Source organism: Streptomyces sp. NPDC036984 (genome assembly GCF_055607665.1).
The window spans coordinates 1-113,196 of the sequence record NZ_JBVJRL010000024.1 but is presented as its reverse complement, the minus strand read 5'-3'; the positions used below and the strand labels follow the sequence as shown (position 1 = coordinate 113,196).

At 72.4% G+C, this 113,196-nt stretch carries 97 protein-coding genes and 4 pseudogenes (1 of these 101 only partly in view); 63 read left to right on the top strand and 38 right to left on the bottom strand.

Annotated elements, in window-relative coordinates; all coding sequences use genetic code 11:
• The 3 genes from recN to ACZ7DL_RS32270 all read left to right on the top strand — a co-directional run.
• A protein-coding gene (recN, locus tag ACZ7DL_RS32280; RefSeq protein ID WP_470779619.1) for a DNA repair protein RecN crosses the window boundary here: on the top strand, positions 1-712 show its end. Its footprint begins 1,031 nt before the window's first position; only the last 712 of its 1,743 coding nucleotides appear in the window; the start codon falls outside the window, past its left edge; it ends in the stop codon at positions 710-712.
• Between the two features lie 162 nt (positions 713-874).
• Complete coding sequence (locus ACZ7DL_RS32275; RefSeq protein WP_470779617.1) at positions 875-1,624, top strand: hypothetical protein; 750 nt, start codon at positions 875-877, stop codon at positions 1,622-1,624.
• A 292-nt stretch (positions 1,625-1,916) separates the two neighbouring features.
• Positions 1,917-3,062, top strand: coding sequence for a glycosyltransferase family 4 protein (locus ACZ7DL_RS32270; RefSeq protein WP_470779616.1), 1,146 nt, complete (start codon positions 1,917-1,919; stop codon positions 3,060-3,062).
• Here the strand turns inward: ACZ7DL_RS32270 and ACZ7DL_RS32265 are convergent.
• On the bottom strand, positions 3,059-4,705 hold the full coding sequence (locus tag ACZ7DL_RS32265) for a PucR family transcriptional regulator (protein ID WP_470779615.1): 1,647 nt from the start codon (positions 4,703-4,705) through the stop codon (positions 3,059-3,061). The genes ACZ7DL_RS32270 and ACZ7DL_RS32265 overlap by 4 nt on opposite strands.
• A 70-nt stretch (positions 4,706-4,775) precedes the next feature.
• On the opposite strand from ACZ7DL_RS32265, the pseudogene ACZ7DL_RS32260 reads away from it, so the two are divergent.
• Positions 4,776-5,207: pseudogene (locus ACZ7DL_RS32260) on the top strand (APC family permease); the annotation flags it as partial.
• A 20-nt stretch (positions 5,208-5,227) separates the two neighbouring features.
• Here ACZ7DL_RS32260 and ACZ7DL_RS32255 read toward each other — a convergent pair.
• Positions 5,228-6,610: an FAD-binding protein gene (locus ACZ7DL_RS32255; RefSeq protein ID WP_470779613.1), complete on the bottom strand. Its 1,383-nt coding sequence runs from the start codon at positions 6,608-6,610 to the stop codon at positions 5,228-5,230.
• Positions 6,611-6,752: 142 nt separating this feature from the next.
• Between ACZ7DL_RS32255 and ACZ7DL_RS32250 the strand changes: the two genes are divergently transcribed.
• From ACZ7DL_RS32250 to ACZ7DL_RS32240, 3 genes are read left to right on the top strand one after another with little or no spacing between them, the layout of a single operon-like run.
• Entirely contained in the window at positions 6,753-7,121 is a 369-nt protein-coding gene (locus ACZ7DL_RS32250; protein WP_470779612.1) for a hypothetical protein, read from the top strand.
• Entirely contained in the window at positions 7,121-8,014 is an 894-nt protein-coding gene (locus tag ACZ7DL_RS32245) for a hypothetical protein (RefSeq protein WP_470779610.1), read from the top strand. The genes ACZ7DL_RS32250 and ACZ7DL_RS32245 overlap by 1 nt, the downstream gene beginning before the upstream one ends.
• Positions 8,011-12,627 carry a CHAT domain-containing protein gene (locus tag ACZ7DL_RS32240; protein ID WP_470779608.1) on the top strand — a complete coding sequence of 1,539 codons (4,617 nt, stop codon included), beginning with the start codon at positions 8,011-8,013 and terminating at the stop codon, positions 12,625-12,627. Before ACZ7DL_RS32245 ends, ACZ7DL_RS32240 begins: the two co-directional genes overlap by 4 nt.
• A 34-nt stretch (positions 12,628-12,661) precedes the next feature.
• Here the strand turns inward: ACZ7DL_RS32240 and ACZ7DL_RS32235 are convergent, their stop codons facing one another.
• Positions 12,662-14,464, bottom strand: a complete 1,803-nt coding sequence (locus tag ACZ7DL_RS32235) for a glycoside hydrolase family 15 protein (RefSeq protein WP_470779644.1) — start codon at positions 14,462-14,464, stop codon at positions 12,662-12,664.
• Between the two features lie 541 nt (positions 14,465-15,005).
• Between ACZ7DL_RS32235 and ACZ7DL_RS32230 the strand changes: the two genes are divergently transcribed.
• The 11 genes from ACZ7DL_RS32230 (at position 15,006) to ACZ7DL_RS32180 (ending at position 27,697) form a co-directional block, all read left to right on the top strand.
• Positions 15,006-16,673: a CTP synthase gene (locus tag ACZ7DL_RS32230; protein WP_470779642.1), complete on the top strand. Its 1,668-nt coding sequence runs from the start codon at positions 15,006-15,008 to the stop codon at positions 16,671-16,673.
• Between the two features lie 99 nt (positions 16,674-16,772).
• Complete coding sequence (locus tag ACZ7DL_RS32225) at positions 16,773-17,399, top strand: NUDIX domain-containing protein (protein WP_470779606.1); 627 nt, start codon at positions 16,773-16,775, stop codon at positions 17,397-17,399.
• 162 nt (positions 17,400-17,561) lie between these two features.
• Positions 17,562-19,637, top strand: a complete 2,076-nt coding sequence (locus ACZ7DL_RS32220; RefSeq protein ID WP_470779605.1) for a tetratricopeptide repeat protein — start codon at positions 17,562-17,564, stop codon at positions 19,635-19,637.
• A 136-nt stretch (positions 19,638-19,773) separates the two neighbouring features.
• Positions 19,774-20,898, top strand: coding sequence for an alanine dehydrogenase (gene ald, locus ACZ7DL_RS32215; protein WP_470779604.1), 1,125 nt, complete (start codon positions 19,774-19,776; stop codon positions 20,896-20,898).
• A gap of 424 nt (positions 20,899-21,322) precedes the next feature.
• Positions 21,323-22,456, top strand: a complete 1,134-nt coding sequence (locus ACZ7DL_RS32210) for a ParA family protein (RefSeq protein ID WP_470779602.1) — start codon at positions 21,323-21,325, stop codon at positions 22,454-22,456.
• Positions 22,441-22,989 (top strand): hypothetical protein, encoded by a 549-nt coding sequence (locus tag ACZ7DL_RS32205; protein ID WP_470779601.1) that lies wholly within the window; start codon positions 22,441-22,443, stop codon positions 22,987-22,989. The genes ACZ7DL_RS32210 and ACZ7DL_RS32205 overlap by 16 nt, the downstream gene beginning before the upstream one ends.
• Positions 22,990-23,007: 18 nt before the next feature.
• Entirely contained in the window at positions 23,008-24,150 is a 1,143-nt protein-coding gene (locus tag ACZ7DL_RS32200) for a segregation and condensation protein A (RefSeq protein WP_470779599.1), read from the top strand.
• Positions 24,147-24,797 carry an SMC-Scp complex subunit ScpB gene (gene scpB, locus ACZ7DL_RS32195; protein ID WP_470779597.1) on the top strand — a complete coding sequence of 217 codons (651 nt, stop codon included), beginning with the start codon at positions 24,147-24,149 and terminating at the stop codon, positions 24,795-24,797. Before ACZ7DL_RS32200 ends, scpB begins: the two co-directional genes overlap by 4 nt.
• Before the next feature lie 13 nt (positions 24,798-24,810).
• On the top strand, positions 24,811-25,872 hold the full coding sequence (locus tag ACZ7DL_RS32190) for a pseudouridine synthase (protein WP_470779595.1): 1,062 nt from the start codon (positions 24,811-24,813) through the stop codon (positions 25,870-25,872).
• A gap of 64 nt (positions 25,873-25,936) precedes the next feature.
• Positions 25,937-26,944, top strand: a complete 1,008-nt coding sequence (locus ACZ7DL_RS32185; RefSeq protein ID WP_470779593.1) for an ADP-ribosylglycohydrolase family protein — start codon at positions 25,937-25,939, stop codon at positions 26,942-26,944.
• 3 nt (positions 26,945-26,947) lie between these two features.
• On the top strand, positions 26,948-27,697 hold the full coding sequence (locus ACZ7DL_RS32180) for a nucleotidyltransferase domain-containing protein (RefSeq protein ID WP_470779592.1): 750 nt from the start codon (positions 26,948-26,950) through the stop codon (positions 27,695-27,697).
• Here the strand turns inward: ACZ7DL_RS32180 and ACZ7DL_RS32175 are convergent.
• Entirely contained in the window at positions 27,623-28,366 is a 744-nt protein-coding gene (locus tag ACZ7DL_RS32175; protein ID WP_470779590.1) for a nucleotidyltransferase domain-containing protein, read from the bottom strand. The two genes, ACZ7DL_RS32180 and ACZ7DL_RS32175, sit on opposite strands and share 75 nt — an antisense overlap.
• 21 nt (positions 28,367-28,387) lie before the next feature.
• A complete protein-coding gene (locus ACZ7DL_RS32170) occupies positions 28,388-28,840 on the bottom strand; it encodes a Rieske (2Fe-2S) protein (RefSeq protein ID WP_470779589.1) in 453 nt (150 codons plus the stop codon).
• 147 nt (positions 28,841-28,987) lie between these two features.
• Here ACZ7DL_RS32170 and aroH point away from each other — a divergent pair, with 147 nt between their 5' ends.
• The 5 genes from aroH to der all read left to right on the top strand — a co-directional run bounded on the left by aroH (position 28,988) and on the right by der (position 33,442).
• On the top strand, positions 28,988-29,350 hold the full coding sequence (gene aroH / locus ACZ7DL_RS32165) for a chorismate mutase (RefSeq protein WP_470779587.1): 363 nt from the start codon (positions 28,988-28,990) through the stop codon (positions 29,348-29,350).
• Positions 29,347-30,432, top strand: a complete 1,086-nt coding sequence (locus ACZ7DL_RS32160; RefSeq protein ID WP_470779585.1) for a prephenate dehydrogenase — start codon at positions 29,347-29,349, stop codon at positions 30,430-30,432. The genes aroH and ACZ7DL_RS32160 overlap by 4 nt, the downstream gene beginning before the upstream one ends.
• 114 nt (positions 30,433-30,546) lie before the next feature.
• Positions 30,547-31,242 (top strand): (d)CMP kinase, encoded by a 696-nt coding sequence (cmk, locus tag ACZ7DL_RS32155; RefSeq protein ID WP_470779584.1) that lies wholly within the window; start codon positions 30,547-30,549, stop codon positions 31,240-31,242.
• Positions 31,243-31,295: 53 nt separating this feature from the next.
• Positions 31,296-31,883: a lysophospholipid acyltransferase family protein gene (locus tag ACZ7DL_RS32150; protein WP_470779640.1), complete on the top strand. Its 588-nt coding sequence runs from the start codon at positions 31,296-31,298 to the stop codon at positions 31,881-31,883.
• A gap of 77 nt (positions 31,884-31,960) precedes the next feature.
• The gene (gene der, locus ACZ7DL_RS32145) at positions 31,961-33,442 is read left to right on the top strand and encodes a ribosome biogenesis GTPase Der (protein ID WP_470779583.1); all 1,482 of its coding nucleotides are present in this window, start codon (positions 31,961-31,963) and stop codon (positions 33,440-33,442) included.
• Between the two features lie 69 nt (positions 33,443-33,511).
• Here the strand turns inward: der and ACZ7DL_RS32140 are convergent, their stop codons facing one another.
• Positions 33,512-33,910: a hypothetical protein gene (locus tag ACZ7DL_RS32140; RefSeq protein WP_470779581.1), complete on the bottom strand. Its 399-nt coding sequence runs from the start codon at positions 33,908-33,910 to the stop codon at positions 33,512-33,514.
• 56 nt (positions 33,911-33,966) lie between these two features.
• Positions 33,967-34,761 (bottom strand): hypothetical protein, encoded by a 795-nt coding sequence (locus tag ACZ7DL_RS32135; protein WP_470779579.1) that lies wholly within the window; start codon positions 34,759-34,761, stop codon positions 33,967-33,969.
• A gap of 546 nt (positions 34,762-35,307) precedes the next feature.
• Here ACZ7DL_RS32135 and ACZ7DL_RS32130 point away from each other — a divergent pair.
• Both ACZ7DL_RS32130 and ACZ7DL_RS32125 read left to right on the top strand, forming a co-directional pair.
• Positions 35,308-36,003, top strand: coding sequence for a LysM peptidoglycan-binding domain-containing protein (locus ACZ7DL_RS32130; protein WP_470779578.1), 696 nt, complete (start codon positions 35,308-35,310; stop codon positions 36,001-36,003).
• A gap of 79 nt (positions 36,004-36,082) precedes the next feature.
• The gene (locus ACZ7DL_RS32125) at positions 36,083-37,123 is read left to right on the top strand and encodes a helix-turn-helix transcriptional regulator (RefSeq protein WP_470779576.1); all 1,041 of its coding nucleotides are present in this window, start codon (positions 36,083-36,085) and stop codon (positions 37,121-37,123) included.
• On the opposite strand, the gene ctaD is transcribed toward ACZ7DL_RS32125, so the two are convergent.
• Positions 37,005-38,699: an aa3-type cytochrome oxidase subunit I gene (gene ctaD / locus ACZ7DL_RS32120; RefSeq protein ID WP_470779574.1), complete on the bottom strand. Its 1,695-nt coding sequence runs from the start codon at positions 38,697-38,699 to the stop codon at positions 37,005-37,007. The genes ACZ7DL_RS32125 and ctaD overlap by 119 nt on opposite strands.
• 458 nt (positions 38,700-39,157) lie before the next feature.
• Here ctaD and ACZ7DL_RS32115 point away from each other — a divergent pair, with 458 nt between their 5' ends.
• Complete coding sequence (locus tag ACZ7DL_RS32115; protein WP_356939042.1) at positions 39,158-39,373, top strand: I78 family peptidase inhibitor; 216 nt, start codon at positions 39,158-39,160, stop codon at positions 39,371-39,373.
• A gap of 127 nt (positions 39,374-39,500) precedes the next feature.
• On the opposite strand, the gene ACZ7DL_RS32110 is transcribed toward ACZ7DL_RS32115, so the two are convergent.
• On the bottom strand, positions 39,501-40,529 hold the full coding sequence (locus ACZ7DL_RS32110; RefSeq protein ID WP_470779571.1) for a phosphatase PAP2 family protein: 1,029 nt from the start codon (positions 40,527-40,529) through the stop codon (positions 39,501-39,503).
• A 237-nt stretch (positions 40,530-40,766) separates the two neighbouring features.
• A complete protein-coding gene (locus ACZ7DL_RS32105) occupies positions 40,767-42,035 on the bottom strand; it encodes a glycosyltransferase family 39 protein (protein WP_470779570.1) in 1,269 nt (422 codons plus the stop codon).
• Positions 42,036-42,295: 260 nt separating this feature from the next.
• On the opposite strand from ACZ7DL_RS32105, the gene ACZ7DL_RS32100 reads away from it, so the two are divergent.
• Both ACZ7DL_RS32100 and ACZ7DL_RS32095 read left to right on the top strand, forming a co-directional pair.
• Positions 42,296-43,921, top strand: a complete 1,626-nt coding sequence (locus tag ACZ7DL_RS32100; protein ID WP_470779568.1) for an MFS transporter — start codon at positions 42,296-42,298, stop codon at positions 43,919-43,921.
• Positions 43,922-44,013: 92 nt separating this feature from the next.
• A complete protein-coding gene (locus tag ACZ7DL_RS32095; protein ID WP_470779566.1) occupies positions 44,014-45,204 on the top strand; it encodes an acyl-CoA dehydrogenase family protein in 1,191 nt (396 codons plus the stop codon).
• Positions 45,205-45,240: 36 nt separating this feature from the next.
• Here ACZ7DL_RS32095 and ACZ7DL_RS32090 read toward each other — a convergent pair whose 3' ends face one another.
• Complete coding sequence (locus ACZ7DL_RS32090) at positions 45,241-45,678, bottom strand: cell division protein SepF (protein ID WP_470779564.1); 438 nt, start codon at positions 45,676-45,678, stop codon at positions 45,241-45,243.
• Positions 45,679-45,944: 266 nt separating this feature from the next.
• Between ACZ7DL_RS32090 and ACZ7DL_RS32085 the strand changes: the two genes are divergently transcribed.
• Positions 45,945-47,279, top strand: coding sequence for a DUF5685 family protein (locus tag ACZ7DL_RS32085; protein ID WP_470779563.1), 1,335 nt, complete (start codon positions 45,945-45,947; stop codon positions 47,277-47,279).
• 6 nt (positions 47,280-47,285) lie between these two features.
• Here ACZ7DL_RS32085 and ACZ7DL_RS32080 read toward each other — a convergent pair whose 3' ends face one another.
• Entirely contained in the window at positions 47,286-48,233 is a 948-nt protein-coding gene (locus ACZ7DL_RS32080) for an ABC transporter substrate-binding protein (RefSeq protein ID WP_470779562.1), read from the bottom strand.
• A 446-nt stretch (positions 48,234-48,679) separates the two neighbouring features.
• Here ACZ7DL_RS32080 and ACZ7DL_RS32075 point away from each other — a divergent pair, with 446 nt between their 5' ends.
• The 7 genes from ACZ7DL_RS32075 (at position 48,680) to ACZ7DL_RS32045 (ending at position 59,599) form a co-directional block, all read left to right on the top strand.
• A complete protein-coding gene (locus tag ACZ7DL_RS32075; protein ID WP_470779560.1) occupies positions 48,680-49,537 on the top strand; it encodes an amino acid ABC transporter permease in 858 nt (285 codons plus the stop codon).
• Positions 49,534-51,297, top strand: a complete 1,764-nt coding sequence (locus ACZ7DL_RS32070) for an FAD/NAD(P)-binding protein (protein WP_470779559.1) — start codon at positions 49,534-49,536, stop codon at positions 51,295-51,297. The genes ACZ7DL_RS32075 and ACZ7DL_RS32070 overlap by 4 nt, the downstream gene beginning before the upstream one ends.
• Complete coding sequence (locus ACZ7DL_RS32065; RefSeq protein ID WP_470779556.1) at positions 51,294-52,055, top strand: amino acid ABC transporter ATP-binding protein; 762 nt, start codon at positions 51,294-51,296, stop codon at positions 52,053-52,055. Before ACZ7DL_RS32070 ends, ACZ7DL_RS32065 begins: the two co-directional genes overlap by 4 nt.
• Positions 52,052-53,179, top strand: a complete 1,128-nt coding sequence (locus ACZ7DL_RS32060; protein ID WP_470779554.1) for an LLM class flavin-dependent oxidoreductase — start codon at positions 52,052-52,054, stop codon at positions 53,177-53,179. The genes ACZ7DL_RS32065 and ACZ7DL_RS32060 overlap by 4 nt, the downstream gene beginning before the upstream one ends.
• A gap of 480 nt (positions 53,180-53,659) precedes the next feature.
• Complete coding sequence (locus ACZ7DL_RS32055; protein ID WP_470779552.1) at positions 53,660-54,562, top strand: S1 family peptidase; 903 nt, start codon at positions 53,660-53,662, stop codon at positions 54,560-54,562.
• Between the two features lie 565 nt (positions 54,563-55,127).
• Positions 55,128-58,634 carry a DNA polymerase III subunit alpha gene (locus ACZ7DL_RS32050; protein WP_470779550.1) on the top strand — a complete coding sequence of 1,169 codons (3,507 nt, stop codon included), beginning with the start codon at positions 55,128-55,130 and terminating at the stop codon, positions 58,632-58,634.
• The gene (locus tag ACZ7DL_RS32045) at positions 58,631-59,599 is read left to right on the top strand and encodes a DNA polymerase Y family protein (protein ID WP_470779548.1); all 969 of its coding nucleotides are present in this window, start codon (positions 58,631-58,633) and stop codon (positions 59,597-59,599) included. The genes ACZ7DL_RS32050 and ACZ7DL_RS32045 overlap by 4 nt, the downstream gene beginning before the upstream one ends.
• 16 nt (positions 59,600-59,615) lie before the next feature.
• Here ACZ7DL_RS32045 and ACZ7DL_RS32040 read toward each other — a convergent pair whose 3' ends face one another.
• A complete protein-coding gene (locus ACZ7DL_RS32040; RefSeq protein ID WP_470779546.1) occupies positions 59,616-59,990 on the bottom strand; it encodes a cupin domain-containing protein in 375 nt (124 codons plus the stop codon).
• An 84-nt stretch (positions 59,991-60,074) separates the two neighbouring features.
• On the opposite strand from ACZ7DL_RS32040, the gene ACZ7DL_RS32035 reads away from it, so the two are divergent.
• Both ACZ7DL_RS32035 and ACZ7DL_RS32030 read left to right on the top strand, forming a co-directional pair.
• Entirely contained in the window at positions 60,075-60,521 is a 447-nt protein-coding gene (locus ACZ7DL_RS32035) for a MarR family winged helix-turn-helix transcriptional regulator (RefSeq protein ID WP_470779544.1), read from the top strand.
• Positions 60,522-60,690: 169 nt separating this feature from the next.
• On the top strand, positions 60,691-61,551 hold the full coding sequence (locus ACZ7DL_RS32030) for an esterase/lipase family protein (RefSeq protein ID WP_470779542.1): 861 nt from the start codon (positions 60,691-60,693) through the stop codon (positions 61,549-61,551).
• Positions 61,552-61,602: 51 nt separating this feature from the next.
• Here ACZ7DL_RS32030 and ACZ7DL_RS32025 read toward each other — a convergent pair whose 3' ends face one another.
• Positions 61,603-62,625, bottom strand: a complete 1,023-nt coding sequence (locus ACZ7DL_RS32025; RefSeq protein ID WP_470779539.1) for a lytic polysaccharide monooxygenase auxiliary activity family 9 protein — start codon at positions 62,623-62,625, stop codon at positions 61,603-61,605.
• Positions 62,626-62,815: 190 nt separating this feature from the next.
• Between ACZ7DL_RS32025 and ACZ7DL_RS32020 the strand changes: the two genes are divergently transcribed.
• Positions 62,816-63,274 (top strand): GNAT family N-acetyltransferase, encoded by a 459-nt coding sequence (locus tag ACZ7DL_RS32020; RefSeq protein ID WP_470779538.1) that lies wholly within the window; start codon positions 62,816-62,818, stop codon positions 63,272-63,274.
• Positions 63,275-63,287: 13 nt separating this feature from the next.
• Here the strand turns inward: ACZ7DL_RS32020 and ACZ7DL_RS32015 are convergent, their stop codons facing one another.
• From ACZ7DL_RS32015 to ACZ7DL_RS32005, 3 genes are all read right to left on the bottom strand, one after another.
• Positions 63,288-63,422, bottom strand: coding sequence for a hypothetical protein (locus tag ACZ7DL_RS32015; protein ID WP_470779536.1), 135 nt, complete (start codon positions 63,420-63,422; stop codon positions 63,288-63,290).
• A gap of 322 nt (positions 63,423-63,744) precedes the next feature.
• Positions 63,745-64,248: a ribonuclease FAU-1 family protein gene (locus ACZ7DL_RS32010; protein WP_470779534.1), complete on the bottom strand. Its 504-nt coding sequence runs from the start codon at positions 64,246-64,248 to the stop codon at positions 63,745-63,747.
• Positions 64,229-65,158: a GNAT family N-acetyltransferase gene (locus ACZ7DL_RS32005; RefSeq protein WP_470779533.1), complete on the bottom strand. Its 930-nt coding sequence runs from the start codon at positions 65,156-65,158 to the stop codon at positions 64,229-64,231. The genes ACZ7DL_RS32010 and ACZ7DL_RS32005 overlap by 20 nt, the downstream gene beginning before the upstream one ends.
• A gap of 70 nt (positions 65,159-65,228) precedes the next feature.
• Here ACZ7DL_RS32005 and ACZ7DL_RS32000 point away from each other — a divergent pair, with 70 nt between their 5' ends.
• Positions 65,229-65,600 carry a GntR family transcriptional regulator gene (locus ACZ7DL_RS32000; protein ID WP_470779531.1) on the top strand — a complete coding sequence of 124 codons (372 nt, stop codon included), beginning with the start codon at positions 65,229-65,231 and terminating at the stop codon, positions 65,598-65,600.
• A gap of 244 nt (positions 65,601-65,844) precedes the next feature.
• On the opposite strand, the gene ACZ7DL_RS31995 is transcribed toward ACZ7DL_RS32000, so the two are convergent.
• Both ACZ7DL_RS31995 and ACZ7DL_RS31990 read right to left on the bottom strand, forming a co-directional pair.
• Positions 65,845-66,615 carry a DUF72 domain-containing protein gene (locus ACZ7DL_RS31995; protein ID WP_470779530.1) on the bottom strand — a complete coding sequence of 257 codons (771 nt, stop codon included), beginning with the start codon at positions 66,613-66,615 and terminating at the stop codon, positions 65,845-65,847.
• Between the two features lie 15 nt (positions 66,616-66,630).
• Positions 66,631-67,725 (bottom strand): DUF5925 domain-containing protein, encoded by a 1,095-nt coding sequence (locus tag ACZ7DL_RS31990; RefSeq protein WP_470779528.1) that lies wholly within the window; start codon positions 67,723-67,725, stop codon positions 66,631-66,633.
• A gap of 589 nt (positions 67,726-68,314) precedes the next feature.
• On the opposite strand from ACZ7DL_RS31990, the gene ACZ7DL_RS31985 reads away from it, so the two are divergent.
• Positions 68,315-69,121, top strand: coding sequence for an SGNH/GDSL hydrolase family protein (locus ACZ7DL_RS31985; RefSeq protein ID WP_470779526.1), 807 nt, complete (start codon positions 68,315-68,317; stop codon positions 69,119-69,121).
• A 41-nt stretch (positions 69,122-69,162) separates the two neighbouring features.
• Here the strand turns inward: ACZ7DL_RS31985 and ACZ7DL_RS31980 are convergent, their stop codons facing one another.
• The 4 genes from ACZ7DL_RS31980 to ACZ7DL_RS31965 form a co-directional block, all read right to left on the bottom strand.
• Positions 69,163-70,797 (bottom strand): serine/threonine-protein kinase, encoded by a 1,635-nt coding sequence (locus ACZ7DL_RS31980; RefSeq protein ID WP_470779524.1) that lies wholly within the window; start codon positions 70,795-70,797, stop codon positions 69,163-69,165.
• Between the two features lie 27 nt (positions 70,798-70,824).
• Positions 70,825-72,441: a HoxN/HupN/NixA family nickel/cobalt transporter gene (locus ACZ7DL_RS31975; protein ID WP_470779638.1), complete on the bottom strand. Its 1,617-nt coding sequence runs from the start codon at positions 72,439-72,441 to the stop codon at positions 70,825-70,827.
• Positions 72,442-72,458: 17 nt separating this feature from the next.
• Positions 72,459-74,030, bottom strand: coding sequence for a tetratricopeptide repeat protein (locus ACZ7DL_RS31970; protein WP_470779522.1), 1,572 nt, complete (start codon positions 74,028-74,030; stop codon positions 72,459-72,461).
• Between the two features lie 96 nt (positions 74,031-74,126).
• Positions 74,127-75,698 carry a DUF4331 domain-containing protein gene (locus ACZ7DL_RS31965; protein WP_470779520.1) on the bottom strand — a complete coding sequence of 524 codons (1,572 nt, stop codon included), beginning with the start codon at positions 75,696-75,698 and terminating at the stop codon, positions 74,127-74,129.
• A 210-nt stretch (positions 75,699-75,908) separates the two neighbouring features.
• Between ACZ7DL_RS31965 and ACZ7DL_RS31960 the strand changes: the two genes are divergently transcribed.
• The 3 genes from ACZ7DL_RS31960 to ACZ7DL_RS31950 all read left to right on the top strand — a co-directional run bounded on the left by ACZ7DL_RS31960 (position 75,909) and on the right by ACZ7DL_RS31950 (position 77,662).
• Positions 75,909-76,451 (top strand): sigma-70 family RNA polymerase sigma factor, encoded by a 543-nt coding sequence (locus ACZ7DL_RS31960; RefSeq protein ID WP_470779518.1) that lies wholly within the window; start codon positions 75,909-75,911, stop codon positions 76,449-76,451.
• Positions 76,448-77,266 carry an anti-sigma factor gene (locus tag ACZ7DL_RS31955; protein ID WP_470779516.1) on the top strand — a complete coding sequence of 273 codons (819 nt, stop codon included), beginning with the start codon at positions 76,448-76,450 and terminating at the stop codon, positions 77,264-77,266. The genes ACZ7DL_RS31960 and ACZ7DL_RS31955 overlap by 4 nt, the downstream gene beginning before the upstream one ends.
• 126 nt (positions 77,267-77,392) lie before the next feature.
• A complete protein-coding gene (locus ACZ7DL_RS31950; RefSeq protein WP_470779514.1) occupies positions 77,393-77,662 on the top strand; it encodes a hypothetical protein in 270 nt (89 codons plus the stop codon).
• Positions 77,663-77,724: 62 nt separating this feature from the next.
• Here ACZ7DL_RS31950 and ACZ7DL_RS31945 read toward each other — a convergent pair whose 3' ends face one another.
• The 4 genes from ACZ7DL_RS31945 to hmgA form a co-directional block, all read right to left on the bottom strand.
• Positions 77,725-78,945: a CaiB/BaiF CoA transferase family protein gene (locus ACZ7DL_RS31945; protein ID WP_470779513.1), complete on the bottom strand. Its 1,221-nt coding sequence runs from the start codon at positions 78,943-78,945 to the stop codon at positions 77,725-77,727.
• A 77-nt stretch (positions 78,946-79,022) separates the two neighbouring features.
• Entirely contained in the window at positions 79,023-80,177 is a 1,155-nt protein-coding gene (locus ACZ7DL_RS31940) for a type ISP restriction/modification enzyme (RefSeq protein ID WP_470779511.1), read from the bottom strand.
• A 25-nt stretch (positions 80,178-80,202) separates the two neighbouring features.
• The gene (locus tag ACZ7DL_RS31935; protein WP_470779510.1) at positions 80,203-80,952 is read right to left on the bottom strand and encodes a GntR family transcriptional regulator; all 750 of its coding nucleotides are present in this window, start codon (positions 80,950-80,952) and stop codon (positions 80,203-80,205) included.
• 45 nt (positions 80,953-80,997) lie between these two features.
• The gene (gene hmgA, locus ACZ7DL_RS31930) at positions 80,998-82,317 is read right to left on the bottom strand and encodes a homogentisate 1,2-dioxygenase (RefSeq protein WP_470779509.1); all 1,320 of its coding nucleotides are present in this window, start codon (positions 82,315-82,317) and stop codon (positions 80,998-81,000) included.
• Positions 82,318-82,471: 154 nt separating this feature from the next.
• Here hmgA and ACZ7DL_RS31925 point away from each other — a divergent pair, with 154 nt between their 5' ends.
• The 10 genes and pseudogenes from ACZ7DL_RS31925 (at position 82,472) to ACZ7DL_RS31880 (ending at position 93,308) form a co-directional block, all read left to right on the top strand.
• Positions 82,472-83,086: a hypothetical protein gene (locus ACZ7DL_RS31925; protein ID WP_470779507.1), complete on the top strand. Its 615-nt coding sequence runs from the start codon at positions 82,472-82,474 to the stop codon at positions 83,084-83,086.
• 64 nt (positions 83,087-83,150) lie between these two features.
• Positions 83,151-83,423, top strand: a pseudogene (locus tag ACZ7DL_RS31920) (TetR/AcrR family transcriptional regulator); the annotation flags it as partial.
• 309 nt (positions 83,424-83,732) lie between these two features.
• A pseudogene (locus ACZ7DL_RS31915) lies at positions 83,733-84,068 on the top strand (TetR/AcrR family transcriptional regulator); the annotation flags it as partial.
• Between the two features lie 103 nt (positions 84,069-84,171).
• The gene (locus tag ACZ7DL_RS31910; RefSeq protein ID WP_470779505.1) at positions 84,172-86,403 is read left to right on the top strand and encodes a molybdopterin oxidoreductase family protein; all 2,232 of its coding nucleotides are present in this window, start codon (positions 84,172-84,174) and stop codon (positions 86,401-86,403) included.
• Between the two features lie 124 nt (positions 86,404-86,527).
• Positions 86,528-87,928: a CitMHS family transporter gene (locus ACZ7DL_RS31905; protein WP_470779504.1), complete on the top strand. Its 1,401-nt coding sequence runs from the start codon at positions 86,528-86,530 to the stop codon at positions 87,926-87,928.
• A gap of 19 nt (positions 87,929-87,947) precedes the next feature.
• Positions 87,948-89,189, top strand: coding sequence for an MFS transporter (locus ACZ7DL_RS31900; RefSeq protein ID WP_470779503.1), 1,242 nt, complete (start codon positions 87,948-87,950; stop codon positions 89,187-89,189).
• 102 nt (positions 89,190-89,291) lie between these two features.
• Entirely contained in the window at positions 89,292-89,987 is a 696-nt protein-coding gene (locus ACZ7DL_RS31895) for a hypothetical protein (RefSeq protein WP_470779502.1), read from the top strand.
• On the top strand, positions 89,974-90,669 hold the full coding sequence (locus tag ACZ7DL_RS31890) for a class F sortase (protein ID WP_470779500.1): 696 nt from the start codon (positions 89,974-89,976) through the stop codon (positions 90,667-90,669). The genes ACZ7DL_RS31895 and ACZ7DL_RS31890 overlap by 14 nt, the downstream gene beginning before the upstream one ends.
• Before the next feature lie 154 nt (positions 90,670-90,823).
• A complete protein-coding gene (locus tag ACZ7DL_RS31885) occupies positions 90,824-92,212 on the top strand; it encodes an aldehyde dehydrogenase family protein (protein WP_470779499.1) in 1,389 nt (462 codons plus the stop codon).
• 13 nt (positions 92,213-92,225) lie between these two features.
• Positions 92,226-93,308 (top strand): Zn-dependent alcohol dehydrogenase, encoded by a 1,083-nt coding sequence (locus ACZ7DL_RS31880; protein ID WP_470779497.1) that lies wholly within the window; start codon positions 92,226-92,228, stop codon positions 93,306-93,308.
• A gap of 29 nt (positions 93,309-93,337) precedes the next feature.
• Here ACZ7DL_RS31880 and ACZ7DL_RS31875 read toward each other — a convergent pair whose 3' ends face one another.
• The 3 genes from ACZ7DL_RS31875 to ACZ7DL_RS31865 all read right to left on the bottom strand — a co-directional run bounded on the left by ACZ7DL_RS31875 (position 93,338) and on the right by ACZ7DL_RS31865 (position 95,948).
• A complete protein-coding gene (locus ACZ7DL_RS31875; RefSeq protein WP_470779496.1) occupies positions 93,338-94,276 on the bottom strand; it encodes a DMT family transporter in 939 nt (312 codons plus the stop codon).
• A 269-nt stretch (positions 94,277-94,545) separates the two neighbouring features.
• The gene (locus ACZ7DL_RS31870) at positions 94,546-95,259 is read right to left on the bottom strand and encodes an ArsR/SmtB family transcription factor (protein WP_470779494.1); all 714 of its coding nucleotides are present in this window, start codon (positions 95,257-95,259) and stop codon (positions 94,546-94,548) included.
• Positions 95,260-95,300: 41 nt separating this feature from the next.
• A complete protein-coding gene (locus ACZ7DL_RS31865) occupies positions 95,301-95,948 on the bottom strand; it encodes a TetR/AcrR family transcriptional regulator (protein WP_470779493.1) in 648 nt (215 codons plus the stop codon).
• Between the two features lie 103 nt (positions 95,949-96,051).
• Here ACZ7DL_RS31865 and ACZ7DL_RS31860 point away from each other — a divergent pair, with 103 nt between their 5' ends.
• From ACZ7DL_RS31860 to ACZ7DL_RS31850, 3 genes are all read left to right on the top strand, one after another.
• Positions 96,052-97,203 (top strand): acyl-CoA dehydrogenase family protein, encoded by a 1,152-nt coding sequence (locus ACZ7DL_RS31860; protein WP_470779636.1) that lies wholly within the window; start codon positions 96,052-96,054, stop codon positions 97,201-97,203.
• 60 nt (positions 97,204-97,263) lie between these two features.
• The gene (locus ACZ7DL_RS31855) at positions 97,264-97,551 is read left to right on the top strand and encodes a YiaA/YiaB family inner membrane protein (protein ID WP_470779492.1); all 288 of its coding nucleotides are present in this window, start codon (positions 97,264-97,266) and stop codon (positions 97,549-97,551) included.
• Positions 97,552-97,653: 102 nt separating this feature from the next.
• Positions 97,654-98,277, top strand: a complete 624-nt coding sequence (locus ACZ7DL_RS31850) for a TetR/AcrR family transcriptional regulator (RefSeq protein ID WP_470779490.1) — start codon at positions 97,654-97,656, stop codon at positions 98,275-98,277.
• Positions 98,278-98,280: 3 nt separating this feature from the next.
• Here ACZ7DL_RS31850 and ACZ7DL_RS31845 read toward each other — a convergent pair whose 3' ends face one another.
• Positions 98,281-98,742 carry a MaoC family dehydratase gene (locus ACZ7DL_RS31845; protein ID WP_470779489.1) on the bottom strand — a complete coding sequence of 154 codons (462 nt, stop codon included), beginning with the start codon at positions 98,740-98,742 and terminating at the stop codon, positions 98,281-98,283.
• 105 nt (positions 98,743-98,847) lie between these two features.
• On the opposite strand from ACZ7DL_RS31845, the gene soxR reads away from it, so the two are divergent.
• Complete coding sequence (gene soxR, locus ACZ7DL_RS31840; RefSeq protein WP_470779487.1) at positions 98,848-99,306, top strand: redox-sensitive transcriptional activator SoxR; 459 nt, start codon at positions 98,848-98,850, stop codon at positions 99,304-99,306.
• 63 nt (positions 99,307-99,369) lie between these two features.
• On the opposite strand, the gene ACZ7DL_RS31835 is transcribed toward soxR, so the two are convergent.
• The 3 genes from ACZ7DL_RS31835 to ACZ7DL_RS31825 all read right to left on the bottom strand — a co-directional run bounded on the left by ACZ7DL_RS31835 (position 99,370) and on the right by ACZ7DL_RS31825 (position 101,585).
• Positions 99,370-100,437, bottom strand: coding sequence for an RNA ligase (ATP) (locus ACZ7DL_RS31835; protein ID WP_470779484.1), 1,068 nt, complete (start codon positions 100,435-100,437; stop codon positions 99,370-99,372).
• Between the two features lie 82 nt (positions 100,438-100,519).
• On the bottom strand, positions 100,520-100,852 hold the full coding sequence (locus ACZ7DL_RS31830) for a 3-keto-5-aminohexanoate cleavage protein (protein ID WP_470779482.1): 333 nt from the start codon (positions 100,850-100,852) through the stop codon (positions 100,520-100,522).
• A 130-nt stretch (positions 100,853-100,982) separates the two neighbouring features.
• A complete protein-coding gene (locus ACZ7DL_RS31825; RefSeq protein ID WP_470779480.1) occupies positions 100,983-101,585 on the bottom strand; it encodes a hypothetical protein in 603 nt (200 codons plus the stop codon).
• 207 nt (positions 101,586-101,792) lie between these two features.
• Between ACZ7DL_RS31825 and ACZ7DL_RS31820 the strand changes: the two genes are divergently transcribed.
• Positions 101,793-104,582, top strand: a complete 2,790-nt coding sequence (locus ACZ7DL_RS31820; protein WP_470779479.1) for a penicillin acylase family protein — start codon at positions 101,793-101,795, stop codon at positions 104,580-104,582.
• A gap of 18 nt (positions 104,583-104,600) precedes the next feature.
• On the opposite strand, the gene ACZ7DL_RS31815 is transcribed toward ACZ7DL_RS31820, so the two are convergent.
• Together ACZ7DL_RS31815 and ACZ7DL_RS31810 are read right to left on the bottom strand one after the other, a co-directional pair.
• The gene (locus ACZ7DL_RS31815; RefSeq protein ID WP_470779477.1) at positions 104,601-105,920 is read right to left on the bottom strand and encodes a serine-threonine protein kinase; all 1,320 of its coding nucleotides are present in this window, start codon (positions 105,918-105,920) and stop codon (positions 104,601-104,603) included.
• 82 nt (positions 105,921-106,002) lie between these two features.
• Positions 106,003-107,223, bottom strand: a complete 1,221-nt coding sequence (locus ACZ7DL_RS31810; protein WP_470779476.1) for an exo-beta-N-acetylmuramidase NamZ family protein — start codon at positions 107,221-107,223, stop codon at positions 106,003-106,005.
• 184 nt (positions 107,224-107,407) lie between these two features.
• On the opposite strand from ACZ7DL_RS31810, the gene ACZ7DL_RS31805 reads away from it, so the two are divergent.
• Genes ACZ7DL_RS31805 through ACZ7DL_RS31795 form a run of 3 tightly spaced genes read left to right on the top strand, consistent with a single transcriptional unit; the run spans position 107,408 to position 110,464 of the window.
• On the top strand, positions 107,408-108,181 hold the full coding sequence (locus tag ACZ7DL_RS31805; protein ID WP_470779474.1) for an SDR family oxidoreductase: 774 nt from the start codon (positions 107,408-107,410) through the stop codon (positions 108,179-108,181).
• The gene (locus ACZ7DL_RS31800; protein ID WP_470779472.1) at positions 108,178-109,842 is read left to right on the top strand and encodes a class I adenylate-forming enzyme family protein; all 1,665 of its coding nucleotides are present in this window, start codon (positions 108,178-108,180) and stop codon (positions 109,840-109,842) included. Before ACZ7DL_RS31805 ends, ACZ7DL_RS31800 begins: the two co-directional genes overlap by 4 nt.
• Positions 109,843-109,870: 28 nt before the next feature.
• Positions 109,871-110,464 (top strand): TetR/AcrR family transcriptional regulator, encoded by a 594-nt coding sequence (locus ACZ7DL_RS31795; RefSeq protein ID WP_470779470.1) that lies wholly within the window; start codon positions 109,871-109,873, stop codon positions 110,462-110,464.
• Between the two features lie 540 nt (positions 110,465-111,004).
• Here the strand turns inward: ACZ7DL_RS31795 and ACZ7DL_RS31790 are convergent.
• Positions 111,005-111,814 (bottom strand): MBL fold metallo-hydrolase, encoded by an 810-nt coding sequence (locus tag ACZ7DL_RS31790; protein ID WP_470779468.1) that lies wholly within the window; start codon positions 111,812-111,814, stop codon positions 111,005-111,007.
• Positions 111,815-111,890: 76 nt separating this feature from the next.
• Here ACZ7DL_RS31790 and ACZ7DL_RS31785 point away from each other — a divergent pair, with 76 nt between their 5' ends.
• Positions 111,891-112,484 (top strand): CGNR zinc finger domain-containing protein, encoded by a 594-nt coding sequence (locus tag ACZ7DL_RS31785; protein ID WP_470779467.1) that lies wholly within the window; start codon positions 111,891-111,893, stop codon positions 112,482-112,484.
• A 254-nt stretch (positions 112,485-112,738) separates the two neighbouring features.
• Here the strand turns inward: ACZ7DL_RS31785 and ACZ7DL_RS31780 are convergent.
• Positions 112,739-113,038 (bottom strand): annotated as a pseudogene (locus ACZ7DL_RS31780) (IS5/IS1182 family transposase); the annotation flags it as partial.
• Positions 113,039-113,196: the final 158 nt, after the last annotated feature.

Genomic DNA, 113,196 nt, shown 5'->3' with positions numbered 1-113,196 from the left:
GACCGAACTGGACGGCGACGACGAGCGGATCGCGGAGCTGACCGCCGAGCGGGATGCGCTGCGCACCGAACTGGGCGGCCTCGCACAGGCGTTGACGGACGCGCGGGCCGAGGCGGCCGAGCGGTTCGCCGCCGCCGTGACCGCCGAGCTGGCCTCGCTGGCGATGCCTCACGCGCGCGTGTCCTTCGACATCCGGCAGACCGAGGACCCCGAGGGTGTCGAGGTCGGCGGGCGGACGGTGGCCTACGGCCCGGCGGGCGTGGACGAGGTCGAACTGCTGCTCGCCCCGCACCCGGGCGCCCCGGCGCGGCCGATCGCCAAGGGCGCCTCCGGCGGTGAGCTGTCCCGGGTGATGCTGGCCGTGGAGGTCGTGTTCGCGGGCACCGACCCCGTGCCGACGTACCTCTTCGACGAGGTCGACGCGGGGGTCGGCGGCAAGGCGGCGGTCGAGATCGGCCGGCGCCTGGCGAAGCTCGCCAGGACCGCGCAGGTCGTCGTGGTCACCCACCTGCCCCAGGTCGCCGCGTTCGCCGACCGGCAGCTGCTGGTGGAGAAGACCAACGACGGCTCGGTCACCCGCTCCGGGGTGAAGGTCCTGGAGGGCGAGGAACGCGTCCGCGAACTCTCCCGCATGCTGGCGGGGCAGGAGGACTCCGAAACGGCCCGCGCCCACGCGGAGGAACTCCTGGCGACGGCCAGGGCGGACCTCTAGGCCCCCGGCCGGGCGAGCCCAGCGCCCGCCCGGCCTACGGCGTCACTCCTGTCGCTTCATACGGTGCCGGGCCATGTGCCACGCCCACCGGGCTGCCTGCCCGCACGCGCACATGCCCCTCGCGGGACGCCCGGGGACGTGGTGCCTCTTTAGGGTGGCCTGATGATCGTATGTGCGGACAGGAAGAGTGCCTTCGTCTCGGCCGCTGTGGTGACGTGCTCGGTGCACGCCGTGCTGCGGAAGGCCGCGCCCGGTGGCCGGGGGCGCTGGGAGCGGGTGAACCACGCCGGGCGGACCGTCGGGCTGTACGCCGGGCCGGCCGCGGTGCTGGGGGCGGCGGTCGCCGCCGGGCGGGTGCATCCCGGGGCCGGGTTCGCGGTGCTGGCCGCAGGGGGCTGTGGGGCGTACGACGATGTCGCCGGGGATCACCGGCGGGGGTTCCGGGCGCACCTGGGGGCGTTGCGGAAGGGCGAAGTCACCAGCGGTGCCGTGAAGTTGTTCGGGATATCGGCCGCGGGGCTGGCGGCCGGGGCGCTGATGAAGGAACGGCCGCTCGACCGGCTGCTCGCCGGGGTCGTGATCGCCGGGACCGCTCACTTCGTCAACCTCGTCGACGTACGGCCCGGGCGGGCCGCCGGCGCGGTGCTCGCGCTCGGGGCGCCGGGGCTGGTGCGGAAGGGGCCTGGGGCGCGGCTGGCCGCCGCGGCGATGGGGGCGGCCGCGGCCGTACTGCCCGAGGACCTGGGTGAGCGCGCGATGCTCGGGGACACGGGGGCGCACGCCCTCGGTGCCGCGCTCGGGGCGGCCGCCGTGGCGGGGAACCGGCGCGCGGGGCTGCTCGCGCACGCCGTCGCATGCGTGGCCGCGGCCCGGTACGGGGACCGGGTGAGCGCGTGGGCGCGGGCGCTGTGAGCGGCTGACCTCGTCGTATGCCCGGGCACACCGTTCGGCCCCGACGGCGTTTCCCTCACCCGTGTGGGTGATGTGCTCCGGCGCATTGCCCCGGCCCGCCGCCCGGTGCGCCGTCCCGGATGTCCCTGAACGGCCGTACGCCCTGGCATGCTTGCAGGGAACGCGGGGCGGGCAGCGGGTCCGGACAGTCCGCGCGGGAGGCACGCGGGGTGCGTCCTTCCGCCCCCCTGGGCCCGCTACCTTCTGTACGTTTCCTCGTGACCGCCCCACGTGAACCAGGAGCCCCGGCCCCGTGAGCCCCGTGAGCAGCAACGCACCGCACGGCCAGTCGCCGCTGCGCACCGTGCAGGTGCTCGGCGGAGGCAACGCCGGCAGCAGCGCGCATGTGCGCTCCCTGGCCGAGGGGCTCGTGGCAAGGGGCGTGCGGGTCACGGTGTGCGCCCCCGTCGAGGCCGACCGCGCCTACGGCTTCACGGGCGCCGGCGCCGAGCACGTGCACGTGCCGCGCAGCAGCGACCCCGTCTCCGTCGCCGCGCTCCGGACGGCCTGTGCCAACGCCGATCTGGTGCACGCCCACGGACTGCACGCCTCCTTCCGGGCCGTGCTCGCCCTGAGTGGGCGCAGCACTCCGCTGGTGGTCACCTGGCACAACCGCACCCACGGGGAGGGGCCGCGGGCGCAGCTGCTGCGGCTGCTGGAGCGGCGGGTGGCGAAGACCGCGGCCGTGGTCCTCGGCACCAGCTCCGACCTGGTCGACCGGGCCCGGCACACCGGTGCCCGGGACGCCCGGCTCGCCGCCGTGGCCCTGCCGGCCCGGCGCCGGACCGGCGATCTCGCGGACCCGGACGACCTCGACCGGCTACGACCCAAGATCCGCGCCGAACTAGGCGCCACCGGCCGCCCGCTGCTCCTCGCGGTCGGCTACCTGGACCGGCAGCGAGGCTACGAGCTGCTGCTCGACGCGGCCCGCGCCTGGCGGGACCTGGACCCCGTGCCGCAGGTGGTCGTCGCGGGGGAGGGACCACTGCGGCCGGTGCTCCAGCGGCGGATCGAGGACGAGGAGCTGCCGGTACGGCTCATCGGGCGCCGCGAGGACGTGCCCGAGCTGCTCGCCGCCGCCGATGTCGCCCTCCTGACGAGCAGTTGGGAGTCGCGGTCCGTCCTCGCCCAGGAGGCACTGCACGCGCGCGTGCCGCTCGTCGCCACCCGGGTCGGCGGCATCCCGGACCTCGTCGGCGACGCGGCGGAACTCGTCCCGTACGGCGACCCGGAAGCCCTGGCCGACACCGTCGTACGGCTGCTCGCGGACCCCGAGCGGTGCGCGCTGCTGCGGGAACGCGGGGTGCGGCAGGCCGCGACCTGGCCGACGGAGGACGAGACCGTCGCCCAAGTACTCAGCGTGTACGACGAGTTGACCCAGCCCCGGCCCTTGCCCTAGGGCACGTGGCGGCGGGCGCGCAGGGCCAGGCTCAATGCCAGGACCGTCTGCGGGTCGTCGAGGTCGGTGCCCAGCAACTCCCCGATGCGGGCGAGCCGGTTGTACAGCGTCTGCCGGTTGAGGTGCAGCTCACGGGCTGTCTCCGCCTTGCGGCCGGCGTGTGCCAGATAAGTCTCCAGGGTCGGCAGCAGCGGCGGTCTTGAGCGGTTGTCGTGGTCGCGCAGCGGGCCGATCGCACGGTCCACGAAGGCCGCCAGGTCCGGATGGTCACGCAGCCGCCACAACAGCAGGTCGATGTCGAGGCGCCGGGCGTCGTACCAGGGCCGGTCGGTCAGGCCCTGGGCCGCCGTCGCCGTCTCCGCCGCGTGCCGCAGCCCGGCCGACGCGGCCGCCCAGCCGCCGGCCACCCCGACGACCACGACCGGAAGCGGGGAGCCCGGCCGCTGCATCCCGGCGCGCTCCACGCCCGCCCGCAGCGCCGCCGCCACCCGGTCCGCGACCGCCGCCCGCTCCGACTCCGAGCGCAGCCCCAGCAACACCAGCACCCGGCCCTCCACCGGCCGGACGCCCAGCAGCACCGGCACTCCGACCGCGGCCAGTTCCTCGGAGACCGCCCGCGCCAGCACCGCCCAGCCCCCGCCGGGGGAGAGGGTGTCCCCGATCCGCATCACCACGGGCAGCAGCGGGCTGTCGCCGGGCTTGAAGCCTAGGACCCGGGCCTGCGCCGGGGCGTCCTCCGCCGCGATCCGGCCCTCGGCGAGATCGGTGAGAAAGTCGCCGCGCCCGCGTGCCGCCAGCTCCTCCTCCTGCCGGGCCTGCATCAGCACCACGGCCAGGATGCCGGCGGCCCGTTCGGCGGCGATCCGGTGCACCGGCGCCAGTGCGGAGCGGACCGGCAGCAGCACAAGGCGGGCGCGCACCGAGCCCGCCGTACCGGGGCCGCCGCCGGGCACGTCCACCAGCACCGAACCGGCGGGCGGCGGTGCCTCCTTGTGCGGGCCGCGCAACCCCTCCCACACCTGCAGCGGGTCCGCGCCCTCGGGCCCGGCCCCCGCCGCGTACAGCAGCCGGCCGTCGGCCGTCTCCAGGAACACCGGGTTGCCGCTGAAGTCGGCCAGGATGCCCAGCACCTGCGGTACCCCGCCGCCGCCCAGCAGGGCCTCGGTGCAGCGCCGGTGCACCTCCTCCGCGCGCTGGAGCAGTGCGTAGTGGCCGTTGACGATCTCGGTGTGGATCTCCTCGGTCACCGTCACGAACGGCACCTCGCGGTGCAGCTGCACCAGCGGCAGACCGGCCGCCCGGGCCGTGTCCACCAGGGCGGCGGGCAGCCGGCTGAACCGCGGGCCCAGCTCCACCACCAGGGCGGCGATCCCCCGCTCGGCCAGGGTCCGCACGAACGCCCGCTGCTCGGCCGGGCGGGTGCCCAGGCCGTAGCCGGTGGTGAGCAGCAGCTCCCCGCCCTTGAGCAGCGAGGCGATGTTCGGCACCTCGCCCGCGTGCACCCAGCGCACGGTGCGGCCGAGCCGGTCCGCGCCCGCGAGGACCTCCGGCAGCCCGCTGCGCAGCCCGGGCAGCTCCAGCGCCCGCTGCACGGTGATGCCGGCGCCCTGGGTGTCGAATCGGTGGTCCGTACGGCTGTCCATGCTGCGGACGCTACCTGCGCGCACGTTCCGGCGACATCTCCGCGGGGTCACGGCGGTGATCACCGGGCCCTGGGTCGGCTTCGAGTCGACCGCCATGTACGGCGAGGAGTCCCGCGACCCCAAGCGGGTCATCCCGCGCGCGACCCTCGTCTCCGTCGTCGGCGTCGGCCTGTTCTACATCTACGTCTCCTGGATGACCATCGCCGGCAACGGCCTGAAGGGCTCGGTGAAGGTCTCCGCCGGCGCGAGCCCGCTCGACCTGTTCTTCGACCCCGCGCACACCTTCATCGGCGCCTGGGCCGTCGACGCCTTCCAGTGGCTGCTCATCACCGGCTCGTTCGCCTGCGGAATGGCCTTCCACCGGTGCGCGGCCCGCTGTCTGTACGCCATCGGCCGCGAGGGCTTCCTGTACCCCGCCCTGGACCGCACCCACCCGCGGCACGGCTCGCCGTACCTCGTGTCCTTCGTGCAGTCCGTCATCGCCGTCGTCCTCGTCGCCGCCCTGAGCTGACCGCCGGCGGCTCAGACGGGCCTGATGTTGTGGTTGAAGCGGAACACGTTGTCGGGGTCGTAGCGCCGCTTCACCTTCTCCAGGCGCAGGGTGTTCCCGGCGCCCAGGCCCGCCCGCACCCGCTCGGGGCCCTCGTCGCCGATGAAGTTGAGGCAGACGGCGCCCGAGCTCCACGGCCGCAGCGCGGCGCGCACGTCTTGCACCCAGGCGATCGCCCGCTCGTCGTCGGCCGGGTCCGCCCAGATCCCGAACGGGTGCGCGGCCCAGGGGGCGTCCCGGTACGGCACCGGGTAGGCGTGCGGGCCGGCGGCGATCGCCCCGCCCTGCGGGAACAGGATGTGCCGGGTGCGGGTCGGCACCGGCATGCTGTCCGCGCGGGCGCAGAAGACGTCCACCGACTCGTCCGGCAGCCCGGTCAGACACTCCGCCGACCAGTGGTTCCGCAGTCCGGGCGGGGCGTCGAGCATGCACTGCACATCGGCGTACGGGATGTCACCGGCCAGCTCCACCTCGTGCGGCAGCGCGAGCAGCGGCTCCGCGAGCTTGCGCAGCTCGTCCTCGCCACCCGCGTACGTCAGCAGCACCGCGCACATCAGCGTGCCCACCAAATGCTCCGGCATGAACTCCTCGGGCGGGCCGGTCAGGTACAGCACCGCACCGCCCAGCTCGTCGGGCCCGCCGTCGATGACATCGCGGAAGACACGCACCGCGCCGGGGCCGGCCTCCGGCAGGAAAAGCAGCAGGACGACGGAGAACTCCGGCAGTTCGTGCAGCTGCAGGGTGAGCGCGGTGGCGATGCCGAAGTTGCCGCCCCCGCCGTGCAGCGCCCAGAACAGCTCCGGGTTCTCGTCCGCGCTCGCGTGCACCCGCTCGGCGTCCGCTGTCACCAGTTCGACGCCGAGGAGGTTGTCGACGGCGAGGCCGAAGGCCCGGTCCAGCCAGCCGGTGCCGCCGCCGAGGACGCAGCCGCCGACGCCGGTGGTGGAGGCCCGCCCGCCGGTCGTCGCGAGCCCGAACGGCTGGGTCGCCCGGTCCAGATGGCTCATCATGGCTCCGCCCTCGACCCGTACGGCCTCCGCCAGCGGATCGACCGTCACCTCGTGCATCCGGCGCAGATCCACCACGATCGCGCCGTCGCCCAGCGCCGTACCGGCCACGCTGTGGCCGCCGCCGCGCACCGCGATGTGTAGGTCCAACTCCCTGCCGAAGCGCACGGCCCGCACCACGTCGGTGGCGTCCGCGCACTGGGCGATCACCGCCGGCCGCCGGTCGATCATCGCGTTGAAGACCGTACGGGCCTCGTCGTAACCCGTGTCCCCGGGGGCGAGCACCGCACCGACCAGATCCTCGCGCAGCGCGGCGAGAGCCGTGCCCGCCTTCGAGAGAGAAGCCATGGCCGCCCCCTTCCGGAACAGGGGCTGTCGTTCGCTTCCAGAATAGGCGGGGCACGGTCACCGGGTCGTGCGGAGGTTTCCGCGGCTCTCGGGCAGGAAGACTCATGCCTGTCATGCTCGTCGGGGGGGGCGGGGGAGAGACATGGACGAAGATGACGTGCTGGCGGCTGCCGTCGCCGTACAGCCGTATCTCGGCGAACTCGCAGGCGACGAAGCCGAACAGATCGAGCGGGAGCTGGCGGAGCTACTGGTGCGCGCGGCTGCGGGCGAGCCGGTCAAGGTGCCGCTGCTGACACTGCTGTCGCGGAATCCCGCGACGCGGGACTGGCTACGCCGGGCACTGACGGTTCCCCGCGAGTACCGGGCGTTCCAGCCGCTGGCCGGGACCGCGGACGTGCCTGGGCTGCGGTACGTGTGCCCCAGGTGCGGGCTCGAGTGGTACCGGTTCAGCGTGCTGGATCCGGTCCCGGTGTGCGATACGGACGAGATCCGCTACGAGCGTGCGTCCTGATGCTCGCCAAGTTCGGGGAGAAGACCGGCGAGGGTCTCGCCGCGCAGATGGTGCTCCGGCTGCTCACCCCGGCGGGCATCTTCTGGGCGGGCGGACTGGCGGCCTGGGCGAGCCGGCTCGGCTCCGACGGGGTCCGCCGGGCCGGACGGTGGTTCGCGGAGCTGGCCGCCGTCCTGCAGATCACCGCGGTCCTCGCCGCGGTCCTCGCGGTCCTCGTCTCGGCGGTCGTCGCGGAGAAGCTCTCGCTCCCGCTGCTGCGGCTCCTGGAGGGATACTGGCCCGGACGGACCGGCGAACGCGCGGCGCGACGGCTGCACGCCCGCCGGGAGCGAGACCAGCGCGAGGCTGCAACCCTCGACCGGGCCAGGCGCCGGGGCGGCCTGTCCGCCTGTGAGGCCCGCGACCTGGCCCGACTCCAGGCCCGGCTGCGCAACGCGCCCGGCCTCCTCGATCAGACCATGCCCACGCGACTCGGCAACCGGCTGCGCGCCGCCGAACTCCGGCCCAAAGCCAAGCACGGCCTGGACGTCGTGGCGTGCTGGCCGCACCTCTGGCTGGTGCTGGACGACTCGACACGCGCCGAACTGGTCCAGTGCCGGACCGAGCTCGACTCGGCCGTGCGAGCGTACTGGTGGAGCCTCGCACTGATCCTGTGGACCCCGCTGGCCTGGTGGGAGCTGCCGCTGGCGCTGCTGCTGGCCGTCCTGATCTACCACGGATGGCTGCTCGGCGCCGCCGGCGATCACGGCGACCTGACCGAGGCCGCCTTCGACCTGCACTCGGCCCGCCTCTACACCGCCCTCGGTTGGACACCGCCGTCCCGGCCGGACCCGGCGAAGGGCGAGGAACTGACCCGCTGGTTGTGGCAGGGCCTGGCTCCGGGAGACGCATGATGGACGAACCACTCGGCGGGCTGGAGGCCCTGATCGGCGATCTCTGTCTGGCGCCGAGCTGGCGGGAGACGGCGCGCCTGATCGACCGCTATCCGGTCCTGCTCACCGACCGGACCGACGCGCTCCTCGCCGCGCTGACCGACGCGGAACCCGACGAGGGGCGCCGTCGCATGCTCACCGACCACAGGGAGCTGCTGCACGGTGTCCGGGAAGCCGGCACGGACCGGACTCTGCTGCGGTTCTCCCTCGCCAAGACCGAGGCGGGCGGCGAGGAGGACTTCGACCACGTGACCGCGCAGGTGATCGCGTTCACCGACGCCCCCCGCTCACAGAGCCTGCGCCTGCTGGAGAAGTACCCGCTGCTGCTGCATCCGGCCGTCCCCGACATCATCCGCCGGCTCACCGAAGCGGCGGACGCGGACGGAGACCCGTTCGCCGAGGGTCTGCGACGTGTCGGGCGACTGCTCGACCGGGCCCGCGAGGCCGGCGGTCTGCGGGCGCTCGCGGAAGTGTCCGTGACGGATTACCTCGCCTGCGACGAGAACCGCCTGCGAGAACTGATCGCCTCGTGGCCCGAACTGCGCGACCCCGTCGCGGGGCAGATCCTGGCCGAGAAGGCACGACGGGCGCGACGCCGTGAACGGAAGAACATCGAGACCAGGTCGGCGGTGTGGCGTGAGTTCACCGCGACGTACGACGAGGGCCGGGTCCTGGACCTGCGGACGTGGGAGGCGCTGACCGACGACAGCCGCATCGCCCTGGTCGCCCGGTACCTGGCGGCCTCGCCGTCCGACCTGAGCGGGATCCTGCGCGCACATCCGGAACTGGGCGAAGGCGGCAGCACGACGTTCGCCTTCCTGGAGCGCATACGCCGGGCCATGGCGGAGGACGACCAGCCCGGCGCGGTCCGGTGCGCCTTCCGGATGGTCGTCGCCTCCCGTGCGCGGGGCGGAACCGACGCGCCGGAAGTGCCGGCCGGCGGTGAGCAGCAACTCACCGAGGCCCTGACGGCCTTTCTGAACGTCGACGAGGCGGGGGCCCTCCGCGGTTTGGTCGACGCGTACCCCACCGTGCTGGTCAGCGCGCTCGCGGCGGACATCCTCACGGTCACCGGCCTGGTGCCGGATCTGAGCCGCGCCGGGATCGTGGAGGGCTGCCTGCGGGACGGTGTCGCCGAGACGTTCGCGGACGTCGGGGCGGATGCCGACGGATCACGTTCGGTGGACACCCTCCACCGGCTCGCCACCGAATCCTTCGACACCTACCAGCGGACCCGGCGCCCCGCCGACCGGGTCACGGCGGCCGTCCTGGCCGAAGCGGCCGCCCTGCTCCTTCCGGACGGAAGCGAGGAACGGGCAACCGCCTTCGGATACGCCGGCGAGATCCGGCTGCTGGCCGCCTTCGTCACAGGCGTGCCCTACGAGCTGGACAAGGCGGTCGGACACCTCACCGCGGCCCTGGAATACGCCCCAGGGACAGGGCGCCGCTTCCAGGACCGGATCAACGCCGCCTCCGCGCTCCGCACCCGCGCCGCTCGTCACGGGACCGTCGAAGACCTCGACCGGGCCGTCGATCTGCTGGACCAGGCGCTCGCCGAGGAGCGCACCGGGCCGGGAGGACGGGAGCAGGCGGCGCTGCTGATGGTGGCGGCCCTCAAGGAGCGCGGCGAGGCCCTGCGTTCCGTCGGAGATCTCGATCATGCGCTGCATTTCATCGAGCAGGCGCCGTCCGCTCGGCGACGGTGGCTACGGCGTGAGGTGCTGGAAGCCCGCGGAGACGTGACCGGCGACTACAGCCGCCTGCTGGCCCTCCTCAGGGCCGAGGCGCAGAAGGCGCCCGACGACTTCGACGTCCGTTACCGGCTGGGTGCGGCACTCCTCCATGCCGGCAGGTTCCACTCGATCTTCGCCACTGGCACTGATGTCCACCCGTTCGATGAAGCGCTGGTGGAGCTGCGCGCCGCCGTCGGTCTCGCCTCGACCGAGGACGAGACCCTGAGGGCCGGACTCCGCCTCACCGAGCTCCGGGAACGGCTTGTCGTGAGCAGGGGTGTCGCACCCGCGACCATGCTGGGGTCGGCGCAGGCGATGCTGAGGCTGGCCCGCCACGCCGAGTCTGCGTGGCTGCCGGATGCGCTCCTCCTGCTGGCCCGGGCGTTCCTGCTGCGGGCACGCGTGAGCGGCGATCCTGCCGATCTACGACGCGCACGGGACCAACTGGACGCGCTCGCGGAGTCGAACCCGTCGACGGAGGTCGCGCGTCGGCATGTGCAGGAATCGGTCCAGGTGCTGCGGCTCACGTTCGAGCTGACCGGTGATCGTGATGCGCTGGACCAGGCCATCGAGCTGGCCGAGTCCCGGCTGTCGCCGAGCGAACCGATCGAGTTCAACGAGCTGGCCCTGCTGTACGCCGAGCGCGTCCACATCACCGGCAGCGCCGCCGACATCGACCGGGCCGTCGACGCCGCCCAGCGCGCACTGGACCTGCTGAAACCGGGCAGCTGGGACTGGCGGAGCGGGGCGATGAGCCTGGGCAACCGGCTCATGACGCGGGCCACGATGCTGTGGAACCGCGCAGACGCCGACTTGGCTGTCGACATCCTTCGCCGGGTCGTCGCGAGCCGACCGGACGCGCGCACCGCGGAGATCCATGCGAAGGCGCTCACCAATCTCGGCAGCGCGCTGTACATCCGTTACGAGCTGTCCGGCGACACCGACGATCTGGTGGAGAGCGTGCGGATCTCCGGCGAAGCCTGCGAGCTGACCGACCCCGCGGCGCCGAGGCGCGCCCGGCGTCTGTTCAACTACGCCGGCGCCCTGCGGGAGCTGGCTCTGCGCAGCCATGATCCGGAAAGCCTGGACACGGCCGTCTCCGTGTACGAACAGGCGATCGACCTGGTCGGCAATGACGCCTTCCGTGACACCTACAAGGCGGGGCTGCTCGGCGCCCTGCAGCACCGGGACGTGTACCGGGACCGACTCGTCACGCTGGCCACGGACGTACTGGACACCTCCGACGCGCCTCGCCAGGTCATCCTGGCCGCGCACGTGCTCGGCAACGCTCACGCGGAACTCGGCCAGTGGGAAGCAGCAGCCGCCGCCTACCGGTGCGGCCTGGAGAAGCTGGCCGTCGCCGTACGCGTCGAGCCCCTGCGCGGTCACCGCCAGGGCTGGCTCCGCTCCGGACACGGGCTGCCCGTGAGCGCCGCCCTCGCGCTGACCCACCTCGGACGGCACGGGGAAGCCGCCGAGACACTGGAACGCGGGCGGGTCATCCTGCTCGACCGGGCCCTCGAACGCGCCACGGCCGACCTCGCCCGCCTCCGCGCCGACGGCCACGACGACTTGGCCGACCAGTGGGAAGCCCTCGACCGCACGATGGCCGCGCTGGAGGCCGCCGAGCAGCACGCGGAGGAGGCCATCCATGCCTGGGCCGGCCTGTCGACCCGCATGACCGAGGCCCTGGCAGCCCAGTCCGGACTCCTGGCCACCATCCGCGCCCTGTCCGGCCACACCGGGTTCCTGCGCGTGGACACCGCCCTCCCGGCCGCCGCGGCCGACCGAGGGCGACCGCTCGTCTACCTCGCATCCGCGTACCAGACCGGTTTCGCGCTGATCGTGCGAGGCCCCGACGACGTCACCGCCGTGTGGCTGCCCGGCCTCACCGACGACCGCCTGACGGACGAGCTGACCCGGTTCGAGCGGGAACAGTCCTTCGACGCCCTGCTCACCTGGCTGTCGGACGCCGTGTTCACCCCCCTCGCCGAGGTGCTCGGCGAGCGCTGCACGCTCGTGCCCGTCGGTCTGCTGGGGCAGCTCCCGCTGCACGCCGCCGTCCCGGACCTGACGGTGGCCTACGCCCCCAGCGCGCGCATGCTCGCCCTCGCCCGAGCCGACGCCGCCCGCACGGAGTTCCATGACGTGCTGGCCGTCGCCGACCCGTCCGGCACCTCTCTCGCACCGCTGCCCGCAGCACGGCTCGAAGCCGAGGTGGTGGCAGCCGTCTTCGCGGACCACAGGCCCCCGCTGATCGGAGACGCCGCCACGCGCACGGCCGTAAGAGCCCAGGCGCCGGCCGCCGGCGTCCTGCACATCGCAGGCCACGGTCACGCTTCGCGGCAGAGTCCGCTCGACAGCGGCCTGGTCATGGCCGACGGGGAGATGCTGACCGCCCGTGACCTGGCCGAGGGCGGGCTCCGTGCCCGCCTGGTGGTCCTCTCGGCGTGCGAGAGCGGCGTCGCGGGAGCCGACCTCCCCGACGAGGTCATCGGTCTGCCCACCGGACTGCTCCACGCCGGTGCGTCAGCGGTCCTGGCCGCCATGTGGCGCGTCCCCGACGCCGACGCCCTGCTCTTCACCGTCGTGTTCTACGACGCCTGGCGCCGGCGGAACCTGGATCCCGCCGACGCCCTCACCGCCGCCCGGACGTGGCTGCGCACCACGACGGACGGTGAGAAGACGCAGTACTTCGCCGCTCTCATGGATGACCCCGCCTCCTGGCTCCCGCGTCCGGTCGCCGAGCGCTGCTGGGAACACCTGATCCTCAACGACCCCGGCGCCCGCACGCACGCCGACCCGGCTCTGTGGGCCGCCTTCGCGTACCACGGCGCCTGAGAACCGCCGAGGAGCAGGCCGCCCCCGCAGCCGCTCAGCCGCCGTACGCCCCCGAAGCGGTCAGCCGCAGGGCTGTGTCGATCAGCGGAACGTGGCTGAACGCCTGGGGGAAGTTGCCCACCTGGCGCTTCAGCCGCGGGTCCCATTCCTCGGCGAGCAGACCGAGGTCGTTGCGCAGCGCGAGGAGCTTCTCGAACAGCTTGCGGGCCTCGTCCACCCGGCCGATCATCGCCAGGTCGTCCGCCATCCAGAACGAGCAGGCCAGGAAGGCGCCCTCGTCACCCGGCAGGCCGTCGACGCCCGCGTTCTCGCCCTCCGTCGGGTAGCGCAGGATGAACCCGTCCGAGGTGGACAGCTCGCGCTGGATCGCCTCGATCGTGCCGATCACCCGCTTGTCGTCCGGCGGCAGGAAGCCCATCTGGGGGATGAGCAGCAGGGAGGCGTCCAGCTCCCGCGAGCCGTAGGACTGGGTGAAGGTGTTGCGCTCCTTGTCGTAGCCCTTCTCGCACACGTCCCGGTGGATGTCGTCGCGCAGCTCGCGCCAGCGCTCCAGCGGGCCGTCGGCGTCACCGGACTCGATCAGCTTGATCGTGCGGTCCACGGCGACCCAGGCCATGACCTTGGAGTGCACGAAGTGCCGGCGCGGGCCGCGCACCTCCCAGATTCCCTCGTCCGGCTCCTGCCAGTGGTCCTCCAGGTAGCGGATCAGCTTCAGCTGGAGCAGCGAGGCGTAGTCGTTGCGGGCCAGGCCGGTCATGTGGCCCAGGTGCAGGGCCTCGGTGACCTCGCCGTAGACGTCCAGCTGGAGCTGGTGCGCGGCGCCGTTGCCGACCCGGACCGGGGCGGAGTTCTCGTAGCCGGGCAGCCAGTCCAGCTCGGCCTCGCCCAGCTCGCGCTCGCCGGCGATGCCGTACATGATCTGGAGGTTCTCCGGGTCGCCGGCGACCGCGCGCAGCAGCCACTCGCGCCAGGCGCGGGCCTCCTCGCGGTAGCCCGTGCGCAGCAGCGAGGACAGGGTGATCGCCGCGTCCCGCAGCCAGGTGTAGCGGTAGTCCCAGTTGCGCACACCCCCGATGTCCTCCGGCAGGGAGGTGGTGGGCGCCGCGACGATGCCACCCGTAGGGGCGTACGTCAGCGCCTTCAGGGTGATCAGGGAGCGGACCACCGCCTCGCGGTACGGCCCGTGGTACGTGCAGTGCTCGACCCACTCGCGCCAGAAATCCTCCGTGGCCTCCAGCGAGGCCTCCGGCTCCGGCAGCGGCGGCGGCTCCTTGTGCGAGGGCTGCCACGAGATCGTGAACGCGATCCGGTCACCCGGGGCGACCGTGAAGTCGGCGTACGTCGTGAGCGCCTTGCCGTAGGTCTCGGCCTCCGTGTCGAACCACACCGAGTCCGGCCCGGCCACGGCCACCGTGCGGCCCTCGTGCTTGTGCACCCAGGGCACGACCCGGCCGTAGGAGAACCGCATCCGGAGGGCGGAGCGCATCGGCACCCGGCCGGTGACGCCCTCCACGATCCGGATCAGCTGCGGGGCGCCGTCACGCGGGGGCATGAAATCGGTCACGCGCACGGTGCCGCGCGGGGTGTCCCACTCCGATTCCAGGATCAGAGAGTCGCCGCGGTAGCTGCGCCGGGCGGCCACGGGCGGCTTGGCGTCGGCGGCGTGCGCCGGGCCGAGCCGCCAGAACCCGTGTTCCTCGGTGCCCAGCAGGCCGGCGAAGATGGCATGCGAGTCGAAGCGCGGCAGGCAGAGCCAGTCCACCGTGCCGTCACGGCAGACCAGCGCCGCTGTCTGCATGTCTCCGATGAGTGCGTAGTCTTCGATGCGCCCGGCCACGTGCAACTCCAGTCGAACGGCCACGTCACACCCCCGCGCAGGGGGCTGTCGCTAGTGCGGTCAAGGGATCGTTGTTGTGCGTCGTTGAGCGGTGAAGCAAAGCAGCCCGCCGAGCCCTGAGGCAACACGACAGTCCTTGCTCAACGAACTGCCGCGCTCTCGTTGTTCCGGGTGATGCAGCGGGGGTGTGCCGTCGTTCCGGCCGGGCTCGGCAGCGAGTGTCCGAGCAGGATACGACGCACGTAGATGATGTGCGTGCCGCTCCGGGCAACCGGTGTGGGCCGAACGAGTGAGCGCCGGGTGGGAACCGTGTGGCCGGACAGTGCTGAGAGTGACATGGGTGACTGCTGTGAAGCCCGCCTGTGCCCGGGCGAGCGCGGAGCGTGGCCGGAAGCCATCTCCTCCAGGCGCTGATACCCTGGTAGCCCGTGGACCGGTGGGAGACAAACCCCCGAACCGCAGCGACGGCACCCCCGGAAAGCCTCCGGGCCGACAGCCGCACCGCATCACAGACAGCGACCACGGGAGCCCCCTCTTGGCCATGCCGCCCACGGCTTTTCGAAGCAACACAGCCACGACGACCAAGCACATCTTCGTCACCGGGGGTGTCGCCTCCTCGCTCGGCAAGGGTCTGACCGCCTCCAGCCTGGGCATGCTGCTCAAGGCGCGGGGTCTGCGTGTCGTGATGCAGAAGCTGGACCCGTACCTGAACGTCGACCCGGGCACGATGAACCCCTTCCAGCACGGTGAGGTGTTCGTCACCAACGACGGCGCCGAGACCGACCTGGACATCGGCCACTACGAGCGCTTCCTCGACCGCGACCTGGACGGCACCGCCAACGTCACCACCGGCCAGGTGTACTCCACGGTGATCGCCAAGGAGCGCCGCGGCGAGTACCTGGGCGACACCGTGCAGGTCATCCCGCACATCACCAACGAGATCAAGCACCGCATCCGGCGCATGGCCACCGACGAGGTGGACGTGGTCATCACCGAGGTCGGCGGCACGGTCGGTGACATCGAGTCCCTGCCGTTCCTGGAGACCGTCCGCCAGGTGCGGCACGAGGTCGGCCGGGACAACGTCTTCGTCGTGCACATCTCCCTGCTGCCGTACATCGGCCCGTCGGGTGAGCTGAAGACCAAGCCGACCCAGCACTCGGTGGCCGCGCTCCGGAACATCGGTATCCAGCCCGACGCGATCGTGCTGCGCTGCGACCGCGAGGTCCCGACCGCGATCAAGCGGAAGATCTCGCTGATGTGCGACGTGGACGAGGCGGCCGTGGTGGCCTGCCCGGACGCCCGCTCGATCTACGACATCCCCAAGGTCGTGCACACCGAGGGCCTGGACGCCTACGTCGTGCGCAAGCTCGACCTGCCGTTCCGGGACGTGGACTGGACGACCTGGGACGACCTGCTGGACCGCGTCCACAACCCCGACCACGAGGTCACCCTCGCGCTGGTCGGCAAGTACATCGACCTGCCCGACGCCTACCTGTCGGTCACCGAGGCGCTGCGCGCCGGCGGCTTCGCCAACCGCGCCCGGGTGAAGATCAAGTGGGTGACCTCCGACGACTGCAAGACCCCGGCCGGGGCCAAGGCCCAGCTGTCGGACGTGGACGGCATCTGCATCCCCGGCGGTTTCGGTGACCGCGGGGTGCTGGGCAAGGTCGGCGCGATCCGCTACGCCCGGGAGAACAAGATCCCGCTGCTGGGTCTGTGCCTGGGCCTCCAGTGCATCGTGATCGAGGCCGCCCGCAACCTGGCCGACATCCCCGACGCCAACTCCACCGAGTTCGACCCGGCCACCGCCCACCCGGTGATCTCCACCATGGCCGAGCAGCTGGACATCGTGGCCGGCGAGGGCGACATGGGCGGAACGATGCGCCTGGGCATGTACCCGGCCAAGCTCGCCGAGGGTTCCATCGTCCGCGAGGTCTACGACGGCAAGGAATACGTCGAGGAGCGCCACCGCCACCGCTACGAGGTCAACAACGCCTACCGCGCGGAACTGGAGAAGAAGGCCGGCATCGTCTTCTCCGGCACCTCCCCCGACGGCAAGCTCGTCGAGTACGTGGAGTACCCGCGGGACGTCCACCCGTACCTGGTCGCGACCCAGGCGCACCCCGAGCTGCGCTCCCGGCCGACCCGCGCGAACCCGCTCTTCGCCGGCCTGGTGAAGGCCGCCGTCGAGCGGAAGAATTCCAAGTAACACACCAGTTGTACGGTGGCCGGGGTGCATACCTTCAAAGGTGAGCACCCCGGTTTTCTTTGTGACCGGACTTTGGCACAGCGTGTGGAGGGACAGGGCATGACGATCAAGGACACCCCCGAGGAGTGGGAGATCCGGGCGACGGACACCCCCTTCGTGGGCAACAAGACCTCCGTCCGCACGGACGACGTGGTCATGCCCGACGGCTCGGTGGTCCGCCGCGACTACCAGGTCCACCCCGGCTCGGTCGCCGTCCTCGCCCTGGACGAGGAGGACCGGGTCCTGCTGATCAACCAGTACCGGCACCCGGTACGGCACAAGCTGTGGGAGATCCCGGCCGGCCTGCTCGACGTGCCCGGCGAGAACCCGCTGCACGCCGCACAGCGGGAGCTGTACGAGGAGGCGCACGTCAAGGCCGAGGACTGGCGGGTGCTGACCGACGTGTACACCACCCCCGGCGGCTGCGACGAGGCCGTACGGATCTTCCTCGCCCGGGATCTGTCCGAGGCCGACGGGGAGCGCTTCGCGGCGGAGCACGAGGAGACCGACATGCAGCACACGCGCGTGCCGGTCGAGGAGCTGGTACGCCGGGTCCTGGCCGGAGACGTGCACAACAACTGCCTGGTCGTCGGGGTGCTCTCCCTGGTGGCGGCCCGCAGCGGGGACGGCGTCGACGCGCTGCGGCCCGCCGACGCGCCCTGGCCGGCACGCCCCTTCGCGTCCTGACCCCACCCGCCCGGCGTACTGGTGTGACCATCGCCTGATCCGATCGGGCGATGTGCGCGCCGCGCTCCTCCGGGAACGTCGCAGAGCGTCAACTAGGCTCTTCACGCCCGTACCGGAAGACACCGGCGGGCTTGCGCGTGCGGTGGGACGGGAGTGTGGCCCGTGACGGATCAGGCGGTGGACCCAGACGGTGCGGAGCTGTCCGCGCAGCCGGTCACGGAGGACCGTTTCCTGGGCCGTACCCGGGAGCTGAAGGAGCTGCGCGCCGACATCGAGCGCGCCGGCCTGGACACCCTCTCCGGCCGCAAGGCCCCCCGCGCGCGCGTGCTCCTGATCGCGGGCCGCCCCGGCTCCGGCCGGACCAGCCTCGCCGAGGAACTCGTCCGGCAGGTCGCCGGCCGCTACCCCGACGGAGTGCTGCGGGCCCGGCTCGCCGAGCCCGACGGCACCCCGGTGCCCGTCGCACAGGCCGCCCGCGACCTGCTCGCCGCCCTGGGGCTGCCCGCACCCGCCGGAGCCGCCGAGGACGACCTCACCGCGGCCCTGCGCACCGCCCTCGCCGGCCGGCGCACGCTGCTGCTGCTGGACGACGCGGCCGGCGCAGACCAGGTCGACGCGCTGCTCCCGGACGCCCCCGACTGCCTGGTGGTGGCCGTGTCCTCGGGCCCGCTCACCGGCATCGCGGACGTCCGGCCCTGCACGCTGGGCGGCCTGGACACCAAGTCCGCGGTGGAGCTGCTCACCGGCTACACCGGCTCGGTCCGGATCACCGTCGACCCGCGCTCCGCGGAGAGCCTGGTGGAGGCCTGCCAGGGGCACCCGGCCGCGCTGGCGCTGGCCGGCGGCTGGCTCGCCGCCCGCCCCCAGGCCGCCGTCTCCGACCTCGCCAAGCGGATGCACGCGTACACCGAGGAGGGCGCGGACGGCGCCGACGGCACCCCGCTGGTCCGCGTCTTCCGGCTCGTGTACGACCAGCTGCCCGCCCAGTCCGCCCGGATGCTGCGACTGCTCAGCCTCGCCCCGGCCGGCCTGGCCGACCCGCACACCGCCTCGGCGCTGGCCGGTTGCTCGGTCGACGGCGCCCGCACCACCCTGGACGACCTCGTCGCCCACGGCCTGCTGCGCGCGGTGGACTCCCCGCTGCCCCAGTACGAGGTGCCCGGCTGCCTGTACCCGCTGCTGCGCGCCTCGGCCGAGAGCCAGGAGCGGGCCTCGGAGCTCCAGCTCGCCCGGGCCCGGATGCTGGAACGGACGGTACGGCTGCTCCAGTCCTGCCGGGCGATCACCGAGACGGACAGCCCGCAGGCCCGGGAGAAGCTGAACGGCATGCCCCGCGCGCTGCGCTTTCCGACCCCGCGGGCCGCCGCCGACTGGCTGCGCATCCGGCGGCCCGCCCTGCTGGCCTGCGCGCGGCTCGCGGTGGCCGACGGGGAGCTGGACACCCTCGCCCGCCGTCTGATGTCCCAACTGGTCAGGGCCGTGGCGGCGCATGTCGGCACGCAGGCCGCGGCACCCGACCTGTACGGCGTACACCGCCTCGTCCTGGACGTCGCCGAGCGGCGCGGCCTGCCCCGGGAGAAGGCCGCGGCCCTGCTGAACCTGGGTGATCTGGACGCGCAGACCGGGCGCACCCGGGACGCGCTGGCCCGCTACCGGGCCGCGCTGGACGCCGGACGCGAGGCGAACGACCCGTATGCGACCGGCCGCGCGATGGAATCCGTAGGTGGCGCCTACCAGGAGCTGGGGGACCACGACCGGGCCGCCGACTGGTTCGGCCGGGCGCTGGCCGAGCGACTGGCCCGGGGCGAGCATCCCGAGGCCGCCCGGCTGTACGGCCGGATCGCCACCGCCCACACCTACGCCGGCCGCTACGGCGAGGCGCTCAGGAACTGGCGGGCCGCTCTCGCCGGCTACCGCCGGGGCGGCGATGTCACCGCCAGTGCACGGGCGTTGAGCGAGATCGCCCGGGTGCAGGAGTACGCGGGGCGGCCCGAGGAGTCGCTGCGCACCTGCCAGGAGGCCGTGGAGTGGGCGCGGCGCGCCGAGGACGTCCGGCTCCAGGCCGCGCTCCAGCTGCGGCTCGCCGACACTCTGGACCGCCTCGGCGACCCGGCGGCGGCCCGCCTGCACCGCGCTGCGGCGGAGCGCATGCTGGGTGAGGAACCGCCGGAGGACGAGGAAACACCGGAACACGACGCTGAAGCCTGCGAAATCCGCACTCCATCCAGCGAAGATTGATGCAATGAAAGGCTAGACAGCCGGAACACCTTCATTAGACTGGCTCTGCCGCACGTTCTCTGCGGTGTCTCCCGGTATGCCCCCGCATGTCTGGGTACGTCTGTAATGCACCCCCATACCCTCTGAGCCAAGGACCGTGATCGACGTGAAGGTCGGCATCCCCCGCGAGGTCAAGAACAACGAGTTCCGGGTGGCCATCACCCCCGCCGGTGTGCACGAGCTGGTGCGCAACGGGCACCAGGTCGTCGTCGAGCGGGGCGCCGGCGTCGGCTCCTCGATCACGGACGAGGAGTACGTCTCCGCCGGTGCCGCGATCCTCGACACCGCCGACGAGGTGTGGGCCACCGCCGACCTGCTGCTCAAGGTCAAGGAGCCCATCGCGGAGGAGTACCACCGCCTCCGCAAGGACCAGATCCTCTTCACCTACCTGCACCTGGCCGCCTCCAAGGAGTGCACGGACGCGCTCATCGAGTCCGGCACCACGGCCATCGCCTACGAGACCGTCGAGCTGCCGAACCGCGCCCTGCCGCTGCTCGCCCCGATGTCCGAGGTCGCGGGCCGGCTGGCCCCGCAGGTCGGCGCCTACCACCTGATGCGCGCGGCCGGCGGCCGTGGCGTGCTGCCCGGCGGTGTCCCGGGCGTGACCCCGGCCAAGGCCGTGGTCATCGGCGGCGGGGTCTCCGGCTGGAACGCCACCCAGGTCGCCGTCGGCATGGGCTTCGACGTGACCCTGCTGGACCGCGACATCAACAAGCTGCGCGAGGCCGACAAGATCTTCGGTACGAAGGTCAAGGCGATCATGTCCAACTCCTTCGAGCTGGAGAAGGCCGTCCTCGACGCCGACCTCGTCATCGGTGCGGTCCTCATCCCGGGCGCCAAGGCCCCGAAGCTGGTCACCAACGAGCTGGTGTCCCGCATGAAGCCGGGAAGTGTCCTTGTCGACATCGCGATCGACCAGGGCGGCTGCTTCGAGGACTCCCGTCCCACCACGCACGCCGAGCCGACCTTCCGGGTCCACAACTCGGTCTTCTACTGCGTCGCCAACATGCCGGGCGCGGTGCCGAACACCTCCACCAACGCGCTCACCAACGCGACGCTGCCGTACATCGTCTCCCTCGCCAACAACGGCTGGGTGGAGGCGTTGCGCCGCGACCCGGCGCTCGCCAAGGGTCTCAACACCCATGACGGCAAGGTCGTTTACAAGGAGGTCGCCGAGGCCCACGGCTTGGAGCACGTCGAGCTCGAGTCCCTGCTCGGCTGACCCCTCGTCCAGCTGACGACCAGGTGAGTCACTAAGTCACCACCAGCCAAAAGGCGATTCGTCAACACGGCTCGTCAACCCCGCGCGCCCGGCCGGACCTTGCCCGACAAGGTCCGGCCGGATGTGTGTATGGTCACTTTGCGGCTCTCGGTCAACTCGCCTCGAACGTAACCCTTCGACCGATTCGCACACCGGTGAAACCTGCTGTGCGACGGCCGTACGCCCTTGACAGAGGGATGTTTCATTGCCGACACATCCGGCCGGGTCCGGCGGATTGTGTTGCTGCGGACCGCCGACACGCCATAGAGTCGCCAACCGTCGGCATGGTGCCACGCTGACCTTGTCTAGAAGTTTCCTGGTCACCAAGGAGGTAAGACGACTTGTGAATGAGTCGACATTTTCTCCCGGGGGTGGTCATCCAGGAATGCCGGTCCGGGGCCAGGGCCCCGCGGGATTCGAGGCTGTCGGCTCCGTCGCTGTGCGCACCTTCGCAGCCCACCAGAGTCCGAGTCCGCAGGCGGCCCGGACAGCACACCAGAGCATGGATGGCCATCACGTGAACGCCATGGCCGGCGACGGAAGTGGCGCGCCCCACAACCACTTCGCCGACTACGACGAACTGCCCGAGGGGCACTTCTACGACCCCGACGCCGAGTACGAGCCCGATCCCGAGTACGCGGCCACGCTCGCGCCCGACGCGGCCCGCCAGCGCCGTGAGCGCATCGGTCCGACCGGACGCCCGCTGCCGTACTTCCCGATCCCGGGCCCGCTGACCGACCACGGCCCCGCGACGATCATCGCGATGTGCAACCAGAAGGGCGGCGTCGGCAAGACGACGTCGACCATCAACCTGGGTGCCGCGCTCGCGGAGTACGGCCGGCGCGTGCTGCTCGTGGACTTCGACCCGCAGGGCGCGCTGTCGGTGGGTCTCGGCGTCAACCCCATGGAACTCGACCTGACGGTCTACAACCTGCTCATGGAGCGGGGCATGTCCGCGGACGAGGTCCTGCTGAAGACGGCGGTCCCGAACATGGACCTGCTGCCCTCCAACATCGACCTGTCGGCCGCCGAGGTCCAGCTGGTCTCCGAGGTCGCGCGCGAGTCGACGCTCCAGCGTGCGCTCAAGCCGCTGATGGACGACTACGACTACATCGTGATCGACTGTCAGCCCTCGCTCGGCCTGCTCACCGTCAACGCGCTGACGGCCGCTCACAAGGTGATCGTGCCGCTGGAGTGCGAGTTCTTCGCGCTGCGCGGTGTGGCCCTGCTGACCGAGACCATCGAGAAGGTCCAGGAGCGGCTCAACCCCGAGCTCGAACTGGACGGCATCCTCGCCACCATGTACGACTCGCGCACGGTCCACAGCCGCGAGGTGCTGGCCCGTGTGGTCGAGGCGTTCGACGACCACGTGTACCACACGGTCATCGGCCGCACGGTCCGCTTCCCGGAGACCACGGTCGCCGGTGAGCCGATCACGACGTACGCCTCCAACTCCGTCGGTGCCGCCGCCTACCGCCAGCTCGCCAGGGAGGTGCTCGCCCGGTGTCACGCCGAGTGAGTCTGCCGGGGGCCGACGAACTCTTCCGTACGACAGGGGGTATGGCGCTGCAGCCGTCGACTCCCCGGCGCGCGGCGGGCGGTGAGGCCCGGGTGCCGGCTCCCGCGGTGGAGAGCGACGAGGCGGCCGCCGCCGAGGACGCACCGCAGTCGGTGCCCGTGCAGGGCGGCGACGGAGATGGCGCCGAGCATGTGGCCGCGGAGGCCGAGCCGGCCGAGGCCGGCGAGTCCCGCAGCCGCCCGGCGCGCCGGCAGCCGGCGCAGGAAGGTTCTGCCGCCGCGCCGCCGCGCAAGCGCGGGCGGGCGGCGGCCCGGCGGCCTAGCGGGCGTGAACGGCACGACGAGAAGATCACCGTGTACGTCTCGGCCGAGGAGCTGATGGACCTGGAGCACGCACGTCTCGTGCTCCGCGGCGAGCACGGTCTCGCCGTCGACCGCGGCCGGATCGTCCGCGAGGCGGTGGCCGTGGTCCTGGCCGACCTGGAGTCCCGCGGGGACGCGAGCATCCTCGTACGACGGCTGCGGGGGCGCTAGGGGTAGCCTGCGGGGGCTATGACCTCGTCTGACGTTCCCGTCCCCGGCGCCGGTGCCGGTCGTCGGCGTGCGCTGGGGCGGGGACCGGGTGCTCCGCGGGTCGAGCCGACGAGCGAGCCGAAGAGCCACCCGACGAGCGAGTCGGTGGCCGAGGCCGTCGGTCCGGCTGAGGCGGTCCGTCCCGCTGAGGCAGGCGGTCCGGCCGAGGCAGGCGGGCACCACGGCGGCCGGCCGGAAGAGACGCCCCGAGCCGCCGAAGCCGAGACTGACACGGAAGCCGAAGCCGAAGCTGACACCGAAGCCGAAGCCGAAGCCGAAGCCGAAGCCGAAGCCGCAGAGCCGGAAGCCTCCTCCGACGGTGTCTTCAAGGTCCGCCTCGCCAACTTCGAGGGGCCCTTCGACCTTCTCCTCCAGCTGATCTCCAAGCACAAGCTGGACGTCACCGAGGTCGCCCTGTCGAAGGTCACCGACGAGTTCATGGCGCACATCCGGGCCATGGGGCCCGACTGGGACCTGGACCAGACCACGGAGTTCCTCGTCGTGGCGGCCACCCTGCTCGACCTGAAGGCGGCCCGGCTGCTGCCCGCCGCCGAGGTGGAGGACGAGGCCGACCTCGCGCTGCTGGAGGCCCGGGACCTGCTGTTCGCGCGGCTGCTCCAGTACCGTGCGTACAAGCGGATCGCCGACATCTTCACCGAGCGGCTCGACGACGAGGCCCGCCGGTACCCCCGTACCGTCGGCCTCGAACCGCACCACGCCGAGCTGCTGCCCGAGGTCGTCATCAGCATCGGCCCCGAGGGCTTCGCCAAGCTCGCGGTCAGGGCGATGCAGCCCAAGCCCAAGCCGCAGGTCTACGTCGACCACATCCACGCCCCGCTGGTCAGCGTGCAGGAGCAGGCGCAGATCGTGGTCGCGCGCCTCAGGGAGCTCGGCGAGGCCGGCTTCCGGGCGCTGATCGAGGACACCGACGACACGCTCACCGTCGTGGCCCGGTTCCTGGCCCTGCTGGAGCTGTACCGGGAGAAGGCCGTGGCCCTGGAGCAGGAGGCCCCGCTCGGGGAGCTGACCGTGCGCTGGACCGGCGGGGACACGGACGCGGCGCCCATGGTCACGGACGAGTTCGACCGGCCGCCCGAGAAGCCCGAGGAGAAGAAGGCATGAGCGAGGAGACCGCCGAGGTCCCGGGCGGGCTGCGGACCGTCGCCGGCCTCGACGTCAAGCCCGCCCTGGAGGCGATGCTCATGGTCGTCGACGAGCCGGCGACCGAGGAGCAGCTGGCGAGGCTCCTGGAGCGGCCGAAGCGGCAGATCGCCGACGCCCTGCGCGAACTGGCCGACGAGTACACCGTGCAGAACCGCGGTTTCGAGCTGCGGTTCGTCGCCGGCGGCTGGCGCTTCTACACCCGTGCCGCGTACGCGCCCGCCGTCGAGCGGCTGGTCCTGGACGGCCAGACCGCCCGGCTCACCCAGGCGGCGCTGGAGACGCTGGCGGTCGTCGCCTACCGCCAGCCGGTCAGCCGCAGTCGGGTCTCCGCCGTGCGCGGAGTGAACTGCGACGGCGTGATGCGCACCCTCCTCCAGCGCGGTCTGGTCGAGGAGGCGGGCACGGAACCCGAAACAGGTGCGATCCTGTACAGGACGACGAACTACTTCCTGGAGCGGATGGGCCTGCGTGGCCTGGACGAGCTTCCGGAACTCGCGCCCTTCCTCCCCGAGGCGGAGGCGATCGAGGCCGAGACCCAGGAGGGGGTCCCGTCGTTCGACCCGGACGCGCCCGACGCGCCCGGTGGTCAGGACGCAGACGACTAAGACGGAAACCTTGATGCGAAGCAGCGGCAGCGGCAAGAGCGGCGGGCGCGGTAATTACCGCGGTGCCGGCAACGACAGGGACCAGAAGCAGGGGCAGGGTCGTCCCCGCAAGCCCCGCCCCGAGGAGCGCCGCTACGACGTGGGCCCCGGGGCCACCAAGGACGGCCCCAAGGCCGGACGCGGCGGGGCGGCCCGCGGCGGCGCCAAGGGCGGACCCAAACGAGCCCAGCAGGGCGGCCGTACGGCCCCGGCGCGCTCGCGCGAGTACGAGACGCGGGTCGAGGAGCGCAACCGGGAGCGGTACGCCGGCAAGAAGGACGTCAAGCTGCCCAAGACCTTCCCGGGCGCCGAGCAGGAGGGCGAGCGGCTCCAGAAGGTGCTGGCGCGCGCGGGCTACGGCTCCCGGCGGGCCTGCGAGGAGCTGATCGAGCAGGCGCGCGTCGAGGTCAACGGCGAGATCGTCCTGGAGCAGGGCAAGCGGGTCGACCCGGAGAAGGACGAGGTCAAGGTCGACGGCCTCACCGTCGCGACCCAGTCGTACCAGTTCTTCTCGCTGAACAAGCCCGCCGGTGTCGTCTCCACCATGGAGGACCCGGAGGGCCGGCAGTGCCTCGGTGACTACGTCACCAACCGCGAGACCCGGCTCTTCCACGTCGGCCGCCTCGACACCGAGACCGAGGGCGTCATCCTGCTCACCAACCACGGCGAGCTGGCGCACCGCCTCACGCACCCCAAGTACGGCGTGAAGAAGACCTATCTCGCCGCGATCGTCGGCCCGATCCCGCGCGACCTCGGCAAGCGCCTGAAGGACGGCATCCAGCTGGAGGACGGCTACGCGCGCGCGGACCACTTCCGGGTGGTCGAGCAGACCGGCAAGAACTACCTGGTCGAGGTGACCCTGCACGAGGGCCGCAAGCACATCGTGCGCCGGATGCTGGCGGAGGCGGGCTTCCCCGTCGAGAAGCTGGTGCGCACGTCGTTCGGCCCGATCACCCTCGGCGACCAGAAGTCCGGCTGGCTGCGGCGCCTGTCGAACACGGAGGTCGGGATGCTGATGAAGGAAGTCGACCTCTAAAGCGCCTTGCCGCGATCACCATCCCCCTTTATTGTCATGATGACGATAAAGGGGGATGGTGCATATGCCGAAGCAGCCGGCGACCGGAGCACTTCTCGGCCTCGCCCTCGGGGACGCCCTCGGCTACCCGACCGAGTTCAAGACCGTGCCGCTGATCTTCACGATGTTCGGGCCCTGGCGGGAGATGCAGCTGCCGCAGCGCGCTCTCGTCTCCGACGACACCCAGATGACCCTCGCCGTCGGGCGCGGGCTCCGGACGGCCATGGAAGGCGGCTACCTCGCCCCGAAGCGGCTGGAACGGCCCCTGCGCGAGGAGTTCGTGGACTGGTACCAGTCCCCGGAGAACAACCGCGCCCCGGGCAACACCTGCCTCACCGCGTGCAGCCTGCTCAAGGAAGAGGGCCGGGCCTGGCAGGACGCCAGCCAGGTCGGCTCCAAGGGCTGCGGTGCCAACATGCGGGTCGCCCCGATCGGGCTCGCGCCGGGCCTGAGCGACGAACAGCGCGCCGGCGCCGCCCAGTTGCAGTCCGCGCTCACCCACGGCCACCCCACCGCGCTGGCCGCCTCCGACCTCACCGCCCGGGCCGTCCACCTGCTCGCCCAGGGCACCGACCCGGCCGGACTCGTCGGACAGCTGCGCTCGTACGCCCTGGACAACCGCACCCGCTACGACCACACCTGGCTCGGCGACCTCTGGACCCGCTCCCAGGACCCCAGCCCCGAGCACTTCATCGCGCGCGGCTGGGACGAGTGCCTGGCGGTCCTCGGCCGGCTCCAGGAGGCCGTACGGACCGTCTCCCCGGAGACCGACCCCTGCCTGGCCACCGGCGAGGGCTGGATAGCCGAGGAGGCCCTCGCCACGGGACTGCTGTGCTTCCTGCTCTTCCCGGACGAGCCCGTCACCGCACTGCGCCGCGCCGCCTGCACCGCCGGCGACTCCGACTCGATCGCCTGCCTCGCCGGCGCCTTCGCCGGCGCCTGGCTGGGCGCGGACGCCTGGCCCGCCGACTGGACCGAGCGGATCGAGTACCGGGGTGACCTGTCGGCCCTCGGAGCGCTCTGGGACGCTTAGCCCATGATCGACGACCTCGACATAGACCTCGCCCCGGTGGTCGCGGAACAGCCCGACCCGCTGCTGTTCGCCACCGTCTCCGGAGCCCACCTGTACGGCTTCCCCTCGCAGGACTCCGACGTGGACCTGCGCGGCGTCCACCTGCTCCCCGCCGCCGACCTCGTCGGACTGCGCGAGCCGGAGGAGACCCGCTCGCGGACGTGCGTCCGGTACGGCGTCGAGCTGGACCTCGTCACCCACGACCTGCGCAAGTTCGTACGGCTGATGCTCCGCCGCAACGGCTATGTGCTGGAGCAGCTGCTCTCGCCCCTGGTCGTGCACACCTGCGACGCCCACCGGGAGTTGGCCGCCCTGGCCCCCGGCGTCCTCACCAGCCACCACGCCCACCACTACCGCGGGTTCGCGGTGACCCAGTGGCGGCTGTTCGAGAAGACCGGCGAACTCAAGCCGCTGCTCTACACCTTCCGGGTGCTGCTCACCGGCATCCACCTCATGCGCACCGGCGAGGTCCAGGCCCATCTGCCCACGCTCCTCGACCAGGTGGACGCGCCCGGCTATCTGCCCGAGCTGATCGCCGCCAAGCGGGAACGGGAGCACGGCGCGGCCGACGTCGACCACGCGCGCGTGGAGGCCGACGTGGAACGGCTGCACACCGTACTGGACGCGGCACAGGCCGGCTCAGTGCTGCCCGAGGCCGCCGGGGCCCACGACGCCCTGCACGACCTGGTGGTCCGGCTCCGCCTGGAGGGCTGAGGCCCGGCGCGCCCGGTGCAGGAACGCGGCCACGCGCGCGTGGTCCGGCTCCGGCGGCAGCGGGCTGCCCCGCAGGGCCTCCTCGCCCTCGGCCGCCAGCCGGACCATCCACGCCTCCACCGTCGTCCACGGCACCTCGCCGCGCTTGACCGCCAGCAGGGGCTCGCGCTGCTCACCGACGTCGATCCGCAGCTCGCCGGTGCGCAGCAGGTCCCGGGCGCTCGTCAGCAGACGCAGCAGATGCATCGCGTGCTTCCAGCGCGGGGCGCCCGTCGTGCGGACGTCGGCGTCGATCCGCTTGCGCTGGCCGAGGGCGTAGCGGGTGAAGGTGTCGTAGGTCCGGCGGGACAGAAACGCGGCCCGCAGGGACAGCAGCTCGCGGCCGGTGTCGTCCACCCGCTCCACCAGCGGGGAGTGCAGGCACTCCAGGATGTTCGGGTTGCCGCGCAGCGCCAGCTCGCAGAACCGCTCCAGCTCCCAGGAGAAGTGCTCCTCGCCCGGCCCCTCCACATGCGTGGGCGGCTTCTCGAACCGCCAGAACAGCGGGGTGGGGGCGAGGAACACCCCGCGCCGGTCGGTGTCGCTGGCCTCCGTCGCCAGACCGAAGGCGCGGGATCCCATGACACAGGCGTAGATCGTGTGGTCGCGTACCAGGTCCTGCGGCTGCATCCCCGGAGCGTACGCGGCCCCTCAGTCCAGGTGGATCGAATTTCCCTCCACCGTCACCGGCCGCTCGTCCAGCGGCCTGGTCGCGGGGCCGTGGGCCACCGAACCGTCGGCGACACGGAACCTGCTGCCGTGGCAGGGGCAGTCGATGGTGCCGTCCGCCACCTCGCCGACCGTGCAGCCCTGATGCGTGCAGATCGCCGAGAACGCCTTGAACTCACCCTTCTTCGGCTGGGTGACCACGACCTTCTGCTCCTTGAAGACCTTGCCGCCGCCCTCCGGGATGTCGCTGGTCCGGGCCAGCGCCGTGCCGGATGTCGCCTTCCCGGCGGAGGACGCCGAGGCGGCCGACGACGTCGGCGAGGCCGGTGTCGTGGCGCCGCCGCCGTCCTTTTCTCCGCCGCACCCCACGCATCCCAGGGCGAGCGCACCGGCGCTCGTGGTGAGAACCGCGCGCCGTGTCGCGGGCTGGGTCATGTCACGCCTCCGTACAGACGTCGAAATCGGTGGAAACCGGAACTTTCGCATCGTCTCAGCGAGCGAGCGGCGTACGCCCGCCCCGCGCGGGCTGACTACGCTGGACGGACCAAGAACGAAACACGCATGTCAGCGAGGAGCAGCGTCGTGGCGGTACGAGCGGTCCGGGGGGCCGTCCAACTGGAGCGGGACGAGGCCGGCCACATGGGTGAGCAGGTCGGGGCCCTGCTCACCGCCCTGCTGGAGCGGAACGGCCTGACCGCCGACGACCTGATCAGCATCTGGTTCACGGCCACCCCCGACCTGCACAGCGACTTCCCGGCCGCCGCGGCCCGCACCCTGGGCATCGTGGACGTCCCGCTGATCTGTGCCCAGGAACTGGACATCGAGGGCGCCATGCCCCGGGTCGTGCGGATCCTCGCCCACATCGAGTCGGACAAGCCCCGCGCCGACATCCACCACGTCTACCTCGGCGCCGCCGCGGCCCTGCGCAAGGACATCGCCCAGTGAGAACCGCACTCGTCATCGGAACCGGTCTGATCGGCACCTCCGCCGCCCTGGCCCTGGCCCAGCGCGGGGTCGTCGTCCACCTCGCCGACCACGACCCCGAGCAGGCCCGCACCGCCGCCGCCCTCGGCGCCGGCACCGACGAGGCCCCCGAGGGCCCGGTCGACCTGGCGATCGTGGCCGCCCCGCCCGCCCATGTGGCCCGGGTGCTCGCCGACGCCATGCACCGCGGCGTGGCCCGCGGCTACCTGGACGTCGCCAGCGTCAAGGGCGGCCCCCGCCGCGAGCTGGAGGCGCTCGGCCTCGACCTCACCGCGTACATCGGCTCGCACCCCATGTCCGGCCGGGAGAAGTCCGGCCCGCTGGCCGCGACCGGCGACCTCTTCGAGGGCCGCCCCTGGGTGCTCACCCCGACCCGGGACACCGACACCGAGGTGCTGAACCTCGCCCTGGAACTGGTCTCGCACTGCCGGGCCGTCCCGGTGGTCATGGACGCCGACGCCCACGACCGCGCCGTCGCCCTCGTCTCCCACATGCCCCACCTGGTGTCCAGCATGGTCGCCGCCCGCCTGGAGCACGCCGAGGAGGCCGCCGTACGGCTGTGCGGGCAGGGCATCCGGGACGTGACCCGGATCGCCGCCTCCGACCCGCGCATGTGGATCGACATCCTGTCCGCGAACCCGGGCCCGGTCGCCGACCTGCTCTCCGACGTCGCCGCCGACCTGGACGAGACGGTCCAGGCGCTGCGCGCCCTCCAGTCCTCCGACGAGGCCAAGCGGAGTGAGGGCACCACCGGCATCGAGGACGTGCTGCGCCGCGGGAACGCGGGCCAGGTGCGGGTACCCGGCAAGCACGGCAGCGCCCCGCGCGCGTACGAGACCGTCGTCGTCCTCATCGACGACCAGCCCGGGCAGCTGGCCCGTATCTTCGCGGACGCGGGCCGGGCCGGGGTCAACATCGAGGACGTCCGGATCGAGCACGCGACGGGCCGGCAGGCCGGTCTGGTGCAGCTCTCGGTCGAACCGAGGGCGGCGGCCGGTCTGAAGGAGGCGCTGCGCGAGCGAGGCTGGGCTCTGCGGCACTAGAGCCCGGTAGTGGGTCGGCGTGCGTCCGGACGAGTGACCCGTACCCAGTAACCTTGTGCGGGGCGCTCTCGCTCCCCGCACCCCGCCCGCACCGCACCAGGAAGGTGTCCCCCCGTGGAAAACGGCGCCGCCCCGACCCCCAAGCCCGTGATCGTCGCGATCGACGGTCCCTCCGGCACGGGCAAGTCGAGCACGTCGAAGGCCGTGGCCGCGCAGCTCGGCCTGAGCTACCTGGACACCGGTGCCCAGTACCGGGCCATCACCTGGTGGATGGTGAACAACGGCATCGACCTGGAGGACCCGACCGCGATCGCCGCCGTCGCCGGCAAGCCGGAGATCATCTCCGGCACCGACCCGGCGAACCCGACCATCACGGTCGACGGCGTCGACGTGGCCGGCCCGATCCGCACCCAGGAGGTCACCTCCAAGGTCAGCGCGGTCAGCGCGGTGCCCGAGGTGCGCACCCGGATCACCGAGCTCCAGCGCTCGCTGGCCACCGGCGCGGAGCACGGCATCGTGGTGGAGGGCCGGGACATCGGTACGACCGTCCTGCCGGACGCCGACCTGAAGATCTTCCTCACCGCCTCCCCGGAGGCCCGTGCGGCCCGCCGCAGCGGCGAGCTGAAGGGCGCCGACGTCCACGCCACCCGCGAGGCCCTGATCAAGCGGGACGCGGCCGACTCCAGCCGCAAGACCTCGCCGCTCGCCAAGGCCGGCGACGCGGTCGAGGTGGACACCACCGAGCTCACCCTCGCCCAGGTCATCGAGTGCGTCGTCACCCTGGTCGAGGAGAAGCGAGCCGGGAAGTGAGCGTTCCGTCCGAGCGGGGCGCCGAGGTCGGCCGGCGCATCGGGGTCGGCCTGATGTACGGCCTGTGGAAGCCGCGCGTGCTCGGCGCCTGGAAGGTGCCGGCCACCGGCCCGGTGATCTTCGCGGTGAACCACTCCCACAACGTCGACGGCCCGATGGTGATGGGCGTGGCGCCCCGGCCCACGCACTTCCTGATCAAGAAGGAAGCGTTCATCGGCCCGCTGGACCCCTTCCTGACCGGCATCGGCCAGCTGAAGGTGGACCGCGCCACCGCCGACCGCACCGCGATCACCCAGGCCCTCGGCGTGCTGGCGGCCGGGGGAGTGCTCGGCATCTTCCCGGAGGGCACCCGGGGCGAGGGCGACTTCGCCTCGCTGCGCGCCGGGCTCGCCTACTTCGCGGTCCGCAGCGGAGCGCCGGTCGTCCCGGTGGCCGTCCTGGGAAGCTCCGAGCGGCCCGGACGGTTGATATCGGCGCTGCCCCCGCTGCGCTCCCGCATCGACGTCGTCTTCGGCGACCCCTTCGAGGCGGGCGACGGCACCGGGCGGCGTACGCGCGCGGCGCTGGACGAGGCGACCGAGCGCATCCAGAAGCAGCTCACCAGCCACCTGGAAAACGCCAGGCGCCTGACCGGGCGCTAGGCGACACTTGAGTAGTGGATCAGCCCACGCGGGTCACTCCACCGATCACCACGAATGAACGACGAGGTACGGACTTCATGAGCGACCAGAACCAGCCCGGCGACTCGGCTGAGCACGAGTACGACCACGGGGCTCTCGGCGACGCCGAGTACGCGGAGTTCATGGAGCTCGCCGCGGAAGAGGGCTTCGACATCGAGGACGTCGAGGGCGCGATCGAGGCGGCGGGCCACGGCCCGCTGCCCGTGCTCGCCGTCGTCGGCCGCCCGAATGTCGGCAAGTCGACCCTGGTGAACCGGATGATCGGCCGCCGTGAGGCGGTCGTGGAGGACCGGCCGGGCGTCACCCGCGACCGCGTCACCTACGAGGCCGAGTGGGCCGGCCGCCGCTTCAAGGTCGTCGACACCGGCGGCTGGGAGCAGGACGTCCTCGGCATCGACGCGTCCGTGGCCGCGCAGGCCGAGTACGCGATCGAGGCGGCCGACGCGGTCGTCTTCGTGGTCGACGCCAAGGTCGGCGCGACCGACACCGACGAGGCGGTCGTACGGCTGCTGCGCAAGGCCGGCAAGCCGGTCGTGCTGTGCGCCAACAAGGTCGACGGCCCGAGTGGCGAGGCCGACGCGGCCTACCTGTGGAACCTGGGCCTCGGCGAGCCCCACCCGGTCTCGGCGCTGCACGGCCGCGGCACCGGCGACATGCTCGACGCCGTCCTGGAGGTCCTGCCGGACGCGCCCGAGCAGTCCTTCGGCACCGGCGTCGGCGGCCCCCGCCGTATCGCTCTGATCGGCCGCCCGAACGTCGGCAAGTCCTCGCTGCTGAACAAGGTCGCCGGCGAGGAGCGCGTCGTCGTCAACGAGCTGGCGGGCACCACCCGCGACCCGGTCGACGAGATCATCGAACTCGGCGGCAAGACCTGGAAGTTCGTGGACACCGCGGGTATCCGCAAGCGCGTCCACCTCCAGCAGGGCGCCGACTACTACGCCTCCCTGCGCACGGCGGCGGCCGTGGAGAAGGCCGAGGTGGCGGTCATCCTGATCGACGCCTCCGAGAGCATCTCCGTGCAGGACCAGCGCATCATCACCATGGCCGTCGAGGCGGGCCGCGCGATCGTCGTCGCCTACAACAAGTGGGACAACCTCGACGAGGAGCGCCGCTACTACCTGGAGCGGGAGATCGAGACCGAGCTGGGCCAGGTCGCCTGGGCGCCCCGGGTGAACGTCTCGGCGCGCACCGGCCGCCACATGGAGAAGCTGGTCCCGGCGATCGAGACCGCCCTCGCCGGCTGGGAGACCCGCGTCCCCACCGGCCGCCTCAACGCCTTCCTCGGCGAGCTGGTCTCGGCCCACCCGCACCCCGTCCGGGGCGGCAAGCAGCCGCGCATCCTGTTCGGCACCCAGGCCGGCACCAAGCCGCCGCGGTTCGTGCTCTTCGCCTCCGGCTTCATCGAGGCCGGCTACCGGCGCTTCATCGAGCGCCGCCTGCGCGAGGAGTTCGGCTTCGAGGGCACCCCGATCCACATCTCGGTGCGGGTCCGTGAGAAGCGCGGCGCGAAGAAGAAGTAACGGCGCTACGACGCCGAAGGGCGGCCCCTGGCTCTCCAGGGGCCGCCCTTCGGCGTCCGTGTGCCCGCGTCACGCGCCCCGGCGCGGCCCCGGTGGGAGCGCGGCGGCCGGGACGTAGTGCATGCCGCTCTCCTGCTGCCGTCCGAGCGTGCCCACCCGCTGCCACTGCGACTGCTGCCGGGCGGTGCAGGCACCCGCGCTGTAAGCGCTGTACGAGCTGCTGAACGACCCTGCCCGGTGGCCGCCGTACGTGCCCGTCCCGTCCGGGAAGTCCCCGAAGGCGCTGAACCTCAGCTCCTCCTCGCCGCTGCGGTCGCCCGGCAGCGTCCGGAAGGTCCTGACCCACTCCGCGTAGAGCGAGTCGTAGATGGGCGTGGCCGACGGTCCGCCGGACGGCTCGTGCGCCGCCCGCGCCGACGGAACGGAGGAGAAGGACGACCGGCGGGGAGGAGTGTCGTATGCGTGCACGTATGTCCAAACGACCGGGATCTCAAAGAGATGCGGCCGGAGGCGTCACCCAGGGCTCAGGTGCCGGCGAGAGGCAGCGCCGCGGCGACCAGTTTCCCGTTGGCCGCCGCCTTGTCCAGCGCGTCCCGCAGCAGATCCTCCCGGGGCTGACGCCCGATCGACCCCACCGGCGCCGCGAACATGAGCACCTGCTGGTGCTTGTTCGCGGCGGACCGCCAGCTGTCCGTCACCTGAAGCGGCTGGTGCGCCTGCCACCAGGCCACCGGGTGCCCCCCGGCCGCCGACGGCTGGAGCACCGCGTGCAGCTGCCCCACGGCCAGCAGGACCGACCAGCCGTGCAGGACCGGCGGGACGGACGCCAGCTCGGTCACCGGCATGAAGCCCTGCTCGATGAGGAGCGGAAGGAAGTCGTCGCCGGCCCCGGTGGTGCCCGGGCGGACGATCGGCGAGGTCGGTTCCACGACGAGCGCGGGGTGCAACTCGCCGTCGACCAGGACGATTCCGCTGGTCACGCCGAGCACCGCCTGCTCGGGCACGACCTTTTGCGGCTCACCGGCGCCGACCAGGTCACCACCGGCGGCGCCGATGGACCGGACGGCTCCCCGGAGCTGCTCCTCGGTGACCTGGACGACCTGCGAGGGCAGGCAGCCGGCGTGGGCGAAGGCGAGGACGGCGGTCTCGTCGCCGACGAACAGAACGGTGCTGGTGCGCTCCTGCTCGGAGTCGCCCGGGGTGCGACAGGACGTGCAGTCGTAACTGCCCGGGGCGTTCTCTCCGGCGAGCAGCCGGTCGGCTTCTTCGTCGCCGATCTCGGCGCGTACGGCGTCACTGACGTCGAGCATGCGCGGCACGGGTGGCTCCCTCGGAATGCGGTGCTGGGGATCGACCGGGTGGCTCCCGGCCGATGAGCCCCGGGGTTCCGGGCTCATGAAGAAGACAACGGGCGTCCTGTGGTGGGGGTCACGCCCCGAGGCGGACCGGTTCGCACCTTCCGCCGCGCAGGGTCACCTTGGGTGCGGAGCCGGATACTCACCGTCAACTCCGTGTGCCTTCAAGGAACTTGAACGGGTGAGGTGGGTCACAGATCGCTTCAGCGGGTGGTCGACAAATCAGGAAATCAGGCCATGTAGTGGGTGTCTGAAAATCGCCGATACCGGCGGTAACGAGCAACTGGCCTGGACCGACGGCCGGTTGGTTGATTCCCGCCGCTCGCCCTCCTTACATTCCTCCGCCGTGTGCAACGAGCACCGCTCGGGTACGTCCGCCGGCCGGCAGCAGGCAGAGCACGATCGCCGCCACCGGTCACGGCGGACGGGGCGGACGCGAACCACCGCGGCCCTACGCGGTTCGGTCGCGCTCCGCCTTGGGGGAGCCCGGGTTCGTGGAGAGGGAACTACATGTCCGAGTGTGCCGATACCACCCGCAACACCGACCGTCCCGACAAGGCCCGTTCCGACGGAGCCCGCAGGGGCCGTACGACGGCCGCGCTCGCCGGAGCCGCGCTGCTGGCCCCGCTGGGACTGCTGGCCGCGACCGGCAACGCCGCCGCGGCGGACAACGGAGTGTGGGACCGCATCGCCCAGTGCGAGAGCGGCGGCAACTGGCACATCAACACCGGCAACGGCTACTACGGCGGGCTCCAGTTCTCCGCCGGCACCTGGCGCGCGTACGGCGGCACCGCCTACGCCCCGACGGCCGACCAGGCCTCCAGGAGCGCGCAGATCGCCGTCGCGACCAAGGTCCAGCAGGCCCAGGGCTGGGGCGCCTGGCCGGTCTGCTCGGCCCGGGCCGGAGCCTCGGGCGCCGCTCCCGCGGCAGCCCGCACCGGCTCCTCCGGCACGGCGACCTCGCAGGGCAGCGTGACGACGAAGTCCGCCCCGGCCGAGTCCGCCCCGGCCAAGGCCCCGGAGCGCCCGGCGGCCACCACCCACCGCGGCGCGTCCCACGGGGACTACACCGTCCGCGAGGGCGACACCCTGAGCACCATCGCCGCCCGGCACGGAACCACCTGGCAGCGGATCCACGCCGCCAACAAGGCCGTCATCGGCGACGACCCCGACCTGATCGTGCCCGGCCAGCGCCTCGCGCTCTGACGGCCGGTCACCACCCCGCCGACAGCCGCTGTCCCGACGAGGACAGCGGCTGTCCGCATCCCCTGGCAGACTCGCCCCCATGTTGGAGACCTCGGCACGCCTGCTGCGCCTGCTCTCGCTGCTCCAGGCCCATCGCGACTGGTCCGGCGCCGAACTGGCCGAGCGGCTGGGTGTCACCCCGCGCACGGTCCGCCGGGACGTGGACCGGCTGCGCGAGCTGGGCTACCCGGTCAACGCCAGCCCCGGCACCGGCGGCGGCTACCAGCTGGGCGCGGGCGCCGAACTCCCGCCGCTGCTGCTGGACGACGACGAGGCCGTGGCCGTGGCGGTGGGCCTGCGCACCGCAGCCGGACAGGGAATCGAGGGGATCGGCGAGACCTCCGTACGGGCCCTCGCCAAGCTGGAGCAGGTCCTGCCGCACCGGCTGCGCCGCCGGGTGAGCGCCCTCAACGCCTTCACCGTGCCGATGCTGCGCAGTGGCCCGCCGGTGACCCCCGTCGACCCCGCCCTGCTCACCGAACTCGCCCACCTGTGCCGGGACGCCGAGCGGCTGCGGTTCGAGTACCGCGCGCACGAGGGCACGCCCAGCCGCCGTACCGTCGAGCCGCACCGGCTGGTGTGCACCGAGCGGCGCTGGTATCTGGTCGGCTGGGACGTCGACCGGGCGGACTGGCGGACCTTCCGCGTGGACCGGATCACCCCGAAGCCCCCGCACGGGCCGCGCTTCACCCCGCGCGAGCCGCCCGCCGAGGACCTGGCTGCCTATGTCTCCCGGGGCGTCTCCACGCGCGCGTACGCCACGCACTCCACCGTCCGGCTGCCGGTACCGCTGCACGAGGCCGCCGAGCGGGTCTCCCCGTCCGCCGGGACGCTGGAGCCCGATGGCGCGGACGCGTGCATTCTGCGCTCCGGCGCGGCGAACCTGGACGTGATGGTCGTTCATCTCATGATGCTGGGCCTGCCGTTCGAGGTGCTGGAGCCCGCCGAGCTGACCGACGCCGTCAGGAGGATCCGGGACCGGCTTGATGCCGCTTTGGCTCGGGCTGAGGGGCCTGGCCCGCGTACTCCGGGTGGTGCAGGTCGAACGCAGGGGACTCCGAGCGGATCCGGGGCAGGGTGACGAAGTTGTGCCGGGGCGGCGGGCAGGACGTCGCCCATTCCAGGGAGCGGCCGTAGCCCCAGGGATCGTCGGTCTCGACCTTCTCGCCGTACCGGGCGGTCTTCCAGACGTTGTAGAGGAACGGCAGCGTCGACAGGCCGAGCAGGAAGGAGCCGATCGTGGAGACCGTGTTGAGGGCGGTGAAGCCGTCGGCCGCCAGATAGTCGGCGTACCGGCGGGGCATGCCCTCGGCGCCCAGCCAGTGCTGCACCAGGAAGGTGGTGTGGAAGCCGGCGAACAGGGTCCAGAACTGGATCTTCCCGAGCCGCTCGTCCAGCAACCTGCCGGTGAACTTCGGCCACCAGAAGAAGAAGCCGCCGAAGACCGCGAAGACGACCGTGCCGAAGACCACGTAGTGGAAGTGCGCGACCACGAAGTACGAGTCCGTGACGTGGAAGTCCATCGGCGGCGACGCCAGGATCACCCCGGTCAGACCGCCGAGGAGGAACGTCACCAGGAAGCCCAGCGCCCACAGCATCGGTGTCTCGAAGGACAGCGAGCCCTTGATCATCGTGCCGGTCCAGTTGAAGAACTTCACGCCCGTCGGCACCGCGATCAGGAACGACATGAAGGAGAAGAACGGCAGCAGCACCGCGCCGGTGGCGAACATGTGGTGCGCCCACACCACCATCGACAGCCCGGTGATCGCCATCGTCGCGCCGACCAGCGTCAGATAGCCGAAGATCGGCTTGCGGCTGAACACGGGGATGATCTCCGTGATGATCCCGAAGAACGGCAGCGCGATGATGTAGACCTCGGGATGCCCGAAGAACCAGAACAGGTGCTGCCACAGCAGCGCCCCGCCGTTCGCCGCCTCGAACACCTGCGCGCCGAACCGCCGGTCCGCCTCCAGCACCAGCAACGCCGCCGCCAGCACCGGGAAGGCCATCAGGATGAGGATCGACGTGAACAGCGTGTTCCAGGTGAAGATCGGCATCCGGAACATCGTCATGCCCGGCGCGCGCATCCCGATGATGGTGGTGATGAAGTTGACCGCGCCGAGGATCGTCCCGAAGCCGGCCAGCGCCAGGCCCATGATCCACAGGTCCGGGCCGACGCCGGGGGAGTGCCTGGTGTCGTTGAGCGGCGCGTAGGCGAACCAGCCGAAGGCGGCCGGCCCGGTGGGCACCAGCAGCGAGCCCAGCACGATCAGCCCGCCGAAGGCGAACAGCCAGTACGAGAGCATGTTCAGCCGCGGGAAGGCCACGTCCGGGGAGCCGATCTGCAACGGCATCAGCTCATTGGCGAAGCCCGCGAAGCTCGGGGTCGCGAACAGCAGCAGCATGATCGTGCCGTGCAGCGTGAACAGCTGGTTGAACTGGTTGTTGTCCATCAGCTGGAGGCCCGGCCGGGCGAGTTCCGCGCGCATCAGCAGGGCCATGACCCCGCCGGCCAGGAAGAAGCCGAACGCCGTGATCAGGTACAGGTGACCGATCTTCTTGTGGTCGGTGGTGGTGAGCCAGTCCACGACCAGCCGGCCGCCCCGCGGTCTGCCGCGCACCGCCCCTGCCGTCGCCCCTGCCGTCTCGGTCCCCATCGCTCGCCCCTTCGCATCCTCGCGCCCGGGCCCACCGCAACCCGCGGCACGCGTACCCGCGAGCTGTCGTCGTGATGCTCGCCGGGGCGTGCGCTCCGGCAGGGGGCGTCCGGCGGTTGTGTGCTGAATCCGTGAAATTCCTATGCGGTGTCAGCTGCCGTGGCACCGCACCGGATTGCGCGGGGAATCGCGCCCCGGGCCCGCCCCGATCCCCACTGCGGCACTTTCCGCCGGGGAATTGGGAGCGGCCCTCCGACACGCATGAATTCTGTTCGATTACCCCGGTAAGCGGTACGGAAACGCCCGTACGTGTGACGTCCGCCGCGGCCGCGGTCGATGTCGCGGCGGCCGAAACGGCATCAGGACAGCTGTGACAGAAGCGTGACGGGAACCGGATACGGCTCTTACCGTCCTGTGCCCGGCTTCCGTCACCGCCGGTTGCGGCCTAGCGTGATCGCATGGCACCGATTCCCACTCCGCCAGCGGAGCCCCAGGACAGTCCGGACGGGTACGTCGGCCTCGACGCCGCGCACGCCGAGCGGCTCGCCCGGCAGCGCGGCTGGTCGACCGTACGGTCGTTGCCGCCGGGCGCGATCATCACCATGGAGTACCGCGTCGGACGGCTGAACTTCGAGGTGCGCGACGGCCGGGTGGCCCGCGCCTGGAAGGGCTGACCGCCCCCGCCGTCCGGACACGCGCATGACGAAGGCCCCGCTCCTCTTCCTCGAGTTCTCGGGAGCGGGGCCTTCGTCATGGCGCGGGAGTCGGTCGTGCGTACCGGACCTCGCTGTCCTCCTGTCGTCAGCCGCCTGTCAGGGGGCGGGCCGGCTGGGAGGCGCCGCGTGGGAGGCGATCGGCGTGCGGCGGGCGGCGGCTGCCCGCCGGGGTGACCGGGGTGCGCTCCGAACGGGTCGTGTGCGGTCCGGGCGCCAGATGCGGCAGGCCGCGGGAGGCCCGGGTCGAGGAGACCGGCTCGCGGGTCGGCGCCGGCGGCTCCGCCGGAAGGCCGCGCGACCCCAGCACCACCGGCGTGACCGGGATGGCGGCCGGCTCGGGCACGGGCAGGCCGCGGCGGGTGCGCCAGCGGTCGCGCAGGTCGAAGAGCCACAGCTCCGCCTTGGCGATCAGCGGCTCGAACCAGGGCAGGGCGAGCAGGATCAGCAGGCCCGCGGCCCAGCCCAGCAGCACGTCGCTCAGCCAGTGCGTACCGAGGTAGACGGTGGTGAGGCCGACGCCGAGGGAGGTGACCGCGGAGAGCGCCGACAGCCAGCGGCGCGCTCTCGGGGTGGAGGCCAGATACGCCAGGATTCCCCAGGTCACCACCGCGTTGGCGGTGTGGCCGCTGGGAAATATATCGCCGCCCAGGCCCATCTCGCTCGAGCCGATGACGGTCGCGTAGTGCGGACCGAGCCGCCCCATGCCGATCTTGGCGGCGCCGACCGTGATGTTCAGCAGCAGCAGCGAGGCGGCCAGGGTGAGCAGCGGGCGGATCGTGTGCTGCCGCCAGGAACGCCAGCCGAGCCAGGCCGCGACCATCACGGCGGTGGGGCCGCGCTGGCCGAGCACCACGTAGTAGTCGAGGAAGGCATGGATCTCGGGCCACTGCTGGTACGGCCGGAAGAACATGACCTGCCAGTCCAGCCGGACCAGCCAGGAGGTGGTCACCACGGCCCACACGATCGCCAGGTAGAAAGCCAGGGTCGCGGAGAACAGCACGACCCGGTGCCGGCTCATCCTCGGCACATCGATGTGGGCCGGTCGTTCCGGCTCACGGTCCAGCCTGGCGAACACCCGGTCCAGACGCCGGGTGAGGTTTCGTTCGGTACGCACCCAATCGACGTTACAGCGAGTGAGCTCTGCTCCCGGTCGAAACAGGGGCTTTGTGATGACGATGTGATGTGGGAAACCTCTCAAGGGCGGCCAGAATTCCTGGGATTCCGCAATCGAGGGACACCGTTCAGGTCAATTCCTTTGATCATGCCGGGTGTTGTTTATATGGCGCTTATGAATGCGTTAACCGGGTCCTGGCGCGGAATTCTCCCGGGCGTCATCGGCCGGCGAAGTCGATCATGGCGGACCGGAGCCGTTCAGCCAGAAGGCCCCGTAGACCGCCGCCGCCACCGCCAGGCCCGCGGTGATCAGGGCCGATCGGGAGGGGCGCGGCCGGGCCAGGGCGACGGCGAGCGGCAGCAGCACCGGGAAGGCCGGCATCAGCAGCCGGGGCTTGGAGCCGAAGTAGCTCGACGCGCACAGGGCGAGCGCGAGGACGACACCCGTGTACACCAGCAGTTCGAGCGGCTGACGCCCGCGGACCCCGGTGACGTACAGCCAGATGAGCAGCGCGACCCCGATGATCAGGCCGAGGCCGGCGAGTGCGGACGGAAATGACGTGAACTTGTCGGCCACGAAGCGCGCGAAGGCGTACCCGCCGTCGAACCCGTTGCGCCATCCGGCCTGCACGTCCAGATAGCCGAGCGGGCCCTTGCCGGTGCGCTGCCCGACCCACAGGACGTACCCGGCGGCACCGAGCGGGGCGAGCAGCATGCCGAGCGCGCGGCGCCAGGCGGGGGCGCAAGGAGCAGGGGCTGCGCCGGGGATGCGAGAGAGGGCGTGAGAAGAAGTGGGTCCGCCGGGAGCGGGCGCGGGTGCGGGGGTGTGTGCATCGTGGTGCGCGCCCGGCGTGCGCTTCGCGCCGCGCTCTCGCACGAACGAGACCACGCCCGCCACCCACACCGCCGCGACCACCGCCGCCCCCACCGGCCGGGTCAGCCCGGCCAGCGCGGCCAGTAACCCGGCGCTCGGCCACCGCCCGGTCATCACCGCGTACAGCGACCAGGCCGCCAACGCCGTGAACAGCGACTCGCTGTACGCCATCGACTGCACGACCCCGACCGGCAGCACCGCCCACAGCAACACGGCACAGAGCCCCACCCGGGGTCCGTACACCCGGTCGGCGACCGCGAAGATCCCGGCCGCCGCGGCGAGCGAGGCCAGCAGGCTCACCACGAACCCGGCGTCCGCGTACGACAGCGGGGTGACCGCGTGCAGCAGCCGCTCCAGCCACGGCAGCAGCGGGAAGAACGCCAGGTTGGAGTGGACGTCCCCGTTCGGCAGCCGCACCTCGTAGCCGTAACCCAGCTCGGCGACCCGCGTGTACCAGAGCGAGTCCCAGCGCGCGGTCAGCAACGTGTGCGCGCTCGTGCCGCGGGCGGCGCTCCACACCGCCAGGACGGCCAGCCCCAGGGCGCGCACCGCCGCATAGCCCAGGAGCGCCGGGACCACCCGCCGCGGCAGGGAGGCGTCCGGCGCGGCCACGCGCGTGTCAACATCGGTCACGGGCTCGATTATCGACCGCCCGTCGAACCGGACCGCCCGCCGGGGCATGGTCAAGAGGGGGCGACGTGGTGTACGCCACACGGGTTCCGTCGTGCGTGTGAGAGGTCCGCCACGTGACCGGGCAGTGAACTCGCGTACGCTGGCGAGTCACCCGCGTGGGTTCGCGCGGGCCGGAGACACCGCTCCTCTCCGGCCGTACGACAGGGAGTCCCCACCCCGTCGGTCCGCCCCACGCGAGGGATCATCTGGGAGGTACGTACATGTCCGGGACGACCACGGCTGCCGTACGGCCGCGCCGTCGGGAGCCCGGGGCAGGTGCCCACCGCTGGGTCGTCCTCGTCGTGCTCTGCGTCAGCCTGCTGCTCGTCGCCCTCGACGCGACCGTGCTGCACGTGGCGGTCCCCGCAGTCACCGAGGACCTCAAGCCCGGCGCCATAGAACTGCTCTGGATCGTCGACGTCTATCCGCTGGTCTGCGCCTCGCTGCTGATCCTCTTCGGCACCCTCGGCGACCGGGTCGGCCGCAGACGCGTCCTGCTGCTGGGCTACGGCCTCTTCGGTGTCGCCTCCGCGGTGGCCGCCTTCGCGCAGACCGCCGAGATGCTCATCCTCGCCCGCGCGCTGCTCGGCGTCGGCGGCGCCATGATCATGCCGGCGACCCTGTCGATCCTCCGCCAGGTCTTCCCCGACCGGCGCGAGCGCGCCCTCGCCATCGGCATCTGGAGCGCGGTGGCCGCGGTCGGCGCGGCGGTCGGGCCGCTGCTCGGCGGCTTCCTGCTGGAGCACTTCTGGTGGGGCGCGGTCTTCCTGGTCAACATCCCGCTGATGCTGGTCAGCCTCCCGGTGGGCCGGGCCCTGCTGCCCGAGTCCCGGGGGGAGGGCGACGGCCCCTGGGACGTGACCGGCGCGCTGATGGCGGCGGCCGGGCTCTTCGGCGTCGTCCTCGGCGTGAAGCGGCTCGGCGGCGGGGAGGCGGCGGCGAGCCCCTTCACCGTGCTGCCGCTGCTGACCGGCGCGGTGCTCCTCTTCTTCTTCGTACGGCGCCAGCGACGGCTCGTGCATCCCCTGGTGGACCTGCGGATGTTCTGCCGGCCGGCGTTCAGCACCTCGGTGGGCTGCATCGTGCTGGCGATGCTCGCGCTGGTCGGCCTGGAACTGATCGCCGCCCAGTATCTTCAGCTGGTGCTCGGCCTGTCCCCGCTGGAGACCGGCCTCAGGCTGCTGCCCCTGACCGTCGCGGCGATGGCGGCCGGCCTCGCGGGCGCGCGCATGCTGCGTCGCTTCGGACCGCGCCGGATGGTGTGCTTCGGCTTCTGCCTGACGGCGGCCGCCGTGCTGACCCTGACGGCGATGGGCGGCAGCGACAACACGGCGCTGCTGCTGGCCGGTTTCGTGCTGCTGGGCTTCGGCCTGGAGACCACGCTCTTCGGCGCCTACGAGTCGATGCTCAGCGAGGCCGCGGCCGAGCAGGCCGGCGGCGCGGCGGCGATCGGCGAGACGTCGTACCAGCTCGGTGCCGGTATCGGCATCGCGCTGCTGGGCAGCGTGATGAACGCGGCCTACACGCCGGGGCTGCGGTCGGTGCCCGGCGTTCCGCGGCACGCGTCGGACGCGGCGGGCCACTCGCTCGGCGAGGCCTACGAGGTCGCCGGCCGGCTCGGCGGAACCGCCGGGGCGGCGCTGCGCCGGGCGGCGCGGGACTCCTTCGTGCACGGACTGCATGTGACCCTGCTGGTGAGCGCGGGCCTGTTGCTGCTGGGTGCGGTGATGGCGCTTCGGCTGCCGTGGATCATGCAGTGCGGCGAGGAGCCGGCCGGGGCCGAGCTGGAGCTGCCGGCGCCGCGCGAGGCGGAGGCGGCGGTCGGGAAGCCGCGGGTCACCGCCTGACCTCCTCTGGACGTGCGGGACACTGCACCGTAACGTCGGCCGGAGAGCCGTAACTAGCGCTGCTAGTTTTGCTGAGTCCCGGAGGGTGTTCCATGTCCGCGTCCGCGAAGCTGCCCCCGTTCGATGCCACCGACCCGCTCGGGATCGACGATCTGCTGGAGCCGGAGGACCTGGCGATCCGGGACACCGTCCGCAGCTGGGCGGCCGACCGCGTTCTGCCGTACGTCGCCGACTGGTACGAGAAGGGCGAGCTGCCCGGGATCCGGGATCTGGCCCGCGAACTCGGCTCCATCGGCGCCCTCGGCATGTCCCTCACCGGATACGGCTGCGCGGGCGCGACGGCCGTGCAGTACGGCCTGGCCTGTCTCGAACTGGAGGCGGCCGACTCGGGCATCCGCTCGCTGGTCTCCGTGCAGGGCTCCCTCGCGATGTACGCCATCCACCGGTTCGGCAGCGAGGAGCAGAAGCAGGAGTGGCTGCCGCGGATGGCCGCCGGCGAAGTGATCGGCTGCTTCGGGCTGACCGAGCCCGACCACGGCTCCGACCCCGCCTCCATGCGCACGCACGCCAAGCGGGACGGCGACGACTGGGTCCTCAACGGCCGCAAGATGTGGATCACCAACGGCTCGGTCGCCGGGGTCGCGGTCGTCTGGGCGCAGACCGAGGAGGGCATCCGCGGCTTCGTCGTGCCCACTGCCACCCCCGGCTTCTCGGCGCCGGAGATCAAGCACAAGTGGTCCCTGCGCGCCTCCGTGACCAGCGAACTCGTCCTCGACGACGTACGACTGCCCGCCACCGCCGTACTGCCCGAGGTCACCGGACTGCGCGGACCGCTCAGCTGTCTCTCGCACGCCCGCTACGGCATCGTGTGGGGCGCCATGGGCGCCGCGCGCAGCAGCTTCGAGGCGGCCGTCGACTACGCGAAGTCACGGGAGCAGTTCGGGCGGCCCATCGGCGGCTTCCAGCTCACCCAGGCCAAGCTCGCCGACATGGCGGTGGAGCTGCACAAGGGGATTCTGCTGGCCCACCATCTGGGGCGGCGGATGGATGCCGGCCGCCTGCGCCCCGAGCAGGTCAGCTTCGGCAAGCTCAACAACGTCCGCGAGGCCATCGAGATCTGCCGAACGGCGCGGACGATCCTCGGTGCCAACGGGATCTCCCTGGAGTACCCGGTGATGCGGCACGCGACCAACCTGGAATCGGTGCTCACCTACGAGGGCACCGTCGAGATGCACCAGCTCGTGCTGGGCAAGGCGCTCACCGGGCTCGACGCCTTCCGGTGAGCCCCGTCGGGGCAGGGCCGGGTGAGCGGCCCTGCCTCAGCTCTGGTTGAAGAAGCCGTCCGAGCGGTGCGCGGACGCCTCACCGCTGATGATTTCCGTGTCGGCGGGGGTCAGCAGGAACACGCGGTTGGAAACGCGGTCGATCGAGCCGCGCAGGCCGAAGATGAGCCCCGCCGCGAAGTCCACGACCCGCTTGGCGTCGCCGGGCTCCATGTTGGTGAGGTTCATGATGACCGGGACGCCGTCCCGGAACAGTTCGCCGATGGCGCGGGCGTCCCGGAAGCTGTCCGGGGTGACCGTGCCGATCCGGCGGCCCGTCTCCTCGGCCGTGTCGGTCGCCACCTTCACCCGTGGGTCGGTGACCCAGGCGTCCTGGGACCCGGTGCCCTCGGAGTAGTCGTCGTCGTAATAGCGCTCGTCATCGTTGTCGTCGACGAGGCCGAGCCACGCACTCGCCTTGCGTACCGATCCCATGGACGCCTCCTCTCACAGCGGTCTTTCTTGCTTTCCGCATCCCTATGGTCATCCATGATGCGGACGGCGCGCCAAGTGGATAGACGCCGCGCGGGGGGTTTGTGACGGTACTGGTGCACAGCGGATCCGTCGAGAGTCCTTGTGCCCCAAGGGCGGCGACTCATACGGGCGCTGACTGAGAGTGAAATATGATTGTCTGCGGCGGACGGGTGATGCGCGGTGCATACGGGTGAACGCCAACGTCGTATCACAGTACGGGGGATGTGGTGTTCGGAATCGTCAGGCCCTGCTCGCACCGGCTCGGGGAGAGCCTCAAGGCCGAGTGGATGGCGCATTTGTGCGGGCTCTGTCTCGCCCTGCGTCGCGACCACGGCCAGTTCGCGCGGATCGTGACCAACTATGACGGGCTTCTCATATCGGTTCTGACGGAGGCTCAGACCGGTCCGGTGAGCGGCGGCCGCCGTACGGCCGGGCCGTGCGCGCTGCGCGGCATGCGGACCGCGTCCGTCGCCCAGGGGGAGGGGGCGCGGCTCGCCGCCGCCGTCTCGCTGGTGCTCGCCTCCGCAAAGGTGCGCGACCATGTCGCCGACCGGGACGGAGTGCTGGCCCGCAGGCCGGTCGCCGCCGCCGCACGCCGGGTCGCGGCGAGCTGGGGCCGGGCCGGGGAGCACAGCGGGGCGGCGGTCGGATTCGACACCGGCGTCCTGGTCGACGCCGTCGACCGGCAGCTCGGCGTCGAGTCCCTGGCCGGGCCCGGCACCCCGATCCTGACGGTCACCGAGCCGACCGAGACCGCGACCGCCGCGGCCTTCGCGCACACCGCGGTGCTGGCCGGGCGGCCGGGCAACGCCAAACCCCTGGCGGAGGCCGGGCGGCTGTTCGGGCGGCTCGCGCATCTGCTGGACGCCGTGGAGGACCGGCACTCTGACGCCCTGTCGGGTGCCTGGAACCCGCTCACCGCCACCGGCACGCCCCTCGCCGAGGCCCGCCGGCTCGCCGACGACGCCCTGCACGGCATCCGGCTCGCCCTGCGGGAGGCCGAGTTCGACGACGGCAGGCTCGTCCATCTCCTTCTCGTCCACGAGCTGCGGCGCTCGGTGGACCGGGCGTTCGGCACGGCACCCGTGTGCGCGGCACACCAGCCGGGTCCACCACCGCAGGGACCGTACGGGCCCGGAATACCGCAAGGGCCGTACGGCGGCGGGAATCCTTACGGCCCCGGTGCTCCTCATGCGGGCGGCAATCCCTATGCGGGCGGCCATCCGCAAGGCGGCTATCCGTATACGGACGGTAATCCGTATACGGGCGGCCGGCCTTATGGGGGCGGCGGTCAGCCCGGCGGAGGCGGCGGCTTCGGCGGGGGCGGCGGCGGTGGTTTCGGGGGTGGATTCGGGCCCGAGCCCGCCAAGGGAAGGCGCGGTTTCTGGGCGGGCTGCGGGGTGTTCCTCACGCTGTTCTGCACCTGCAAGATGTGCTGCGCCGAGGAATACGAAGGCCCGTGGTCCCGGAAGAAGCGCAGTGGCTGCTGCCAGTGGTGTGACTGTTCCTGCCCCGGCGGCTGTGACGGCTGCGACTGCTGCTGTCCGTGCGACGGCTGCTAGGCGCCGCTAGTTCCTCAGTTCCGGCGGGCTGATCCGCGACGTGCTGATCGCCGAGCCCGATGTGCCCCACTTCTCGAGAATCCGGTCGTAGGTGCCGTCGGACAGCAGCTTGTTCACCGCCGCCCGGAAGGCCGGCGCCAGTTTCGTGCCCTTCTTGAAGGCGAAGCCGACGTCCAGGCGGTGGTATTCGTTGAGGAACTTCAGACCCTGCTGGTGCGCGACGGCGTAGCGCAGGCCGTTGATCGTGGACATCACGATGTCGCTGCGGCCCTGCTGGAGCGAGGACCAGATCGCGCTCGACTCGGAGTACGTCTGCACCTGGTACGCCTTCTTGCCCGCGTCGGCGCACACGTGCTTGTTCTCCTCCAGCGTGGCCTCGAAGGTCGTGCCGGCGGCGGTCGCGACGTCGAGGCCGCACAGCTGCCTCAGGTCGGTGATCTTCGACAGCTTGCTGTCCTTGCGGGTGGCGAAGCCCTGGCCGTCGTTGATGTAGGTGACGAAGTCGATGGACTTGCGGCGCTCGTCCGTCACGCCGAAGTTGCTCGCGCCGAAGTCGTACTTACCGCTGTCCAGGGCGGGCAGGATCGCCTCGAAGCTCGCCTGCTCCACCTTCAGCCTGACGCCGAGCACCCGGGCGACCGCCTTGGTGAAGTCGACGTCCTGGCCGGTCAGGGTGGTGCCGTCGCCGAGGTAGGTGGTGCCGGGCGGGGTGCCGCCGACGCTGACCGCGACGGTCAGGCTCGTGGTGCCGGCGGGCAGCAGCCCGGCGACGGCGTCGTCCTCGTGCACGGCGGAGACGACGTCCGTGGTGGGCACCGCGGCGGGCTCGGCCGCCACTCCGGCGGCGTCCGTGCCGCCCGAGCCGTCGGTCCCGGAGCCGCAGGCGGTGAGCAGCAGAGCAGCCGAGCTAATGGCGATAAAGGGAAGGAAAAGGCGATAAAAGGGCGTACGCATCGGGGAGCGGTCTCCTGAGGCAGAAGGGCATGCGGAAACGCGAGGGGAGGGGGCGCGTGTGAAGGCGGAGAAGAACAAGAGAACGCGAGGACGCCCGCCCCGGGGGGCAGGCGTGCGCAGGGGGTCAGCTCAACAGGAACAGGACCACACGCGACCGAAGTCGATGTGGGAGCGGGTGACCAGCCACTGCTGTGGATGCATGGGCCAAGTGGAACAGGCATCCGGTTCCGCGTCAACTGACGTGAGATGTACGGCTCATACTCTGGACAGCCTTGACAGCGGAGGGAAACGCACCCGTACTCTCGGTGCACGGCCCTGCTGAGGGGCTCGGCCGTATCCGCGCCGCTCGGCGCGGCCCGTGTGAAGGCATCACCCCGTTCTGACGACGCTCCCCTGTGCCGGGCTGTGCCCGAGTGGGAGGGGCCTCCACGTCACGGAGTCTTCGCATGTCATCCGACACCCTCGCCAAAATCCCCACCGCATCGCACGTCCCCGAGCCCGGGGACGCTCCGCGGATCGTCCCGCAGCGCCGGTACGGGCAGTGGGCGGCAGCCGCCGTCGTCCTCGTCCTGCTCGGGTTCGCCGTCAACTCCGTCGTGCACAACAAGGCGTTCCAGTGGGACGTCGTCGCCGACTACTTCACCTCGGACTCCGTCCTGCGCGGACTGTGGCTCACCCTGTGGCTGACCGCGGTGGTGATGGTTCTCGGTTTCGCCCTCGGCACCCTGCTGGCCGCGTTCCGGCTGTCCGCCAACCCGGTGCTGCGGGCGGTCGGTTGGGGATACGTGTGGCTGTTCCGGTCCATCCCGATCCTGGTCCAGCTGCTGCTGTGGTTCAACATCGGGGCGCTGTACCCGCAGGTGTTCGGCGTGCAGACCGTCAACCTGCTCAGCCCGGTCGCCGTCGCGATCGTCGGTCTCACCCTGCACGAGGCCGCCTACGCCGCCGAGGTCGTCCGGGGCGGCATCCTCTCCGTCGACCGCGGGCAGATCGAGGCCGCCCAGGCGCTCGGTCTGAGCCGGTGGCGGCGCTGGCGGCGGATCGTGCTGCCGCAGGCCATGCGCGCCATCGTGCCGCCCGCCGGCAACATGCTGATCGGCACCCTCAAGGGCACCTCGATCGTCAGCGTCATCGCCGTCAACGACCTGCTGTTCTCCGCCCAGTTGATCTACCACCGCACCTACCAGGTGATCCCGCTGCTGATGGTCGCCACCCTCTGGTACGCCGTGGTCACCTCGTTGCTCGGCATCGGCCAGACCTTCGTCGAAAGGCACTACGCGCGCGGCACGGGGAACGCCCGATGAGGCAGCAGCTGGTCATCGTGGGAGCCGGGCCGCGGGGGACCGGCATCCTCGAACGCATCGCCGCCAACGCATCCGAGCTGTACGCCGGTGGTCCCGGCCTCGACATCCACCTGGTCGACCCCCATCCGCCGGGCGGCGGACGCATCTGGCGGCAGGCGCAGTCGCCGCTGCTGTGGATGAACTCGCACGCCGAGGACGTCACCATGTTCACCGACGAGACGGTGACGATGGCCGGCCCGGTGCGCGAGGGCCCCACTCTGCACGAGTGGGCCGGCCTGGACGGCCGTACCTTCGCCGACCGCCGGCTCCAGGGCCGCTACCTGCGCTGGGTGTACGAGCGGACCCGCGCCGACCTGCCCCCGCACGTCGCCGTCCACCACCACCCGCGGCGCGCCCTCCGGGTCGGCGGCCCCCGCGAGGGCCGCCAGCAGGTGTGGCTGGAGGGCCGCCCGCGCCCGCTCCTGGCCGACGTGGTGATCCTCGCCCTCGGCCACCTGGACGCCGAACTCGACAGCGACCAGGCGCAGTTGGCGGCGTACGCCCGGCAGCACGACCTCGTGCACCTGCCGCCCGACTTCACCGCCGACAGCGACCTCTCCGCACTGCGGCCCGGTGCACCCGTCCTGGTGCGCGGCTTCGGGCTGGCCTTCGTCGACCTGATGGTGCTGCTCACCGAGGGACGCGGCGGACGGTACGAGGGGGACGCGTATCTCCCCTCGGGGCGGGAGCCGGTGCTGTACGTCGGCTCGCGGCGCGGAGTGCCGTACCACTCGAAGATCGGCTACGACTGGACCGGCGAGAGACCCCCGCTGCCCCGCTTCCTGGGCCCCGCCGAGGTGGACGAACTGCTCGCCCGGCCCGGGGGCTTCGACTTCCGGCGCGATGTGTGGCCCCTGATCGAGAAGGAGCTGGGCTTCGCCCACTACCACCGGCTGTTCACCGCCCACCCCGGGCGTACGGCGATGGCCTGGACCGACTTCGAGGAGAAGTACGCGGCGGCCGGCGACCCGGCCGAGACCCGGGCACTGGTCGCCGCCGCGGTGCCGGACCCGGCCGACCGGCTCGACCTCACCGCGCTCGACCACCCGCTGGACGGCGCGCGGTACGCCTCCCACGAGGACTTCCAGGACGGACTCAGGGGCTACATCGAGGCCGACCTGAGCCGCCGTCACGATCCCTCCCACAGCGCCGACCTGGCCGTCTTCCTCGGACTGCTCTCCGTCTACGGGCAGCTGGTGCGGCTCGGGCACATCGCGCCCTGGTGGCACGGATTCTTCAGCTGTCTGGCGTCCGGGCCGCCCGGGCCACGGCTGCGGCAGATGCTCGCGCTGTCCCGGGCCGGAGTGCTCAGATTCGTCGGGGCCGGTATGACCGTCACCGCCGAGAACGGGGTGTTCCGGGCCACCAGCCCCACCGTGCCGGGGTTCTCCGTCGAGGCGCGGGCCCTGGTGGAGGCCCGGCTGCCCGAGCCCACCGTCGGGCGTGCCCGCGACAGCCTGCTGCGCGAGCTGCACGCCGACGGCGCCGCCGAGACCCCCGACGGGCTGCTCCGGGTCGACCCCGGCGACGGCCGGATCCTCGACGGCGCCGGGCGCCCGCATCCCCGGCGGTTCGCCCTCGGCCCGGCCACCGAAACCCGCACCGCCGGCGCGTTCACCCGCCCCCGCACCGGCGGACCAGCGTTCCGGCAGAACGACGCCACCGCCCGGGCGGTGCTGTCCTTCCTGACCGTCTCACTTGTAAAGGAACTCGCGCGATGAGCGTCATGGTCGACATCAGGTCGGTGCACAAGAGCTTCGGCTCGCTCGACGTACTCAAGGGCATCGATCTCCAGGTGCGCGCCGGTGAGGTCACCGTCGTGCTCGGCCCCTCCGGCTCCGGCAAGTCCACGCTGCTGCGCACCATCAACCACCTGGAGAAGGTGGACCGGGGTGCGATCAGCGTCGACGGCTCGCTGATCGGATACCGGCGGGCCGGTGACAGGCTGTACGAACTGCCCGAGCGGGAGGTGCTCAAACAGCGCACCCGGATCGGGTTCGTCTTCCAGAACTTCCACCTCTTTCCGCATCTCACCGTCCTGGACAACGTCGTGGAGGCGCCGGTGTCCGCGCTGAAGCGGCCCCGGAAGGCGGCGGTGGAGAGCGCCCGCCGGCTGCTGGAGCGGGTCGGACTCGGCGACAAGGCCGACGCCTATCCGCGGCAGCTGTCCGGCGGGCAGCAGCAGCGGGTCGCCATCGCACGGGCGCTCGCGCTGGAGCCGAAGCTGTTGCTCTTCGACGAGCCGACGTCGGCGCTCGATCCCGAGCTGGTGGGCGAAGTACTGGACGTCATCCGGGGCTTGGCGGCCCAGGGGACGACGATGATCGTCGTCACCCACGAGATCGCGTTCGCCCGGGAGGTCGCCGACACGGTGGTGTTCATGGCCGACGGGCGGATAGTGGAGCAGGGGGCGCCGGAGGAGGTGCTGGGCGCTCCACGGGAGGAGCGGACCCGGGCGTTCCTGGCGAAGGTACTGTGAGAGTGAGCAGCCTGCTGCATCTCGCCGCCGCCGTCGATCAGCCGGGGAGCCTCGACGCCGGATCCCCTGTCGAGCTGGCCCGGCTCGCCGAGCGGGGTGGGCTGGACTTCGTGACGCTGGACGACTCCTTCGCCCGGCCCGGGTCCGACGCGCTCGGTGTCCTGTGCCGGGCGGCGCCCGCGACCCGGCGGATCGGGCTGGTGCCGACGGTCACCACCACCCACACCGAGCCCTTCCAGGTGCAGGCCGCCGTGGACACCCTGGACCGGGTCAGCCGCGGGCGGGCCGGCTGGCGGATCGAGGTGTCCACCACCGAGCGGGAGGCCCGGCCGTTCTGTCGCCCGCACGCGCCCGCCGAGCCCTCGGCCCCGCTCCGGCACGGGCGACCACCGTCGGCGGAGGCGCTCTGGCGGGAGGCCGGCGAAGTCGCCGACGCGGCGGCGAGACTGTGGGACGACGGGGAGGACGGCGCGGAGATCCGGGACGTGGCCACCGGCCGATTACTCGACCGGGACCGGCTGCACCGCGTCGACTTCACCCGCACCGCCTTCTCGGTCCGGGGCCCGTCGACCGCGCCCCGGTCGCCGCAGGGCCACCCCGTCCGCGTGGTCGACGCCACCGATGATCACGCCCGTGCGGTCGCCGCCCGGTACGCGGACGTCGCGCTGGTACGCGCCGCCTCCCCCGCCCAGGCCGCCGGCGTGGGCGACGAACTGCGCGAACGGGCACGCTCGTTCGGGCGGAAGCCGGACGCGCTGCGGGTCCTGGTCAGCCTGCTGGTCGACCTCGGCGACGGCGAGTACGCCGCGGAGGCCGGACACGGTGGTGGCGGGCCGCGACCCACCGCGCGGGGCCCGCTGTACCGGGGCGGCCCGGTCGACCTCGCGGAACTGATGGCGGCCTGGCACGCCGACGGTGTCACCGACGGCTTCCACCTCGTCCCCGTCGAACCGCGCCGCGATCTGGAGCGGCTGGTCAACGGCACGGTGGCGCTGCTCCAGCACCGCGGACTGTTCCGCACCTTCTACCCGGGCAGCACCCTGCGCGAGCACCTGGGCCTGGCCCGGCCCGCCGGCCGGTCAGCCGCGGCCAGGACGACGGAAGCGGTGGCACGAGAAGCGTGAGGGGGCCGTCTCGGTGCCCTGCGGTCCGCTCGCGCCGGCACCGGCGTACCGGATCGAGGACTATCCGGAGGGGCGACTTCCGGACATCCCCGGGATCTGGGTGGCGGATGAGGACGGGGTGGTGCTCATCGCCGCCGGGACCGACGGCCCGACCGTGGCCGGCCGGCCGGTCCCGAGCGGATGCCGAAGGCCGCGCAGCAGGCGGACGGGTGTGGCGACACGTGGGACATGGCGGTCGAGGCGGGGGAGCGCCACCCGGTCCGACCTCGGGTTCACCCGGCCGGTACGGGCCGTTCCAGGCGTTCGGGTGGTTCCGGGTCGACGGCCGAAAGGCACTCTTGTGCCGACCGGCCGTTCGGCCGAATACTCCCCCCAGCGCTTGTCAGGGGCATGCGTATTCGAATCCGGTCGGGCCCCTGACTGCGACTCACGGGCCCCGACCCCACGCGGGCCCCCGACTTCCCTTGGAGGGAACGCCAAGTGAGCATCAAGCGCACCACTCCCCGCACCGGCACGGCGAGACGGACCCGGCTGACCGCCGTGGCCACCGGCTTCCTGGCCGCAGCAGCGTTCGCCGCCCCCACCGCGAACGCCAGCGACGCCCACACGTTCAGCGCCGCGCAGCTGACCAAGGCGAGCGACTCCGTCCTCAAGGCCGACATCCCCGGTACGGCCTGGGCGGTGGACGGCAAGACCAACCGCGTCGTCGTCACCGTCGACAGCACGGTGTCCAAGGCCGAGATCGCCACGATCAAGAAGCAGGCCGGCGCCAACGCCTCCGCGCTCACCATCAAGCACACCCCCGGCAAGTTCAACAAGCTGATCTCCGGCGGCGACGCCATCTACGCGAGCAGCTGGCGCTGCTCGCTGGGCTTCAACGTCCAGGACTCCAGCGGGAACTACTACTTCCTGACCGCCGGGCACTGCACCGACGGTGCGGGCACGTGGTGGTCGAACTCCTCCCACTCCACCACGCTCGGCACCACGGCCGGCTCCAGCTTCCCCGGCAACGACTACGGCATCGTGCGCTACACCAACAGCTCGGTGACCAAGTCGGGTTCCGTGGGCAGCCAGGACATCACCAGCGCGGCCACGCCCTCCGTGGGCACGACCGTCTACCGTCGCGGGTCCACGACCGGTACGCACAACGGCCGGGTCACCGCGCTCAACGCCACGGTCAACTACGGCGGCGGCGACATCGTCTCCGGCCTGATCCAGACCACCGTCTGCGCCGAGCCCGGCGACTCCGGCGGCCCGCTGTACGGCGGCACCACGGCCTACGGTCTGACCTCGGGCGGCAGCGGCAACTGCACCTCCGGCGGTACGACCTTCTTCCAGCCGGTCACCGAGGCGCTGAGCGCCTACGGGGTGCACGTCTACTGACGGGCGCCGTTCGCTGACGGGCCCCGTTCGCCGGCGGCCCGCACGTCCTGGCGAGCCCCCGCACGCGACCTGCGTGCGGGGGCTCTCTCGTTGCGGCCCGCGGGTGCTGTCCTGCGCGCCAAGGGGGCGATGTCGGCCAGGAGTGGCGGGCGGGTGTGGTTACTTGTGCGTGCCCTTCCTGGTGGTCCACCTGGGCCGTGTACCTGACCGGGCCGTAGTCGTCGCCCGGGAAGCTGGACTGCTCGTTCGCGCCGATGACCTTGCCGGAGGAGTCCCGAGCGAGGTCGACCTGTACGCGGCTCCAGCCAGAAGATCACCGGCGGCCGAGGCCACCGTCGGGATGAAGGCCACCCGCAGCGGATCGACCACCCAGATGCACTCCGGCACGGTCACCGGCCTGACCTCCGCGTGCCGCGGCGCGGGCCTCCGGGTGGCCTGTTTGCGCAGGTGGGAGGCGGCCGAACAGGTTTCGTACACATGTTCGGGAATGGGGGTATGGTGGGGGAAGACAGGTTGGAACTGATGTTCGAGAGTCGTTCGGGGCTCACGAGTGCGGGAGGTGGGTGTGCCGGGCTTCGCGCATCTGCACACCGTCTCCGGGTTCTCCCTGAGATATGGGGCGTCCCATCCGGAGCGGCTGGCCGAGCGCGCCTCGGAACGGGGCATGGACGCCCTCGCCCTGACCGACCGCGACACCCTCGCCGGGACGGTCCGCTTCGCCAAGGCCTGCGCCGGCGCGGGCGTCCGTCCGCTGTTCGGGGTGAACCTGGCGGTGGCGGCGCGGGAGGCCGTACGGCGGGAGAGGCGGCGTACCCCGGTGCGCGGTGGTGCCTTCGTGGACGAGTCGGCTCCCCGGGTGACCTTCCTCGCCCGGGACGGCGCCCGGGGCTGGGCCGAGCTGTGCCGGCTGGTCTCGGCGGCGCACGCGGGGGAGGGGAATCCGCTGCTTCCCTGGGCCGGCCACCGCGGCGACGGCCTGGTGGTGCTGCTCGGTCCGGAGTCGGACGTGGGGCACGCGCTGGCGGCCGGGCGCCCCGACCGGGCGGCGGAGCTGCTCGCCCCGTGGCGCGAGGTCTACGGCGACGCGCTGCGGCTGGAGGCCGTCTGGCACGGCCGTACGGGCACGGGCGCGGGCTCCCTGCGGCTGGCCGCCCGTACCGTCGGCTTCGCCGCCGAGCAGGGGGTGCGGCCGGTGCTCAGCAACGCCGTCCGGTATGCCGACCCCGGGCAGGGGCCGGTCGCCGACGTGCTGGACGCCGCGCGGCGTCTGATGCCGATCGGCCCCCGGGGGGAGCTGGACTCCGGTGCGGCCTGGCTGAAAGACGCCCAGGCCATGCTGGAGGTCGCCGAGCGGGTCGTGGAGGCCGCCGGGTACCGGCGGGACACCGCCCACCGGCTGCTGGAGCAGACCCGGGCCACGGCCGCCGGGTGCCGGGTCGACCCCGAGGGCGATCTGGGCATGGGGAGCGTGCACTTTCCCGAGGCGCACCTCGTCGGCGCCGGCCGGCGTACCGCGCAGCGGGCGCTCGCCTCCCGGGCGACCGCCGGGATGCTGCGGCTCGGCTACGCCGGCCGGCGTGCGTACTGGGAGCGGATGCATCACGAGCTGGACATCATCGCCCATCACGGCTTCGCCTCCTACTTCCTGACGGTCGCCCAGGTGGTGGACGACGTACGGGAGATGGGCATCCGGGTGGCCGCGCGCGGCTCCGGTGCCGGGTCGCTCGTCAACCATCTGCTCGGGATCGCGCACGCCGACCCGATCGAGCACGGGCTGCTGATGGAGCGCTTCCTGTCCAAGGAGCGCCTCGTGCTGCCGGACATCGACATCGACGTGGAGTCCGCGCGACGGCTGGAGGTCTACCGGGCGATCATCGGCCGGTTCGGCAGCGAGCGGGTCGCCACCGTCTCCATGCCGGAGACCTACCGGGTCCGGCACGCCATCCGGGACGTGGGCGCCGCGCTGTCCATGGACCCGGCCGAGATCGACCGGGTCGCCAAGTCCTTTCCGCACATCCGGGCCCGGGACGCCCGGGCCGCGCTGGAGGAGCTGCCCGAGCTGAAGCGGCTGGCGGGGGAGAAGGAGCGGTTCGGCAGGCTGTGGGAGCTGGTGGAGGCCCTTGACGCCCTGCCGCGCGGGGTGGCCATGCATCCGTGCGGGGTGCTCCTGTCCGACGCCTCCCTGCTCGCCCGGACGCCGGTGGTGCCGACCAGCGGCGAGGGGCTGCCCATGTCGCAGTTCGACAAGGAGGACGTGGAGGACCTCGGGCTGCTCAAGCTGGACGTGCTGGGCGTGCGGATGCAGTCGGCGATGGCGCACGCGGTCGCCGAGGTGGAGCGGGCGACCGGGGAGCGGATCGAACTGGACACGGTGCCGCCGGGGGATCCGGAGACCTACCGGCTGATCCGGTCCGCCGAGACGCTGGGCTGCTTCCAGATCGAGTCGCCGGGCCAGCGGGACCTGGTGGGGCGGCTCCAGCCCGCCACCTTCCATGATCTGGTGGTGGACATCTCGCTGTTCCGGCCGGGTCCGGTCGCCGCCGACATGGTGCGGCCGTTCATCGAGGCGCGGCACGGGCGGGCGCCGGTGCGCTATCCGCACCCGGACCTGGAGGAGCCACTGAAGGGGACGTACGGGGTCGTCGTCTTCCACGAGCAGATCATCGACATCGTCGCCATCATGACCGGCTGCGGCCGGGGCGAGGCCGACCGGGTGCGGCGCGGGCTGTCCGATCCGGAGTCGCAGGGGCGGATCAGGGTGTGGTTCGCCCAGCAGGCGGCGGCCAGGGGGTACAGCGCGGAAACGATCCAGCGGACCTGGGAGATCGTGGCGGCCTTCGGGTCGTACGGTTTCTGCAAGGCGCATGCCGTCGCGTTCGCCGTGCCGACCTACCAGTCGGCGTGGCTGAAGGCGCATCACCCGGCCGCCTTCTACGCCGGGTTGCTCACGCACGACCCCGGGATGTACCCGAAGCGACTGCTGCTGGCCGATGCCCGGCGGCGCGGGGTGCCGATCCTGCCGCTGGACGTCAATGTGTCCGGGGTCGCTCATCGGATCGAACTGGTGTCTGAATCAGGGGTGTGGGGGCTGCGACTCGCCCTCTCCGACGTGCACGGCATCGGCGAGACCGAGGCGCAGCGGATCGCGGACGGGCAGCCGTACGCCTCCCTGCTGGACTTCTGGGAGCGGGCCCGGCCCAGCAGGCCGCTGGCCCAGCGGCTCGCGCAGGTGGGCGCGCTGGACGCGTTCGGCGCCAACCGGCGTGATCTCCAGCTGCACCTGACCGAGCTGCATCGCGGCGCCCGGGGCGGCGGCGGAGGCCAACTCCCGCTGGCCGGCGGGCGCAAGACCGCGCCCGCCGGTCTGCCGGACCTGTCCCCGGAGGAGAGGCTCAGCGCCGAGCTGGGTGTGCTGTCCATGGACGCCTCGCGCAATCTGATGGACGACCACCGGGAGTTCCTCGAGGAGCTGGGCGTGGTCTCCGCGCGCCGGCTGCGCGAGGCCCGGCACGGGGAGACCGTGCTGGTCGCGGGCGCCAAGGCGGCCACCCAGACCCCGCCGATCCGCTCCGGCAAGCGGGTCATCTTCTCCACGCTGGACGACGGCACGGGACTGGTCGACCTCGCGTTCTTCGACGACTCGCACGACGCCTGCGCCCACACCGTCTTCCACTCCTGGCTGCTGCTGGTGCGCGGAGTGGTGCAGCGGCGCGGCCCGCGCAGCCTGAGCGTGGTCGGCTCCGCCGCCTGGAACCTCGCCGAACTGGTGGAGGCGCGGCGCGCGGAGGGGCTCGACGGAGTCGCGGCCCGGCTGGCCGAACCGTCCGGCGCGGGCGGGTCCGCGGCGAAGGACGACGGCGGTCCGTTCCGGGCCCGGGTCGCCGGGTCCGACGGGCTGCCCGCGCCGGCCGGCTCCGCGGCCGGCGACCCGATGGCGGGCCGGACGATCCGCATGCCCACGGGGTACGAGATGCACCCCTGGGCCGATCTGCGGCCCGCGGGAGAGGACGCTGCGCAAGGGCCCGCGGCGATACGGAAGTTGTGGCACCAGAGTCCGGGGAGTGCGGGATGACCATTCTCTGCGTACGTTTCCAGCTGCCGCCGATGTACGAGGCGGCCCTGCCGGGACTGCTCGGACTGCTGGAGGAGTTCACCCCGGTCGTGGAGGCGCTGCCGCCGGACGGAGCGCTGGCCGATCTGCGCGGTGCCGAGCGGTACTTCGGGCGCAGCGCGGTGGAGCTGGCCTCGGTGATCCGGGTGCGGGCCCTCGCGCGCCACGGCGTCGACTGTGTGATCGGCGCCGGCCCCGGCCCGATGCTGGCCCGCGTGGCGCTGCGCGACGCCCGGCCCGGAGCGACCTGCGCGGTGCCCCCGGACGCCGTCGCCGAGTTCCTCGCCGGCAAGCCCGTCGCCGCGCTGCCCGGCGTCGGCACGGCCACCGCCCGCACTCTCGGCGAGTACGGCCTGGACACCCTGGGCCGGGTCGCCGCCGCGCCGCTGTCCACGCTCCAGCGGCTGATCGGCGCGAAGGCGGGCCGTGAGCTGCGCGAGAAGGCGAGCGGCGTCGACCGCGGCCGGGTCGTCCCGAACGCCGTCGCGCGGTCGATGATGACGGAACGGGCCTTCGACGTCGATGAGTTGGACCCGGCCCGGCACCGCAGGGCGCTGCTGTCGGCCGCCGAGGAGATCGGTTTCCGGCTGCGCGCGGTGGAGAAGGTGTGCCGCACCCTGACCCTCACCGTGCGCTACGCCGACCGCTCCTCGACCACCCGCAGCCGCACCCTGAAGGAGCCGACCGCGCACTCGGCGGCCCTGACCCAGGCGGCCTACGGCATGTACGAGGCGCTCGGTCTCCAGCGCGCCCGGGTCCGCGCGCTCACCCTGCGCGCCGAGGGGCTGACCTCCGCCGATCAGGCCGCCCACCAGCTCACCTTCGACCCAGTGGACGAGAAGGTCCGCCGTATCGAGGAGGTCGCGGACCGCGCGCGGGCGAGGTTCGGGCCACGAGCGGTGATGCCGGGCACGCTGGCGGCGTAACGGACGCTGATCGAAGTCAGTTGGCCCAGGGCGGAGTGATCCGGGTGCCGTCGGCGAGCTGTGCCGTCAGGCCGACGGAGGTGGTGACCCAGGAGATCGCGGTGTGGTCGGTGGGGTTCTCGACGGCCAGGGTCGCGCCGGGGTTCACGATCACGGTGTCGCCCGCCGAGATCCGCTCGGTGTGACCGTCGAGGGTCATCAGCAGCTCGCCGACGAGCAGATGGAAGATCTCCTCGCGGTCGACGGTGTGTGCGGGCGCCCTGGTCCCGGGCGGGATCTCGCCCCGCCAGGCGCACAGCTCCTTGCTGCCGGTGCGCGGGGTGGCGTACGAGACGAAGCGGGCGCCGTGGATCTCATGGGTGACGGCCTGCGACGAGCGGACGACGGGCATGGTGAACTCCGTTCATATGGTCAAGCTGCTTGACTATATGGTCAAGCGGCTTGACCAACTCGTCAAGGGTGTTTCAATGCCTCCGTGCAGAACTCCGAAGCCATGGCCCTGTCCGCCGCCCTGCTCGCCGTGGCGGGCGAGCTCACCCAGCGCATCCATCGTGGGGTGGCCGCCCGCGGGTTCACGGATCTCCGGCCGGCCCACGGCTTCGCCTTCGCCCGGCTCGCTCCGGACGGGGCCACCGCCACCGACCTGGCCGCGCATCTCGGGGTGACCAAGCAGGCGGCGAGCCAGCTGGTGGACGAGATCGTGCGCAGGGGGTACGCCGAGCGGCGGCCGCATCCCGAGGACGCGCGGGCTCGGCTGATCGTACTGACCGAGCGCGGGTGGGCCTGTACCCGGGCGGCGGAGGGGGCGGCCGCCGAGGTGGTCGGGGGGTGGGCCGAACTGCTGGGCGAGGATGACGTGCGCGTGCTGCGGGACCGCTTGGCGCGGATTGCGCCCTACGGTCCGATTCGGCCCGCCTGGTGATACGTCGTCAGTGAGCGCGTGAGTCGCTGGTTAGCACTGGAAGTTTTTACTGACGCGTAACTTCACACTTGGACTACTCGCTCGTAACTTGACGAGTGAACAGCATCCCGTGATCCGGATCACAGGGACAGGCCGTGCACCTCCCTCTGAGCCGCAAGGAGATCACACGATGCTGCCCTGGAAGCGCGTCTTCAGACCCTTCGCCGCGCTGCTCCTCACTGCCGCCGTCGCTGTCGTACCCGCCGCCACCGCCAGCGCCTCCGACGCCCCCAGCTCCGGCTGGAACGACTACTCGTGCAGGCCCTCCGCCACCCACCCCCGCCCCGTCGTCCTCGTCCACGGCACCCTGGGCAACTCCGTCGACAACTGGCTCGGCCTCGCCCCCTACCTGACGGGCCGCGGCTACTGCGTCTACTCCCTCGACTACGGCCGGCTGCCCGGAGTACCCCTCTTCCACGGCCTCGGCCCCATCGACGCCTCGGCCGAGCAACTGTCCGCCTTCGTCGACAAGGTGCTCGCCGCCACCAAAGCCTCCGAGGCCGACCTGGTCGGCCACTCCCAGGGCGGCATGATGCCCCGCTACTACCTGAAGTTCCTCGGCGGAGCGGACAAGGTGAACGCCCTCGTCGGCATCGCCCCCGACAACCACGGCGCCACCCTGAGCGGTCTCACCAACCTGCTGCCGTACTTCCCCGGCGCCGAGGACCTGGTCAAGGCAACCACCCCCGGCCTCGCCGACCAGATCCCCGGCTCCGCCTTCCTCACCAAGCTCAACGCGGACGGCGACACCGTGCCCGGCGTCCACTACACGGTCATCGCCACCAAGTACGACGAGGTGGCCACCCCCTGGCGCAGCCAGTACCTCAGCGGCTCCGACGTCGACAACGTCCTGCTCCAGGACCTGTGCCCGCTCGACCTCTCCGAGCACCTCGCGATCGCCCTGTTCGACCGCATCGCCTTCCACGAGGTGGCCAACGCGCTCGACCCGGCGCACGCCACCGCCACCAGCTGCGCCTCGGCCTTCAGCTGACGTGCCGCCGGGGCCTGTCCGGCCTGAGCCGCCGGACAGGCCCCGGAAACCTCACCGGCGGCGAGTGCCCCCCGCCGCGCGCCGCCGCACCGACAGGAACAGCGCCGCCGAGCCCAGCGCCAGCGCCGCCGCGCCGCCGATCGCGGCGGCGGAGGTGCCGGCGGACGCGCCCGTCTCGGCGAGACCCGCCGGGGCCCCGGCCGCCTTCGGCCGGTCGGCCCGGGTGGTGGTGGACTTGGCCGCGGTGGCGGCCGGCTCCGCCGAGGTGCTCGCGTCGTCGTCCCCGTGCCCGTGGTGCTCGATCGTCGACTTGTCGGCACCGGCCGCGATCTGCTCGTCGGAGGGCGCGGAGGCGGCCGGGGCCGGTGTGGTCCCGGCGCCGCCCGCATCACCGGGGCTCTGCGTGCCGCTCGTACCCCCCGCACCACCGGTGCCGCCGAAGTCGACGTCCGAGCACGAGTAGAACGCCTCCGGACTGTCCGAGCGCTGCCAGACCGCATACAGCAGCTGCCGGCCGGACCGCTCGGGCAGGGTGCCGGAGAACGTGGCCTCGCCGCCCGCCGGAACCGGGTCGGTCGCCTTGGCCACCGGGTGCTCCAGATCCAGGCCGGACCAGGCCAGCGGCTTGGCCGGGTCGTAACCGGGCTTGGTGAGATAGACGGTGAAGGTGCCCTTGTGCGGGGCGGTCACGCGGTACTTGAAGGTGTACGACCCGCCGTGCACGCTCGTCGCCGGCCAGTCGGCGCGGGCCAGGTCGAGCCCCTTGAACTCCTCGTTGTCCGCGCTGCACAGCTTGCCGTCCGGGATCAGCTGCCGGTGCCGCCCGGCCGCGTCCCCGATCCGGACGCCGTTCCAGTCGTACAGGGCCTGGGCGCCGCCGGCCGCCACGGCCGCCCTGCACGCGGCGGACCTCGGGCTCTCCGGTCCCTCCGCGTAGCACTGCGCGACGCGGCTGACCGGGTCGCCCATCGAGCCGTGGGCGGCCGCGGGGGCGGCGGCGAGCACGGTCAGGGCGAGGGGAACCAGGCCGAGTACGGCGACGGCGGGCGCCTTGGCCTTACAGCTGGTGGGCATGCGGAAATCCTCCGAACAGTCCGTGGGGCGGGCTGGATCCCAGGGGCTGATGCCGTGGCCCGGATCCCGTGGGGTGATCCGAAGCTAGCCCCGACGAACCGTGAAATCGGCTGCTGAGAGCCGGTGGAGGAGATCTTTATGGTGCGCTTAAGGGGGTGCTCAGGCTGCGCTCAGGTACTAGCGTGCGCGCATGATCGACAGGGACACCGACCGGATCCGGCCGGCCGTCGCGGAGGACGTACCGGCCCTGAGAGCGGTGACGGACGCGGCCTATCACCCCTACATCGCGCGCATCGGTGTGGTGCCGCAGCCCATGGAGGCGGACCACACGGCGAACGTGGCCGCCGGAAAGGTGTTCGTCACGGGAGAACCCGTCGCCGGGCTCGTGGTGCTCGAGGCGTTCGCCGACCACCTCTTCCTGGACAGCATCGCCGTCCGTCCCGACGCACACGGCACGGGCGTCGGGCGACGGCTGCTGCGGTTCGTCGAGGCACGCGCCCGTGAGCTGGGCCTCGACGAGATCAGGCTCTACACGAACGCGATGATGTGGGAGAACCAGAAGATCTACCCGAAGTACGGCTATGACGTCGTGGCACGCCGTGTCGACGGCCCCTACGACCGAATCCACTACCGCAAGCGGCTGAGCTGAGGCTTCTCCGGCGTCAACGGTCAGGCCACCAGGTTCGTGCGATGTCCTTGCGCACCTCCGGGCGCCCCGCCGGGCGCTCGTCCGCCTCGTCGCGGATCCGGCGGCTGTCCGTCTTCTTCAGGGGCTTGTGCACGGTTACGCGGCGCATGGCTGCCTCCTTCAGTGCCCACCGAGTTCCGCGTTGTCACGGAGGTAGACGCTTTTGGGGAGAGTTACTCATCGGTGCCGGGATGTCAGTGGTGGCCGTCACGTCAGCGCTGTGAGTGGCGTGTGTCACTCTCCGGGTATGACGAGCGAGAACACGCACACGGTTGCGGTTGCCCCGGCAGCGGCCTGAGATGCACAAGCTGTCTGCCTGTCACTCCTCGCCATCGAACAGGGGCAGCGTGTGACAGGCGTCGACCGCTCCCCGGCACCGGCGAGCGGTAAGCGGTGGTGAACAGGGTGTGACGGGCCGGCGCCCGAGCGTGTCAGGCCAGCAGCTCCTCGAAGCCGCCGGCCCGGACCGCCAGCGCCTCCAGCGCGTCGAGGGCGGCCACCGCGGCGGACGCGGCCCGCGGGTCCGTCTCCGCGAGCCCGCTCTCGGCGAACTCGTCCTCGTCCAGCCGCCGTACGTCCCGCCCGTCCGCGGAGCGCCACAGGTCCAGGTCGAGGTCCTCCACGACCAGCTCCGTGCCGGAGCGGACGGCGGGGCGGGTGATGTCGCAATACCAGCCCTTGACGGAGCCGTCCGCCGCGCGGACCTCCTTCACCGAGTACCACCGGTCCCGCCAGTAGTACTCGGTGAACACGTCCCCCGGCTCGAAGCGCACGAACCCGAAGTCGCGGACACCGGAGCCCGCCCAGGGGGCGCGTACGACGATCCGGGCGCCGTCGTCCTGGAGCAGCTCCGCCGGGTAACGGATCTTGGTACGGCCCGCCTTGACCAGGACGACCTCCAAGTCACCGGCCGGTTCAGCCGAGTTCGCGGACATAGCGCACCTCCGTCGCGCACACCTCGTATCCGAGCCACTTGTTGATGGCGATCATGGGTGCGTTGCCGGTGTCGTTGCCGGTGAACGCCTCGGTGACACCCGCGGCGCGGGCCCGGTGCAGCGCATACGTCTTGGCGAGCTTGGCCAGACCGCGCCCGCGGTGCCCGCGGGCGGTGCCGGTCATCGCCGTGGAGTACCGGGTGTCGCCGTCGGTGTAGGCCACGGTGAAGGCGACCGGGCGGCCGTCGACACAGGCGGCCGTGGTCAGCTCCCGGTCCAGCAGCGGGTGGTTCCAGGTCTCCTCGATCCAGGCGTCGTAGTCCGTGAACTCGGTGGCGACATCGCCCGGTTCGTCCAGCACCGTCTCCGCGTCCAGCTCGAACAGCGGCCGGGGATCGTCCGCGAAGTCGGCGGCCGTGCGCAGTTCGACGCCGGCCGGGATCTCCGGCAGCGGCGGGAGGACGGCGTGCGCCAGGTCGAGCCGGAGGAAGTGGGCGGTACGGCCCCGCCGGTAGCCGCGCCGCTCGGCGAAGGCCCGGTTGGCCGGCTCGTCCAGGGCCCAGGCGAACAGCGTGGTCGCGCCCAGGGACGCCAGGTACTCCTCGGCGGCTTGCACCAGCAGCCGGCCGGCGCCGCGGCGGGTCCGGTCCGGGCGGACGTAGATGTTCAGGCAGCCCTGGCCCGGGTCGGGGCTGTCGTGGATCAGATGGACCTGTGCCGTGCCGATCACCTCGCCGTCCTCCTCCGCGACGAGCGGGCGGTAGCGGGCGTCGGGGTGGATGTGGGCCGCCGTGTGCCGGACCGAGTCCGGAGTGAAGAGGATGTACGGCAGAGCGAGGCGGCGGACGAGGGCGAAGCCCTCCGCGTCGGACGGGATGCCGGGACGGAGGTCGCGTACGAGGACTGTCACGAACAAGCACCGTACGGACGGGAAGGCCGGGCTGCCTCTCATTTTCCGGCGGGTGCGGGACAATCGGCTGGTGAGCCTGAAGATCCGCATCGACGACAGCGCGCCCCCGTACGAGCAGGTACGGGCGCAGATCTCCGAGCAGGCGCGGTCCGGCGCGCTCCCGGTGGGTTACCGCCTGCCGACCGTGCGCGGGCTGGCCGAGTCCCTGGGCCTCGCGGTGAACACGGTGGCCAAGGCGTACCGGGCGCTGGAGGGCGACGGTGTGATCGAGACGCGGGGGCGCAACGGCACGTTCGTGGCCGCCGCCGGCTCGGCCGCGGCGCGCGAGGCATCCCTGGCCGCTCAGGCTTACGTCGATCGTGTCCGGCGGCTCGGGCTCGACGAGAAAGCGGCGCTCGCCGCGGTGCGGGACGCCCTGCGGGCGGCTTACGGAGAGGGCTGAGGAGGGCCCGGCACCGCCGGCTCCCGCCGCAGTGACCGAGCGCCGTCGCGGCGGGAGGAGAGATGAGCGCCGGGAAGCCGGGAAGAAGAGGCGCGCGGCGAAAAGAAGTAGGCGAGCGGCGGGGAGAGGAGATGCGCGGCGGGAAGAAGTAGGCGAGCCCAGGGAAGAAGAGGCGCGCGGCGGGGATGAGGCGAGCGCTGGGAGGAAGAGGTGAGCGGCGGGGAAAGGCCGGCTGGGCAGGGGGTCAGCTCAGTTTCGCCGGCTCCGGTGTGCGGGTCACCGTGAGGCCCGCCCGGCGTGCCGCCCGGCCGAACGTCACCGCGTCCTGGACCGCCGCACCTCCGGGGTCGTTGTTGAAGTACGCGTACACGTCCGCACCCTCGGACCAGGTCGTCGCGATGCGGTCCACCCAGGTCTCCAGGGACCGGCGGCCGTAGCGCGGCCAGGGCTGGGCGCGGCCCTGGTGGAAGCGGACGTAGCCCCAGTCGGCGGTGCGCCACAGCGGGGTGACCGGGCGGGCCAGGACGTCCGCCCAGCACAGGGCCGCACCACGGGACTCCAGTACCTGCCGCAGCTCCGGCGTCCACCAGGAGTCGTGGCGGGGCTCCACCGCGACCCTCGTGCCGGCCGGGAAACAGGCCAGGCAGGCGTCCAGCAGCGGCGGATCGGCGCGCAGGGTGGGCGGGAGCTGGAGGAGGACCGGGCCCAGCCGGTCGCCGAGGCCCGCCGCGTGGGTCATCAGGCGGTCCACCGGCTCCTCGGGCTCCTTGAGCCGCTTGATGTGGGTGAGATACCGGCTGGCCTTGACCGCGACCACGAAGTCCGGCGGGACGCGGCCGCGCCAGGCGGCGAAGGTGTCGTACGACGGCAGCCGGTAGAACGCGTTGTTGATCTCCACGGTCGCGAAGAGCCGGGTGTACTCCTCCAGCCACAGCCGCGCCGGGACCCCGGCCGGATAGACGAGGTCCCGCCAGTCCTTGTACTGCCACCCCGACGTGCCGACGAACAGGGTCATACCCTCATGAAAGCACTAGAGGTACAGCCCCGCGTCCGCGCCCTCCCGCGCCCCCGGCACCGACGTCGGCGCGGTGCCCCGGCGCAGCGCGTACAGCTCGGCCAGCGTCGCTCCCTCGCGGCCGACGCCCTCCTCGGTGCCGAGCCAGTTCACCGCCTCCGGGCGGGTCAGCGGGCCCACCTCGATACGGGCGAGACAGCGGCCGGGGCGGACCACGGCCGGGTGCAGGCGCTCCAGGTCCTCGTTGGTGGTGACGCCGACCAGGACATTGCGGCCCTGGCCGAGCAGACCGTCGGTGAGGTTCAGCAGCCGGGACAGCGCCTGGCCCGCGGTGTGCCGGGCCTCGCCGCGGATCAGCTCGTCGCAGTCCTCCAGCAGCAGCAGGCGCCAGCGGCCCTTGCCCGCGCCGTCGTCCTCGCCGATCGCGATGTCCATCAGATACCCCACGTCGGAGAAGAGCCGCTCCGGGTCCAGCACACAGTCCACCTGGCACCACTCCCGCCAGGAGCGGGCCAGGGTGCGCAGGGCGGAGGTCTTGCCGGTGCCCGGCGGGCCGTGCAGCAGGAGCAGCCGGCCGGCGATGTCCTCGGGGGTCGTCTTCATCAGGCGGTCCATGGCGTCCGCCACCGGTGCCGTGTAGTTGGGCCGGATCTCGTCCCAGGTGCCTGCGGAGATCTGACGGGTCGTCCGATGCGGTCCGCGCCGCGGGGAGACGTACCAGAACCCCATCGTCACGTTCTCCGGCTGCGGTTCCGGCTCGTCGACCGCGCCGTCCGTGGCCTGGTCGAGGATCCGCTTGGCCAGTTCGGCGCTGGTCGCGGTGACCGTGACGTCGGCGCCCCGGTTCCAGCGGGAGACCAGCAGCGTCCAGCCGTCCCCCTCGGCGAGGGTCGCGCTGCGGTCGTCGTCGCGGGCGACCCGCAGCACGCGGGAGCCCTCCGGCAGCAGTGTCGCGCCCGAGCGCACCCGGTCGATGTTCGCCGCGTGCGAGTACGGCTGCTCGCCCGTCGCGAAGCGGCCGAGGAACAGCGCGTCGACGACGTCGGACGGCGAGTCGGAGTCGTCGACGTGGAGCCGGATCGGCAGAGCGTCGTGTGGGTTCGCAGACATGCCGCCATGATCCGGCACGGATGCCCTCCGCGCACGGCATTTCCACCCCGATGCTTCGCCGGAAGAGCGGTTCGTGACCGCCGGCAAGCCGGTGCAGGCGAGGTCGATCTTGTCCAGGCAGTGCCGCCGGAACGCGTTGTACCCGTAGCACAGGTCGGTGTAGCGGGCGCCGAACCCGCGGTTGGCGATGGTGTACAGCGTCCAGTTGCCGAGTTTGCGGATGAAGGTCGTGCCGTCCGTGCCGCCGCCGTTGGCGAAGTGCGAGCCCTTGGCGAAGCCGGCCGCCGCGACGGCGGTCGCGGCACCGGCGAGCAGCGGCGTGAAGCCCCTCCCCGGACCCGGCCACGTCCGCTCGGCGTCCGCCGGGGTGCCGTCCGGTGAAGGTGTCTTGATGCCGAAGGTCCGCTTTCTGGCCCAGGTGTTCTGTTGACGGTCAGTCAGCAGACCTGCCGTGCATGCGCACCATATGAGCGGTGAACGTCTCGGGTTGATCCTGTTGAGACAGCAAAAGTTTTGGCATGAACACTTCCTGTCAACACGCGTAGCTGCTACCACAGTTAGGGCAGAGATCCTGCTAAAGGGAGGTTCCATGAGACGTTCCCGACTTACCGGATTCGTTACCTCGCTCCTCCTCGCCGTCGGCCTCGGTCTTACCGGGGCCGCTTCGGCACAGGCGTCCTCGACCGCCGCGGCCGGCGGATACGTGGCGCTCGGCGACTCCTACTCCTCCGGGGTGGGCGCCGGCAGCTACATCAGCACGAGCGGTGACTGCAACCGCAGCACCAAGGCCTATCCGTACCTGTGGAACGCCGCCCACAGCCCGTCCTCGTTCGCCTTCGACGCCTGCTCGGGCGCGACCACGGACGACGTGCTCGCGAACCAGCTCGGCTCGCTGAACTCCTCCACCTCACTGGTGTCCATCACCATCGGCGGCAACGACGCCGGTTTCGCCGACGTCATGACGACCTGTGTGTTCCAGTCCGACAGCTCCTGCCTCTCCCGGATCAACACCGCCAAGGCGTACGTCGCCGGAACGCTCCCCGGCAAGCTCGACACCGTCTACAACGCGATCAGCGCCAAGGCCCCGTCCGCCCGGGTGGTCGTCATCGGCTACCCCCGCTTCTACCTGCTCGGCCAGTCGTGCCTCGGCCTCTCCGAGACCAAGCGGTCCGCGATCAACGGCGCCGCCGACTACATCGACGAGGCCATCAAGGCGCGCGCCAGTGCCCACAACTTCGTCTTCGGCGACGTCCGCACCACGTTCTCCGGCCACGAGATCTGCTCCGGCAACTCCTGGCTGCACAGCGTCAACTGGCTCAACGTCGGGGAGTCGTACCACCCGACCGCGGCCGGCCAGTCCGGTGGCTATCTGCCGGTGCTCACCAACGCGGCGTGACCCGTACGGGCTCGCCCGTCAGGGTGATCTTTCCGGGCTTCTCAGGGCGAGACAGACGGTGAGGCGGAGGCCCCGTCCGACGGGGTCTCCGTCGGTGTCGTACAGGTCACCGAGAACCGCACCGAGTTCGACGTGGTCCGCACCGGACCGCGCACCTCCACGCTGATCTCGTTCTCGATCGTCCCGCCGGATCCTTCGGGGTGGCCCGTCGCCGTCAGCTGCTGCTGCCGGGTACGCGGGCCGCCCGCCGGGAACGCCAGCGTCCGCCACCCGGGGTCCGGCACCGAACCGTGGGCCAGGACCCATCGGTACTCCACCTGCGCGGGCAGCCGCCCCACCGTGAACTCCGCCGTGACCCCGGGCGCCTGCGCGGCCGGCGGCGGACAGCTCCCCGAGTACTCCGTGTGCGCGCCGGTCAGCGTGACGTGCACCGACTGGGCGGGCCCACTGCTCGCCGAGGCGCTGCTGCGGGTCGGCACGGGGGCTTTGGTGTCCGCCTCCGTGCTGCCGCTCGGCGCGGGCGAGTTCCCGCCGCCGCTCGCCGTGCCGGTGCTGGCGGTGTCGGCCCCCTGCTCGTTGCCGTTCTCGCGGTCGAGCAGCGCGTACGTCAGTCCCGCCAGCGCCAGCACGAGCGCGAGCACACCCGCCACCAGCGCGGCGGCGGCGCGGCGGTCGCGGCGCGGGCGCGGCACCGGCTCGGCGGCCGTGGTGCCGGGGTCCGGGTATCCGGTGGGCAGCGGCACCGGCGGGGTGGGCGCCGGCTCCGGGGACGGGGCCGGTACCGTCGGCGGGTACGGCGACGGTACCGGCGCGGTGTCCGCCCGAGGCGTCCCGCCGGCCGCGACCAGCCGCAGCTCCCGCTCCGCCTGCTCCGCCGGGAGCCGCTCGGCGGGGTCCTTGCGCAGCAGCCCCCGGATCACGGGTGCGAGCGGCCCGGCCCAGCGGGGCGGCGGCAACTCCTCGTCCACCACCGCCCGCAGCGTGCTGAGCGGTGTGTCCTGCCGGAACGGCGAGACGCCCTCGACCGCCGCGTACAGCAGCACGCCCAGCGACCACAGGTCCGACTCGGGGCCCGGCGTCCGCCCCAGCGCGCGCTCCGGCGCGAGGAACTCCGGCGAACCGATCACCTCGCCGGTCATCGTCAGCGCCGAGCTGCCCTCCACGGTGGCGATCCCGAAGTCGCTGAGCACCACCCGGCCGTCGTTCGCCAGCAGCACGTTGGCCGGCTTCACGTCCCGGTGCAGCACCCCGGCGGCGTGCGCGGCGCGCAGCGCGGACAGCACCTCGGCGCCGATGTGCGCGGCCCGCTGCGGCGGCAGGGGCCCCTCCGCCTCCAGCTGATCGGCGAGGGACAGCCCGCGCACCAGCTCCATGACGATCCACGGCCGGCCGCCCTCCAGGGCCACGTCGTACACCGTGACCACGTTGCGGTTCGCGACCCGGGCCGCCGCCCACGCCTCGCGCTCCAGGCGCGCGTACATCCGCTCGACGTCCGCGGCGGGCAGCCCGGCCGGGGCCCGCACCTCCTTGACGGCCACCTCGCGGTGCAGCACCTCGTCCCGGGCGCGCCACACGGTGCCCATGCCGCCCTCGCCCAGCGGGGACAGCAGACGGTAGCGGCCCGCGATCACACGTTCAGGGCCCGGCTCTTCGGACACGGGCGCCCCCCAAGGCATCTCGCGCGAATTCTCCACAAAAGTAGCTCAGCCAAGCGCGGATGCGGCCCCCTTGAGCACCAATCCCGTGCCCAGCGCGACCACGACCAGCGCGGACGCGAGCGGCAGGGTCCGGCGCACGAGGGCGGCCAGGGGGTGCGCGGTCCAGCGCGGGCGCCGGTCCAGTACCCGGGCCGCCCCCGCACCCAGCCGTACGACGGCGAATCCGGCCGCCGTCAGCGTCAGCGCGAGTCCGGCCCCGTACGCCACGACGAGCAGCAGCCCGAACCACGCCTTGCCGAGCGCGGCGGCGCCGACCAGCACGACCACGGCGGACGGGCTGGGCACCAGCCCGCCGGCGAACCCGAGCAGGATCGTGCCGCGGAGGGTGGGAGCGGTGGGGTGCGTGTGCGTGTGGCCGCCGTGGGTGTGGGTGTGGCCGCCGTGGGTGTGGGTGTGGCCGCCGTGAGTATGCGGGTGCGCGTGGGTGTGGCCCACGTGGGCTTGGTCCCCGGGGGCGTGCGGGTGGCTGTGGGCGTGGCCCCCATGGGCGTGCGCAACACCGTCGTGGTCGTGATGGTGGTGGGCGGTCCCCTGGCCGGTGCCGTCCGCGCCCACCACCGCCAACTCCCGCTGCACGCGCACGGGAGCGGCTCCCGGCGCACGGTTGTGCCAGGCCCGGCGTACGAGGGTGACGCCCGCCGCCAGCACCAGGGCGCCGCTGGCGATGCCCAGCCAGGAGATCACCGCGGGCGCGGCGGCGGATCCGGCCGTGACCAGCAGGCCGAGCGCGACCACGCCGAGGGTGTGGGTCACGGTCACCGAGGCGGCCAGCGGCAGCACGTCGCGGGGCCGGGCCCGGCCCCCGCGCGCCGCCGCCGTCGCGGCCATCAGCGTCTTGCCGTGGCCCGGCGCGAGGGCGTGCAGGGCGCCCAGGGCGACCGCGATGAGCAGGGCCAGCCCGGCGAAGCCGACGGTGAGGTGGTGCCGGGCCACGAGGTCGTCCAGGGCCCGGGTCCAGCGGTCGGCGCCCCGGGGCAGCACACCGGCACCCGGGGCCGCCTGCCGCTCCGCGTCCCCCGCGAGCGCCGGGCCGCCGGGCCGCACCCGCAGCGAGGCCGTACCGGTGTCGGCGGGGGAGGACAGCAAGTCCTGGGGATAGGCGGTCAGTTCCCGTGAGGCCGACGCTTTCGGTACGTCGGTCGCGGTGAGCGTCATCCGGTCGCCCCGCGCGGTGATCTCCCGCCAGCCGGGTCCGTCGGCGGCACCCGCGCTGTGGAAGCCGAGGGAGACGGCGCGGCCGCGGGGCAGCGAGGCGGTCAGCCGGCACTCCACGCGCAGGGTGTCGAGGCCGGCCTGACCGGGGCGCAGCCGCGCGCTGCTGCGGGCGGCCTTCAGCGTGGCGCTGCGGCCGTCGACGCTGAGCCTGCTGCCGGCGGCGGCCCGCGCGCACCGCTGCCGGGCCCACGCGCCGAGCCCCAGCCGTTCGATGCCGGGCTTGGCCTGTGTCGCCGGGATCTCGGCGAGGTCCTCCACATGGTCGACGCGGAGCTGCCCGGGTGCGGCGATCAGGCCGTCGTAGCGGTTGACGGTGAAGTTGCCGAGGGGGTGTGCGCTCGCGGTGCCGGCCGGGAGGAGCGCGAGGCCGCACACGGCGAGGAGCATGCACAGCAGACGCCGCTTCACTCGGCTCCCTCCAGCGCCTTGCGGGCCCGCGCCGCACCCAGCGGGGAGAACCCGGGGTTCAGTTCCAGGGCGGAGGCGAGCGAGGCACGGCCGGCCGCCCGGTGGCCCGTGGCCAGTTCGATCACGCCGCGGTGGTAGCGGAAGGTAGCGCTCCGGTAACCGGTGGCCGTGGCCCGGCGGGCGTACGGCAGAGCCTCGGCGTCCCGGCCGTTGACGTGCAGCGCCCAGGCGAGGGCGTCCGCGGTGTGCACGGTGTGCCGGCGGGCCCATTCGGCGCGGGCCGCGCGCAGGGCGGCGGCCTTGTCGCCGTGGTCGGCGGCGGCCAGTGCGGTGTCCAGGTCGGCGTTGACGCCGTTGGCGCGGGCCAGCGCGGTCCAGGCGTCGACCAGCGCGTACTGCCGCCGGGCCCGCGCCCGGTCGCCGGCCGCGCCCCGCGCCTCGTACAGCTCACCCAGCTCGACCAGCGGACCGGGCAGCGGGGAGCGGGCGACCACCGCCTCCATGTCCTTGATCGCCGCGGCGCGGTCACCGCTCGCCGCCCGCGCGCGGGCCCGGCCCTCCAGCGCCGGGAGGTAGCCGTCGTCGGCGGCCAGAGCGCGGGCGTAGGAGGTGAGCGCCGTCGGGTAATCGCCCTGGTTCCAGGCGAGTTGGCCGAGCTGGGTGGCCACGTACGCCGTGTCGCCGGGCGAAGTGGCGGCGGCCAGCGCCTGTTTGAGGACGCGGCGCGCGGTGGTCACGTCCCCGCTCAGCTCGTGCGCATAGGCGTACCGGGTGAAGACCGGCACGCCCGGCCTGCGCGCGTCCGCGGTCCGCGCGGCCCCGGCCGCGTCGGTGTACCGGCCGAGTTCGACCAGCGCGTCGATACGGGAGGACAGCGCGCGCTCGCTGTACGGATTCTGTTCCAGGGCCGCGTCCGCGAAGGTCAGGGCCTTCTCGAAGTCGTGCCGGGCGGCGGCGAGGGCGGCGCGGCCGGCCAGGGCCTGGTCGTTGTCCGGCGCCAGCGACAGGGACCGCCGCAGCGCCTGCTCCGCCTGCGGGTACCGGGCGGGGTCGCCCTTGGTCCGGGCCTGCTCGACGTACGCCAGACCGAGGGTGGCCCAGCCGCCGAAGTCCTTGGGCTGGGCCCGCAGATGCGCCTGGAGCGCGGTGATGCTCGCGTCGAGGTTTCCGCCGCCCAGGACACCGGGGCCTGTGGCGTCGGCGACGAGGGGCGTGGACACCGGCGCCCGGTCCGCGCCGAGCGCGATCGCACCGCCGGTCATGGCAACCGCCAACAGAGCCGCGCAGCAGGCGAGCTGGAGGAACCGCCGACGGCGCCCGACGGCCCCGACCCGCCGCACGGCGGCCACGCGCTCGTCGGCGGCCGCGTGCTCGACGTCGGTCACGGGCGCGTCGGCGGCGGCGTCCTCGCCCGCGTCGGCGGCCGGACGGCCTTCGGTGCTCTCGTCCGCGCCGGTCCCGCAGGCGACCGTCTCCGTCTCCGGCGCCGACGGCGGCGTCGGCAGGTCGTCCTGGCTCCCGTCCGTCCTCTGCCCGGCCTTCTCGTCGTCGTGCCCGCGCGGGCCCATGCCTTGTCCTCCGTGGGTTCGTATACGTAGGGGAGGCGCGGCCCGCCGTGGGGGAGGGGGGAATACGGGCCGCGCCGGTCTCGGGGGGTGCGGGAATCAGTACGCGCGCTGCATACGCCGGCGCCACCACGCGAACGCGGTGCCGATCAGCAGGATCCCGGCCGCACCGGAGGCCGCCGAGGCGGCGATCAGCATCGTGTCGCCGGAGCCGCCGGAGGAGGACCCGGCCGGCTGGAGGGCGTCCCCGAGCTGGCTGCGCACGTCCGCGCCCGCCGTCGTGCCCTTGGCGAGCCGGCCGCGCGAACCGGCCGTGGGCTCGGCGACGTACGGGAAGTACTTCTCGAAGTTCTTGTCGTTCTTGTCGACGGCGTCGCCCAAGTCGTTCTTGGAGCCGACCAGTTCGCCCTCCACGACCTGGAGCGCCTCGTCGATCACGTCGTCGGAGAGCCGGCGTCCGTTGGGGAAGCCCGCGTTGTCGCCGTCCAGGACACCGAGCCGCTTGGGGTGCATGGCCGGCTTGATCGAGGTGTTCAGCCGCAGCTGCTCCGAAGGCTGCACGTGCGGAGGCTGGTTGAGGCCCTTGACGCCCTTGAGGAAGACGTCGACCAGGTCGTTGCGCGGCTCGGCGGGCGCCTTGATCTTGTAGATCGACTCGATGAGCTTCGGCAGCTCCGGGTTGGTGACGTTCTTCAGGAACTGGGCGTCGTAGCCGGGCTGGGACGCGTTGAACTTGTCCTTGTCCTTCTGCGGGTTGACGACCTCGTTGACCAGCGGGTTGCCGAGGCGCGAGACCTGCGAGTAGTAGCCCTGCGCGTTACGCCGCTGGGTGGTCGACCAGATGCCCACGACGGGCTGGTGGGACGACTCGCGGATCAGGTCGTTCGGCACCTGGAGGGCGATGGTGTTGACGTTGTAGCCCTTGAGGGTGTCCCGGCCGACCTCGGTGAGGTTCCCGCCGTAGAGCAGGTCGAAGACGCGCAGGTCCAGGAAGAACGGGTCGTCCGCCTGGCCGGCGAAGGTCGCGGCGCCGCCCGCCGTCTTGTACACCGCCTGCGAGCGCAGCTTGCCGTAGTCCGGCATGGACGCCTTGCCGACGTTCGACGGCGCCACCGGTACGTCGTCCGCGAGTTTCGTCTTCGACATCACGTGCTGGTTCTTCGACCGGATGAGGTCGATGTCGTACGTCTGTGTGATGTTGAGGTCGGGGTCGTCCAGGCTGGTGACCGGACCGGTGTTGTACAGGAACGTGTTCCCGTTCTTCGTATGCGTCCTGAAGGTGTAGCGGAAGATCAACTCGTCCTGTGCGTCACCGTTGTTGTCGACGTGGAGGTCGTACTGGGCGTCGTCGGCGAACGTGTAGAAGTTCGGTCCGCCGGCCGGTTCCTCGAACGGGATCCAGTTCGCCACGATCGTCGTCGTGTCGGGCTTGTCCGGGCTGACGAACGCGTACAGGTCGGTGTTGTCGTACTGCGGGGTGCCGGAGATCAGCGGGGCCTCGCGGTGCGAGGACGCGGAGGCCGCCCCGGGTGCCAGCGTGGCCACGCCGGCGGCCGTGAGCCCTCCGCCGGCCAGTGCGCCGCAGATGAGCGTGACCAGGCCCGCGCGTCCCGTGCGGTTCCCGGAGAACACGCTCCGGGAGAGGGCGCCCCTGGAGAAAACAGGTGTCATGCCGTCCGTCCTCAGTGCCGACTTGCCTTTGACGGACGGGTATACGGAGCGGAACCGCCGATCGGATGGGTCGGCCGGGAAAAAACTTTTTCCCGGCCGGTGACCCGCGTTTTCGGCCCGCTGATCCGTATCACCTCGGGGAGGTGTGTCTCGGTGCGGATGCGCGGTGCGCGAGGAAGACCCGGCTGCGGCCACGGAGAGGGGGCCCGCATGCAGGCGGACGAGCTGCTGGTGCTCGTGGCCCGCGGTGACCAGCGGGCGTTCGAGGACCTGTACGGACTGGTGTCGGGGCCGGTGTTCGGGCTGGTACGCCGGGTGGTCCGCGATCCCGCACAGTCCGAGGAGGTCGCCCAGGAGGTGCTGCTCGAACTGTGGCGCTCCGCCGCCCGGTTCGACCCGGGCCGGGGCAGCGCCCTGTCCTGGATCCTCACCCTCGCCCATCGCCGCGCCGTCGACCGGGTGCGCAGCGCCCGCGCGGCCGGGGAACGCGAGCAGCGCGAGGCCCTGCGCGCCGGGGAGCCCGCGTTCGACCAGGTCGCCGAGGAGGTCGAGGCCGGCCTGGAACGCGAGTGGGTGCGCCGCTGCCTGAACCGGCTCACGGCTCTTCAGCGCCAGTCGGTGACCCTGGCCTACTACGACGGCTACACCTACCGTGAGGTGGCCGAGCGGCTCTCGCTGCCGCTCGGCACGGTCAAGACGCGGATGCGCGACGGACTCAGCCGGCTGCGCGAGTGCCTGGGAGGCGCCGCATGAGCATCGTCGGCAAGCTGCTGCGCCGCGAGGATCTGCACTCGCTCGCAGCGCCCTACGCGCTCGACGCCCTGGAGTCGGGCGAGCGGCGCCGCTTCGAGAAGCATCTGGCGGGCTGCGACCGGTGTGCCGCCGAGGTGCGGGACCTGGCCGAGGACGCGGTCCGGCTCGCCTGGTCCACCGCCGCCCCCGCACCGGCCGCCCTGCGCGACCGGGTGCTGGCCGCCGTGCGCACCACCCCCCAGGAGCAGGCGCCGCAGCCCGCCCGGGAGCGCGCGCCGCAGCTGCCGCCGCACGTCTGGGGCACCCAGCCCCCGCCGCCGCGCAGCCGTACCCGCCGGCCGCGCCCCCTCTTCGCGCCCTTCGCCACGGCGACCGCCGCCGCGTCCCTCGTCGTCGCCTCCCTCTTCGCGGTCCAGGCGCACCGCACCGAGGACCGGCTCGCCGCCGAGCAGGCCCGGGCACGTGAGATCGCCCACGTTCTGGCCGCTGCCGACGCTCGCGCGGCGAGCGGCGAGGACGCGCGGGGCCGCAGTATCGGAGTGATCGCTTCCGCCTCCGAGCGGGAGGCCGTCGTCACCCTCAGCGGATACGGCACCCCGCCCGGCGGACGCGTACACCAGCTCTGGCTCATGCGCCCCCGCGTGCAACCGCGCTCCCTCGGGCTCTTCAGCGGCGACACGCCCTTGGTCGCCAAGGGTCTCGACCCCTCCTCGACGTCACTCGCCGTAACCGTCGAGCCTGACGGTGGGTCAGCGCAACCGACCGGCCAGCCCATTGTCCAACTCACCCTGAAATCGGTTGGATTCGGAGAGTAGTCAAAAGGGAATGGTCAACCCCCTTACAGGGAAGGTGAATCCCGTGGCCGAGATACCCGCGTGCCCCACTGGGGCGATAGGGTTAGCCTGCCCGGGCCGGGTGGACTCGTACGGGTGGGGAGTGACATGGAGCAGATAACAGTGCGCAGCAGGGCCAGGGTCCCTGCGATCACCTGCGGGAGCAGCGCGACCAGTTCGCGTCTCGACCGCCATCTGTCGGTACTGGCGGGTCCCGCCATACCGCAGCGGGAGACGGTCGAGGCGACCTCGCTGATGCGGGAGCTGACGGCGCGTGACTCCACGCACCGGCGCAGCGACCGAGGCGCGCGGGTCAGCCGCGTCTCCCTGTTCGCACCGCTGCGTCGGCTGCGCCGTTCGCTGTTCGGCGGTCGCTGACCGACCGCGGCAGCGGGTCGCGACCGCCACCGACGCGGCTCACCGCGCGGGCATGCCCGCGCTCAGGCCACCACACCGTCCCGGCGCAACGCTGCGATCTCGCCGTCCGTCATCCCCACGGCACGCAGCAGCGCCCCGGTGTGCTGCCCGAGGGCGGGTACGTCCCCCATCCGTGCCTCGTCCCCGCCCGGCAGCGTGATGGGAGGCAGCAGCGCCTTCAGCGGCCCGACCGGCGACCCCACCTGACGCCACCGCTCCCGGGCCGCCAGCTGCGGATGCTCCGCCAGTTCGTGCAGATCCCGCAGCCGGGCGCAGGCGATGCCGGCCTTCTCCAGCCGGGCCAGCGCCTCCTCGGTGTCCAGGGCGCCCAGCGCCCCCGCGACCAGCGCATCGGTCCGCTCCCGGTGCGCCACCCGCGCGGCATTCGTCGCGAAGGCGGGGTCCGTGCCCAGTTCCGGGCGGCCCATGACCTGTTCGGCCAGCCGCCGCCACTCCCGGTCGTTCTGCACCGACAGCAGCACCCGCCCGCCGTCCGCCGTCGGATAGGCGTCGTACGGCGCGATGACGGCGTGCGCGAGCCCGGTGCGGGCCGGCGGCTCGCCGCCGTGCATCGCGTGGTGCAGCGGATGACCCAGCCACTCGGCGAGCGCCTCCAGCATGGACACCTCCACCGGCCCGCCCCGCCCGGTCGTCCCGCGCCGCACGAGCGCGGCCAGCACCCCCGAGAACGCGTACATGGCCGCCGCGATGTCCGCCGCCGGGATGCCCGCCTTAACCGGCTGCTCCGGCGTCCCGGTCACCGACACCAGCCCTGCCTCGCACTGCACGAGCATGTCGTACGCCCGCTTGTCCGCGTACGGCCCCGAGCCGCCGTAGCCCGAGATGTCCACGGCGATCAGCCGCGGGTGCGCGGCGCACAGCGTGGCCGCGTCCAGACCGAGCCGGGCCGCCGCGCCGTGCGCGAGGTTCTGCACGAACACGTCCGCGTCCGCGACCAGCCGCCGTACGACGTCCAGGCCGCGCGGGTCCTTGAGGTCCAGCGCGAGGGACTCCTTGCCGCGGTTGCACCACACGAAGTGCGAGGCGAGACCGCCGGCCGCGGTGTCGTACCCCCGCGCGAAGTCGCCGCCGTCGACGCGCTCCACCTTGACGACCCGGGCGCCCAGGTCGGCGAGCTGCCGGGTCGCGAAGGGCGCGGACACGGCCTGTTCCACGGCGACGACGGTGATGCCCTCCAGGGGGAGGGGCTGCTGACGCACGGGCTGCTCCATCGGCTGATCCATGCCCGGATCATGGCCCCTGAACGGCGGCTTTGTCAGCAGTGCGGCTCACTGCGCGAGCTGGAGGCGTGCGCGCCGCGTCAGACGAGGGCGAACTGACCCTCCGGGCCCTCCTCGTGGTGGTCCAGTACCGAGGCGGGGCGGCGGGACGACTCCGGTACCGGCAGGACGCCCGCCTGCCGCAGGTCGCTCGCCGTGATTGGTGACGTCACCTTCATGCCGGCCCGCAGCGGCCGGAGTTCCGCCAGCAGGGTGAGGACCGTGATCAGTTCCAGCAGCTCCGACGTCCAGGTCTGCGGCCAGGCCGCCGGGCGGATCGCGGCGAGCGTGCCCGGTTCGGCCGGGGTGGTGCGGGCCGCGAACCAGGTCTCCAGGACCCGGACTCCGGCCACCTCGTAGTCCCAGGCCTCGGGCGGGACGGGGGAGATGCGGCCCTCGTCCAGGTGCAGGGTCTCCTCGTCGGGGTCGTAGCGGAGGGTCAGGGGGAGGGTCGGCAGGGGCGCGCGGACGTACGGGCGGCGGCCGCCCGGCAGCTTGGGGCGTTCGCCGTCGCGGCGCATCAGCCAGAGCATGCGGCGGCCCAGGTCCACGCCGGACGCCCACAGTCCGGGGTCGTGGGTGAGCGGCACGGTGAGCTCCGGGCGGGCCGTCGCCAGGATCCAGGCCAGCACGTCCCATGCCGTGGGGCGGGTGCCCAGGCGGGCCGACAGATGGTCCAGCAGGCCGGGGGCCAGGTTCGGCTCGGTGCCGCCGGGGCGGCGGTTGAGGGGGCGGATCCGGCCGGTGCGCAGCGTGGGCAGGAGCGTGGTCGCCAGCAGTGGGGTGCCGGCGTCGCCCGTCTCGACCGTGAACACCTGGTGGGCGTCCGCCACCCGCCACAGCTCCGGGCGGGCCGTGTCGATCAGCCGGTGGTCCGGGATCAGCCACTGCTCGTCGAAGGGCGCGGTCAGCACCCGCACCGGCTCCGCGCAGGCGCCCTCGGCACGCGCCAGCCGCTCCGTGCCGGTGGACTGGCCCGGCAGCTGGCCCACCGCCGAGCCGAGCGTACGAGCACGGGTCGGTTCGAACAGGGCCTCCCGGTCCGGCCCTCCGGCCGTGAGCAGGGCGTCCCAGCGGGCCTTCAGACAGGCCGGATCGGGCGCCGTCGGCCAGGCGCGGCCCGGCCGCAGCGGTGCGACGGACCACGGCATGAGGTCCGCCAGCAGCGGAGCGTCGTCGTGCGTCACGCCCGGCATCGTACGGCCTCGCCCGCCCCGCGGATCAGGTGGCGTCCAGCGTGACGGTGAACGAGAAGCGGTCCCCCCGGTAGTGGATGACCGCCACGTCCAGCACCCGGCCGTCGGTGTCGTACGTCACACCCGTGTAGTGCAGGATCGGGCTGAGCAGCGGGACTTCGAGCAGCCGTGCCGTCTCCGGGTCGGCGAGCCGGGCCTGCACGGTGTCGGTGATCCGGCTGATGTCCGCCTTGACCACGTCCCGCAGCACCTTCGTCATCGGCCAGCGGACCAGATCGGCCGGGTCGATGCGGTCGGCCAGTTCGGGACGGATGTGGTTGACGGCGTGGTTGGTCGGCTCGCCGGTCTTCTCGTCGCTGCGCAGGCGGTGGTACGTCGCCACCTCCGCGAGGTCCGGGAAGTACTCGGCGAGCCCGGCCGGCACCGGCACCCGGCCGTGGTCCAGCAGCTCGGTCGTCATCCCGGACTGCTGGGCCACGATCGTGTCCACCGAGCCCAGCAGCCGCACCGGCGCCCCGCGCCGGACCCCGGGCTCGATGAACGTGCCGCGCCGCCGGTGCCGGCTGATCAGCCCTTCGTCCTCCAGCTCCTTCAGTGCCTGCCGCATGGTCAGCACGCTCACGCCGTAGTGCTCCGCCAGCTGCTCCTCGGTGGGCAGCCGCAGCGGGTCCTCGGCGGAGCGGCCCAGTATCGAGGCGCGCAGCGACTGCGACACCTGGTACCACAGCGGCAGCTTGCGGTTCAGGACGATCGAATCCGGAGCGAATGAGGTCACGCGGCTATCCGTACCTGTCGGAGAACGTTCGGCGCAACGGCGGCCTCACCCCCGGAAGTGGCGCTCCAGTCCTTGCCACACATCGTCGTAGCGCTGCTGGAGGTGTTCCGCCCCGGCCGCCTGCGGAGTGAGGGTCACCGGCCAGCGGGTCTCGAACATGAACGCCAGCCCGTCGTCGATCTTCTGCGGGCGCAGCTCGGCCGCGCTCGCCCGGTCGAACGTCTCCCGGTCCGGGCCGTGCGCCGACATCATGTTGTGCAGCGAGCCGCCGCCCGGCACAAAGCCCCCTGGACCGGAGGTCTTGGCGTCGTACGCGCCCTCGATCAGGCCCATGTACTCGCTCATCACGTTCCGGTGGAAGTACGGCGGCCGGAAGGTGTCCTCGCCCACCAGCCAGCGCGGCGCGAAGACGACGAAGTCGACGCCGGCCAGGCCCGGGGTGTCCGACGGGGAGGTCAGGACCGTGAAGATCGACGGGTCGGGGTGGTCGTAGGAGATGGTGCCGATCACATTGAAATGGCGCAGATCATAGACGTACGGCACATAGTTGCCATGCCAGGCGACCACGTCCAGGGGACTGTGGTCGTAGGTCGCCGTCCAGAGGTTGCCGCAGAACTTGTTCACCACCTCCACCGGCCCCTCGACGTCCTCGTACGCGGCGACCGGAGCCCGGAAGTCCCGGGGGTTGGCCAGCCCGTTGGCGCCGATCGGGCCGAGGTCGGGCAGCCGGAACGACGCTCCGTAGTTCTCGCACACATAGCCACGGGCGGACTCGTCCAGCAGCTCCACACGGAACCGCACCCCACGCTTGATCAACGCCACCTGGGCCGGCTCCACATGCAGACGGCCGAACTCGGTGTGCAGCAGCAGCCCGCCCCGCTCCGGCACGATCAGCAGCTCCCCGTCGGCGTCCGAGAAGACCCGTTCCATCGAGGCGTTGGCGTGGTACAGGTGCACGGCCATGCCCGCGCGCTGGGTCGCGTCGCCGTTGCCGCCCAGCGTCCACAGGCCGCCGAGGAAGTCGGTGCCCGCCGGGGGCTCCGGCAGCGGGTTCCAGCGCAGCCGGTTGGGGTCGGCCTCCGTCTCGGTGAAGGGGGCCGTGCGCAGCGCGCCGTTGTCGGCGCGGGTGAACGCCGGGTGCGCGGCCGAGGGGCGGATGCGGTAGAGCCAGGAGCGCCGGTTGTGCGCCCGTGGCTCGGTGAACGCCGTACCGCTCAGCTGCTCGGCGTAGAGGCCGAGCGGCGCGCGCTGCGGCGAGTTGCGGCCCTCGGGCAGGGCGCCCGGCACCGCCTCCGAGGCGTGTTCGTTGCCGAACCCGGTCAGATAGGACAGCCCCTCGGCGGTCTTCCGTGCGTCCCCGCTCATGATCGCTCCCTCGCGCTCCCGATTCCTATGCCTCACCGTAGGAATGAGTGAGGGTCCCGCGCAAGAGGGTCCCGGGGTCCTCCCACCGTGGGAGGACCGGAACCAGACCTGAGGGGGATCCGGGGTGCCGGGCCGCTGTTCTACGCTCCCGGTCATGTCGTGGACGAAGTGGACGCGTGGACCTCTCGCCGCACTCGCGGTGTGCGTCCTGCTGTCGTGGGGAGCGGTGGCCTGCACAACCGGCGAGGCGCACGGCGGCACGGTCTCGCCCTCGCCGGTGGGGAAGGTTCTGGACGACACCGACGAGGCCGGCCGGCATCTGCGCGAGGTGCCCGGGACGAACGCCCCCGAGGTCGGTGTCGAGGTCACCCCGGACTCGGCCGGCGGCTGGGGCGTCCGGCTGACCTTCCGCCACTTCCGCTGGTCCGCGCCCGACGCGCAGCCGACGGCGGTCACCGGCCGCGGGCTCGCCCACCTCTTCGTCGACGGCCGCCGGGTCGCCCGGCTGCGCACCGCCACCTACCACCTGGCCGCCGGTCTGCCGCACGGCACCCACCAGGTCACCGTGCGGTTGTACGCCGACGACGGCACGGTGTGGGCCGTGCGCGGCAAGCCCGTCGAGAGCACCGCCGACATCACGGTGTCGGACGCGGTGTCGGCCGCGGCGGAGCAGCCGGCCGGGGCCGGATGCCGGCGGGTGAGCGCGGCCGTGGGCGCGTGCCCTCGGGGCGGACGAATATGGCCGGAATCGACTGCCGTCGGCGCATGAGTGTGCGGGCCGCCCGGGTCCGTACTGGGGGACGAGGTTCACCGGACCCCGGCGGAAAGGCATCATGAAGCCCGTGCCCCACGCGACATCGCTCCGCCGCGCGCCGGTCCAGCGGCGCAGCGCCGAACGGCTGACCAGGATCCTGGACGCCTGCGCCGAACTCCTCGACGAGGTCGGCTACGACGCCCTGAGCACGCGCGCGGTCGCCCAGCGCGCCGGAGTCCCCATCGGCTCCGTCTACCGCTTCTTCGGCAACAAGCGGCAGATGGCCGACGCCCTCGCCCAGCGCAACCTGGAGCGGTACATCGAGCGCGTCACCGAACGGCTGCGGGAGGCGGCCGCCGCGGATGCCTCCGGGCCGCGAGGAGGTGAGCCGCGGGGGGAGCCCGAGCGCCCGGAAGCGGTCGAGCGGAGGGCGGACGGGGAGCGGAAGGCCGACGCCGAGCGGAGGTCGGACGTCGAGCGCGGCGCGGTGTCCGAGCGTGCGGTGTCCTCCGAGCGGGCGGCGGTGTTCGAGCGCGCGGTGTCCTCCGAGCGCGGTCCGGTGTCCGAGCGGCCGGTGTCCTCCGGCGTGGTGTCCGAGCGCACAGCGTCCTCGGAGCGCACAGCGTCCTCCGAGCGCATGGCCTCCTCCGGGCGTGGAGCCGACTGGCGGGTCGCGATGGATGCCGTTCTGGACGAGTACCTCGCCATGAAGCGCACCGCACCCGGCTTCTCCCTGGTCGACTTCGGCAACCAGATCCCGGTCGGCTCCCGCCACACCGAGCCCAACACCCGGGTCGCCGACCGGCTGACCGAGCTGCTCGCCGGCTACCTCTCCCGCACCCCGGACGCGGACCTGCGGCGGGTCTTCCTGGTCGCCGTGGAGAGCGCCGACACGCTCGTCCAGCTGGCCTTCCGGATCGATCCTCAGGGGGACGAGGCGATCATCGCCGAGACCCGGGAACTGCTGCGGGCGTATCTCGCGCGCGTGCTCGACTGAACGGTCCCGCGCCAGGGCTCCCCACCATGCATACCGGTCGGTATGCTCACCCCGGGCCTGCCCGCACCCGGGCGGGTCCGCCGCCGACCCTCCGGGAGGATCCGTGTCCCGCACCGCCCTGCGAATCTGCCCCCTGTGCGAGGCCACCTGCGGGCTGACCCTCACCATCGAGGGCACCCGCGTCACCGGCGCCCGCGGAGACCGGGAGGACGTCTTCAGCAAGGGGTTCATCTGCCCCAAGGGCGCCTCCTTCGGCGCCGTCGACGGCGATCCCGACCGGCTGCGCACCCCGCTCGTCCGCAAGGACGGCGTCCTGAGCGAGGCCACCTGGGAGGAGGCGTTCGACGCGGTCGCCGCGGGCCTGCGCCCGGTCGTGGAGCGGTACGGCCCCGACTCCGTCGGCGTGGTCCTCGGCAACCCCAACGTGCACACCATGGCCGGCGCCCTCTACCCGCCGGTCCTGCTCGGCGCGCTGCGCACCCGCAGCCTGTTCACCGCCTCCACGGTCGACCAGATGCCCAAGCACGTCTCCAGCGGCCTGCTGTTCGGCGATGCCAACGCCATCCCGGTGCCGGACCTCGACCACACCGACCACCTGCTCCTGATCGGCGCCAACCCGCTGGAGTCCAACGGCAGTCTCTGCACCGCCCCCGACTTCCCCGGCAGGCTCAAGGCCCTCAAGGCCCGCGGCGGCCGCCTCACGGTCGTGGACCCGCGCCGCACCCGCACCGCGAAGCTCGCCGACCGGCACCTGGCGATACGCCCCGGCACCGACGCCCTGCTGCTCGCCGCGATGGCGCACACCCTCTTCGCGGAGGACCTGGCCGACCTCGGGCACCTGGCCCCGCACGTCCAGGGCGTCGACGAACTCCGGGAGGCCCTCGGCGACTTCACCCCCGAGGCCGTGGCGCCCGCCTGCGACCTCGACGCCGGCGACATCCGTGCCCTCGCCCGCGACCTCGCCGCCGCCCCCACCGCCGCCGTCTACGCCCGCATCGGCAGCTGCACCGTCCCGCACGGCACCCTGGCCAGCTGGCTGGTCGACGTGCTCAACATCCTCACCGGCAACCTGGACCGGCCCGGCGGTGCCCTCTTCCCGCAGGCCGCCACCGACAAGGCGCCCCGCCCGGCGGGCCCCGGTCGCGGGTTCGCGCTCGGCCGCTGGCACTCCCGGGTGCGCAAACACCCCGAGGCGAAGGGGGAGTTGCCGCTCTCCGCGCTCGCCGAGGAGATCGACACCGCGACCGACGAGGGGACCCCGGTCCGCGCGCTGATCGCCATCGCGGCCAACCCGGTGCTCTCCGCGCCCGACGGCCACCGGCTCGACAAGGCGCTGGACTCCCTGGACTTCATGGTCAGCGTCGACCCGTACCTGAACGAGACCTCGCGCCACGCCCACGTCGTGCTGCCGCCGCCCCCGCCCGCCCAGAGCCCGCACCACGACTTCGCCTTCAACACCCTCGCGGTGCGCAACCAGGTCCGCTACACCCGCCCCGCCGTCCCGCTGGAGCCGGGCCGCATGGCGGAGAGCGAGATCCTCGCCCGGCTGGTCCTGGCCGCCACCGGCATGCACGGCGCCGACCCGGCCGCGGTCGACGCCATGGTCATCGACCAGACCCTCGGCAAGGCGGTGACGGACGAGCACGCGCCGGTGCACGGCCGCGACCCGCGCGAACTCGCCGGCCGGCTCACCGGTGACAACGGCCCCGAGCGGCGGCTCGACATGATGCTGCGCCTCGGCCCCTACGGCGACGGCTTCGGCGCCCGGCCCGACGGGCTGACCCTGGAGAAGCTGCTCGCCCACCCGCACGGCATCGACCTCGGCCCGCTGCGCCCGCGCCTGCCGCAGCCGCTGCGGACCCGTAGCGGCAAGGTGGAGCTGCTGCCCGAGCCGATCGCCGGCGACCTGCCCCGGCTCCGCGCGGCCCTGCACGAGCGCCCCGCGGGTCTCGTCCTCGTCGGCCGCCGCCACCTGCGCTCGAACAACAGCTGGATGCACAACGTGCCCACGCTCACCGGCGGCAGCAACCGCTGCACCGTGCACATCCACCCCGAGGACGCCGCCCGCCTCGGCATCCGGGACGGCGCGGACGTACGCGTCAAGGGCGCCGGGGGAGAGGTGGTGGCCCCCGCCGAGGTCACCGACGGCGTCCGGCCCGGGGTGGTGAGCCTGCCGCACGGCTGGGGCCACGACCGGCCCGGCACCCGGCTCAGTCATGCCGCCCTCGACCCCGGAGTCAACGTCAACCAGCTGCTCGACGGCAGCCTGCTCGACCCGCTCTCGGGCAACGCGGTGCTCAACGGTGTCCCCGTCGAGCTGGCCGCACTGCTGTGACCTGGACTTTTGCGCTTATTGCTCGTGCGTCAACCACTTGTTAACGCCGTTTGAACGGACCTAACGTCATCGCACCGCCGACCCCCAGGTGGGATGTTCAAGGGCGAACGTTAGGTATCCACTCATGCTGACCATCCTCGGCTTCGCCATGATCGCGACCTTCTTGGTCCTGATCATGCTGAAGAAGCTGTCGCCGATCGCGGCGCTCGTGCTCATACCCGCGCTGTTCTGCGTGTTCGTGGGCAAGGGCGCCAAGCTCGGCGACTACGTCATCGACGGCGTCACCGGCCTCGCCCCCACCGCGGCGATGCTCATGTTCGCGATCGTCTACTTCGGTGTGATGATCGACGTCGGCCTCTTCGATCCGGTCGTCCGGGCCATCCTGAAGTTCTGCAAGGCCGACCCGCTGCGCATCGTCCTCGGTACCGCGGTCCTCGCCGCGATCGTCTCCCTGGACGGCGACGGCTCCACCACCTTCATGATCACCGTCTCGGCGATGTACCCGCTGTACAAGCGACTGAAGATGTCCCTGGTCGTGATGACCGGTGTCGCCGCCATGGCCAACGGTGTGATGAACACGCTGCCCTGGGGCGGTCCCACCGCGCGGGCCGCCACCGCGCTGAAGCTCGACGCGAGCGACATCTTCGTGCCGATGATCCCGGCCCTCGCCATGGGCCTGGTGTTCGTCTTCGCCCTCGCCTACTTCCTCGGCCGCCGCGAGCGCAGCCGGCTCGGTGTGCTCACGCTGGACGAGGTGCTGGTCGAGGAGCAGGAGACGGTTCTGGTCGGCGCCGGGTCCGGTGCCGGTTCCGGCAGGGAGGCCAAGAAGGCCGGCGGCTCCGGCGCGGGCGCGGACCTCCCGGACGAGCCGGCGGAGGAGGGCTTCCAGGGCCTGGACCCCGACCGCCCCACCCTGCGCCCGAAGCTGTACTGGTTCAACGCGCTGCTCACGGTCGCCCTGCTCACCGCCATGATCATGGAGTGGCTGCCGATCCCGGTGCTGTTCCTGCTCGGCGCGGCCCTCGCCCTGACCGTCAACTTCCCGCACATGCCGGACCAGAAGGCCCGCATCGCCGCCCATGCGGAGAACGTCCTCAACGTCTCCGGCATGGTGTTCGCCGCCGCCGTCTTCACCGGCGTCCTCCAGGGCACCGGCATGGTGGACCACATGGCCACCTGGCTGGTGGACAACATCCCCGACGGCATGGGCCCGCACATGGCCTTCGTCACCGGCGTGCTGAGCATCCCGCTCACCTACTTCATGTCCAACGACGGCTTCTACTTCGGCGTCCTGCCGGTGCTCGCCGAGGCGGGCCAGGCGCACGGCGTCTCCTCGCTGGAGATCGCCCGCGCCTCCCTGGTCGGCCAGCCCCTGCACATGTCCAGTCCGCTCGTCCCCGCCGTGTACGTCCTGGTCGGCATGGCCAAGGTCGAGTTCGGTGACCACACCCGGTTCGTGGTCAAGTGGGCCGCCCTCACCTCGCTGGTGGTCCTCGGCGCGGGAATCCTGTTCGGCATCATCTGATCACCTGGGAGGACACTCCATGGCGCCCGGTGGGAACCGCGGCTGGCTGCTCCGCCTCGTCATCGCCTTCTCCTGTGCGCAGGGGGCGGTGTCGATGGCCCGGCCCGCCGTCTCCTATCGGGCCCTCGCGCTGGGCGCCGACGAACGGGCGGTCGGTGTCATCGCCGGTGTGTACGCCCTGCTGCCGCTCTTCGCCGCCGTACCGCTCGGCCGCCGCACCGACCACGGCCGCTGCGCACCCCTGCTGCCGGTGGGCGTGGTCCTCATCGCCGGCGGCTGCGCGCTCAGCGGAGCGGCGAACTCCCTGCGGGCGATGGCCCTGTGGAGCGGCGTGATGGGCCTCGGCCACCTGTGCTTCGTGATCGGCGCCCAGTCGCTGGTGGCCCGCCGGTCCGCGCCGCACGAACAGGACCGCAACTTCGGGCACTTCACCATCGGCGCCTCCCTCGGCCAGCTCGTCGGACCCGTGGCCGCGGGCGCCCTCATCGGCGGCGCCGACATGGCGCACAGCAGCGCGCTCGCCCTCGTCGTGGCGGGCGCGGGCGCGGCGGTGGCGTTCACCTCGCTGTGGCGCATCGAGGACCGTACGGCGTTCGACGCCCGCCCGCAGCAGGGCGACCGCGTGCCGGTCGCCGGCATCCTGCGCGCCCGGGGCGTGCCCGCGGGCATGCTGATCAGCCTGTCGGTGCTGTCCGCGACAGACATCCTCACCGCGTACCTCCCGGTGGTCGGCGAGCACCGGGGCATCGCCCCCTCGGTGATCGGCGTCCTGCTCAGCCTGCGGGCCGGTGCCACCATCGCCTGCCGGCTCGTCCTCACCCCGCTGCTCCGGCTGCTCGGCCGGCCCCCGCTGCTCACCGTGACCTGCCTGCTGGCGGCGCTGCTGTGTGCGGGGGTCGCACTGCCGGTGCCGGTGTGGGCGCTCGGCGCGCTGCTCACCGTCCTCGGCTTCTGCCTGGGCGTGGGCCAGCCGCTGTCGATGACGACGGTGGTGCAGGCCGCGCCCGCGCAGGCCCGCTCCACCGCGCTCGCCCTGCGCCTGACCGGCAACCGGCTCGGCCAGGTCGTCGCTCCGGCCGCCGCGGGCCTGGTCGCCGGTCTGGCGGGGGTGGCGGCGCCGTTCGTGCTGCTGGGGGCGTTGCTGCTGCTGTCGTCGGGGGTGGCGCTGCGCTCGCCGGACGGGTCCGTGGGGCCGGCCGGGCAGGGGGCGGCCAGGGAGCGGCCGAGGCGGCCGGGATTGCGCCGCACGAGCGATCTCTGACGGCGCGCCGGGCGTCGGTCCCGGCGGGTACGGGGTGCATGACGCAGAGTCCGAGACGAAAGAGCGATTTGTATGAAAATCGTCTGAACTCGGAGGATGCGCATGCCCACCCTGACACTTCCACGTGCCGTCGGCTCCCGCGCGGGTGCCACAGTCGTCCTCACCGCCCTCGCCGCGGCCGGCGCGTCATGGGTGGCGGCGCCGAGCGCGGTGGCCCAGGGGGAGAACGGCGACATCAGGATCCACGACGAGCGCCATCTCCATGGAACCGCGCTGGTGGGGTCGGCCAAGGATGATCCGGTGGTGTGCCGGTTCTATCTCGAGGCCGTCAACTTCGACGTCCTCCCCAGCATCTTGTACACCATCACTCCGCAGCCTCCGCTGCCCACCGCCGCCACCGTCACCGGCACCATCCAGCTCGCCGGGGGTGCCGGGCACACCGACCCGCTGGGGCTGGCGGACGGGCAGTACAAGGTCAGCTGGACCGTGGGCACACCCCCGGCCCTGAAGGAGAAGGTCTTCCGGGTCAGCTGCCACGACGGCCAGCACGACGGCCAGCACGACGGGTCGAAGGGACCGGGCGGGCAGATCGCGGACCATCAGCAGAACGACACGGCCTGGGGCCAGGGCGGCGACCACAACGGGCCGAAGGGCGGTGTGCACGCCGGTGGCGGCGGCCTCATCGACACAGCCGCCGCGTACTCGCCGGTGGCCGCCGCGGCCGCCGTGGGTCTGGTCGCCGTCAGTGGTGTCGTGTACTTCCGGCTGAACCGCCGGCGGCCCCATGGTGCCGCGTAGGTACCGACGCAGGCCCTGGTACCGGACCCGCGCCTACCGTCTCGCCAGGACGGCCCTGCTCGTGGTCGTCCTGGTGACGGTGGTGCGCTGCGGCGGCGACGGGAGGCCGGCCGCCCCGCAGCGGGCGGCCGGGGACCGGATGTCCGTCCGGGCCGACGGGCGCGGCGCGAGCCGGGATGAGTCCGGCCCGGGCGACTCCCGGCCCGCACCGCCCCCCCGCCCGCTGCCCCGGTCCCGCCCGACCACCCTCCGCGTGCCCTCGCTGGGCATCGCCGCCCCGATCATCCCGCTCCGGCTCGACCGCAACCGGGAGCTGGAGACACCGCCCGTCGACCGGCCCAAGCTGGTCGGCTGGTACCAGGGCGGCCCCACGCCCGGCGAGTCCGGCACCGCGATCGCCGTCGGCCACCGTGACACCAGGACCGGGCCGGCCGTGTTCGCCGGGCTCGCCCAGGTGCGACCCGGCAAACCCATCGAGGTCGCGCGGGCGGACGGGCGGACCGCCGTCTACTCCGTGGACCGGGTCAAGGTCTTCGACAAGGCCGGCTTCCCGGACAAGGAGGTCTACGGTCCGACCGGGCGCCCGGAGCTGCGGGTCATCACCTGCGGCGGCCTCTTCAGCCGGCGGACCGGCTACACCAGCAACGTGGTGGTCTTCGCCCATCTGACCGCGACCAGGTGACCGGCGGACCGGCCGGTGCGGACCCGTTGTCCGCACCGGCCGGTCCGTTCGTCATGATGGCCCGGTACGTCTGCGGCCACAGGGTGTCTGGCGCCCGAAAACTATCACCGCTAGTTTGTGTGCCGGACGACGCGTACCCGCCGGGAGGAAGAGCATGAAGGCACACGACGGCCTGTACATCGACGGCGCCTGGCGCCCCGCCGAGAGCAGGGACGTGATCGAGGTCGTCAACCCCGCCGACGAGCAGGTCATCGGCCGGGTCCCGGCCGGCGGCGCCCTGGACGTGGACACCGCCGTACGCGCCGCGCGCGCCGCCCTGCCCGGGTGGGCCGCCACGCCCCCGGCCGAGCGCGCCGCGCGCCTCGCCGCGCTCCGGGACGTTCTCGAGGCCCGGCAGGCCGAGATCGCCGAGACGGTCACCGCGGAACTGGGCGCGCCCCCGAAGTTCGCCGAGACCGTGCACGTCGGCACCCCCATCGCGGTCGCCGCCGCCTTCGCCGAGCTCGCCGCCCGCCACTCCTTCGAGGAGCGGGTCGGCACCTCCACCGTGCTGCACGAGCCGGTCGGCGTGGTCGGCGCGATCACCCCCTGGAACTACCCGCTGCACCAGATCGTCGCCAAGGTCGCCGCGGCCCTCGCCGCCGGGTGCACGGTGGTCCTCAAGCCCGCCGAGGACACCCCGCTCACCGCCCAGCGGTTCGCCGAGGCGGTGCACGAGGCGGGCGTACCCGCGGGCGTGTTCAACCTGGTCACCGGCTTCGGCCCGGTCGCCGGGCAGGCCCTCGCCGAGCACCCGGGTGTGGACCTGGTCTCCTTCACCGGCTCGACGGCGGTCGGCAGGCAGATCGGCGCGGTGGCCGGCGCGGCTGTCAAGAAGGTCGCTCTGGAGCTGGGCGGCAAGTCGGCCAACGTCATCCTGCCGAGCGCCGACCTGGCCAGGGCGGTCAACGTCGGCGTCGCCAACGTGATGGCCAACTCCGGCCAGACGTGCAGCGCCTGGACCCGCATGCTGGTCCACCGCGACCAGTACGCCGAGGCAGTCGAGCTGGCGCGGACGGCCGCCGCCAAGTACGGCGACCGCATCGGCCCGGTGGTCAACGCCAAACAGCAGGCGCGGGTGCGCGGTTACATCGAGAAGGGCATCGCCGAGGGCGCCCGCCTGGTCGCGGGCGGCCCCGAAGCCCCCTGCGAGAAGGGCTACTTCGTCAGCCCGACCGTCTTCGCCGACGTCACCCCGGAGATGACGATCGCCCAGGAGGAGATCTTCGGCCCGGTCCTGTCGATCCTGAGGTACGACGACGAGGAGGACGCCCTGCGCATCGCCAACGGCACGGTGTACGGCCTCGCGGGCGCAGTCTGGGCAGGCGACGAGGCCGAGGCGGTGGCCTTCGCACGCCGCATGGACACCGGCCAGGTGGACATCAACGGCGGCCGGTTCAACCCCCTCGCGCCCTTCGGCGGTTACAAGCAGTCCGGAGTCGGCCGGGAACTCGGCAGCCACGGGCTCGCCGAGTTCCTCCAGACCAAGTCCCTCCAGTTCTAAGGGAGTCCCCGTCATGGCCGTACGAGCCGCCGTCCTGCCCGCCATCGGCGCCCCGCTGGAGATCACCGAGATCGAGCTGCCCGAGCCGGGCCCCGGACAGGTCCGGGTCCGCCTCGCCGCCGCGGGGGTCTGCCACTCCGACCTGTCCCTGTCCGACGGAACCATGCGGGTGCCGGTCCCGGCCGTCCTCGGCCACGAGGGCGCCGGCACGGTCGTCGCCGTCGGGGAGGGCGTCACCCATGTCGCGCCCGGCGCGCCGGTGGTCCTCAACTGGGCGCCGTCCTGCGGGACCTGCCACGCCTGCACACTCGGCGAGGTCTGGCTGTGCGCCAACGCGCTGAACGGCGCCGCCGACGTGTACGCCCGCACCGCCGACGGCACCGACCTCCATCCCGGCCTGAACGTGGCCGCGTTCGCCGAGGAGACGGTGGTCGCCGCGTCCTGTGTGCTGCCGCTGCCGGAGGGGGTTCCGCTGGTGGACGCCGCCCTCCTGGGCTGCGCCGTGCTCACCGGGTACGGCGCCGTGCACCACTCGGCACGCATCCAGCCCGGCGAGACCGTCGCCGTGTTCGGCGTCGGCGGAGTCGGTCTGGCCGCCCTCCAGTCGGCCCGCATCGCCGGCGCGTCCCGCGTCATCGCGGTCGACGTCTCGCCCGAGAAGGAGGAACTGGCCCGCGCGGCCGGTGCCACCGACTACGTCCTCGCCTCCGAGAACACCCCCCGCGAGATCCGCGCCCTCACCGGCAAGCAGGGCGTCGACGTCTCCGTGGAGTGCGTGGGCCGTGCCGTCAGCATCCGCGCGGCCTGGGATTCCACCCGCCGCGGCGGCCGCACGACGGTCGTCGGCATCGGCGGCAAGGACCAGCAGGTCACCTTCAACGCCCTGGAACTCTTCCACTGGGGCCGCACCCTGTCCGGCTGCGTCTACGGCAACAGCGACCCGGCCCGCGACCTGCCGGTCCTCGCCACGCACGTCAGGGAGGGCCGCCTGGACCTGTCGGCCCTGGTCACCGAGCGCATCGGCCTGAAGGGCATCCCGGCGGCCTTCGAGAACATGCTCGCGGGCAAGGGCGGCCGGGCGCTGGTCGTCTTCTGACGCTACGGCCGCCTTCTCGGTTCTGACGCTCAGGACACCTTCTCGGGTCGCGGCTGCTCCCCGGCCGCGACCCGGGCCGCCCCGCCGGCGCGGGCCCGGGACCGTGACACCGCCACACCCGCGAGACACAGCACCCCGCCCACCAGCGTGAGCGCCCCCGGCACCTCGTCCAGGACCAGCCACGACATCGCCACCACCAGGGCGGGCACGGCGTACGTCGTGGCGCCCATCCGGCTGGCGGTGGTGCGGGCGAGGGCGTAGGCCCAGGTGGTGAAGGCGAGAGCGGTCGGGAAGACGCCCAGGTAGACCATGTTCAGCGTCGCCGACGCGGGAGCGCGGGCGGCCTCGTGCACCAGTTGCCCGGCGAACGGCACACACGCCACCGCCCCGACCAGACACCCGAACGTCGTCACCTGCAGCGCACTCGCCCGCCCGAGGGCCGGCTTCTGTGCGACGACCCCGGAGGCGTACGCCACCGCGGCGAGCAGGCACAGCAGCACGCCGAGTACCGAGGTGCGGCCGCCGCCCGACATCGACAGCCCCACGGTCACCGCGCCCGCGAACGACACGGCCATCCCGGCCAGCAGCCGCGGCGGCATCGGATCGCCGAGCAACCGGGCGCCGAGCAGGGCGATCAGCAGCGGGCCGACGTTCACCACGAGGGCGGCGGTACCGGCGTCCACCTGCTGCTCGCCCCAGTTCAGGGCGACCATGTAGAACCCGAACCACAGCAGACCGGAGAGCAGGATGCCGCGCCAGGCGGCTCTGGGCGGCAGTCCTTCCCGGCGTACGGCCCAGATGACCCCGAGTGCGAGCGCTCCCGACGCCAGCCGGCCCAGGGCCAGCGCGCCGGGGGAGTACTCCTGCCCGGCGCTCCGTATCGCCACGAAGGCTGACGCCCAGAGGACGACGGTGACGACGGCTGCGCCGGCCGGCAGCAGGTGGTGGCGTGGGGCGGCGTTCATCATGCTCCCGAGGCTGGGTGGAAGGCGGTGTCTTGACCGGCGGATACCGGACAGGCATGACAGGCATGACAGGCATGACAGGCGCGACCTGCCCGCGGCTACGCGGGTGCGACGCGCGGCCGGCCGCAGCGGCGGCGCGGTTCCGGCAGGCGGCGCGGCGAGTGCCCAAGGGCGCGGGGCTGTGTTCATGTGCGGCTCCGCCGCGCGGGCGCGACCGGCCACGACGGACCCGCCCGGCACCCGACCGGCGGGCCCGCCCCCGTGGCCGAACCTCACCGCAGCGCATCGGACGGAATGCCCAGCAACGACGACAGCACCGCCTGACCCGGCGGAGTCACCTTCACGGCCCGCCCCGACCCCACCCGCACACACCACCCCGCGTCCAGCGCATGCCGGCACAGCGCGGCCCCCGCCGCCCCCGCCAGATGAGGCCGCCGCTCGGTCCAGTCCAGGCAGGCACGGGCGAGCGGACGCCGACTCGACAGGTCGAGCGGAATACCCACCGCCGCGAACCACTCCACCCCCGCATCCGTGAGCGCGAACCCCGTGTCCTGCCGCAGCAGCCCCCGGAGGGTCAGCGCATCCGTGACGGCGATGCCGAGCCGCCCGGCGAGATGGTCGTAACAGGTCCGGCCCCGCGCCATCGCGGATCCCACGCTCGACTCGCGCAGCGAACGTGGCCGTGCGGCCGCCGCGGGCACACGCACCTGCGCGGCGAGGTCCTCGATCAGCTGTGCCACACGCGCGTCGGCCAGCCGCACGTACCGGTGCCGCCCCTGCCGTTCCTCCGCCAGCAGGCCCCCGGCCACCAGCTTGCCCAGGTGCCCGCTGAGCGTCGACGCGGCGACCCCGGCGTGGCGGGCCAGCTCACCGGCGGTCCAGGCACGCCCGTCGAGCAGGGTCAGCAGACACGTGGCCCGCGTCTCGTCGGCGATCAGCGAGGCGAGCGCGGCGAGACCGGCGGCCCGGGCATCCTTGGCGGTCATGCCGCCCAGCATGCGGCACGGACACTTCGGTCCCCACCGAATTATCGCTGCACGCTCTGCTGTACCTGCTCGTACTGCTGCGCCAGGCCGTCCAGCAGCGCACCGATCCCCGCCTCGAAGGCCCGCTCGTCGATCTTCTCCTGCTGCTCGGCGAGCAGATGGGCCTGGCCCAGGTGGGGATAGTCGGCGGGGTCGTACGCGCTGGCGTCGTCCACGAAGCCGCCGGCGAACGAACCGAGCGCCGAGCCCATGATGAAGTACCGCATCAGCGCGCCGATGGAGGTCGCCTGTGCGGGCGGCCAGCCCGCGTCGACCATCGCGCCGTACACCGCGTCGGCCAGGCGCAGCGCGGCGGGGCGGCGGCCGGGGCCGCGGGCGAGGACCGGGACGATGTTCGGGTGGTCACGCAGGGCGGCCCGGTAGGAGACCGCCCAGTCGTGCAGCGCGGTCCGCCAGTCCCGGCCGTCCTCGAACATCGACAGGTCGACCAGCGCGCTCACCGAGTCCGCCACCGCCTCCAGGATCTCGTCCTTGGTGCGGAAGTGGTTGTAGAGCGAGGGCCCGCTCACCCCCAGCTCGGCGGCGAGCCGGCGGGTGGAGACCGCCGCCAGGCCCTCCCGGTCCACGAGTTCCCGGGCCGTCTCGACGATCCGGTCGGGGCTGAGGAGGGGCTTGCGTGGTCGGGCCATGGCGCACATAGTAGGGCTGCGGATAGAAACTAGCAGTGCTAATTTAAATGTACGGCTTTCAAGATCCAGTGATGGATCCGTTTCGGTGTGGGGTGATCTCGTGGTGAACCTGGGGCTCAGCGAGGAGCAGACGGCCGTACGGCGGCTCGCGCGGGACTTCGTGACGCGCGAGATCGCCCCGCACGTCGTCGCCTGGGACCGGGCCGAGGAGGTCGACCGGGGCATCGTGAAGAAGCTCGGCGAGGTCGGCTTCCTCGGCCTGACCATCGACGAGGACTACGGCGGCTCCGGCGGCGACCACCTCGCCTACTGCCTGGTCACCGAGGAACTGGGCCGCGGCGACTCCTCGGTCCGCGGCATCGTCTCCGTCTCCCTCGGACTCGTCGCCAAGACGATCGCCGCCTGGGGCGGCGAGGAGCAGAAGCGGCGCTGGCTGCCGGGGCTCACCGCGGGCGAGTACGTCGGCTGCTTCGGCCTCACCGAGCCCGGCACCGGGTCCGACGCGGGCAACCTCACCACCCGGGCCGTGCGCGACGGCGACGACTACGTCGTCAACGGCACCAAGATGTTCATCACCAACGGCACCTGGGCCGACGTCGTCCTGCTCTTCGCCCGCTCCACCGACGCCCCCGGCCACAAGGGCGTGTCCGCCTTCCTGGTCCCCACCGACACCCCCGGCCTGACCCGCCGCCCCATCCACGGCAAGCTCGGCCTGCGCGGCCAGGCCACCGCCGAACTCGTCCTGGAGGACGTGCGCGTGCCCGCCTCCGCGCTGCTCGGCGAGGAGGGCAAGGGCTTCTCCGTCGCGATGTCCGCGCTCGCCAAGGGCCGGATGTCCGTGGCCGCCGGCTGTGTCGGCATCGCGCAGGCCGCGCTGGACGCGGCCGTCGGGTACGCCGGCGAGCGCGAGCAGTTCGGCAAGCCCATCGCCCGGCACCAGCTGGTGCAGGAGCTGATCAGTGACATCGCCGTCGACGTGGACGCGGCCCGGCTGCTGACCTGGCGGGTCGCCGACCTCATCGACCGCGGCGAGCCGTTCGCCGTCGAGTCCTCCAAGGCCAAGCTGTTCGCCTCCGAGGCCGCCGTCCGCGCCGCCAACAACGCCCTTCAGGTCTTCGGTGGCTACGGCTACATCGACGAGTACCCGGCCGGCAAGCTCCTGCGCGACGCCCGCGTGATGACCCTCTACGAGGGCACCAGTCAGATCCAGAAGCTGCTCATCGGGCGCGCGCTGACCGGGGTTTCGGCGTTCTGAGTACCTTCCTGAGTATTCCGGCGGATGTGGCGCGGGCCGTGTCCGCCGATGCTCTGTGCCATGAGTGAGACACCGGTCAAACAGCACAGCACGTCCGCCTTCTACGGCCAGGCCGTCGCCTCGTTCGCGGTCGCCATGGCGGCCACCGCCCTCGGTATCTTCCGGCTGGAGGCGAGCGCCTGGGTGCGCGGCTTCCTGGCGATCGCCGTGCTCTACCTCGTCACCTCCGCCTTCACTCTGGCCAAGGTGATCCGGGACCGGCAGGAGGCCGGGCAGATCGTCAGCCGTGTCGACCAGGCCCGCCTGGAGAAGCTGCTCGCCGAGCACGACCCCTTCGAGAAGCTCTGAGCACCCGCCATGCCTCCGTGACCTCACGGAGTGCTGCACTAAGCGCCCGCTCACCGTCGGCGGTATGGTGGTGCTCCTGTCACCGAGAGGGGCGAGCGAGCGATGAGTACGGCGGAGGAGACAACCGGCGGCGAAGTGGAGCCGTGGGAAGAGGTCACCCCTGACGCGGCCCGGCGGCTGCTCGTCGCCGCCGTGGAGGCCTTCGCCGAGCGCGGGTACCACGCGACGACGACGCGGGACATCGCCGGCCGCGCCGGCATGAGCCCGGCCGCGCTCTACATCCACTACAAGACCAAGGAAGAGCTGCTCCACCGGATCAGCCGGATCGGCCACGACAAGGCCCTCGACATCCTGCGCACGGCCGCCGGGCGCGAGGGCACCGCCACCGAGCGGCTCGCCGACGCGGTCGGCTCCTTCGTCCGCTGGCACGCGGGACGGCGCACCACCGCGCGGGTCGTGCAGTACGAGCTCGACGCCCTCGGCCCCGAGGCCCGCGCCGAGATCCTCGCGCTGCGCCAGCAGGTGGACGCCGAGGTGCGCGGGATCATCGAGGACGGGGTGGCCTCGGGCGAGTTCGACGTGCTGGACGTCAAGGGCACCACGCTCGCCGTGCTGTCGCTGTGCATCGACGTCGCCCGCTGGTTCAACGTGAACGGCCCGCGCACCCCCGAGGAGGTCGGCGCACTCTACGCCGACCTCGTGCTGCGCATGGTCGGGGCCGGGTAGGCCCTACACGTAGTACCGGGACACCGACTCCGCGACGCACACCGGCTTGTCGCCGCCCTCGCGCTCCACGGTGAACGCGACCGTCACCTGCACACCTCCGGTGACGTCCTCGACGCCGGTGATCGTCGCGGTGGCGCGCAGCCGCGAGCCGACGGGGACGGGGGCGGGGAAGCGGACCTTGTTCGTGCCGTAGTTGACGCCCATCTTCACGCCCTCGACCCGGATGAGCTGCGGGGCGAAGAGCGGGAGCAGCGACAGGGTGAGGTAGCCGTGCGCGATGGTGGTCTTGAACGGTCCCGCGGCGGCCTTCTCCGGGTCCACGTGGATCCACTGGTGGTCCCCGGTCGCGTCGGCGAACAGGTCGATCCGCTTCTGGTCGATCTCCACCCAGTCGGTGTGGCCCAACTGCTCGCCCACGGCCGCCTTCAGCTCGTCGGGGGAGGTGAAGGTCCTCGGTTCTGTCATGTTCCCGGCCTCTCGCTCGCATGTCTAAGCAACTGCTTAGCATGGTCGGGTGCGGGGCCTCTGTCAACGGACCGCGACCGTCGTCGGGTCGGTAGTCTCTGAGGAGTGCCCCAGATTCCCGAGAAGATCCACGAGCTGACCGTCGGCCAGCTGTCCGCGCGCAGCGGCGCCGCAGTCTCCGCCCTGCACTTCTACGAGGCCAAGGGCCTGATCTCCAGCCGGCGAACCCCCGGCAACCAGCGCCGGTACAGCCGCGACACCCTGCGCCGCGTCGCCTTCGTCCGCGCGGCCCAGCGGGTCGGCATCCCGCTCGCCACGATCCGCGAGGCCCTGGCCGAACTGCCCGAGGAGCGGACACCGACCCGGGAGGACTGGGCGCGGCTGTCGGAGAAGTGGCGCTCGGAGCTGGACGAGCGGATCCAGCAGCTGAACCGTCTGCGCGACCATCTCACCGACTGCATCGGGTGCGGGTGTCTTTCGATGCAGACGTGTGTGCTGTCCAACCCGGACGATGTGTTCGGCGACCGCTTGACGGGGTCCCGGCTCATGGCCGAGCGGCGCTGAAGGGAGCACCCGGCCGGCGGCACCCCGCCGGCGCGGGCAAGCGCCCCACCCCCGCCCGGTGACCTACTCGAACTCCGTCCCGCCCTTCCGCGTCAGATACGCCGGACTCACGGCCTTGGCGATCGCCCGGCCCCCGGTCACCGCGCTGTACCGCTCCACCGCAGGCCGTATCACGACCCCCTCCCGCAGATGCAGCCCCCGCCCGGACACCGTCTCGCGCCCGCTCGCGAACTCCAGCACCCGCTCGACGTCGTACGGCCCGGCGAACAGCCGCGGCACCAACGGCAGCTCCCCCTCCAGCACCTCGGCCGGGTCGAGCCAGCGCACGGCCCCGGCCACCTCGGCCGACACGTCGAACGCCGCGTACCCGAGGGTGTCCCGCCGTCCGTCGGCCCCGTACGTCAGGTCCTGCACGCCCGCGCCGTACACCTCGCCGAAGATGCCGACCCGCGTGGCGCCCAGCCGCTCGCAGAGCCGCGCCGCCGCCTCGGCGACCCCGTGCCCGCGCACCGCACGCCAGTACAGGTTCCGCGGGTCCTCCTTCAGCGCCAGTGACCTGCCGCCGAAGCCCTTGGAGGAGACGTACACCTTCCCCTCCTCGGCGGCGTACGTCAGCAGGCAGGCCGAACCGTGCAGCTTCTCCGTCAGCACCACCGGCTCGCCCGGCGTGAAGATGTCCGGGTAGCGCTGGACGTTCTCGATGTCCACCCAGGGGAGCAGGTCCGGAGCCGGCTCCACGTCCCCGCTCATCGTCGGCGGGATGGGCGGCACCCACTTGGTGATGCCCAGCCGCTCCGCGAAGTCCGTGCCCTCGGCCGCCGCCCGCGTCAGGTCGACCTCCGCGAGCGCCTCCGGCCGGCACACGATGCCCTGTGACAGCTCACCGCGCAGCCGTACCGCCTTGACCCGGTTGGCCTCACCGCCCGCCAGACGGCCGGTCAGTCCCAGCTCCTCGATCAGCCCGGCCGGGAGGACGGCCTGCTCGGGGATGTAGACGGCGGCCTCACCGGTGCGGTACGCACCCTTGGCGACGACGGCCCGGTACAGGCCCACCTGGGCCAACTCCAGTGCGTCGGCGTTCGGATGCTCGTGGACGGTCAGCACTTCGGCGGTGACGCGCAGCGTGGACATGGGACCCCCGGTTCATCGGTGTGGTGGCATCGCCTCCCACTGTCCGGACGTGAAAGCGGTGGAGCGACCGGATTTGGGTCTGCTACCGTCCCGGTCGCCCACCGGTGCCGCCGCGCGCGCACCTCTGTCCGGCCGGCGCCTCTGCCACCAACCGGGCGTTGGACTCCGCCGGTCGGCCGTCCGGCAGGAGCAGGGTGTCCTCCAGGCCGACGCGGGTGGCCAGGCCCAGCCGGACCGCCAGCCGGACGCGCGGGGAGAGGCTGTCCCGCCCGCACGGTGTCTTCGGATGGACATGGACGGACGTGGCACCGGCCGCCACCGCCTCGGCGGCGGAACGCGCCAGATCCTCGGGGGACATCGGCACCCCCACGCCGTCGGCGGCCGAGCGGCGCCCGTTGAGACACACCTGCACCATGCCTCGATGGTGCAGGCCGGCACCGACAACCGCCCTCGCTCGCTCCGCGGAAGGGGTGCGGCATCCCCTGCGCACCCCCTTGCCCGGGACTGCCCACCGCTCGGGCCGCACCCGGTGACACCCCAGCCGCTCAGGCCGACATCAGCAGGCGTTCCCGCCTGGCGTACTGCAGCGCCTGGGGGGTGAGGACGGGCCGTGGCACCAGGATTCCGCAGTCCGCGCAGACCGGGCCGGACGACGGCTCGTGGTCCAGACCGTACTTCCAGACCAGCCGCTCTCCGCCGCACACCGGGCAGCACGCGCCCGGCTCCCGCTCCAGTGCCGCGATCAGCCGGCGCAGCACCTCCGCCAGCGGCTCCTCCGGGTGGATCCGCGGGTCGTCGCACCAGGCGACGCCGAACCCGCCCCAGGTCAGCCGGTGCCAGTCGTCCACGCTGCCCGGCCGGCGCAGCCCGTCGTGCTTCTCCTTCTTCCGCCGCTCGGTGAAGTCGGTCTCGTAGGCGAGCCAGACATCACGAGCCTCTTCCAGCTCCTCCAGCGCGGCCACGAGCCGCGCCGGGTCGGGGGAGCGGTCCTCCGGGCCGAAACCCGCCCGGGAACACAGATGGTCCCAGGTCGCCCGATGCCCGTAAGGGGCGAACTTCTCAAGGCACTTGCGCAGCGAGTACCGCCGCAGTGCCAGATCACAGCCCGGATCGCGGACCTGTCTCGCCAGACTCCGGAAACCTGCCATCGCCCTGCACCTCCGTCGCACCTGCACCTGCATTTCGGTCACTTCGGCGTCATCGCACGGACGTCGCCGAATAGACGTATCGACAGGCGATTCGGCTCCATCTCTTCTTCGTATCTGCTTGCGGACTCCAGAAAGTGACGCATGTTCATCTTTGAACCGGGGGATACCGCCGGTAACGTTCGGCCACCCCTGTCGCTAGGAGCCGCCATGCCACGGCGAACCCCACGTACCGCCCTTGACGGACTGAGAACGTTCCGCCGCCTCCCCGGGTTCCTGAAGACCGCCTCCGTATGCGTCCTCGTCGCCGGTCTTCTCTCTCCCCTCACCCAGACCGCCACGGCCGCAGCCGGCGCCACGGCGTCGAACGACTACTGCGGCGGCCAGTGTTCGGACATCCTGCCGCCCGGCGAGAACGGCAACGCGACCCTCGCGCAGATCCTGCTCAACCAGGCCTTCGGCACCCAGCCCGCGCACGCCGAGGACCAGCTCGGCCCGTACGCCGACCTGGCCACCGGCTACCGCGGCCTGACCGATGCGAAGATCAGCACCTTCTTCGACGACGCCTCGTTCGGCGTCCCCTCCGACCAGGTCGCCTCCACCGAGAAGCCGGCCGGCCGCGGCGACGTGACGATCGTCCGCGACAAGAAGACCGGTGTGCCGCACATCACGGGCACCACCCGGTACGGCACCGAGTTCGGCGCCGGGTACGCGGCGGCCCAGGACCGGCTGTGGCTGATGGACGTCTTCCGGCACGTGGGCCGCGGGCAGCTGACCACGTTCGCGGGCGGCGCCCCCGCCAACCAGGGCCTCGAGCAGCAGTTCTACCGCAACGCGCCCTACACCGAGGCCGACCTCCAGGCGCAGATCGACAGCGCGGTCGCGAAGAACGGCGCCCGTGGCCGGCAGGCCCTCGCCGACGTCAAGGCCTACCTCGACGGCATCAACGCCTACATCGACGCTTCCGACAGCGGCCGCTACTTCCCCGGCGAGTACGTCCTGACCGGCCACAAGGACTCGATCACCAACGCCGGCACGATAGAACACTTCAAGGTCACCGACATGGTGGCACTGGCCTCCGTGATCGGCTCGCTGTTCGGTTCCGGCGGGGGCGGCGAGGTGACCAACGCCCTGTCCCTGCTCGCCGCCCAGGCCAAGTACGGCGTCGAAGAGGGCACCCGGGTCTGGGAGTCCTTCCGTGAACGCAACGACCCCGAGGCCGTCCTCACCGTCCACGACGGCGAGAGCTTCCCGTACGGCGCCAAGCCCGCCGACGCCCAGGGCGAGGCCCTGCCCGACACCGGCTCGGTGACCCAGGAACCGCTCGTCTACGACCGCACCGGCACCGGGGCGACCACGAGCGCCGAGAGCGCCTCCACCACGGCCGCCAGGACGGCCCTCGGCTCGGCCCGGCGCGGGATGTCCAACGCCTTGGTGGTCAGCGGCAAACACACCGCCAGCGGGCACCCGATCGCCGTGTTCGGGCCGCAGGCCGGCTACTTCGCCCCGCAGCTGCTCATGCTCCAGGAGATCCAGGGCCCGGGCATCAGCGCCCGCGGCGCCTCCTTCGCGGGCCTGAGCATGTACGTCGAACTCGGCCGCGGCCAGGACTACTCCTGGAGCGCCACCACCTCCGGCCAGGACATCATCGACACCTACGCGGTCGAGCTGTGCCAGGACGACCACCACTACCTGTACCACGGCACCTGCACCGCCATGGAGAAGGTCGAGCAGAAGAACGCCTGGAAGCCGACGACGGCCGACGGCACGGCCGCAGGGTCGTACACCATGCGCGTGTGGCGCACGAAGTACGGTCCGGTGGAGTACCGGGCGACCGCCGGCGGCAAGAAGGTCGCCTACACCACCCTGCGCTCCTCCTATCTGCACGAGGCCGACTCGATCATCGGCTTCCAGATGCTCAACGACCCCGACTACGTCAAGGGCCCGAAGGACTTCCAGAGCGCGGCCCAGCACATCAACTACACCTTCAACTGGTTCTACGCCGACTCCCAGCACACCGCCTACCACAACAGCGGTGACAACCCGGTCCGGGCGAGCGGTGTCGACGCCGAGTTCCCCGTCTGGGCGCAGCCGGCGTACGAGTGGCGGAACTGGGACCCGGTCACCAACACGGCCGACTACACCCCGGCCTCCGCACACCCCAACTCCATCGACCAGGACTACTACGTCTCCTGGAACAACAAGCAGGCCAAGGACTACACGACCGCGCCCTGGGGCGACGGCTCCGTGCACCGCGGCAACCTGCTGGACGACCGGGTGAAGAAGCTGGTCGCGGCCGGCGGGGTGACCCGCACCAAGCTGGTGCAGGCCATGGCGGACGCGGGCCTGGCCGACCTGCGCGCCGAGGACGTGCTGCCCAAGCTGCTCAAGGTGATCAACTCCTCGGCGGTGACCGACTCCGCGGCCGCCGCGGCGGTGGGCAAGCTCCAGGCGTGGGTCACCGCGGGCGCCAGGCGCACCGAGACGTCGGCCGGTTCGAAGGCGTACGCCGACGCCGACGCGATCCGCATCATGGACGCCTGGTGGCCGCTGCTGGTCAAGGCGGAGTTCGAGCCGGGGCTCGGCAGCGACCTCTACACCGCGATCACCGGCAACCTCCCGGTCGACGAGGCACCGTCCGCCGGCCACGGCCCGACCGGCTCACACGCCGGAAGTTCCTTCCAGTACGGCTGGTGGTCGTACGTCGACAAGGACATCCGGGCGGTGCTCGGGGAGTCCGTGCAGGGTGGCCTCGCGCACAAGTACTGCGGCGGCGGCAGCCTCGGCGCCTGCCGGGACATGCTGATCGGCACCCTGAAGCAGGCGGCCGGGATGACCGCCGCCCAGGTCTACCCGGGCGACGAGAGTTGCGCGGCGGGCGACCAGTGGTGCGCCGACTCGATCGTCCAGCGCACCCTGGGCGGCATCAGGCACGGCAGGATCAGCTGGCAGAACCGGCCGACCTTCCAGCAGGTCGTGGAGTACACCGCACACCGCTGAGGCACCGCGGGCGGCGGGTCAGGTGGTACGGCCCGCCGCCGTGATGCGACCTGCCACCAGCACCAGCCGCGCCAGTTCGGGGTGCACGATGTCGCTGTGCGCCCCGGACGGTGCGCCCCCGCGCCGCACCACGGCCGCCGCGTCCACGTTCACGCACCCCGACGCCGGCACCCCGCCGTCGAGGGCCGCCGCCAGGTCCAGGCGGGCGGTGGCCGGCACCGCCTGCACCCCGTCGTGCCCCATCGCGCCCCACCGCGGCCCCAGCACGGCCGCGATCTCGTGGCCCGCGCAACTGCGGTCGTCCCCGGCGAGCCGGGAGGCCAGCGGGTAGAAGGTGCCGAGGGCCGCGTCGAAGTGCGAGTGGCAGCACACCAGCGGACCGTCGATGCGCCGGTGCTGGTCCTTGAGCGTCCCCGACCGGTCCGGTGCGTGCGGCAGCCGGTCCGCGAACGCGTAGTGCGAGAAGGCGCCCTGGAGCAGGGTCACCGACTTCACCGTGTCCACGCCCGCGGGCAGACCGCGCAGCGCGAACGCCACCAGCCGGCCGCCGAAGCTGTGCCCGGCCAGATGCACCCGCACGCCGGGCGCCGCCTCGGCCAACTGCCCGACAAAAGGACCGAGTCCACGCTCGCCGACCATCCCGGCCCGCCGCTTCATCCGGTGGTACGTCGCCTGGCGCAGCAGCTCCTTGGCGCCGTCCCACGGGTTCGGCAGGCCGAACCCGGCAGCGGCACCGGACGGTTCGAGCGCGGCCAGGGCTCCGGCGAGCTCCTCGCACGCGGTCACCGGATCCCCGCCGAACACACCTGGTTCGCCGTCCTCGTCGGTGTCGGCCATCCCCTGTCGGCCGTCCGCGTTCAGCAACAGCCGCACCCACCGCCCGAACTCGGCCAGCCCCTCCGTGCCGGCCGGCCGTTCGTCCAGCATCCGGGCCAGCCGGTCGACCACGAACGCCTGGCGCGGGAAGACCTCCATGAGGGCACGCCGGGTGTCCTTGTCCAGCGCCGGACGCGGCTCCTCCTCCGCCTCCACGGCCGCCACGGACTTCGGGAAGTCGGGGATCGGCTCGTCGCTGAACCGCATCGACGGCCAGATCACACCGACGTACCCGAGCCGCGCCTTCGGCGCCAGCTTCGGGAACGGGGCGAAGAAGCGGCGGTACAGCGCGGTCGCGCCCGAACGGTCGTTGTTCCAGCCGTGCGAGAAGACGATCAGGTCACGGACGCCGCGGGCCGTGACCTGCGCCAGCAGCCGGTCGCGAGCGGGGCCGTCCGCGTCCCCGTCCGCGTCGAAGGTCAGCTCCCAGTAGGGAGTCACGCTCATCCCAGGATCCGCCATGCCAGGCTCCCTCGCCCCCGAGACACGGTGCGTTGCGTACATATCGTCCTGCGGGGGCGCGGAGTTGGCCATATGGTGCGGGCTACTTGTAGAGGAGATATTCCGTGCGAATCCGCCGGAACGCGGCCAGCTCCTCCTGCCAGGCGCCTGTGACCTCGTCGGTGCCGGCACCCGCGTCGATCATCGTGCGCACCCGGGCGGAACCGGTGAGCTTGTCGATCCAGTGGTCCGGCCGCCAGGCGAAGCCGCTCCACACCTTCCTGGCGCTCACCAGCAGCGCGATCCCGGTGCGCACCGGATCGTAGGCGGCCCGGTCGGTCACGTGGATCTGCACCCCGCCGACCGTCTTGCCCTGGAACTTGGAGAACGTGGGCGTGAAGTACGCCTCCCGGAACCGCACGCCGGGCAGCCCGAGTCCGTTCACGGCCGCGGCCCAGCGGCCGTCGAGGCCCTCGGCGCCGAGGAGTTCGAAGGGCCGGGTCGTGCCGCGTCCCTCGGAGAGGTTCGTGCCCTCGAACATGCAGGTGCCGGAGTACACCAACGCGGTGTCCGCCGTCGGCATGTTGGGGCTCGGCGGCACCCAGGGCAGGCCGGAGTCGTCGTAGAACCGGCTGCGCTTCCAGCCCGTCATCGGCACCGTCTCCAGCGGTACGGGCGGGGTCAGGAACTCCCCGTTGAACAGCCGGGCCAGCTCCGCGACGGTCATGCCGTGCACCTGCGCGATCGGCTGCCGGCCGACGAAGGTGGCGAACTCCTTGTGCAGCACCGGACCCGCGGCCGCCCGGCCGGTCACCGGGTTCGGGCGGTCCAGCACGACGAAGCGCTTGCCGGCGAGCCGGGCCGCCTCCATGCAGTCGTACAGGGTCCAGATGTACGTGTAGAAACGGGCGCCCACGTCCTGGATGTCGAACACGACGGTGTCGACGCCGGACGCGGTGAAGACGTCGGCGAGCGGCCGGCCGCTCTTCAGGTACGTGTCGTACACCGGGAGCCCGGTCGCCGGGTCGTCGTAGCGGCCCTCGGAGCCGCCCGCCTGCGCGGTGCCGCGGAAGCCGTGCTCGGGGCCGAAGACTGCCGTCAGCTTGACCCGGGGGTCCTTGTGCATCACGTCGACGATGTGCTCGGTGTCTCTGGTGATGCCGGTGGGGTTGGTGACGATGCCGACGCGCTGGCCGTCCAGTACCGAGTAACCGTCGGCTGCGAGTCTTTCGAACCCGGTGCGGAGATGCTCGCGGTGCCGGGGTGCGGCGGGCAGGGCCGTTGTCGTCGCCGATGCGAGAAGGGTCCGTCGGGACAGGTGCATGGGTCCTCCGGTGAGTGGTCGCGTGCAGGCCGTCCGTGGTGGCTCGCGCACGCGCGGCGGAGCCGCATGTCGACACCGCCCCGCGCCCCTTTGAGGTTGGTGCAGTCGCCCTTCCTTTTACACATACCGACCGGTTAGTCTGTCCCTCGGCAGAGCCGATTTCGCACCGTGTCGAAGGAGACCGATGGTGGAAGCCGTGCAGGACGCGAGGGTGGTCGTCACCGGGGCCGGCGGTGGGATCGGGGCCGCGCTGGCCCGCCGGTTCGCCGCCGAGGGAGCCCGGGTCGTGGTCAACGACCTGGACGCGGGCAAGGCCAAGGCGGTGGCCGAGGAGATCGGCGGGATCGCCGTACCCGGCGACGCCTCCGCGATCGTCGGTGACGCCCGGGACGCGCTCGGCGGCACGGTGGACGTCTACTGTGCCAACGCGGGCGTCGCCTTCGAGGACGGCGACCTCGCGGGCCCCCTGGACGAGGCGTCCTGGGCGACGTCCTGGGACGTCAACCTGATGGCCCACGTCCGCGCGGCCCACGCGCTGCTGCCCGACTGGCTGGAGCGCGGCGGCGGGCGGTTCGTGTCCACCGTCTCCGCCGCCGGGCTGCTGACGATGATCGGCGCGCCCTCCTACAGCGTGACCAAGCACGGTGCCTACGCCTTCGCCGAGTGGCTGTCGCTGACCTACCGCCACCGGGGCGTCAAGGTCCACGCCGTCTGCCCGCAGGGCGTGCGCACCGACATGCTGACCGCCACCGGCAGCGCGGGCGACCTGGTGCTCCGGCCGACCGCGATCGAGCCGGAGGCCGTGGCCGACGCGCTGCTGAAGGGCATCGAGGAAGACCGCTTCCTGATCCTGCCGCACCCCGAGGTCGCCGGCTTCTACCAGGTCCGGGCCGGTGAACCCGACCGCTGGCTGGCGACCATGAACCACATCCAGCAAAAGTGGGAGGCCGCCCGGTGACGGCCGGCCGGTACGCCGACCGCCCCTGGCTCGCGCTCCTGAACGAGGCCCAGCGCGCCCCGGTCGAGCCTGCCGACTCACTCGTGCACGCCCTGCGCGCCGCCGTGGCCCAGGCCCCGGACCGCCCGTTCCTCGCCTACTTCGACGCCCGGCTCAGCTACCGCGAAGTGGACGAGCTGAGCGACGCGGTCGCCGCCCACCTCGCCGCGCGCGGACTGGAGCGCGGCGACCGGGTGGCCGTCCTGCTCCAGAACTCCCCGCACTTCGTGCTGGCCGTGCTCGGCGCCTGGAAGGCGGGCGCGACCGTCGTCCCGGTCAACCCCATGTACAAGTCGGCCGAGCTGGCGCACATCCTCCGGGACGGCGAGGTGGCCGCGCTGATCTGCTCGGACCGGGCGTGGGCGGCGTATCTGAGGGACGCGGCGGCCGGCACGCCGGTGCGGATCGTGCTCACCACGTGCGAGCTGGACTTCCAGACCCGCAACGACCCGCGCGTGCTGGCCTTCGAGCGGCTGCCCCAGGCTCCGGACGCCGACGACCTGGTGACCGTGGCCCGGCAGGGCGGCCGGCCCCCCGCGGGACGGGCACCGGGACCGCGGGACATCGCGCTGGTCAGCTACACCTCGGGCACCAGCGGCACGCCCAAGGGCGCCACCAACACGCACGGCAACCTCATGTACGGCGCGGAGCGGCAGCGGACGGGCCTCGCCCTGCCCGAGGCGCCCGTCTACTACGCGCTCGCGCCCCTGTTCCACATCACCGGCATGGTCTGCCAGTTCGGCGCCTGCCTGAACAGCGCGGGCACCCTGGTGCTCGCCTACCGCTTCGACCCCGGTGTCGTCCTGGAGGCGTTCGCCGAGCACCGCCCGCACTACACGGTCGGCCCGTCCACCGCCTACATGGCGCTCGCCGCCCACCCGGACGTCACCCCCGGGCACTTCGCCTCCTTCCGCAACCTCGCCTCCGGCGGCGCACCCGTCCCACCCGCCCTGGTGCAGGACTTCGCCCGGCGTTTCGGGCCGTACATCCGCGTCGGCTACGGCCTCACCGAGTGCAGCGGCTCCTGTGCCGCCGTTCCGCCCGGCCTGGAGGCGCCCGTGGACCCGGTCTCCGGGACGCTGTCCGTGGGCGTGCCGGGCGCCGACACCGTCGTCCGCATCCTGGACGAGCGCGGCGCGGAAGTGCCCTTCGGGGAGCAGGGCGAGATCGCCGTCCGCGGACCCCAGGTGGTGCCCGGCTACTGGCGCCGCCCGGACGCCACCGCCGAGACCTTCCCGGACGGCGAGCTGCGCACCGGCGACATCGGCTTCATGGACGAGCGGGGCTGGCTGTACGTCGTGGACCGCAAGAAGGACATGATCAACGCGTCCGGCTTCAAGGTGTGGCCGCGCGAGGTCGAGGACGTCCTGTACACCCACCCCGCGGTGCGCGAGGCGGCCGTGGTCGGCGTGCCCGACGGGTACCGTGGCGAGACCGTCAAGGCGTACATCAGCCTTCGTCCGGGGGCCGGGGCGGACCCGGATGAACTGGCGGTGTACTGCAAGGAGAGACTGGCCGCCTACAAATACCCGCGGCAGGTCGAGATCCTGCCCGACTTGCCCAAGACGGCGAGTGGGAAGATCCTCCGTCGGGAACTGCGTTCCCGCACCGCACAGGACTAGCAGCAGAACGGAAAGGCAGGTGGCGGCAGTGCCCAGGACGACGGACGGGGACGGGACGCCCGTCCCGCAGCGGCTCCTCGCCGCCGCCACCCGGCTCTTCGCGGAGCAGGGTTACGACCGCACCTCCGTGCAGGAGATCGTGGAGGCGGCCGGTGTCACCAAGGGGGCGCTGTACCACTACTTCGGCTCCAAGGACGACCTGCTCCAGGAGGTGTACGCGCGCGTGCTGCGCGTCCAGCAGGAGCGGCTGGACCACTTCGCCGGCATGGACGCGCCGGTGGAGAAGCGGCTCAGGGCCGCGGCGGCCGACGTGGTCGTCACGACCATCGAGAACCTCGACGACGCGATGATCTTCTTCCGGTCCATGCACCACCTGAGCCCGGAGAAGAACAAGCAGGTCCGCGCCGAGCGCCGGCGCTACCACGAGCGTTTCCGCGCGCTCATCGAGGAGGGCCAGAAGGCGGGGGTCTTCTCCACGGCTACCCCGGCCGACCTGATCGTGGACTACCACTTCGGCTCCGTCCACCACCTGTCGACGTGGTACCGCCCCGACGGCCCGATGACACCCCAGCAGGTCGCCGAGCACCTCGCCGACCTGCTGCTGCGCGCACTGCGGCCCTAGGCGGCCCTGTCGCCCCGACGCGGGCTCGGTGGAGCATCGGCCTAGTCGATGATCTCCCTGAAGAACAGGACCGCGCCTGCTCCGTCAGCCGCCAGGGGTCCTGGGCGGGCCGGATGGGCGTGAAGTCCACCCGGCCGTCCGGGCCCGTCCGCCAGCCGTGGGCGTGCATGTGGATGGGAGTCATGGTCATCACGGCGACCATGACGAGCTGGCTGAGGACGAGGACCACGACGCCGACGAGCAGGCCGGGGCCGGGCCGTAGCGGGTGAAGCCGCGCCGTCGGCGAGCCGGGCGAGTTCGATGCTGCCGGCCAGCGCCTCTGCGGCGGTCTGGCCGGTGCCGGTCATGGCGGGGTCCAGTACGGACGGGGCGGCGGGGGCGGTGCCATGGCGGGTGCCGCGGATCGGGTCGGTCATGGTGGTGCGGTCCTTCGGTGGTGCGGGAGGTGAGGGCGGGGCCGGGCGCCGGCCGACAGCCGCGGCGGGTCTCTGTCGGCCGGCGCCCGGCCGTGCCCGGCGTACGGGTTCGACGTACGAGGGGTCAGCCGCGGACGCCGAAGTCGACGTGGTCGGCGAGACCGGCGGCGGCAAAGGCGGCGATGAGCTCGTCGCGGCCCTCGGTGAAGTGGGCCCAGCTGTCGTAGTGGACGGGGATGGCGCGGCCGGCGTCGAGGATCTTCGCGGCCTGGGCGGCCTGGGCGCTGTCCAGGACGATCAGCCCGCCGTCGAAGACCTCAGGGAAGCGGGGCGCTCCGGCGAAGAGGAGGGCCGTGTCCACCGGGGCGAAGCGCTCGGCGATCTCCTTGACCGCGTCGAGAGAGGCGTTGTCGCCGCTGATGTAGACGGTGGGCAGGCCCTCGCCGGTCAGAACGAATCCGACGACCTCGCCGCAGATCGGCTCGACCTCCTCGCGCTTGCCGGGGCCGTGGATGGCGGGCACGCCGGTCACGGTGACCGTGCCGGGCCCGCCGTCCCGGCGCTCGAGCTCGATCGACTGCCAGTCGGCGAGGCCGGTGGCCGCCTCCCCGAGACGCTCTCCACCGCCGGGGGTGGTCAGCGTCAGCGGGACGTCGGCCAGCAGGGCCCGGCCGGAGGTGTCGAGGTTGTCGGCGTGCTCGTCGTGCGAGAGCAGGACCACGTCGACGCGGCCGAGATCGGCCGGGCTGCCGTCAGCCGCCGCTGTCTTGGTCAGCATGACGGCCGGTGCCGGGTGGTCGCCGGGGCCGTCGAAGGTCGGGTCGGTGAGAAAGCGCAGGCCGCCGTATTCAAAGAGGGCAGTCGGGCCGCCGAAGACCCGGACGGGGAACGGGGCGGTCTGCGGGGTCGGGGAAGAGACGAAGAAGTTCCTCACGGATAGATTACGTTTGAACCGTGAGTCGAACTGTAGGCGTGCCTCACGGATGAAGGCAACCCGTACCATGAGATGCATGGAAGAGTTCCTGATGGAAGAAGCCGCCCTCCCGTCGGCACCGGGCGAGGCGGAGCACCCCGCCCTGGCCCTGGCGAACAGCGCAGTCGCACTGCCCGGCGGGCACACGGCCGACCTCCTGGGGACCCCGGCGCAGGCCGAGCAGTGGCTGGCGCGGCGCGACCTCGCCCCGGCCGGCGCCGGCTTGACGGAGGTATGCGCGACACAGCTGCGCTCACTGCGCGAACAGGTCAGGTCACTACTGGCCTCCCGTGTCGCCGACCAGCCCGCCCTGCCCGCCGCCGTCACGGCGATCAACGACGCGATGACCCGCGTCCCCACCGCACCCCTGCTGCTGTGGGACAAGAAGACCGGCCCCTACCGCGCCACACCCCACCCCACCACCGCGATCGTCGAGCACGCCCTGGCGGTCATCGCCGCCGATGCCGCCGACCTGCTCACCTCCCCCGACGCCGCCCGCCTGACCGCCTGCGCCTCCCCTCCATGCAACCGCTTCCTGCTCAAGCACGGCCGCCGCCAGTGGTGCTCCACCCGCTGCGGCGACCGCGCCCGCGCCGCCCGCGCCTACGCCCGCCGCACCGCGATGGAGTGACGACGTCGCATCGCCGGCCCGCAGAGCCCTGGTGTCCTAGCTCAGACACCAGGGCCTCGACGAGGGGGTGACCGTACGGCGCGGCCAGGGCTACACCCTGCGCGTCAGCGCCGTCCCCGCCGTGCACCGCCGTCTGCTCGCCCGCTGCCAGCCGCTCGACGGCGCCCAGGACAGGCAAACGGGAAGCCCGTCCGGCTACCCACGACCTACCTTGCGACTGGTGCTTGAGCTAGGACACCAGGGCTGAGTGAACCTCACGTACGCAGCCCGAGCCGGATGGAGGCGACGGTGACCGTCCCGTGAAATATGTAGGCCCTTTCGTCGTAACGGGTCGCGACCGCACGGAACATCTTCAGCCGGTTGATGGTCTGCTCCACTTCGTTACGGCGCCGGTAGATCTCTCTGTCGAACCCGGTCGGACGGCCGCCCTTACTGCCGCGCCGCCGGCGGTTGGCGCGTTGGCCCTTGGGCTCCGGGATCGTGTGCTTGATCTGGCGCCGCCGCAGACAACGGCGATTGCGGCGCGAAGAACAGACTTTGTCGCCGCCAACCCCCGCCCCACGGCCACCGAAACGATCCACCAGGGGGCGGGCGGGTCACGCAACCCATCGGACAGGGCCTAGTACTCCAGCAGTACTTCTCCATTTTGGCTGGTCAGGGGTCTGGGAGTGGGGAGTGTAGTGGTGTGCTGGTGGAGGTGGGACGGTCTTTG

What these genes read in the sequence shown, in the direction of transcription:
- ACZ7DL_RS32275 (WP_470779617.1), top strand. Translation starts at nt 875, where the DNA reads ATGATCGTATGTGCGGACAGGAAGAGTGCCTTCGTCTCGGCCGCTGTG.
- ACZ7DL_RS32265 (WP_470779615.1), bottom strand. Translation starts at nt 4,705, where the DNA reads ATGGACAGCCGTACGGACCACCGATTCGACACCCAGGGCGCCGGCATC.
- ACZ7DL_RS32255 (WP_470779613.1), bottom strand. Translation starts at nt 6,610, where the DNA reads ATGGCTTCTCTCTCGAAGGCGGGCACGGCTCTCGCCGCGCTGCGCGAG.
- ACZ7DL_RS32250 (WP_470779612.1), top strand. Translation starts at nt 6,753, where the DNA reads ATGGACGAAGATGACGTGCTGGCGGCTGCCGTCGCCGTACAGCCGTAT.
- ACZ7DL_RS32245 (WP_470779610.1), top strand. Translation starts at nt 7,121, where the DNA reads ATGCTCGCCAAGTTCGGGGAGAAGACCGGCGAGGGTCTCGCCGCGCAG.
- ACZ7DL_RS32240 (WP_470779608.1), top strand. Translation starts at nt 8,011, where the DNA reads ATGATGGACGAACCACTCGGCGGGCTGGAGGCCCTGATCGGCGATCTC.
- ACZ7DL_RS32230 (WP_470779642.1), top strand. Translation starts at nt 15,006, where the DNA reads ATGCCGCCCACGGCTTTTCGAAGCAACACAGCCACGACGACCAAGCAC.
- ACZ7DL_RS32225 (WP_470779606.1), top strand. Translation starts at nt 16,773, where the DNA reads ATGACGATCAAGGACACCCCCGAGGAGTGGGAGATCCGGGCGACGGAC.
- ACZ7DL_RS32210 (WP_470779602.1), top strand. Translation starts at nt 21,323, where the DNA reads ATGCCGGTCCGGGGCCAGGGCCCCGCGGGATTCGAGGCTGTCGGCTCC.
- ACZ7DL_RS32200 (WP_470779599.1), top strand. Translation starts at nt 23,008, where the DNA reads ATGACCTCGTCTGACGTTCCCGTCCCCGGCGCCGGTGCCGGTCGTCGG.
- scpB (WP_470779597.1), top strand. Translation starts at nt 24,147, where the DNA reads ATGAGCGAGGAGACCGCCGAGGTCCCGGGCGGGCTGCGGACCGTCGCC.
- ACZ7DL_RS32190 (WP_470779595.1), top strand. Translation starts at nt 24,811, where the DNA reads ATGCGAAGCAGCGGCAGCGGCAAGAGCGGCGGGCGCGGTAATTACCGC.
- ACZ7DL_RS32185 (WP_470779593.1), top strand. Translation starts at nt 25,937, where the DNA reads ATGCCGAAGCAGCCGGCGACCGGAGCACTTCTCGGCCTCGCCCTCGGG.
- ACZ7DL_RS32180 (WP_470779592.1), top strand. Translation starts at nt 26,948, where the DNA reads ATGATCGACGACCTCGACATAGACCTCGCCCCGGTGGTCGCGGAACAG.
- ACZ7DL_RS32175 (WP_470779590.1), bottom strand. Translation starts at nt 28,366, where the DNA reads ATGCAGCCGCAGGACCTGGTACGCGACCACACGATCTACGCCTGTGTC.
- ACZ7DL_RS32170 (WP_470779589.1), bottom strand. Translation starts at nt 28,840, where the DNA reads ATGACCCAGCCCGCGACACGGCGCGCGGTTCTCACCACGAGCGCCGGT.
- ACZ7DL_RS32150 (WP_470779640.1), top strand. Translation starts at nt 31,296, where the DNA reads ATGTACGGCCTGTGGAAGCCGCGCGTGCTCGGCGCCTGGAAGGTGCCG.
- der (WP_470779583.1), top strand. Translation starts at nt 31,961, where the DNA reads ATGAGCGACCAGAACCAGCCCGGCGACTCGGCTGAGCACGAGTACGAC.
- ACZ7DL_RS32130 (WP_470779578.1), top strand. Translation starts at nt 35,308, where the DNA reads ATGTCCGAGTGTGCCGATACCACCCGCAACACCGACCGTCCCGACAAG.
- ACZ7DL_RS32125 (WP_470779576.1), top strand. Translation starts at nt 36,083, where the DNA reads ATGTTGGAGACCTCGGCACGCCTGCTGCGCCTGCTCTCGCTGCTCCAG.
- ctaD (WP_470779574.1), bottom strand. Translation starts at nt 38,699, where the DNA reads ATGGGGACCGAGACGGCAGGGGCGACGGCAGGGGCGGTGCGCGGCAGA.
- ACZ7DL_RS32115 (WP_356939042.1), top strand. Translation starts at nt 39,158, where the DNA reads ATGGCACCGATTCCCACTCCGCCAGCGGAGCCCCAGGACAGTCCGGAC.
- ACZ7DL_RS32100 (WP_470779568.1), top strand. Translation starts at nt 42,296, where the DNA reads ATGTCCGGGACGACCACGGCTGCCGTACGGCCGCGCCGTCGGGAGCCC.
- ACZ7DL_RS32095 (WP_470779566.1), top strand. Translation starts at nt 44,014, where the DNA reads ATGTCCGCGTCCGCGAAGCTGCCCCCGTTCGATGCCACCGACCCGCTC.
- ACZ7DL_RS32090 (WP_470779564.1), bottom strand. Translation starts at nt 45,678, where the DNA reads ATGGGATCGGTACGCAAGGCGAGTGCGTGGCTCGGCCTCGTCGACGAC.
- ACZ7DL_RS32080 (WP_470779562.1), bottom strand. Translation starts at nt 48,233, where the DNA reads ATGCGTACGCCCTTTTATCGCCTTTTCCTTCCCTTTATCGCCATTAGC.
- ACZ7DL_RS32075 (WP_470779560.1), top strand. Translation starts at nt 48,680, where the DNA reads ATGTCATCCGACACCCTCGCCAAAATCCCCACCGCATCGCACGTCCCC.
- ACZ7DL_RS32070 (WP_470779559.1), top strand. Translation starts at nt 49,534, where the DNA reads ATGAGGCAGCAGCTGGTCATCGTGGGAGCCGGGCCGCGGGGGACCGGC.
- ACZ7DL_RS32065 (WP_470779556.1), top strand. Translation starts at nt 51,294, where the DNA reads ATGAGCGTCATGGTCGACATCAGGTCGGTGCACAAGAGCTTCGGCTCG.
- ACZ7DL_RS32045 (WP_470779548.1), top strand. Translation starts at nt 58,631, where the DNA reads ATGACCATTCTCTGCGTACGTTTCCAGCTGCCGCCGATGTACGAGGCG.
- ACZ7DL_RS32040 (WP_470779546.1), bottom strand. Translation starts at nt 59,990, where the DNA reads ATGCCCGTCGTCCGCTCGTCGCAGGCCGTCACCCATGAGATCCACGGC.
- ACZ7DL_RS32030 (WP_470779542.1), top strand. Translation starts at nt 60,691, where the DNA reads ATGCTGCCCTGGAAGCGCGTCTTCAGACCCTTCGCCGCGCTGCTCCTC.
- ACZ7DL_RS32025 (WP_470779539.1), bottom strand. Translation starts at nt 62,625, where the DNA reads ATGCCCACCAGCTGTAAGGCCAAGGCGCCCGCCGTCGCCGTACTCGGC.
- ACZ7DL_RS32020 (WP_470779538.1), top strand. Translation starts at nt 62,816, where the DNA reads ATGATCGACAGGGACACCGACCGGATCCGGCCGGCCGTCGCGGAGGAC.
- ACZ7DL_RS32015 (WP_470779536.1), bottom strand. Translation starts at nt 63,422, where the DNA reads ATGCGCCGCGTAACCGTGCACAAGCCCCTGAAGAAGACGGACAGCCGC.
- ACZ7DL_RS32010 (WP_470779534.1), bottom strand. Translation starts at nt 64,248, where the DNA reads ATGTCCGCGAACTCGGCTGAACCGGCCGGTGACTTGGAGGTCGTCCTG.
- ACZ7DL_RS31995 (WP_470779530.1), bottom strand. Translation starts at nt 66,615, where the DNA reads ATGACCCTGTTCGTCGGCACGTCGGGGTGGCAGTACAAGGACTGGCGG.
- ACZ7DL_RS31990 (WP_470779528.1), bottom strand. Translation starts at nt 67,725, where the DNA reads ATGTCTGCGAACCCACACGACGCTCTGCCGATCCGGCTCCACGTCGAC.
- ACZ7DL_RS31985 (WP_470779526.1), top strand. Translation starts at nt 68,315, where the DNA reads ATGAGACGTTCCCGACTTACCGGATTCGTTACCTCGCTCCTCCTCGCC.
- ACZ7DL_RS31980 (WP_470779524.1), bottom strand. Translation starts at nt 70,797, where the DNA reads ATGCCTTGGGGGGCGCCCGTGTCCGAAGAGCCGGGCCCTGAACGTGTG.
- ACZ7DL_RS31975 (WP_470779638.1), bottom strand. Translation starts at nt 72,441, where the DNA reads ATGCTCCTCGCCGTGTGCGGCCTCGCGCTCCTCCCGGCCGGCACCGCG.
- ACZ7DL_RS31970 (WP_470779522.1), bottom strand. Translation starts at nt 74,030, where the DNA reads ATGGGCCCGCGCGGGCACGACGACGAGAAGGCCGGGCAGAGGACGGAC.
- ACZ7DL_RS31965 (WP_470779520.1), bottom strand. Translation starts at nt 75,698, where the DNA reads ATGACACCTGTTTTCTCCAGGGGCGCCCTCTCCCGGAGCGTGTTCTCC.
- ACZ7DL_RS31960 (WP_470779518.1), top strand. Translation starts at nt 75,909, where the DNA reads ATGCAGGCGGACGAGCTGCTGGTGCTCGTGGCCCGCGGTGACCAGCGG.
- ACZ7DL_RS31955 (WP_470779516.1), top strand. Translation starts at nt 76,448, where the DNA reads ATGAGCATCGTCGGCAAGCTGCTGCGCCGCGAGGATCTGCACTCGCTC.
- ACZ7DL_RS31950 (WP_470779514.1), top strand. Translation starts at nt 77,393, where the DNA reads ATGGAGCAGATAACAGTGCGCAGCAGGGCCAGGGTCCCTGCGATCACC.
- ACZ7DL_RS31945 (WP_470779513.1), bottom strand. Translation starts at nt 78,945, where the DNA reads ATGGATCAGCCGATGGAGCAGCCCGTGCGTCAGCAGCCCCTCCCCCTG.
- ACZ7DL_RS31940 (WP_470779511.1), bottom strand. Translation starts at nt 80,177, where the DNA reads ATGCCGGGCGTGACGCACGACGACGCTCCGCTGCTGGCGGACCTCATG.
- hmgA (WP_470779509.1), bottom strand. Translation starts at nt 82,317, where the DNA reads ATGAGCGGGGACGCACGGAAGACCGCCGAGGGGCTGTCCTATCTGACC.
- ACZ7DL_RS31925 (WP_470779507.1), top strand. Translation starts at nt 82,472, where the DNA reads ATGTCGTGGACGAAGTGGACGCGTGGACCTCTCGCCGCACTCGCGGTG.
- ACZ7DL_RS31905 (WP_470779504.1), top strand. Translation starts at nt 86,528, where the DNA reads ATGCTGACCATCCTCGGCTTCGCCATGATCGCGACCTTCTTGGTCCTG.
- ACZ7DL_RS31900 (WP_470779503.1), top strand. Translation starts at nt 87,948, where the DNA reads ATGGCGCCCGGTGGGAACCGCGGCTGGCTGCTCCGCCTCGTCATCGCC.
- ACZ7DL_RS31895 (WP_470779502.1), top strand. Translation starts at nt 89,292, where the DNA reads ATGCCCACCCTGACACTTCCACGTGCCGTCGGCTCCCGCGCGGGTGCC.
- ACZ7DL_RS31890 (WP_470779500.1), top strand. Translation starts at nt 89,974, where the DNA reads ATGGTGCCGCGTAGGTACCGACGCAGGCCCTGGTACCGGACCCGCGCC.
- ACZ7DL_RS31885 (WP_470779499.1), top strand. Translation starts at nt 90,824, where the DNA reads ATGAAGGCACACGACGGCCTGTACATCGACGGCGCCTGGCGCCCCGCC.
- ACZ7DL_RS31880 (WP_470779497.1), top strand. Translation starts at nt 92,226, where the DNA reads ATGGCCGTACGAGCCGCCGTCCTGCCCGCCATCGGCGCCCCGCTGGAG.
- ACZ7DL_RS31875 (WP_470779496.1), bottom strand. Translation starts at nt 94,276, where the DNA reads ATGATGAACGCCGCCCCACGCCACCACCTGCTGCCGGCCGGCGCAGCC.
- ACZ7DL_RS31870 (WP_470779494.1), bottom strand. Translation starts at nt 95,259, where the DNA reads ATGACCGCCAAGGATGCCCGGGCCGCCGGTCTCGCCGCGCTCGCCTCG.
- ACZ7DL_RS31865 (WP_470779493.1), bottom strand. Translation starts at nt 95,948, where the DNA reads ATGGCCCGACCACGCAAGCCCCTCCTCAGCCCCGACCGGATCGTCGAG.
- ACZ7DL_RS31855 (WP_470779492.1), top strand. Translation starts at nt 97,264, where the DNA reads ATGAGTGAGACACCGGTCAAACAGCACAGCACGTCCGCCTTCTACGGC.
- ACZ7DL_RS31850 (WP_470779490.1), top strand. Translation starts at nt 97,654, where the DNA reads ATGAGTACGGCGGAGGAGACAACCGGCGGCGAAGTGGAGCCGTGGGAA.
- ACZ7DL_RS31845 (WP_470779489.1), bottom strand. Translation starts at nt 98,742, where the DNA reads ATGACAGAACCGAGGACCTTCACCTCCCCCGACGAGCTGAAGGCGGCC.
- ACZ7DL_RS31835 (WP_470779484.1), bottom strand. Translation starts at nt 100,437, where the DNA reads ATGTCCACGCTGCGCGTCACCGCCGAAGTGCTGACCGTCCACGAGCAT.
- ACZ7DL_RS31830 (WP_470779482.1), bottom strand. Translation starts at nt 100,852, where the DNA reads ATGGTGCAGGTGTGTCTCAACGGGCGCCGCTCGGCCGCCGACGGCGTG.
- ACZ7DL_RS31825 (WP_470779480.1), bottom strand. Translation starts at nt 101,585, where the DNA reads ATGGCAGGTTTCCGGAGTCTGGCGAGACAGGTCCGCGATCCGGGCTGT.
- ACZ7DL_RS31820 (WP_470779479.1), top strand. Translation starts at nt 101,793, where the DNA reads ATGCCACGGCGAACCCCACGTACCGCCCTTGACGGACTGAGAACGTTC.
- ACZ7DL_RS31815 (WP_470779477.1), bottom strand. Translation starts at nt 105,920, where the DNA reads ATGGCGGATCCTGGGATGAGCGTGACTCCCTACTGGGAGCTGACCTTC.
- ACZ7DL_RS31810 (WP_470779476.1), bottom strand. Translation starts at nt 107,223, where the DNA reads ATGCACCTGTCCCGACGGACCCTTCTCGCATCGGCGACGACAACGGCC.
- ACZ7DL_RS31805 (WP_470779474.1), top strand. Translation starts at nt 107,408, where the DNA reads ATGGTGGAAGCCGTGCAGGACGCGAGGGTGGTCGTCACCGGGGCCGGC.
- ACZ7DL_RS31785 (WP_470779467.1), top strand. Translation starts at nt 111,891, where the DNA reads ATGGAAGAGTTCCTGATGGAAGAAGCCGCCCTCCCGTCGGCACCGGGC.